The organism is Streptomyces sp. AMJ-169 (assembly GCF_055597585.1).
Window position 1 is genome coordinate 465616 of the sequence record NZ_JBVLTJ010000004.1, and the last position, 112834, is coordinate 578449.

98 protein-coding genes and 2 pseudogenes (2 of these 100 running past the window's edge) are annotated in these 112834 nt (G+C 72.5%); 41 read left to right on the forward strand and 59 right to left on the reverse strand.

The features are described from left to right. A protein-coding gene (locus tag ACYUD3_RS12655) for an RNA-guided endonuclease InsQ/TnpB family protein (RefSeq protein WP_470968146.1) crosses the window boundary here: on the reverse strand, positions 1-70 show its 5' portion. The gene continues 794 nt to the left of window position 1, outside the view; the window shows 70 of its 864 coding nt (coding positions 1-70); it begins with the start codon at positions 68-70; its stop codon lies off the left edge, out of view. 216 nt (positions 71-286) lie between these two features. On the opposite strand from ACYUD3_RS12655, the gene ACYUD3_RS12660 reads away from it, so the two are divergent. Beyond that, positions 287-736, forward strand: a complete 450-nt coding sequence (locus ACYUD3_RS12660; RefSeq protein WP_470968148.1) for a type II toxin-antitoxin system PemK/MazF family toxin — start codon at positions 287-289, stop codon at positions 734-736. A gap of 317 nt (positions 737-1053) precedes the next feature. Here ACYUD3_RS12660 and ACYUD3_RS12665 read toward each other — a convergent pair whose 3' ends face one another. Next, entirely contained in the window at positions 1054-1935 is an 882-nt protein-coding gene (locus tag ACYUD3_RS12665) for a TIGR02452 family protein (RefSeq protein WP_470968149.1), read from the reverse strand. A 291-nt stretch (positions 1936-2226) separates the two neighbouring features. Between ACYUD3_RS12665 and egtA the strand changes: the two genes are divergently transcribed. The 7 genes from egtA (at position 2227) to ACYUD3_RS12700 (ending at position 8303) form a co-directional block, all read left to right on the forward strand. Continuing rightward, the gene (gene egtA / locus ACYUD3_RS12670) at positions 2227-3603 is read left to right on the forward strand and encodes an ergothioneine biosynthesis glutamate--cysteine ligase EgtA (RefSeq protein ID WP_470968152.1); all 1377 of its coding nucleotides are present in this window, start codon (positions 2227-2229) and stop codon (positions 3601-3603) included. Further along, on the forward strand, positions 3600-4910 hold the full coding sequence (egtB, locus tag ACYUD3_RS12675; RefSeq protein ID WP_470968154.1) for an ergothioneine biosynthesis protein EgtB: 1311 nt from the start codon (positions 3600-3602) through the stop codon (positions 4908-4910). Before egtA ends, egtB begins: the two co-directional genes overlap by 4 nt. Continuing rightward, positions 4910-5683 (forward strand): ergothioneine biosynthesis protein EgtC, encoded by a 774-nt coding sequence (gene egtC, locus ACYUD3_RS12680; RefSeq protein ID WP_470968156.1) that lies wholly within the window; start codon positions 4910-4912, stop codon positions 5681-5683. The genes egtB and egtC overlap by 1 nt, the downstream gene beginning before the upstream one ends. Then, complete coding sequence (gene egtD, locus ACYUD3_RS12685; protein WP_470968159.1) at positions 5680-6648, forward strand: L-histidine N(alpha)-methyltransferase; 969 nt, start codon at positions 5680-5682, stop codon at positions 6646-6648. The genes egtC and egtD overlap by 4 nt, the downstream gene beginning before the upstream one ends. A gap of 14 nt (positions 6649-6662) precedes the next feature. Next, the gene (locus ACYUD3_RS12690) at positions 6663-6878 is read left to right on the forward strand and encodes a dodecin (protein WP_470968162.1); all 216 of its coding nucleotides are present in this window, start codon (positions 6663-6665) and stop codon (positions 6876-6878) included. 103 nt (positions 6879-6981) lie between these two features. Next, a complete protein-coding gene (gene rpmF / locus ACYUD3_RS12695) occupies positions 6982-7152 on the forward strand; it encodes a 50S ribosomal protein L32 (protein ID WP_470968165.1) in 171 nt (56 codons plus the stop codon). 8 nt (positions 7153-7160) lie between these two features. Beyond that, positions 7161-8303, forward strand: coding sequence for a GTP-binding protein (locus ACYUD3_RS12700; protein WP_470968167.1), 1143 nt, complete (start codon positions 7161-7163; stop codon positions 8301-8303). On the opposite strand, the gene ACYUD3_RS12705 is transcribed toward ACYUD3_RS12700, so the two are convergent. From ACYUD3_RS12705 to ACYUD3_RS12715, 3 genes are read right to left on the reverse strand one after another with little or no spacing between them, the layout of a single operon-like run. Continuing rightward, positions 8304-8594, reverse strand: a complete 291-nt coding sequence (locus ACYUD3_RS12705; RefSeq protein WP_470968169.1) for an SCO4225 family membrane protein — start codon at positions 8592-8594, stop codon at positions 8304-8306. Between the two features lie 17 nt (positions 8595-8611). After that, positions 8612-9289: a response regulator gene (locus ACYUD3_RS12710; RefSeq protein WP_470968172.1), complete on the reverse strand. Its 678-nt coding sequence runs from the start codon at positions 9287-9289 to the stop codon at positions 8612-8614. Further along, on the reverse strand, positions 9286-11523 hold the full coding sequence (locus ACYUD3_RS12715) for a sensor histidine kinase (protein ID WP_470968174.1): 2238 nt from the start codon (positions 11521-11523) through the stop codon (positions 9286-9288). The genes ACYUD3_RS12710 and ACYUD3_RS12715 overlap by 4 nt, the downstream gene beginning before the upstream one ends. Before the next feature lie 161 nt (positions 11524-11684). Between ACYUD3_RS12715 and ACYUD3_RS12720 the strand changes: the two genes are divergently transcribed. From ACYUD3_RS12720 to ACYUD3_RS12730, 3 genes are all read left to right on the forward strand, one after another. Then, the gene (locus ACYUD3_RS12720) at positions 11685-12329 is read left to right on the forward strand and encodes a hypothetical protein (RefSeq protein WP_470968177.1); all 645 of its coding nucleotides are present in this window, start codon (positions 11685-11687) and stop codon (positions 12327-12329) included. A gap of 34 nt (positions 12330-12363) precedes the next feature. Next, on the forward strand, positions 12364-14070 hold the full coding sequence (locus ACYUD3_RS12725; protein ID WP_470968180.1) for a lanthionine synthetase LanC family protein: 1707 nt from the start codon (positions 12364-12366) through the stop codon (positions 14068-14070). Positions 14071-14671: 601 nt separating this feature from the next. Further along, positions 14672-15724, forward strand: coding sequence for an LLM class flavin-dependent oxidoreductase (locus ACYUD3_RS12730; RefSeq protein ID WP_470968182.1), 1053 nt, complete (start codon positions 14672-14674; stop codon positions 15722-15724). On the opposite strand, the gene ACYUD3_RS12735 is transcribed toward ACYUD3_RS12730, so the two are convergent. The 6 genes from ACYUD3_RS12735 to ACYUD3_RS12760 all read right to left on the reverse strand — a co-directional run bounded on the left by ACYUD3_RS12735 (position 15657) and on the right by ACYUD3_RS12760 (position 23522). Further along, the gene (locus ACYUD3_RS12735; protein WP_470968185.1) at positions 15657-16694 is read right to left on the reverse strand and encodes an NAD-dependent epimerase/dehydratase family protein; all 1038 of its coding nucleotides are present in this window, start codon (positions 16692-16694) and stop codon (positions 15657-15659) included. The two genes, ACYUD3_RS12730 and ACYUD3_RS12735, sit on opposite strands and share 68 nt — an antisense overlap. 909 nt (positions 16695-17603) lie before the next feature. Then, positions 17604-18299 carry a lysophospholipid acyltransferase family protein gene (locus tag ACYUD3_RS12740; RefSeq protein ID WP_470968188.1) on the reverse strand — a complete coding sequence of 232 codons (696 nt, stop codon included), beginning with the start codon at positions 18297-18299 and terminating at the stop codon, positions 17604-17606. A 602-nt stretch (positions 18300-18901) separates the two neighbouring features. Further along, positions 18902-19693 (reverse strand): GNAT family N-acetyltransferase, encoded by a 792-nt coding sequence (locus ACYUD3_RS12745; RefSeq protein WP_470968190.1) that lies wholly within the window; start codon positions 19691-19693, stop codon positions 18902-18904. A gap of 462 nt (positions 19694-20155) precedes the next feature. Next, positions 20156-20905 carry a succinate dehydrogenase/fumarate reductase iron-sulfur subunit gene (locus tag ACYUD3_RS12750; RefSeq protein WP_470968193.1) on the reverse strand — a complete coding sequence of 250 codons (750 nt, stop codon included), beginning with the start codon at positions 20903-20905 and terminating at the stop codon, positions 20156-20158. Next, complete coding sequence (locus ACYUD3_RS12755) at positions 20902-22851, reverse strand: fumarate reductase/succinate dehydrogenase flavoprotein subunit (protein WP_470968195.1); 1950 nt, start codon at positions 22849-22851, stop codon at positions 20902-20904. Before ACYUD3_RS12755 ends, ACYUD3_RS12750 begins: the two co-directional genes overlap by 4 nt. Positions 22852-22853: 2 nt before the next feature. Next, positions 22854-23522 carry a succinate dehydrogenase gene (locus tag ACYUD3_RS12760; RefSeq protein WP_470968515.1) on the reverse strand — a complete coding sequence of 223 codons (669 nt, stop codon included), beginning with the start codon at positions 23520-23522 and terminating at the stop codon, positions 22854-22856. A 119-nt stretch (positions 23523-23641) separates the two neighbouring features. On the opposite strand from ACYUD3_RS12760, the gene ACYUD3_RS12765 reads away from it, so the two are divergent. After that, entirely contained in the window at positions 23642-24526 is an 885-nt protein-coding gene (locus ACYUD3_RS12765; protein WP_470968198.1) for a LysR family transcriptional regulator, read from the forward strand. Positions 24527-24528: 2 nt separating this feature from the next. Here the strand turns inward: ACYUD3_RS12765 and ACYUD3_RS12770 are convergent, their stop codons facing one another. The 3 genes from ACYUD3_RS12770 to ACYUD3_RS12780 form a co-directional block, all read right to left on the reverse strand. Next, positions 24529-26664, reverse strand: a complete 2136-nt coding sequence (locus ACYUD3_RS12770) for a putative bifunctional diguanylate cyclase/phosphodiesterase (RefSeq protein ID WP_470968200.1) — start codon at positions 26662-26664, stop codon at positions 24529-24531. Continuing rightward, positions 26661-27458 (reverse strand): SAM-dependent methyltransferase, encoded by a 798-nt coding sequence (locus tag ACYUD3_RS12775; protein ID WP_470968203.1) that lies wholly within the window; start codon positions 27456-27458, stop codon positions 26661-26663. Before ACYUD3_RS12775 ends, ACYUD3_RS12770 begins: the two co-directional genes overlap by 4 nt. Positions 27459-27686: 228 nt before the next feature. Further along, the gene (locus tag ACYUD3_RS12780) at positions 27687-28658 is read right to left on the reverse strand and encodes an SCO0930 family lipoprotein (protein WP_470968205.1); all 972 of its coding nucleotides are present in this window, start codon (positions 28656-28658) and stop codon (positions 27687-27689) included. 259 nt (positions 28659-28917) lie between these two features. On the opposite strand from ACYUD3_RS12780, the gene ACYUD3_RS12785 reads away from it, so the two are divergent. The 3 genes from ACYUD3_RS12785 (at position 28918) to ACYUD3_RS12795 (ending at position 31160) form a co-directional block, all read left to right on the forward strand. Beyond that, positions 28918-29583 carry a hypothetical protein gene (locus ACYUD3_RS12785; protein ID WP_470968208.1) on the forward strand — a complete coding sequence of 222 codons (666 nt, stop codon included), beginning with the start codon at positions 28918-28920 and terminating at the stop codon, positions 29581-29583. Positions 29584-29605: 22 nt separating this feature from the next. Beyond that, positions 29606-30379, forward strand: a complete 774-nt coding sequence (locus ACYUD3_RS12790; RefSeq protein WP_470968210.1) for a bestrophin-like domain — start codon at positions 29606-29608, stop codon at positions 30377-30379. 190 nt (positions 30380-30569) lie between these two features. Further along, a complete protein-coding gene (locus ACYUD3_RS12795) occupies positions 30570-31160 on the forward strand; it encodes a hypothetical protein (RefSeq protein ID WP_470968212.1) in 591 nt (196 codons plus the stop codon). Between the two features lie 81 nt (positions 31161-31241). On the opposite strand, the gene ACYUD3_RS12800 is transcribed toward ACYUD3_RS12795, so the two are convergent. Continuing rightward, positions 31242-31739 carry a hypothetical protein gene (locus tag ACYUD3_RS12800; RefSeq protein ID WP_470968215.1) on the reverse strand — a complete coding sequence of 166 codons (498 nt, stop codon included), beginning with the start codon at positions 31737-31739 and terminating at the stop codon, positions 31242-31244. Positions 31740-32094: 355 nt separating this feature from the next. Here ACYUD3_RS12800 and ACYUD3_RS12805 point away from each other — a divergent pair, with 355 nt between their 5' ends. After that, positions 32095-32781 carry a class F sortase gene (locus ACYUD3_RS12805; RefSeq protein ID WP_470968217.1) on the forward strand — a complete coding sequence of 229 codons (687 nt, stop codon included), beginning with the start codon at positions 32095-32097 and terminating at the stop codon, positions 32779-32781. A 33-nt stretch (positions 32782-32814) separates the two neighbouring features. Here the strand turns inward: ACYUD3_RS12805 and ACYUD3_RS12810 are convergent, their stop codons facing one another. Together ACYUD3_RS12810 and lysX are read right to left on the reverse strand one after the other, a co-directional pair. Beyond that, positions 32815-33645 (reverse strand): polysaccharide deacetylase family protein, encoded by an 831-nt coding sequence (locus ACYUD3_RS12810; protein ID WP_470968220.1) that lies wholly within the window; start codon positions 33643-33645, stop codon positions 32815-32817. Between the two features lie 134 nt (positions 33646-33779). Next, positions 33780-37001 (reverse strand): bifunctional lysylphosphatidylglycerol synthetase/lysine--tRNA ligase LysX, encoded by a 3222-nt coding sequence (gene lysX / locus ACYUD3_RS12815; RefSeq protein WP_470968222.1) that lies wholly within the window; start codon positions 36999-37001, stop codon positions 33780-33782. 123 nt (positions 37002-37124) lie between these two features. Here lysX and ACYUD3_RS12820 point away from each other — a divergent pair, with 123 nt between their 5' ends. Further along, a complete protein-coding gene (locus ACYUD3_RS12820) occupies positions 37125-37598 on the forward strand; it encodes a universal stress protein (protein ID WP_470968225.1) in 474 nt (157 codons plus the stop codon). On the opposite strand, the gene ACYUD3_RS12825 is transcribed toward ACYUD3_RS12820, so the two are convergent. Beyond that, a complete protein-coding gene (locus ACYUD3_RS12825; protein WP_470968227.1) occupies positions 37534-38802 on the reverse strand; it encodes a CapA family protein in 1269 nt (422 codons plus the stop codon). The genes ACYUD3_RS12820 and ACYUD3_RS12825 overlap by 65 nt on opposite strands. 426 nt (positions 38803-39228) lie before the next feature. Between ACYUD3_RS12825 and ACYUD3_RS12830 the strand changes: the two genes are divergently transcribed. The 3 genes from ACYUD3_RS12830 (at position 39229) to ACYUD3_RS12840 (ending at position 41258) form a co-directional block, all read left to right on the forward strand. Then, entirely contained in the window at positions 39229-39777 is a 549-nt protein-coding gene (locus ACYUD3_RS12830; RefSeq protein ID WP_470968229.1) for a sigma-70 family RNA polymerase sigma factor, read from the forward strand. A gap of 134 nt (positions 39778-39911) precedes the next feature. After that, a complete protein-coding gene (locus tag ACYUD3_RS12835; protein WP_470968231.1) occupies positions 39912-40412 on the forward strand; it encodes a hypothetical protein in 501 nt (166 codons plus the stop codon). Positions 40413-40580: 168 nt separating this feature from the next. Then, the gene (locus ACYUD3_RS12840; RefSeq protein ID WP_470968233.1) at positions 40581-41258 is read left to right on the forward strand and encodes a zf-HC2 domain-containing protein; all 678 of its coding nucleotides are present in this window, start codon (positions 40581-40583) and stop codon (positions 41256-41258) included. Between the two features lie 70 nt (positions 41259-41328). On the opposite strand, the pseudogene ACYUD3_RS12845 reads toward ACYUD3_RS12840, so the two are convergent. Together ACYUD3_RS12845 and ACYUD3_RS12850 are read right to left on the reverse strand one after the other, a co-directional pair. Continuing rightward, positions 41329-42192: pseudogene (locus ACYUD3_RS12845) on the reverse strand (Fpg/Nei family DNA glycosylase). Beyond that, positions 42185-44269: a SpoIIE family protein phosphatase gene (locus ACYUD3_RS12850; protein WP_470968235.1), complete on the reverse strand. Its 2085-nt coding sequence runs from the start codon at positions 44267-44269 to the stop codon at positions 42185-42187. Before ACYUD3_RS12850 ends, ACYUD3_RS12845 begins: the two are co-directional and overlap by 8 nt. A gap of 85 nt (positions 44270-44354) precedes the next feature. Between ACYUD3_RS12850 and ACYUD3_RS12855 the strand changes: the two genes are divergently transcribed. Continuing rightward, positions 44355-45767 (forward strand): lipase maturation factor family protein, encoded by a 1413-nt coding sequence (locus ACYUD3_RS12855; protein WP_470968518.1) that lies wholly within the window; start codon positions 44355-44357, stop codon positions 45765-45767. Here ACYUD3_RS12855 and ACYUD3_RS12860 read toward each other — a convergent pair. The 5 genes from ACYUD3_RS12860 to ACYUD3_RS12880 are packed head-to-tail and all read right to left on the reverse strand — an operon-like array spanning position 45755 to position 49914. Next, on the reverse strand, positions 45755-46582 hold the full coding sequence (locus ACYUD3_RS12860) for an amidohydrolase family protein (protein ID WP_470968237.1): 828 nt from the start codon (positions 46580-46582) through the stop codon (positions 45755-45757). The genes ACYUD3_RS12855 and ACYUD3_RS12860 overlap by 13 nt on opposite strands. Next, on the reverse strand, positions 46579-46893 hold the full coding sequence (locus ACYUD3_RS12865) for an L-rhamnose mutarotase (protein ID WP_470968240.1): 315 nt from the start codon (positions 46891-46893) through the stop codon (positions 46579-46581). The genes ACYUD3_RS12860 and ACYUD3_RS12865 overlap by 4 nt, the downstream gene beginning before the upstream one ends. Next, the gene (locus ACYUD3_RS12870) at positions 46890-47837 is read right to left on the reverse strand and encodes an aldo/keto reductase (protein ID WP_470968520.1); all 948 of its coding nucleotides are present in this window, start codon (positions 47835-47837) and stop codon (positions 46890-46892) included. The genes ACYUD3_RS12865 and ACYUD3_RS12870 overlap by 4 nt, the downstream gene beginning before the upstream one ends. 5 nt (positions 47838-47842) lie before the next feature. Beyond that, positions 47843-48592 (reverse strand): SDR family NAD(P)-dependent oxidoreductase, encoded by a 750-nt coding sequence (locus ACYUD3_RS12875; RefSeq protein WP_470968242.1) that lies wholly within the window; start codon positions 48590-48592, stop codon positions 47843-47845. Then, positions 48589-49914 carry an L-fuconate dehydratase gene (locus ACYUD3_RS12880; protein ID WP_470968244.1) on the reverse strand — a complete coding sequence of 442 codons (1326 nt, stop codon included), beginning with the start codon at positions 49912-49914 and terminating at the stop codon, positions 48589-48591. The genes ACYUD3_RS12875 and ACYUD3_RS12880 overlap by 4 nt, the downstream gene beginning before the upstream one ends. A 189-nt stretch (positions 49915-50103) precedes the next feature. Here ACYUD3_RS12880 and ACYUD3_RS12885 point away from each other — a divergent pair, with 189 nt between their 5' ends. Beyond that, positions 50104-50829, forward strand: coding sequence for a FadR/GntR family transcriptional regulator (locus ACYUD3_RS12885; RefSeq protein WP_470968247.1), 726 nt, complete (start codon positions 50104-50106; stop codon positions 50827-50829). 56 nt (positions 50830-50885) lie between these two features. Here the strand turns inward: ACYUD3_RS12885 and ACYUD3_RS12890 are convergent, their stop codons facing one another. Together ACYUD3_RS12890 and ACYUD3_RS12895 are read right to left on the reverse strand one after the other, a co-directional pair. Next, positions 50886-52427 carry an alpha-L-fucosidase gene (locus tag ACYUD3_RS12890; protein ID WP_470968250.1) on the reverse strand — a complete coding sequence of 514 codons (1542 nt, stop codon included), beginning with the start codon at positions 52425-52427 and terminating at the stop codon, positions 50886-50888. A 30-nt stretch (positions 52428-52457) separates the two neighbouring features. Then, entirely contained in the window at positions 52458-54329 is a 1872-nt protein-coding gene (locus ACYUD3_RS12895; RefSeq protein WP_470968252.1) for a family 20 glycosylhydrolase, read from the reverse strand. A gap of 205 nt (positions 54330-54534) precedes the next feature. On the opposite strand from ACYUD3_RS12895, the gene ACYUD3_RS12900 reads away from it, so the two are divergent. After that, positions 54535-55878 carry an amidase gene (locus tag ACYUD3_RS12900; protein WP_470968255.1) on the forward strand — a complete coding sequence of 448 codons (1344 nt, stop codon included), beginning with the start codon at positions 54535-54537 and terminating at the stop codon, positions 55876-55878. 51 nt (positions 55879-55929) lie between these two features. Here the strand turns inward: ACYUD3_RS12900 and ACYUD3_RS12905 are convergent, their stop codons facing one another. From ACYUD3_RS12905 to ACYUD3_RS12915, 3 genes are all read right to left on the reverse strand, one after another. Then, on the reverse strand, positions 55930-57096 hold the full coding sequence (locus ACYUD3_RS12905) for a GDSL-type esterase/lipase family protein (RefSeq protein ID WP_470968258.1): 1167 nt from the start codon (positions 57094-57096) through the stop codon (positions 55930-55932). Further along, on the reverse strand, positions 57093-57671 hold the full coding sequence (locus tag ACYUD3_RS12910; protein WP_470968260.1) for a TetR/AcrR family transcriptional regulator: 579 nt from the start codon (positions 57669-57671) through the stop codon (positions 57093-57095). Before ACYUD3_RS12910 ends, ACYUD3_RS12905 begins: the two co-directional genes overlap by 4 nt. 65 nt (positions 57672-57736) lie before the next feature. Continuing rightward, a complete protein-coding gene (locus ACYUD3_RS12915) occupies positions 57737-57910 on the reverse strand; it encodes a hypothetical protein (RefSeq protein ID WP_470968263.1) in 174 nt (57 codons plus the stop codon). A gap of 364 nt (positions 57911-58274) precedes the next feature. Between ACYUD3_RS12915 and ACYUD3_RS12920 the strand changes: the two genes are divergently transcribed. Continuing rightward, entirely contained in the window at positions 58275-58712 is a 438-nt protein-coding gene (locus ACYUD3_RS12920; RefSeq protein WP_470968265.1) for a hypothetical protein, read from the forward strand. A gap of 10 nt (positions 58713-58722) precedes the next feature. On the opposite strand, the gene ACYUD3_RS12925 is transcribed toward ACYUD3_RS12920, so the two are convergent. From ACYUD3_RS12925 to ACYUD3_RS12945, 5 genes are all read right to left on the reverse strand, one after another. Continuing rightward, on the reverse strand, positions 58723-60201 hold the full coding sequence (locus tag ACYUD3_RS12925) for an SDR family NAD(P)-dependent oxidoreductase (RefSeq protein WP_470968268.1): 1479 nt from the start codon (positions 60199-60201) through the stop codon (positions 58723-58725). 63 nt (positions 60202-60264) lie between these two features. Further along, positions 60265-61614 carry a wax ester/triacylglycerol synthase family O-acyltransferase gene (locus ACYUD3_RS12930; RefSeq protein ID WP_470968270.1) on the reverse strand — a complete coding sequence of 450 codons (1350 nt, stop codon included), beginning with the start codon at positions 61612-61614 and terminating at the stop codon, positions 60265-60267. Between the two features lie 159 nt (positions 61615-61773). Next, complete coding sequence (gene glgC, locus ACYUD3_RS12935; protein WP_470968273.1) at positions 61774-62994, reverse strand: glucose-1-phosphate adenylyltransferase; 1221 nt, start codon at positions 62992-62994, stop codon at positions 61774-61776. Positions 62995-63046: 52 nt separating this feature from the next. Next, positions 63047-64198 (reverse strand): glycogen synthase, encoded by a 1152-nt coding sequence (glgA, locus tag ACYUD3_RS12940; protein WP_470968522.1) that lies wholly within the window; start codon positions 64196-64198, stop codon positions 63047-63049. A gap of 38 nt (positions 64199-64236) precedes the next feature. Continuing rightward, positions 64237-64944 (reverse strand): (2Fe-2S)-binding protein, encoded by a 708-nt coding sequence (locus ACYUD3_RS12945; RefSeq protein ID WP_470968275.1) that lies wholly within the window; start codon positions 64942-64944, stop codon positions 64237-64239. A 229-nt stretch (positions 64945-65173) separates the two neighbouring features. Here ACYUD3_RS12945 and ACYUD3_RS12950 point away from each other — a divergent pair, with 229 nt between their 5' ends. Then, complete coding sequence (locus ACYUD3_RS12950) at positions 65174-66235, forward strand: DMT family transporter (protein WP_470968277.1); 1062 nt, start codon at positions 65174-65176, stop codon at positions 66233-66235. Here the strand turns inward: ACYUD3_RS12950 and ACYUD3_RS12955 are convergent. The 5 genes from ACYUD3_RS12955 to ACYUD3_RS12975 form a co-directional block, all read right to left on the reverse strand. Further along, positions 66225-67337 carry a transglycosylase family protein gene (locus tag ACYUD3_RS12955; RefSeq protein WP_470968279.1) on the reverse strand — a complete coding sequence of 371 codons (1113 nt, stop codon included), beginning with the start codon at positions 67335-67337 and terminating at the stop codon, positions 66225-66227. The two genes, ACYUD3_RS12950 and ACYUD3_RS12955, sit on opposite strands and share 11 nt — an antisense overlap. 123 nt (positions 67338-67460) lie before the next feature. Continuing rightward, entirely contained in the window at positions 67461-68921 is a 1461-nt protein-coding gene (locus tag ACYUD3_RS12960) for an FAD-binding protein (RefSeq protein ID WP_470968281.1), read from the reverse strand. A 109-nt stretch (positions 68922-69030) separates the two neighbouring features. Next, positions 69031-69660: an aspartate/glutamate racemase family protein gene (locus tag ACYUD3_RS12965; RefSeq protein WP_470968284.1), complete on the reverse strand. Its 630-nt coding sequence runs from the start codon at positions 69658-69660 to the stop codon at positions 69031-69033. Between the two features lie 716 nt (positions 69661-70376). Then, positions 70377-70805 carry a GNAT family N-acetyltransferase gene (locus ACYUD3_RS12970; protein WP_470968286.1) on the reverse strand — a complete coding sequence of 143 codons (429 nt, stop codon included), beginning with the start codon at positions 70803-70805 and terminating at the stop codon, positions 70377-70379. Positions 70806-71401: 596 nt separating this feature from the next. Next, a complete protein-coding gene (locus ACYUD3_RS12975) occupies positions 71402-73177 on the reverse strand; it encodes an AfsA-related hotdog domain-containing protein (RefSeq protein ID WP_470968289.1) in 1776 nt (591 codons plus the stop codon). Positions 73178-73291: 114 nt separating this feature from the next. Between ACYUD3_RS12975 and ACYUD3_RS12980 the strand changes: the two genes are divergently transcribed. Continuing rightward, positions 73292-74002 carry a ScbR family autoregulator-binding transcription factor gene (locus tag ACYUD3_RS12980; RefSeq protein WP_470968291.1) on the forward strand — a complete coding sequence of 237 codons (711 nt, stop codon included), beginning with the start codon at positions 73292-73294 and terminating at the stop codon, positions 74000-74002. A 6-nt stretch (positions 74003-74008) separates the two neighbouring features. Here the strand turns inward: ACYUD3_RS12980 and ACYUD3_RS12985 are convergent, their stop codons facing one another. The 3 genes from ACYUD3_RS12985 to ACYUD3_RS12995 form a co-directional block, all read right to left on the reverse strand. Then, a complete protein-coding gene (locus tag ACYUD3_RS12985) occupies positions 74009-74899 on the reverse strand; it encodes a GDSL-type esterase/lipase family protein (RefSeq protein WP_470968294.1) in 891 nt (296 codons plus the stop codon). 299 nt (positions 74900-75198) lie between these two features. Next, positions 75199-75684 carry a GNAT family N-acetyltransferase gene (locus ACYUD3_RS12990; protein WP_470968296.1) on the reverse strand — a complete coding sequence of 162 codons (486 nt, stop codon included), beginning with the start codon at positions 75682-75684 and terminating at the stop codon, positions 75199-75201. After that, positions 75681-76574, reverse strand: a complete 894-nt coding sequence (locus ACYUD3_RS12995) for an acyl-ACP desaturase (protein ID WP_470968299.1) — start codon at positions 76572-76574, stop codon at positions 75681-75683. The genes ACYUD3_RS12990 and ACYUD3_RS12995 overlap by 4 nt, the downstream gene beginning before the upstream one ends. Before the next feature lie 336 nt (positions 76575-76910). On the opposite strand from ACYUD3_RS12995, the gene ACYUD3_RS13000 reads away from it, so the two are divergent. Then, positions 76911-78308: an aminotransferase class V-fold PLP-dependent enzyme gene (locus tag ACYUD3_RS13000; protein WP_470968301.1), complete on the forward strand. Its 1398-nt coding sequence runs from the start codon at positions 76911-76913 to the stop codon at positions 78306-78308. Positions 78309-78341: 33 nt separating this feature from the next. Here the strand turns inward: ACYUD3_RS13000 and ACYUD3_RS13005 are convergent. Then, positions 78342-80248 (reverse strand): annotated as a pseudogene (locus ACYUD3_RS13005) (ABC transporter ATP-binding protein). Positions 80249-80377: 129 nt separating this feature from the next. Here ACYUD3_RS13005 and ACYUD3_RS13010 point away from each other — a divergent pair. The 5 genes from ACYUD3_RS13010 (at position 80378) to ACYUD3_RS13030 (ending at position 87501) form a co-directional block, all read left to right on the forward strand. Further along, positions 80378-81370, forward strand: coding sequence for a lysylphosphatidylglycerol synthase transmembrane domain-containing protein (locus ACYUD3_RS13010; protein WP_470968304.1), 993 nt, complete (start codon positions 80378-80380; stop codon positions 81368-81370). Positions 81371-81536: 166 nt separating this feature from the next. Next, positions 81537-82604, forward strand: a complete 1068-nt coding sequence (locus tag ACYUD3_RS13015; protein WP_470968525.1) for a mechanosensitive ion channel family protein — start codon at positions 81537-81539, stop codon at positions 82602-82604. Between the two features lie 95 nt (positions 82605-82699). Then, positions 82700-84919 carry an NADP-dependent isocitrate dehydrogenase gene (locus ACYUD3_RS13020; RefSeq protein WP_470968306.1) on the forward strand — a complete coding sequence of 740 codons (2220 nt, stop codon included), beginning with the start codon at positions 82700-82702 and terminating at the stop codon, positions 84917-84919. Positions 84920-85177: 258 nt separating this feature from the next. Next, a complete protein-coding gene (locus ACYUD3_RS13025) occupies positions 85178-85963 on the forward strand; it encodes an N-formylglutamate amidohydrolase (RefSeq protein WP_470968308.1) in 786 nt (261 codons plus the stop codon). Positions 85964-86289: 326 nt separating this feature from the next. After that, on the forward strand, positions 86290-87501 hold the full coding sequence (locus tag ACYUD3_RS13030) for a cytochrome P450 (RefSeq protein WP_470968311.1): 1212 nt from the start codon (positions 86290-86292) through the stop codon (positions 87499-87501). 56 nt (positions 87502-87557) lie between these two features. Here the strand turns inward: ACYUD3_RS13030 and ACYUD3_RS13035 are convergent, their stop codons facing one another. Then, positions 87558-88451, reverse strand: a complete 894-nt coding sequence (locus tag ACYUD3_RS13035; protein WP_470968313.1) for a S1 family peptidase — start codon at positions 88449-88451, stop codon at positions 87558-87560. 517 nt (positions 88452-88968) lie between these two features. Between ACYUD3_RS13035 and ACYUD3_RS13040 the strand changes: the two genes are divergently transcribed. Continuing rightward, positions 88969-90309: a bifunctional o-acetylhomoserine/o-acetylserine sulfhydrylase gene (locus ACYUD3_RS13040; RefSeq protein ID WP_470968316.1), complete on the forward strand. Its 1341-nt coding sequence runs from the start codon at positions 88969-88971 to the stop codon at positions 90307-90309. Positions 90310-90363: 54 nt separating this feature from the next. Beyond that, a complete protein-coding gene (locus tag ACYUD3_RS13045; RefSeq protein ID WP_470968318.1) occupies positions 90364-91767 on the forward strand; it encodes a homoserine O-acetyltransferase family protein in 1404 nt (467 codons plus the stop codon). A gap of 54 nt (positions 91768-91821) precedes the next feature. On the opposite strand, the gene ACYUD3_RS13050 is transcribed toward ACYUD3_RS13045, so the two are convergent. The 3 genes from ACYUD3_RS13050 to ACYUD3_RS13060 are packed head-to-tail and all read right to left on the reverse strand — an operon-like array spanning position 91822 to position 94492. Next, positions 91822-92433, reverse strand: coding sequence for a hypothetical protein (locus ACYUD3_RS13050; protein WP_470968320.1), 612 nt, complete (start codon positions 92431-92433; stop codon positions 91822-91824). Beyond that, positions 92430-93032, reverse strand: a complete 603-nt coding sequence (locus ACYUD3_RS13055; RefSeq protein WP_470968323.1) for an RNA polymerase sigma factor — start codon at positions 93030-93032, stop codon at positions 92430-92432. Before ACYUD3_RS13055 ends, ACYUD3_RS13050 begins: the two co-directional genes overlap by 4 nt. 35 nt (positions 93033-93067) lie before the next feature. Further along, positions 93068-94492: a S8/S53 family peptidase gene (locus ACYUD3_RS13060; protein WP_470968325.1), complete on the reverse strand. Its 1425-nt coding sequence runs from the start codon at positions 94490-94492 to the stop codon at positions 93068-93070. A gap of 303 nt (positions 94493-94795) precedes the next feature. Between ACYUD3_RS13060 and ACYUD3_RS13065 the strand changes: the two genes are divergently transcribed. Further along, positions 94796-97399: a CHAT domain-containing protein gene (locus ACYUD3_RS13065; RefSeq protein WP_470968327.1), complete on the forward strand. Its 2604-nt coding sequence runs from the start codon at positions 94796-94798 to the stop codon at positions 97397-97399. 157 nt (positions 97400-97556) lie between these two features. On the opposite strand, the gene ACYUD3_RS13070 is transcribed toward ACYUD3_RS13065, so the two are convergent. After that, positions 97557-99344 carry a helix-turn-helix transcriptional regulator gene (locus ACYUD3_RS13070; RefSeq protein WP_470968330.1) on the reverse strand — a complete coding sequence of 596 codons (1788 nt, stop codon included), beginning with the start codon at positions 99342-99344 and terminating at the stop codon, positions 97557-97559. A gap of 95 nt (positions 99345-99439) precedes the next feature. On the opposite strand from ACYUD3_RS13070, the gene ACYUD3_RS13075 reads away from it, so the two are divergent. Beyond that, positions 99440-100459, forward strand: coding sequence for a M12 family metallopeptidase (locus tag ACYUD3_RS13075; protein ID WP_470968333.1), 1020 nt, complete (start codon positions 99440-99442; stop codon positions 100457-100459). A 122-nt stretch (positions 100460-100581) separates the two neighbouring features. Then, complete coding sequence (locus ACYUD3_RS13080; RefSeq protein WP_470968334.1) at positions 100582-100788, forward strand: hypothetical protein; 207 nt, start codon at positions 100582-100584, stop codon at positions 100786-100788. Here the strand turns inward: ACYUD3_RS13080 and ACYUD3_RS13085 are convergent. The 10 genes from ACYUD3_RS13085 to ACYUD3_RS13130 all read right to left on the reverse strand — a co-directional run bounded on the left by ACYUD3_RS13085 (position 100749) and on the right by ACYUD3_RS13130 (position 108933). Then, positions 100749-102122 (reverse strand): NtaA/DmoA family FMN-dependent monooxygenase, encoded by a 1374-nt coding sequence (locus ACYUD3_RS13085; protein ID WP_470968336.1) that lies wholly within the window; start codon positions 102120-102122, stop codon positions 100749-100751. The genes ACYUD3_RS13080 and ACYUD3_RS13085 overlap by 40 nt on opposite strands. A 20-nt stretch (positions 102123-102142) precedes the next feature. Continuing rightward, positions 102143-103363, reverse strand: coding sequence for an LLM class flavin-dependent oxidoreductase (locus ACYUD3_RS13090; RefSeq protein WP_470968339.1), 1221 nt, complete (start codon positions 103361-103363; stop codon positions 102143-102145). 110 nt (positions 103364-103473) lie between these two features. Then, a complete protein-coding gene (locus tag ACYUD3_RS13095) occupies positions 103474-103566 on the reverse strand; it encodes a putative leader peptide (RefSeq protein WP_470968341.1) in 93 nt (30 codons plus the stop codon). Positions 103567-103712: 146 nt separating this feature from the next. Next, a complete protein-coding gene (locus tag ACYUD3_RS13100) occupies positions 103713-104522 on the reverse strand; it encodes a GNAT family N-acetyltransferase (RefSeq protein WP_470968344.1) in 810 nt (269 codons plus the stop codon). 11 nt (positions 104523-104533) lie between these two features. Further along, positions 104534-105553: a transporter substrate-binding domain-containing protein gene (locus ACYUD3_RS13105; protein ID WP_470968347.1), complete on the reverse strand. Its 1020-nt coding sequence runs from the start codon at positions 105551-105553 to the stop codon at positions 104534-104536. Between the two features lie 63 nt (positions 105554-105616). After that, complete coding sequence (locus ACYUD3_RS13110) at positions 105617-106393, reverse strand: amino acid ABC transporter ATP-binding protein (RefSeq protein ID WP_470968349.1); 777 nt, start codon at positions 106391-106393, stop codon at positions 105617-105619. Further along, on the reverse strand, positions 106390-107367 hold the full coding sequence (locus tag ACYUD3_RS13115) for an amino acid ABC transporter permease (RefSeq protein ID WP_470968351.1): 978 nt from the start codon (positions 107365-107367) through the stop codon (positions 106390-106392). The genes ACYUD3_RS13110 and ACYUD3_RS13115 overlap by 4 nt, the downstream gene beginning before the upstream one ends. A gap of 205 nt (positions 107368-107572) precedes the next feature. Continuing rightward, entirely contained in the window at positions 107573-107722 is a 150-nt protein-coding gene (locus tag ACYUD3_RS13120; RefSeq protein WP_470968353.1) for a hypothetical protein, read from the reverse strand. Positions 107723-107840: 118 nt separating this feature from the next. Further along, the gene (locus ACYUD3_RS13125; RefSeq protein WP_470968355.1) at positions 107841-108722 is read right to left on the reverse strand and encodes a glutathione S-transferase C-terminal domain-containing protein; all 882 of its coding nucleotides are present in this window, start codon (positions 108720-108722) and stop codon (positions 107841-107843) included. 106 nt (positions 108723-108828) lie between these two features. Then, on the reverse strand, positions 108829-108933 hold the full coding sequence (locus ACYUD3_RS13130) for a putative leader peptide (RefSeq protein WP_470968357.1): 105 nt from the start codon (positions 108931-108933) through the stop codon (positions 108829-108831). A gap of 231 nt (positions 108934-109164) precedes the next feature. Here ACYUD3_RS13130 and ACYUD3_RS13135 point away from each other — a divergent pair, with 231 nt between their 5' ends. From ACYUD3_RS13135 to ACYUD3_RS13150, 4 genes are all read left to right on the forward strand, one after another. Continuing rightward, positions 109165-110121: a TetR/AcrR family transcriptional regulator gene (locus tag ACYUD3_RS13135; RefSeq protein ID WP_470968360.1), complete on the forward strand. Its 957-nt coding sequence runs from the start codon at positions 109165-109167 to the stop codon at positions 110119-110121. Between the two features lie 416 nt (positions 110122-110537). Then, entirely contained in the window at positions 110538-111755 is a 1218-nt protein-coding gene (locus ACYUD3_RS13140) for a sedoheptulose 7-phosphate cyclase (RefSeq protein ID WP_470968362.1), read from the forward strand. After that, positions 111748-112467, forward strand: coding sequence for a cupin domain-containing protein (locus tag ACYUD3_RS13145; RefSeq protein WP_470968365.1), 720 nt, complete (start codon positions 111748-111750; stop codon positions 112465-112467). Before ACYUD3_RS13140 ends, ACYUD3_RS13145 begins: the two co-directional genes overlap by 8 nt. A 34-nt stretch (positions 112468-112501) precedes the next feature. Further along, positions 112502-112834 carry the 5' portion of a hypothetical protein gene (locus ACYUD3_RS13150; RefSeq protein WP_470968367.1) on the forward strand. The gene runs 63 nt beyond the window's last position, so only the first 333 of its 396 coding nucleotides appear in the window; its start codon is at positions 112502-112504; its stop codon lies beyond the right edge, outside the window.

Below are 112834 nucleotides of genomic sequence, written 5' to 3' on the forward strand. Positions count from 1 at the left end.
CGTACCGAAGGTACATGCCCATCACCCTACTGAAGCTGGTGAACTCCCCGCAGAAGGTTGCCTTGTCCAAGCTGGTTGCAGCTCCAGTCACAACGCGGCCCGTGCACACAGACGGAGGGGCAGAGCGCTCCTCAGGATCGCCTCACCACCGGGCTGAAGCCAGATGCACTGCGATAAGAACCGGTAGCCGTACGACACATACGGACGGGGCAGACGCATGGGCACAGGTCTTTTGGACCCAACCCCGTCCGACGTACCCGAAGGGCAGGTCCTCTAAGGTGCCCCCGTGAGTACGTTCACCGAAGAAGACGACGTCCCCGGCCGTTTCGGCCCCACCGCCACCACCGAGGCCGATCCGCGCGAGGTGGGCCGGGTCCGCACCGAGTACGCGCCCGCGCACGACGGCGACCCCGATCCCGGGGAGATCGTGTGGACGTGGGTCCCCTTCGAGGAGAACGACGGCCGCGGCAAGGACCGCCCCGTCCTGGTGGTCGCCCGCGAGCACGCCGGCACGGTCCTCGCCGTCCAGCTCTCCAGCAAGCGCCACGACGCCGACCGGGAGTGGGTCCCCATCGGCAACGGCCCCTGGGACCGCTCGGGCCGCGACTCCTGGGTGGACGTCGACAGGGTCCTGCGCCTCCACGACGAGGGCATGCGCAGAGAGGCCTGCGCACTGGACCGGGGCCGCTTCAACCTCGTACGCCAGCGGCTGCATGAGCGGTATGGCTGGACGTGAGGGGGGCTGCTTGAGAGCCGTCGCCCTGGGGTGCCCCTTTGGGGGACGGCTCCTTAGGGTGCCCCTTCGGGAGGCAGCACCCTAGGGACCAGCTCTCCTGGGGGACAGCCCCGGGGTGCCCCCTTGGCGGACGGCCCCTTAAGGACCAGCTCTTCTGAGGGCCGACTCCCTAGAGACCAGCTCTCCTGAGGGACGTCTCCCTAGAGTGCCCCTTCAGGAGGCGACTCCCTAGAGACCAGCCCTCCCGAGGGACGGCCCCCAGGGTGCCCCCTTGGCGAACGGCCCCTTAAGGACCAGCTCTTCTGAAGGACGACTCCCTAGGCCCCCGCTCCCCCGACCCCCCACCCCGCAAACACCCCCTCGAACGCCCCCCTTACCACCGCCCCCACCGTCCGATCCAGCACCCCGAACACCACCCGCTCGAACACCCCCGAGAACCGCCCCCCGAGCACCCCACGAAAGGCCCCAGCCACCTCCCCCGGATCGTTCTGGAACACCCCGCACCCCCAGGCCCCGAGCACGACCCGCCGGTACCCGCCCCCGGCGGCCACCTCCAGGACCCGTTCGGCCCGCGCGGCCAGCGCCCCCGGCAGCTCACCCACCCGCTCGGGCATCGTCCGCCGCACCACCCCGGCGTTCGGCGCGGCGGCGGTGAGGAAGCCGACGCGGAACGGCTCCTCCAGCAACCCCCCGCTGTCGTCCCGGAACACCGGCACGTCCGGTGAGTGAATCACCCGGTCGGTGTAGAACGGGTCCCGATGCGCGCGGTGATGCGCGTAGAACTCGGGAGCCTCCCGCAGACACGCGTAGAGCGCGGAAGCCCGGCAAAGAGCCTCCTCCTGGGCCTGCGCGCCGTTGAGATATCCGCCGCCGGGATTGCGCGCGGAGGCGAAGTTCAGAACCGCCACACGCTCGTCGGCCAGGCGCCGGGCGGCTTCGAGGCTGCTCTCACCGGTGACCTCGACGACGGTCGTACCCGTGAGCACCGACGACGGAAGAGTCACCGGCGGCGGAAAAGCGGCTGACTGCGGAAACGTGGCCGGCTGCGGAAACCCCACCGGCCCAGGCCCGAACATCCGCGTACCCGCACACGCCCCCTCAACCGCCACCGGCACCCACCGCCCGCCGGACGCGAGATAACCCCCCGCCCCCACGATCCGCTCGGTCTCCTTAGCGATCCCCCGCAGCCGCGCACTCACGGCATCACCCCCGTGGACGCCGCGAGCACGCACCGCGAAGCTCCCCCTGTCGTGCTCATACAACCAATCCTGACCACCCCCACAACCACCCCGCAACACAATTTCCACCCCCGAGAACGATCGGAAAACACCCCGGAAACGCCAAGGAAGCAAGGCGACCGGGCACCGATCGCCCCGCATTGCACCCTTGTGCGATCCGGAAAGAAGGTCTTGGGTGGAACGAGTGTTTTCCGGGCCCGGCGGTCGCGATCGCCGGACCGATGGCATGGTGGAACCTCAGGAGGGTCCCGAATGTCCGATTCGCCGAGTGGCTGTACGGAAAGTACCCACGCTCCCCCAGAAACCACCCGCACCCCAGAGCCGGCCCGCGCGCGGGAAACCCCGCACGACCCGCAGAACGCCCACACCGAACCCCGCACAGCCGTCACCGAGGCCGAGGTAGAAGCCCTGGTCAAAGGCATCTGCTTCAAGACCGGCCCCCCGAGATCCGTCGGCGTGGAAGTGGAATGGCTGGTCCACGAACTGCACGCCCCCCACCTCCCCCTCTCCAGAGAACGCCTCGAAACCGCGTACGCCGCCGCCGGAGCCGTCCCCCTGCGCTCCGCGCTCACCGCGGAACCCGGCGGCCAGCTGGAACTCAGCTCCCCGCCCGCCGCGTCGCTGATGGAGTGCGTGGACACGGTCTCGTCGGACCTCACGGCCGTCCGCGCGGCGCTCGCCGCGCAGGGCCTGGCCCTCGCCGGCATCGGCACCGACCCCTGGCAGACCCCCCGCCGCTTCCTGCGCGAACCGCGCTACGACGCGATGGAGGCCTGCCTCGACCGCACGGGGCCGGCGGGCCGGGCCATGATGTGCACCTCCGCGTCCGTGCAGGTCTGCCTGGACGCCGGGTACGAGGAACCGGGCCCGCTGGGCCTGACCCGCCGCTGGTGGCTGGCGCACAGCCTGGGCGCGGTCCTGGTCGCCGCGTTCGCCAACTCCCCGCTGCTGGGCGCCCGTCCGACCGGCTGGCGCTCGACCCGCCAGCTGCTGTGGATGGAGATCGGCGCGGGCCGCGCGGGCGGCCCCGACCTGACCCGCGCCCCCCGGGACGCCTGGTCCCGGCACGTCCTGGACGCCCCGGTGATGTGCGTACGGCGCGACAGCGGGCCGTGGGAGGTCCCCGAGGACCTGACGTTCCGCGCCTGGACCCGCGAGGGCACCGCGACCCGCGCGGACCTCGACTACCACATCAGCACACTGTTCCCGCCGGTGCGCCCGCGCGGCCACCTGGAGCTGCGCATGATCGACGCGCAGCCCGGCGACGACGGCTGGATCGTGCCGCTGGCGGTGACGACGGCCCTGTTCGACGACCCGGAGGCGGCCGAACGTGCCTACCGCGCGGTCAAGCCGCTCACGGAGCGCACGGGGGAGCTGCCGGCCCCGCACAACCCGCTGTGGACGGCCGCGGCCCGGTTCGGCCTGGCGGACCGCGACCTGCACGAAGCCGCGCTCACGTGTTTCACGGCCGCCGTGGAGGCCCTGCCCCGGCTCGGCGCGAGCCCGGCCGTGACCGACGCCGTGCACACCTATCTGGAGCGCTACGTCCTGCCGGGCCGCTGCCCCGCCGACGACCTCCTCGACCAGCTGACCCGCGCGGACGTGCACCGCAAGGAGACCCTTTCATGACGGCCCAAGACCCCGAGGCCCTGCGCGAGCGAGCCCTGACGACCCTCACCGCGGCCCGCGCCCGCACCACCCTCCTGACCTCCTGCGTCGAGGACCCCGACCTCACCGCCCAGCACTCCCCCCTGATGTCCCCGCTGGTCTGGGACCTCGCCCACATCGGCAACCAGGAGGAACTCTGGCTGCTGCGCAACGTCGGCGGCCGGGACCCCATGCACCCCGAGATCGACACCCTGTACGACGCCTTCGAGCACCCGCGCTCCGAGCGGCCGAGCCTGCCGCTGCTGCCGCCCGCCGAGGCCCGCCGGTACGCCGCCGACGTCCGCGGCCGGGTCCTCGACCTGCTGGAGAAGGCCGACCTGCACGGCACCCGGCTCACCGAGGCCGGTTTCGCGTTCGGGATGATCGCGCAGCACGAACAGCAGCACGACGAGACGATGCTGATCACCCATCAGCTCCGCAAGGGCCCCCAGGCGCTCACCGCTCCGGACCCCGATCCGGTGCCGCTGTTCACCGGCCCGGCCGAAGTCCTGGTCCCCGGCGGGGAGTTCACGATGGGCACCGACTCCGAGCCCTGGGCGCTGGACAACGAACGCCCCGCGCACCGCCGCGAGGTGCCCGCCTTCCACATCGACACCGCCCCGGTCACCAACGGCGCCTACCTCCGCTTCATCGAGGACGGCGGCTACGACGACCCCCGCTGGTGGCACCCGGCGGGCTGGGCGCACATCCGTCAACACGCCATCAGGGCACCGCTGTTCTGGCAGGGCGACGGCGGCCAGTGGCTGCGCCGCCGCTTCGGCGTGACCGAGGCGGTCCCGGCGGACGAGCCCGTCGTCCACGTCTGCTGGTACGAGGCCGACGCCTACGCCCGCTGGGCCGGGCGCCGGCTGCCCACCGAGGCGGAGTGGGAGAAGGCGGCCCGCCACGACCCGGCGACGGGCACCTCCCGCCGCTACCCGTGGGGCGACGCCGACCCGGCCCCCGGCCACGCCAACCTGGGCCAGCGCCACCTGCGCCCGGCCCCCGCCGGAAGCTACCCGGAGGGCGAATCACCGCTCGGCGTACGGCAGTTGATCGGCGATGTGTGGGAGTGGACGGCGAGCGACTTCCTGCCCTACCCGGGCTTCGAGGCGTTCCCGTACCAGGAGTACTCGGAAGTGTTCTTCGGCCCCGACCACAAGGTCCTGCGCGGCGGTTCGTTCGCCGTGGACCCGGTCGCCTGCCGGGGCACGTTCCGCAACTGGGACTATCCGATCCGCCGCCAGATCTTCTCCGGCTTCCGCACGGCCCGCGACGGAGACATCTGATGTGCCGTCATATCGCTTACGTGGGCGATGAGTTGCCGCTCAAGCAGCTCATCACCGACCCCCCGAACGGCCTGCACCGCCAGTCCTGGGCCCCCCGCCGCCAGCGGTACGGCACGGTCAACGCCGATGGTTTCGGGGTGGGTTGGTACGCCCCCGGCGACCCGCTCCCCGCCCGCTACCGCCGCTCGGGCCCGATCTGGGCCGACCCCTCGTTCCCGGACCTGGCCCGGGTGATCCGTACGACCGCCTTCCTGGCCGCCGTGCGCGACGCGACCCGGCCGGGCGCCGACGGGGAAGCGGCGGCGGCGCCGTTCGCCGACGGGCCCTGGCTGTTCAGCCACAACGGGTCGGTCATGGGCTGGCCGCACTCCATGGGCACCCTCGCGGAGACGGTCCCGGGCACCCGCCTGCTGTCCCTGGAGGCGCGCACCGACTCGGCGTTCGTGTGGGCCCTGGTCCTGGCGCGTCTGGAAGCGGGCCAGGAGATGGGCCAGGCACTGGCGGGAACGGTCCTGGAGATCACCGAGGCCGCCCCCGACTCCCGCCTCAACCTCCTTGTCACGGACGGAAGTTCGATCCTGGCGACCGCCTGGGGCGACACCCTCTGGTACCGCTCGGACCCCGGCCGCTCGACGACCGCGGCGTCCGAGCCGTACGACGACGGCGCCGGCTGGCGTGAGGTCCCCGACCGCACCCTGCTCACCGCGACCCGCACGGAGGTCCTCCTCACCCCCCTGAAGGACCTCGCAGCACCGAAGGAGCACCGCCCGTGAGCCCGTTCGCACTCACCCGCACCCTGCCCGAGGGCGCCACCGACGCGGCCCTGCGCGCCGACGTACGGGGCGGCCTTACAGCGAGCCCGAAATGGCTGCCGCCCAAGTGGTTCTACGACGCCCGGGGCAGCGAACTCTTCGACCGGATCACGGAGTTGCCCGAGTACTACCCGACCCGCGCCGAACGCGAGATCCTCCTGACCCGCGCGGGCGAGATCGCGGCGGCGGCCGGCGCCCGCACCCTCGTCGAACTGGGCTCGGGCTCCTCCGACAAGACCCGCCATCTCCTCGACGCCATGGGCGACTTGGAGACGTACGTCCCCGTCGACGTCAGCGAGAGCGCCCTCACCCACGCCGGTGAGGCGCTGATCGCCGAGCGCCCGGGGCTCGCCGTCCACGCCCTGATCGCCGACTTCACCGCCCCCCTCACCCTCCCCGCCACCCCGGGCCCCCGTCTGGTCGCCTTCCTCGGCGGCACGATCGGCAACCTGATCCCGGCGGAGCGGGCGGAGTTCCTGTCGTCGATCCACTCCCTGCTCGCCCCCGGCGACACGTTCCTCCTGGGCACCGACCTGGTCAAGGACGAGGAGACCCTGGTCCGCGCCTACGACGACGCCTCCGGTGTGACGGCCGCGTTCAACAAGAACGTCCTGGCCGTAGTCGACCGCGAGCTGGGCGCCGACTTCCACCCCGACGCCTTCGACCACGTCGCCCTCTGGGACGCCCGCAACGAGTGGATCGAGATGCGGCTGCGCGCCAGGACCGCCCAGACGGTGAAGATCCCGGCGCTGGATCTCGCGGTGGACTTCGCGGCGGGCGAGGAGCTGCGCACGGAGGTGTCGGCGAAGTTCAGGAAGGCGGGGGTGGGCGCCGAACTGTCTTCGGCCGGGCTGGAGTTGACCCATTGGTGGACGGACGCCGAGGGCCGCTTCGCGCTGTCCCTGTCGCGCCGTCCGCCGGTGTGAGGCACCGTGGAACCATGTCGAACCACACATACCGGGTCACAGAGATCGTCGGCACCTCCCCCGAGAGCGTCGACAAGGCCGTACGCAACGGAATCAGCCGGGCTTCGCGGACCCTGCGGAACCTGGACTGGTTCGAGGTGACGCAGGTGCGCGGGCAGATCGAGAACGGGGAGGTCGCGCACTGGCAGGTGGGGCTGAAGGTGGGGTTCAGGCTGGAGGAGGAGGCGTAGCGGGCGCGGGGTGCGGCGGTCGGGCAGCACCTCCCGATTGCTAACGGGAACCATTTTCATATAGCGTCCTCGGTGCCCGACCCCGCCGCACCGAGGAGCCCCCATGGCCGTCCCCAAACGCAAGATGTCCCGCAGCAACACCCGCCACCGCCGCGCCCAGTGGAAGGCGACCGTCCCCGCGCTGGTCCCGGTCACGGTCGACGGCGTCCAGCACCTCGTCCCGCAGAACCTGGTCAGGGCGTACGAACGCGGCCTGCTGCACCCGGAAGGCTGACCCACGCCATGGCGCCGTACGACCGCCTCCCCGTGACCGTGCTCTCCGGCTTCCTCGGCGCGGGCAAGACCACGCTGCTCAACCATGTCCTGACCAACCGCGAGGGCCTGCGCGTCGCGGTGATCGTCAATGACATGAGCGAGGTCAACATCGACGCGGCCCTGGTCAGGGGCGGCGAGGCAGCGCTGTCGCGGACCGAGGAGCGGCTGGTCGAGATGACCAACGGCTGCATCTGCTGCACGCTGAGGGACGATCTGCTGGAGGAGGTGGACCGGCTGGCCAGGGAGGGCCGTTTCGATCACCTTCTGATCGAATCGTCCGGAATTTCAGAACCATTGCCAGTCGCGGCCACGTTCGCCTTCGCCCGCGACGACGGCGCGACCCTCGGGGACGTGGCCCGGCTCGACACGATGGTCACGGTCGTCGACGCGGCGAACTTCCTCACCGAGCTGGCGAGCGGCGACGAACTCGCCGAGCGCGGCCTCGCCCCGTTCGAGGATGACGAGCGGACGGTGAGCGATCTCCTGGTGGACCAGGTCGAGTTCGCGGACGTGCTGGTCCTGAACAAGCTCGACCTGGTCTCCCCCGCCGACGCGGACCGGCTGCGCGCGGCGCTGGTACGGCTGAACCCGGTGGCCCGCGTCGTCGACGCCACGCACAGCCGCGTCGAGCTGCGCGAGGTCCTGGACACCGGCCGCTTCGACCTGGAGCGCGCCCAGCAAGCGCCGGGCTGGGTACGGGAGTTGAACGGCGACCACGTCCCGGAGACCGAGGAGTACGGCATCTCCTCGACCGTGTTCCGCTCCGAACTCCCCTTCCACCCCGGCCGGTTGTGGGACTTCGTCACCGAGAGCCTGGACAGCGGGAGGTACGGCCGCGTCCTGCGCTCGAAGGGCTTCTTCACGCTGGCCAGCCGAGCGCACGTCACGGGTCTGTGGTCGCAGGCGGGCTCCGTAGCCCGCTTCGAACCGTCGGCCGCACGCGACCATGAGGCGCCGTACGCGCAGGAACTGGTGTTCATCGGGACCCAGTTGGACGCGGACGCCCTGCAACTCGCGCTGTCCGTCTGCCTGCTGGCGCCCGGCGAGACGGTCGACGAGGATCCCTTCCCGGAGTGGGAGACGCACGACGTGTGCGAGCTGGACGCCTAGCTACTGGCTCTGCTTTCGGAGTGTCCGCGCGCACCAGCCGATCACGGTCGCGTTGACCAGCGCGCCGAGGATCATCGCGGCGACCATGAAGGCGAGTCCGTCCGGCAGGACGAGCATGATCAGGCTGAGCGGCATGGTGGCGAAGGCGGGGACGACGCCGGCCATGGACTCGCCGCTGTCGTCGAGGGCGCTGATGACGAAGGTGCCGATCAGCAGGATCGCGCAGACGGCCAGGTAGATCAGGGCGAAGACGTCGGTCAGGGCGGCGCGGATCTTGACGTTGCTGTTCATCGCAGGACTCCTTGGGTTCAGCGGCTCTCGGGCGGATTGGGGCGGGCCAGGCCCAGGTCGTAGGCGAGGATCGTCGCCTGCACCCGGTCGCGCAGGCCGAGTTTGCGCAGCAGGGCGTTCACATGGGACTTGACGGTGCCGACGGTGATCCCCAACTCATCAGAGATCTCCGCGTTGTTGAGCCCGGCGGCGATCAACGTCAGGACGTAGCGCTCGCGTTCGGTGAGACCGCCCAGCGGGCCACTGTCACCGGGCGGGGCGCCGACGGGCGGTCCGGCGGCGTAGTGCGCGATGAGCCGCCGGGTCGCCGAGGGCGCGAGGACACTCTCGCCGGTCGCAACGACCTTGATCCCGCTGAGGAGTTCGGCGACCTGGACGTCCTTGAGCAGAAACCCGGAGGCCCCGGCGCGCAGGGCGTCGAAGACGTACGCGTCGAGGTCGAAGGTGGTCAGCACGAGCACCTTCGGCGGATGTTCACGTCCGGTGATGATCCGGGTGGCGGCGATGCCGTCGAGCCCCGGCATCCGGACGTCCATGACGACGACGTCCGGCGCCAACTCCTGGGCGAGCCGCACCGCTTGGGCCCCGTCACCGGCCTCGCCGACGACCGTCAGACCGGGTTCGGCGTCGATCACGGCGGCGAATCCGGCGCGGACGACGATCTGGTCGTCGACGACCAGCACGCTCAGGGTCATCGGGGGTTCTCCTCGTCACTGCGGGCGGGCTCCAGCGGCAGGCGCAGCCGGAAGCCGTCGGGCGGTTCGGTGGTCAGGGTGCCGTCGAGCACCGCCGCGCGGGCCGCGAGCCGGTCCTGGAGGCCGGGGCGCAGGGGGATCCCGGTGGCGGTGAGCGTCAACTCCCCGCCGTCCAGGTCGAAGAGCAGCACGGCCGGTGCCGTGCCGCCCGCCGCGAGGGCCGTCTCGGCGGCGCGGTAGGCGGCCAAGTCGACGGCGGCGGGCAGCAGTTCGGGAACGCGTTCGGCGCGCCGCACCTCCACCTCGCGCCCGGTGGCACGCCACTGCCGGGCGAGCAGGTCGAGGGCCTGAAGGGTGGGCTGCGGATGCAGTTCGGCGGGCTGTCCGTCGGCACGCACGGCGTCGAGCAGCGCCCGCATCGCGCCCAGCGCGGCCCGCGCCCGCTCGGCCGTCGCGTCGAGCCGCCCGGCCTCCGCCTCCCGCACGACCTCGGCGGTCCGCGCCAGCACGGTCGTCTCCAACCCGCCCGCGATCCGCACCCGTTCACCCCAGGCATCCCGCACCGCGGCCTCCGCCCAAGCGGCCACCCGCCCCTCATGAAGCTGCCGCGCGTACCGCGTACGACGCCCCTGCCGGCCCCCGCCCCAACAGGCGAGACCGACAGCACAGACCACGACCACTCCGAAGTCACCGCCGGAGAGGCCGACATGCACCACCGCCGCGACAACACCCCACCAGACGAGCCGACTTGAGACCCCCACCCGAGCCGCGTACCCCGCGAGGGCCACGCACGTGGCGACCATGCCGAGCCCGTATGGCAGCACGGCCGGCCCCCCGTACGCCCCCGCGTCCGCCGCGACCGGCCACAGCGCGGCGAGCGCGAGCAAGGCGGCCAGGGTGAGGTGAGGCGCGCGGCGCAGCCACAGCAGGGCGGCGGCCTGGGCGGTCGCGAGCAGCGCGAAGAGGGCACCGGCGGAGACGGTCGTACCGGCGCGCTGCTCCTGCCAGATCACCAGCACCGGGAACGGCTGCACCAACACCCCGACGGCCACGACGACTTGGGCCACCAGCCGGGACCGGGACACCACGTCCATCGCACTCCCGGAGATCCGCCCCGGCAGTTCGGCCCGCACCTCCCACCCCCCGCCCTCGGTCGGACCGCTGACAAGCGTGCCACCCGCTTCCCGAGCCCGCGCACGCAGCAGCAGTTGCCCCCGCCCCCCACCCAACCCCGCCCCGCGCGCCGGGACTTCGGGGGCCGCGTTGCGTACGACGACCTCGGTACGGGTGTCGCCGTACCGGCAACGGACCGTCGTGGCGGCGCCGGAGGCGTGGCGGGCGACGTTGGTGAGGGCCTCACGGACGATGCCGTAAACGGCGTCGGCGACCGTGCCATCGGGCAGGGCGTCCACCTGCGCGTCGAGCGGCAGCCCCACGTCCCGGAAGCCGTCGATCAGGGACAACAGCCTTTGCTGCGGGGCTGGTTGGTCGTCAGGCCCCAGGGCGGGAGCGCGGACGGCGCCGAGGGCCCGGGTGACCTCGCGGCCGGTGCGGGCGGCGAACTCCAGTGCCTCGCCGACGAGTTCGGGCCGGCGTTCGCGCAGGCCGAGGGCAGCGTCGACGGTGATGACGACGGCCGTGAGGTGATGCGCGCTGACGTCGTGCAACTCCCGTTCCATACGCCGCCGTTCGGCCGCCGGGAGCCGGTGCCGTTCACTCTCCGCGCGGCGCAGACGCTGCTCCTCGGCCTGCCGGGCGCGCAGGCGGGCACGGTGACGCAGGCCGGTGGCGACTGCGCCCGTGTAGAGGAGAGCGGTGAGGACGACGTCGAGGCCGTCTCGGATGCCGAGGCCGTGCAGGGTGATGCCGTGGCCGAGCTGCCACAGCGCAAGGGTGGTGATGCTCAACAGCCCGGTGAACGTGCCCCGTTGGTCCGCCACCGTCCACAGCGCGAGGGCGACACCCGCCGTTCCGTACACGGCGACCGCGCCGGCCGGCAGGGGGCCGGCGCCGATCGCGCAGGCGTAGGCGACGAGCGCGAGGACGAGGACCGGGTGCCGGCGGCGCAGAGTGAGCGCGGTCGGGACGGCTCCGCCGAGGAGGACCGCGAGCAGCAGGGCGGCGGTTGTGCCGGGGGCGGCGAGGGGCAGGATTGCGGCCTGGGCGGCGAGGAGGAGGAGCGGGAGGGTTCGGTCGTCGGAGGGGCTGTGGGGGGCGCGGGGGAACGGTTTCATGACGTCGTCAAGCTATAGCCCGGGCACGGCGGGTCGCCTCGGGCGGTGGGAGGAGGGGGGCTCTATCTCCGGTTAGAGGTGCTGGTCATCCGGGAGGGCGAGGTCAGGGGGCTTGGGGCGGCTCTAGGGTCGTTTCGACCGAGTAGGGATGGCGGGGGTAGGTGCCGCGTGTTGAGGGGGAGGGCGATGTGTTTGAGGGGGTTGAGGTTGTTGGGGGTGGGGGCGGGGACGCTGTCGCCGGGGGCGCTGGGATCGGGGGCGCTGGGGGTGGGGGTGCCTGGATCGCAGGGGCTGTCGGGGACAAGACCGCTGGGGCCGCCGGGATTGCTGGGGCCGCCGGAATCAAGACCGCTGAAGCCGCCAGGATCGCCGAGGCCGTCAAGGTAGAAACCGCCGGAACTGCCGGGGCCGCCGGGGTCGAGACCGCCAGGGCCGCCGGGATCGCTGGAGCCGTCAGGGTAGAGACCGCCGGAGCCTCTGAGATCGCCGGAGCCATCAGGGGCGAGGTCTCCGGGGCCGCCGAGATTGCCGGAGCCGCCGGGATTGCTGGAATCAGGGGCGAGGTCTCCGAGATTGCCGGGGCCACCGGGGTCGGGGTCGCCGTCGCTGGGGTCATCGTCGTCGAGGCCGCTGGAGCCGGGACCGCCGGGGCTGCCGAGACCGCCGGGGCCGTCGGAGCCGAGGCCATCGAGATTACCCGCGTCGCCGAGGCCGCCGTCGCCAGGGTCGAGGTCGTCGCCGTCACCGTCACCGTCGTCAGGGTCGCCGAGATCACCCCAGCCGCCGCGTTCGCCCTCGCGAGCTGACCCCACCCGCCGACCCGAAGGAAGAGCAACCCCCGTGGACCGACAGGCAGCCCCGGACATCCACCACCCCCAACACGAGACCGACCTCCCGGAACAGCTGCGCCGGTTGCGTGACGCGACAGCCGACGCGCTCTTCGCCGCGGCCGACCCGCACGGCGAACACCTCTTCCCCGCCCTTCCCCGCGCCCGCGCCGCACACCCGCACGGCCTCGCGCACGGCACCGCAGGCGTCGTACACGCACTCCGCCTGGCCGGGCGTCCCGCGCGGATGCCGGTGCTGGCCCGGATGCGCACCGAGAGCCTGGCCCTCGCGGCGGACGCCCCGCCCGGGCTGCACACCGGGAACGCGGGCATCGCCTGGGTCCTGGCCGACCACGGCCTCCTGGAGGAGGCCCGCACACTCCTGTCGGCGGCGGAACACCACCCCGCGCTGGGGGACCACCCCACCCTCGCAGAGGGCACCGCCGGGATCGCCCTGACCCACCTGGCGCTGTACCGCCACGACCACGACGAGTCCCACCTGACGTCCGCCGCCCGACTACGCGCGACCATCACGGACGACACCCTGGCCGACGGCTTTCTGCACGGCCGCACAGGAGTAGCCCTCCTGGACCACTACCTGCACCACCTCCTGAACGACGCCCACGCGGCCCACCGGGGGCTTGCGCTGCTCCGCGCGGAGGCGGGGATGCCGGCGGGAGTGCGGGCGGGGCGGCTGGCGAACACAGCCGAAGACCGCGCGGCTTGCCAAGGGCTTGCGATGCACCGCGCGGAGGCGAACACGGAGGCGGGGACAGCGGCAAGCGCGCCGGCGGGCCAGCCGACGGACATGGCAGCAAACGACGATCGCGCGGGGCGCCACGGGTTTACGCCGCTCCGCGCGGGGACGGGGACAGCGGCCGACGCCAACCACACAGCCCGCCAAGGACTTACGCGGCTCCGCACGGGGACGCACACCGAGGCGGGCACAACGGCAGGCACACGAGCCGACTGGCCAGCGGACACAACGGCAAACGACAACTGCGCGGCCCGCCAAGGGCTTGCGTCGCCCCGCGCGGAGGCGCACACGACGGCAGGCACTCCAGCGGGCCAGGCAACAAACACTGCGGCAAGCTCGGCGGTGAGCCGGTCGGCAGACATGGCGGCGAGCGCGACAACCGGCCAGACAGCAGACGCGGCGGCGGACCCAACGGTAGGCCGAGCCGTCGGCACGACAGCCCGCATGCCGACAGGCCGGTCAGCGGACACAGCGGCAGACCCGACGGTGAGCCGGGGCGCCGGCACGGCAGCGCGCGTGCCCGTAGGCCGGTCAGCGGACCCTGCGGCGACCGGCAACACACCCGCCCACGGCACCCGCACACTGCAAAGCACCGCCTCCCTCTACCGCGGCAGCGCCGGCTTCGTGCTCGTCGCGAGCCGCTGGCTGCCGCTCGCCGATCGGGATCTGGCCGAGGTGACCGACGCGGCGGTGACGGCGAGTACGGCCGCGCCGGTCTCGGGGAACGGCCTGTACGCGGGCCGCGCAGGCGTCCTGTTCGCGCTGGCCGAGCACGCGGACCTGACCGCCGACCCACGCGCCCGGGAGGCGGCCCTACGGCTGGCCCCGGCCCTGCTGAGACACGCCCCACAGCGGTACGGCGCCGATCTGCGCGGCGGGGCGGCGGGGGTGCTGCTGGGGCTGACGCGGTTGCTGGACGGGCGGACGGACGCGTTCTTCACACTGGACTCGCTGATCGGCTGACACCCCGCCGGACATCCCGAGCACCCCGGCACCCCGGCACCCCGGCACCCCGGCACCCCGGCACCCCGGCACCCCGGCACCGGAGCATCTCGGCACCGGAGCATCTCGGAATCTTGAGCACCTCCAGCACCTCCAGCATCCCCAGCACCTCAACGCCTCGAGCGCTCAACATCTGGAGCACCCCGAGCGTCTCAACACCCCGAGCACTTCGACACCCGGCATCCGGTATCCGGCACCCGGATGCCCCTGCACCCCGAGACCGCGAGCACCCCGACGCCCCAGCACCCCTGCACCCCCGCACTCCGAGACCCCGAGCACCCTCACACACGGCCGCCCCGCTACCTCGCTACCTCGCTACCTCGCTACCCCGACGCCCCGACGCCCCAGTACCCGAATGCCCAACACCCCAGCCATCTGCCACCCCAGCGCCCACCGACCCACCAACCCAGCCAACCAGACACCCTGCCCTCTGAACACCGCTCCCCCACCCCCTAGGGAAAGCCCACCCCCCTCCCCTAAGGAAGCCCCCCAGGGTCCCCCTTAGGGAAGATCTCAGGGTCCCGCGCGGGAATCTCCCGCCGCCCCGGACGTTGGAACAAATGTGACCTCGTCGATCTCGCAGACCCGATTCTCCGTGCTGGACCGCTCTCGCACCCGCGAGGGCGAGCCGCCCTCTCAGGCGCTACGGGACACCGTCACACTGGCGCGGGCCGTGGAAGAGCTGGGGTTCCACCGGTTCTGGGTGTCGGAGCACCATGGGGTGCCCGGAGTCGCCGGCTCGGCTCCGACGGTGCTGGCGGCGGCCGTCGCGGGGGCGACGCGGAGGATCAGGGTGGGGACGGGCGGGGTGATGCTGCCCAACCACCGCCCGCTGGTGGTCGCCGAGCAGTTCGGGGTGCTGGAGTCGCTGTTCCCGGGGCGTATAGACATGGGGCTCGGCCGGTCGGTGGGGTTCACGGACGGGGTGCGCAGGGCGCTGGGACACGACAAGGGGGACGCCGAGGACTTCGCGGCACAGTTGGAGGAGCTGCTGGGCTGGTTCCGGGGGACGTCGCCGACCGGCGTCCGTGCCCGCCCCGCCGAAGGGCTCAGCGTGCCGCCGTTCGTGCTGGCCATGGGCGAGGGCGCCCGGATCGCGGCCCGCGCGGGGCTGCCGATGGTCATCGGGGATCTGCGCAACCCGGAGAAGATGCTGCGCGGCATCGACGAGTACCGCTCCGCCTTCCGCCCCTCCCCCTGGGCGGCGGAGCCGTACGTCGTCGTCTCCGGGACGGTCGCCGTCGCCGCCACCCCCGAGGCCGCCCGGCGGATCCTGGTCCCGGAGGCCTGGTCGATGGCGTACTCCCGTACGCACGGCGCGTTCCCGCCCCTCCCGCCCGCCGAAGATGCGGAGGCCCGCCCGATGACGGCCCGGCAGCGCGGCTTCTACGCCGACGCGCTGACCGGACAGCTCGCCGGCACCGAGGAGCAGGTGGCCGACGGCCTGGAGCGGCTGCTGAAGGAGACGGGGGCGCAGGAGGTGCTGGTGACGACCAGTACGTACGACCGGGCGGCGCTGCTGGAGTCGTACCGGCGGCTGGCGGCGGTCATCGGGGGCGGTGGCGCCATGCCTGGTAGTGGTCGGTCAGGGTTTCCTCGAGCGGACGGTAGGTGATGCCCAACTCCTCGACGCTGCGCCGGTTGTCGACCGTGAATCTGATGCCGAGGTGCCGCCGGATGTAGTCCTGGCTCAGTCCGAACGCGGGGCCCAGGATGCGAACGGGCCAGTGGGGCAGGGCTGTTCGGGGCAGGCGGTGGTCTTTCGGGAAGCGGGTGCGCAGGATGCCCGCCATCTGGTGGAACGACGTCATCTCCCGCGCGGCCAGGATGTACCGGCCGTGCGCGTCGGGGTGCTCGGCGGCGGCGATGTGCGCGTCGGCGACGTCGCGGACGTCGACCGTGGTGAAGCTGAAGTCCGGTGCGCCGTAGAAGAAGTAGCCCTTGAACAGTTCGTCGAGGAGGAAAAGGCTGCCGGAGGCGGAGGCCGGGGTGAGGGAAGGGCCCAGGATCAGGCCGGGGTTGACGGCCACCATGCGCCAGCGGTCCTGGCCGGCCGCCGCGTCCCAGGCCGACTGTTCGGCGATCGTTTTCGCGTAGTGGTAGGGGTTGTTGGCGACGGTGCTGCTCGTGTTGACGTACCGCTCGGACAGCACCCGGCCCTCCATCGCGTCGACGTCCGAGTAGTCCCCGAAGATCGCGCCGACGGTAGAGGTGAAGACCAGCGTCTCGACACTCCGGGTCCGCTCAACTGCCGCGCACACATTGCGCGTTCCGCTCAGCGCGGGCTCGACGACGTCCCGGTACCTGTCCTTGATCCGCTCCGGCATCAGAAAGGGCGAGGCGACATGGAAGACGGTCACGCACCCCTCCATCGCGGCGTCAAAGGAGCCCTCGGCCAACAACTCCGCCTCGAACAGCCGCAGCCGCCCCGGGTGTTGCTCACCCAGCGCCCGCAACGGCGCCGTCTTCACGGGGTCCGCGAGGCTGCGTACGGTGGCATGGGCGTCGTACCCGCGCTCCAACAACCGCCGCACAAGATGCGCGGCAACGAATCCGCTGCCTCCGGTCACCAACACGGCAGCCATACACGCTCCCCTCGATCGCCCCAGGGAGCGCCATGATTCCACTAGCTTCCCTCAACTACCCCTGCCGGGAGGGGATTCGGGCTCGCCGACGCCCTCAACTGCTCCCACCCGGAACAGATTCGGGCGCACCGGCGCCTTCGGCCACTCCCGCGCGGAGGGGATTCGGGCCCGCCGACACCCTCGGCCACTCCAGCGCGGAAGGGATTCGAGCCCGGGGAACGCCATGACGCCGCCCAGCGCCTCAATCAGGCCCAGCCCAGAAAGCGCCACCCCGGCTCAAAACGGATTGGAGCTCGCCGACATCTTCGCCCGCTTCCGCTCTGAACGGATTCGGACCCGCCGACGGCTTCGCCCGCCCCGCCCGGAACAGATTCAGACCCGCCGATGCCTTCGCCTGCCCCCGCCCGGAACGGATTCGGGCCCGGGGAACGCCATGACGCCGCCCAGCGCCTCAATCAGGCCCGCTCAGAGAGCGCCACCCCGGCTCAGAGGGGCGCCCGCGAGCCCACCCCGGCGCCCGTGCCCCCGCCCAGCGCCCAGCGCCCAGCGCCCAGCGCCCAGAAACCGTCACCCCGGCTACCTCTGGCTCCAGCAACCGCCCACCTCCGGCTCGAAGAACGCCTCCCCATCCGGCACCGGGCGCCCGGAAACCGTCGCCCCCAGCCACCCCGGGGCTCCAGCAGCCGCCCATCTCCGGCTCGGAGAGCACCTCCCCAACCAGCACCACCCCGAGCCGACCCCTCCCTACAGCGCCCCGGCCTCAACACCCCGCGCCAGCCCCACCCCTAAGCCAGCCTGTCCTCAGCGGCCCGCGCCAGCCCCTCCCTAGACCAGCCTGTCCCAGCAGCCCACACCAGCCCCCCTCCTAAACCGACCCGGCCTCAAGCCACCCGCGCCAGCCCCTCCCTCCTAAACCGCCCCACTCTCCGCAGCCCGCGCCAGCGACTTGCGGTCCGCGTACTCCCCCGCGTCGACCAGCGGCAGCACCTCCACCTCCGCCACCAACCGGCGCGCGGTGACGACCCGCCACACCGACGTGAGGAGGGAGTCGTCGCCGACGAAAGCGGGTGCGGTGCTGGCCGCTCCGTCGAGGGTTCGGTAGCGGATGCGGACCGGCTGCACCGGCACCCCCGCATCCAGCGCCGCCTGGAACACGGCCCTCCGGTAGTGGCCCTGTTCGCGTCCGCACCAGGTGCTGCCCTCGGGGAAGACGGCCACCGCCTGCCCCGCACGCAGCGCCCCGGCGATCTCCGCGACCGTGCCGGGCAGCGCGCGCAGCCGGTCCCGGTCGATGAACAGCGCCGCCCGCGCGGCGATCGGCCCCGCGACCGGCCAGTCCCGGATCTCCCGCTTGGCCAGCATCCGCGCGGGCCGTACGGCGGCCAGCAACGGGATGTCGAGCCACGAGATGTGATTGCCGACGACCAGAACACCACCGTCCTGAGGCGCCTGCCCGGAGATCCGCACCCGCATCCCGGCGGCCCGTACGAGCGTGCGGCACCACCAGGCGACGGCGACACGGAACCAACGCGACCCCTGCCAGGCGACGGGGGCCGGAAACCGACGCGAGCCCCGCCAGGCGACGGCCCCCAGGAACCGGCCCAAGCCCCGCCAGGCGACGACACCCGAGAACCGGCCCGAGCCCCACCGAGCAACGACGGCCCGGAACCGACGCGAGCCCGGCCAGGCAACAGCCCTGGGGAACCGACCCGAGCCCCGCCGAGCAACAACGGCCCGGAACCTGCGCGAGCCCGGCCGAGCAACGGCACTGGGAAACCGGCGCGCCCCCAATCGAGCAACGGCGACCGGGAACCGGCCCGAGCCGCCCTCCCGTACCCCCAACCCCGAGTGCCCCTCCCATACCCGCAGGCCCGAACGCCCCTCCCCCGCCTGCGACCCCGAGTTCCCCTCCCGTACCCCCAAGCCCGAACGCCCCTCCCCCGCCCGCAACCCCGAGCCACCCCCCTCTCCCCCCAGCCGCGCACCCCCCTCCCGCACCCGAAACCCCATAAAGCCGCGCCCCCGACCCCCCTCACGAACCCCCCGCCCCCCAAGCCACCCCACCCCCGCGACCACGAACGCCACCGCGACGGCGATCAGCATCAACCCCACCACCCCAGCCAACCGCACCACCCCCCGCACCCGCGCACCCCCCGCCGTATCCACACACGCCCCCGGAGTGCAGGGAGCGGCCGGCAGCCAGGTGCTCATCGGGTGGTGGGGGCGAGGGAGAGGAAGTGGCGGAGGTAGCGGGCGTTCACGCGGCGCATCGACAGGAGGACGTAGAGGTCCGCGACACCGAAGTCGGGGTCGTGGGCCGGCGCCCCGCAGACCCACGCGCCCAGGCGGAGGTAGCCGCGCAGCAGGGCGGGCAGCTCGGTGCGGGCGGCGGGCGTACCGGTCGGGGTGGCGGTCTCCTTGGGGACCCAGGGCAGCAGCGGACGCACCCGCATCTCCTCCGGCGCCAAGTGCTTCCCCTGCACCCGCTCCCAGGTCGCCGCCGCGAGCGCGCCCCCGTCGGCGAGCGGGACGGAGCAGCAGCCGGCCAGCCACTCGTGGCCGCCGTCGATCATGTAGCGGGCGATACCGGCCCAGATGAGGCTGATGACGGCGCCGTCGCGGTGGTCGGGGTGGACGCAGGAGCGGCCGACCTCGACGAGGCCGGGGCGGATCGCGGCGAGCGGGGAGAGGTCGAACTCACTCTCGGAGTACAGGCGGCCCGCGACGGCCGCGCGCTCGGGCGGGAGGAGGCGGTAGGTGCCGACGACCTGGCCGCTGAACTCCTCGCGGACCAGCAGGTGGTCGCAGTAGGCGTCGAAGGCGTCGGCGTCGAGGCCGGTCTCGGCGGTGCTGAGGAGCGCGCCCATCTCGCCGGCGAACACGTCGTGCCGCAGCCGCTGGGCGGCCCGTACGTCGTCCTCGGTGCGGGCCAGGCTGACGGTGTAGCGGACGGGGGCCGCGTGCTGCTGGGGACGGTCGAGCGTGGAAACGCCGGTCATGGCTCTCTCCTGGTGCGGTCGACAGGCGGCGAGCGGTGCCGCCGGAACTGTTCTTCCGATGGCGGCTGACGTGTACGTGACCGGCTTCAGGAGCGGGGATGTGAGCTTGCTGAACGGCGGGAACCGGGCGGCCGGAATCCGTCGGTCCCCGGCGGAGCACAAGCAGGAAAGCGGGCCGGGAAAACCAGACGGGGCCGGAGATGAGCACCACTCCCGGCCCCGCCCGTTCGCACCTTTACGGCGAACGCTTCCCTATATCTCGGCGAATTCCTCCACCGCCCCGCCGCCTCTCGGCAAACTCTCCCGCTCGCCGCCCCCGTCACCCCGGCGAACCCATTCGCCCCCCGTCACCCCGCCACCCCCCAGAGCCCCCGTCACCCCGGCAAACCCGTTCGCCCCCCGACACTCCGGCGAACCCATTCGCCCCCATCACCCCCCATCACCCCCCAGCAAACTCCCCCCTCACCGCTTCCCCACCCCCCTAACCGCCCGCAACCACTCCCTGTTCATCCCCGTGATCGACACCAACGGAATCCCCTTAGGACAAGCCGTCGCACACTCCCCCGCCAGCGTGCACCCCCCGAACCCCTCCGCGTCCATCTGCGCCACCATGTCCAGCACCCGCGTCTCCCGCTCAGGCGCCCCCTGCGGCAGGACGTTCAGATGGTTCACCTTCGCCGAGGTGAACAGCATCGCCGCCCCGTTCGGACAGGCCGCCACGCACGCCCCGCACCCGATGCACTCCGCGTGCTCGAAGGCGAAGTCGGCGTCCGGTTTCGGTACGGGCGTCGCGTGGGCCTCAGGTGCGGCGCCGGTCGGGGCGGTGATGTACCCGCCGGCCTGGATGATCCGGTCGAAGGCGGACCGGTCGACCACCAGGTCCTTGATGACGGGGAACGCGGCGGCCCGCCACGGCTCGACGTCGATGGTGTCGCCGTCGCGGAAGGACCGCATGTGCAGCTGGCAGGTGGTGGTCCGCTCGGGCCCGTGGGCGTCGCCGTTGATGACGAGCGAGCAGGCGCCGCAGATGCCCTCGCGGCAGTCGTGGTCGAAGGCGACCGGGTCCTCGCCGCGCAGGATGAGTTCCTCGTTGAGGGTGTCGAGCATTTCGAGGAACGACATGTCGGGCGAGACCGAGTCGATCTCGTAGGTCGCTATGGCGCCGTCGGTGTCGGGGTCGCGCTGGCGCCAGACGCGCAGGGTGAGCCTCATGCGTAGCTCCGCTGGGTGGGGTGGACGTACTCGAAGACCAGGTCTTCCTTGTGCAGGGCGGGCGCCTCGCCGGTGGCCGTGAACTCCCAGGCCGCCGCGTAGCCGAACTCCTCGTCGCGGCGGGCCGCTTCGCCGTCCGGGGTCTGGGACTCCTCGCGGAAGTGGCCGCCGCAGGACTCGGCGCGGTGGAGTGCGTCGAGGCACATCAGCTCGGCGAGTTCGAGGTAGTCGACGATCCGGTTGGCCTTCTCCAGCGACTGGTTGAACTCCTCGCCGGTGCCCGGGACTTTGATGCGCCGCCAGAACTCCTCGCGGATCTGCGGGATCCGCTCAAGTGCCTTGCGCAGCCCGGTGTCCGTGCGGGCCATCCCGCAGAACTCCCACATCAGTTCCCCGAGTTCGCGGTGGAAGGAGTCCGGGGTGCGGTCCCCGTCGACCGAGAGCAGCAGGTTCAGCCGGTCCTCGGTCTCCGCCAACACCTCCTGGACGACCGGGTGTTCGTCGGTCACCTCGTCCTGGCGCGGGTGGCGGGCGAGGTAGTCGTTGATGGTGGCCGGCAGTACGAAGTACCCGTCCGCGAGCCCCTGCATCAGCGCGGAGGCGCCGAGCCGGTTCGCCCCGTGGTCGGAGAAGTTGGCCTCGCCGATCGCGAACAGGCCGGGCACGGTGGTCTGGAGGTCGTAGTCGACCCAGAGTCCGCCCATCGTGTAGTGGACGGCCGGGTAGATCCGCATCGGGACCTCGTACGGATCCTCGTCGGTGATCCGCTGGTACATGTCGAAGAGGTTCCCGTATTTCGCTTCAACCGCCTTGCGGCCCATGCGTTTTATGGCGTCGGCGAAGTCGAGGTAGACGCCCTGTCCGCCGGGGCCGACTCCCTTGCCCTCGTCGCAGACGTTCTTCGCGGCGCGGGAGGCGATGTCGCGGGGGACGAGGTTGCCGAACGACGGGTAGATCCGCTCCAGGTAGTAGTCCCGCTCGGCCTCGGGGATGCGGTGAGCCGGCCGCGTGTCCCCCTTGGCCTTGGGCACCCAGATCCGCCCGTCGTTGCGCAACGACTCGCTCATCAGGGTGAGTTTGGACTGGTGGTCCCCGGTGCGCGGGATGCACGTCGGATGGATCTGCGTGAAGCAGGGGTTCGCGAAGTAGGCCCCGCGCCGGTGCGCCCGCCAGACGGCCGTCGCGTTGGAGTTCATCGCGTTCGTCGACAGATAGAAGACGTTCCCGTACCCGCCGCTGGCGAGGACGACGGCGTCGGCGAAGTACGTCCGCACCCGGCCGCTGATCAGATCCCGGGCGACGATCCCGCGCGCCCGTCCGTCGACGACGATCAGGTCGAGCATCTCGGTGCGCGGATGCATCTCCACGTTCCCCGCCGCGATCTGCCTGCTGAGTGCCTGATACGCGCCCAACAGCAGTTGCTGGCCGGTCTGTCCGCGCGCGTAGAAGGTGCGGGAGACCTGGACGCCGCCGAAGGAGCGGGTGTCGAGGAGGCCGCCGTACTCGCGGGCGAAGGGGACGCCCTGGGCCACGCACTGGTCGATGATCTCGACCGAGATCTGCGCCAGGCGGTGGACGTTGGACTCGCGGGCCCTGAAGTCGCCGCCCTTGACGGTGTCGTAGAAGAGTCGGTGGACGGAGTCGCCGTCGTTGCGGTAGTTCTTCGCCGCGTTGATGCCGCCTTGCGCGGCGATGGAGTGGGCGCGGCGCGGGGAGTCCTGGTAGCAGAACTGGACGACGTGGTAGCCCTGTTCGGCGAGGGTCGCGCCGGCGGAGCCGCCCGCGAGGCCGGTGCCGACGACGATCACCGTGTGCTTGCGGCGGTTGGCGGGGTTGACGAGTTTCGCCTCGAAGCGGCGGGTGTCCCAGCGTTCGGCGATCGGCCCCGCCGGGGCCTTGGCGTCGGCGAGCGGTGCGCCGGTGGTGTAGTGCGCGAAGGAGGTCATGGTCAGCTCACCACTCCGGTCATCACGCCCACGGGGACGGCGATGAAACCGGCCGTGAGCAGCAGGGCGAGTACGTTCGCCGTGGTCTTCAGGAAGCGGTCGCGGCTGCGGCTGCCGGCGCCGAGGGTCTGGGCGGCGGCCCAGAACCCGTGCCGGACATGCAGGCCGAGCGCGAGCATGGCGGTGATGTAGATGACGTTGCCGTACCAGGTGGAGAAGGTGTCCACGACGTTCTGGTACGGGTGGCCGGGCCGGAAGTCCGGGTGGACCGTGCCGGTCGTCAGGTCGAGGAGGTGCCAGACGATGAACAGGGCGAGGATGACCCCGCCCCACCGCATGGTCCGCGTCGCGTAGCTCGCCCTGCGTTTGACGTGCGCGTACTTGCTCGGCCGGGCCTTGAGGTCGCGGCGGCTGAGCTGGTAGGCGGAGGTCGCGTGGGCGAGCACGGCGACGACGAGCACGACGCGGACCACCCACAGCGTCCACTCGTAGTGCATGAACGGCTCGCCGATCGTGCGCAGCCAGTGGGCGTAGTGGTCGAACTCGCCGGCCCCGAAGAAGATCTTCAGGTTGCCGAGCATGTGCACGACCAGGTAGCCCAGCATGATCAGGCCGCTGACGGCCATCACCGTCTTCTTGCCGACGGTGGAGTCCCACACGGTGCGCGCCATCGACGGCCGTCGGTCCGTCCGCGTTGCCAGAGCCATGGTCAGAACGCTAGGGCCGGTCGGCCCCATCGGTCCAAGACATGGTCCGGCTTGATTCCATAGCCGGGGCCTATCGTGAGCACATGCAGTTCCAGCAGCTCCAGTACTTCGTCGCGGTCGCCGAGACCCGGCACTTCACCCGCGCCGCCGAGACCGTCCACGTCGCCCAGCCCTCCCTGTCCCAGCAGATCAGGGCGCTGGAACGGGAGCTGGGCGCCGATCTCTTCCAGCGCGCCCGGGGCAACATCACCCTCACCGACGCGGGCGAGGCCCTCCTCCCGCTGGCCCGCCGCATCCTCGCGGACGCGGAGACCGCCCGGTACGAGGTCCAGGAGCTGGTCCAGCTCAGGGGCGGCCGGGTCCGGCTGGGCGCGACCCCGAGCCTGTGCACGGGTCTGCTGCCGGACGTGCTGCGCGCCTTCCACGACCGCTATCCGGGTGTACGGCTGCTGATCGAGGAGGGCGGTTCGCACGATCTGATCCGCGAGCTGGCCCGGGGCGCCCTCGACCTCGCGCTGGTCGTCCTGCCGCTGCCGGCCCCGGCGCCCGCCCTGACGACCGTGGAGCTGCTGCGCGAGGACCTGGTGGTGGTCTCCTCCTCGGAGGCGCCCCGCCCGGGCGGCGGCCGGCGGACCGTACGCGTCGCCGACCTCGCGAGCGAGCGCCTTGTGATGTTCCGGCACGGCTACGACCTGCGTGAACTGACCGTCGCCGCCTGCCGTTCGGCCGGTTTCGAGCCCGGGTTCGCCGTCGAGGGCGGCGAGATGGACGCGGTCCTCGGCTTCGTCCGCGCCGGGCTCGGCGTCGCCGTCGTCCCCCGTATGGTCGCCGCCCGCTCCGGCCACGGGCTGCGCGTGACACCGCTGGCACGGCCGGGGCTGTCGCGCACGATCGCGCTGGCGCACCGCAGTGACGTGGCTCCGCCCCGGGCGGCCAGGGAGCTCCAGCGGATGCTCCTGGAGCGCTGACCTCAGCTGGGGCTGTCCGCCAGCGCCAGCTGGTGCAGCCGCTCCGGCGGGCCGGGGCGCGCGTAGTACCAGCCCTGTGCCGTGTCGCAGCCCAGCAGCCGCAGCTGCTCCGCCTGCGCGCCCGTCTCGACGCCCTCGACGGTGACCTTGAGGTCGAGGCTGTGGGCGAGCGTGACGATGCCCTCGACGATCTTCAGGTCGACCGGGTCGGCGGGGTACTGCTGCATGCCCTGGGTGAACGAGCGGTCCAGTTTGAGGACGTTGACCGGGAGGCGGCGGAGGTTGGCGAGGTTGGAGTAGCCGGTGCCGAAGTCGTCGAGGGCGATGTCGACGCCCATCTCGGCGAGTTGGCGCAGCGGTTTCAGCAGGTCGTCGTCGGCGCCGATGAGCGCGGACTCGGTGACCTCCAGGCAGAGCGCGTCCGGGGTGACGCCGATGCGCTCCAGGATCTCGACGGTGTCCTGCACCAGACCCGGATGAGTGAGCTGGCAGGGCGAGAGGTTGACGTTGATGCGCAGCGGGCCGCAGCCGGCGTCGCGTTCTCGCCAGGCGCGGGCCTGCCGTACGGACTGCTCCAGGACCCAGCGGCCGAGCGGGACGATGAGGCCGGTGTGCTCGGCGAGCGGGATGAAGCGGTCGGGGCCGAGGACGCCGTGCTGCGGATGCAGCCAGCGCACCAGGGCCTCGGCGCCGCGCACGCTGCCGTCGCCGAGGTGGACCAGCGGCTGGTACTCGATGAAGAACTCGTCGCGCTCGAGTGCCGCCGGGAGCGCGGTCGTCAGGCCGTGCCGGGTGATCGCGCGGGCGTCGGCCTCGGCGTCGGCCAGCTCGAACCGGCCGCCGCCGGCCGACTTGGCGCGGTACATCGTGATGTCGGCGGAGCGCAGCACCTCGGCGGCGCTGCGCTCGCCCGCCTTGCCCTCGACGATGCCGATGGAGCCGCGCACGGTCAGCTCGCGGCCCTCGATGCGGACCGGCGCGACCAGGGCGTTCATGATGCGCGCGGCAAGTTCGTCGACCTCGTGCGGGGCCTGCGGTCCGGTGGTGAGGGCGACGAACTCGTCGCCGCCGAGCCGGGCGACCATCTCGCCGGGCGCCGTCGCGCAGGACTGGAGGCGGTCGGCGATCTCGACGAGGAGGCGGTCGCCGGCGGCGTGGCCGAGGCTGTCGTTGATGGTCTTGAAGCCGTCGAGGTCGAGGTAGCACAGGCCGTAGCGGCGTTCGTCGCCCGCGGCCAGGACCTTCTCCAGGCGTTCGAAGAACAGGGTGCGGTTGGGCAGTCCGGTGAGCGCGTCGTGGGTGGCCTCGTAGCGCAGCCGCAGGTTGAGCAGCCGGCGTTCGGTGGTGTCCTCCATGAGGGCCAGCTGGTAGCGGGGCCGGTCGTCGGCGTCGCGCAGCAGGGACACCGTGAGGTTGGTCCACAGGACCGTTCCGTCAGGCCGGTAGTACGCCTTTTCGGTGTGGTAGTGCTCGCGTTCGCCGCGGACCAGTTCCTCGTGGAGCTTCCACACCTGCGGGGCGTCCTCGGCGTGCGTCCACTCCTGGACGTTGCGGCCCCGCACGGTCTGCTCGGAGCCGCCGAACATGCGGGTCAGGGCGCCGTTGACCTCCAGGACGTTGCCGTCGAGGTCGGCGATCCAGATGCCTATGGCGGCGCCCTCGAAGACCGCGCGGAAGCGGGCCTCGCTCGCGTGCAGCGCCTGCGCGACGACGCCCTGGGCCTGCAACGCGGCCTGGGCGATGGCCTCTTGCTCGGTGAGGGTGCGTTCGCGCAGGGCGTGCGCGTAGCCGGCGGCCATCGCGTGCTGGAGGCGTGAGCAGCGGGTGCGCAGCTTCTCGGGCGGGCTGTCGTCGCCGCAGTACAGGACCAGGTAGGCGTCGACGCAGTCCAGGGCCTGGGCGAGGGCCTCGGGGTCGGTGCAGTGCGCGCCGACCAGGGCCGCGCCGACCGCTCTGGCCTCGGCGGCGTCGAAGCCGCGCGACAGCAGCGCCGTCCGCAGCCGCTGGGCGAGCGGGAGGAGCTGGGCCTCGAACTCGGTGCGGGTCAGGGACGTGGAGGTGGCCGGGTAGACGGCGCGGCTCCAGATCGTCGCGAAGCGGCGGACTCTGTCCTCGGGGCTGTCCGGTGCGCCCGTCACGCCGTGGTCCCCACGCCGGCGAAGGCGCCGGGCGGCAGCGCGTCCTCGTCGTCCGCGCCCGCCGGTGGCCGCCAGCGCGGCATCGGCACCAGTCCCGGTTGCACCATGTCGTACCCCTCGAAGAACCGCGCGATGGCGTCGCGCGAGCGCAGGATCAGCGGGTTGCGGATGTTCGCGTACACGCGGGCCACGCCGTCGGAGCCCGCCCCTTCCGCCGAGGCGTGCGAGAGCGCGAGCACGCTGCCGGGCGCCAGCGCGTCCCGCAGCCTCGCCACCGCCCCGTACGGGTCGTCCTCGTCCGCCACGAAGTGCAGTATCCCAATCAACAGGAGGGCGACCGGCCGGTCGGGGTCGAGGACGGCGCGGATCTCGGGGTCGGCGAGGAGTTCCTCGGGGTGGCGCAGATCGCCCCGGACGCAGGCCGCGAGCGTGTCCCCGGCGAGGGCGGCGCGGCCGTGGCTGACGGCCACCGGGTCGTGGTCGACGTGGACGACGCGGGCGCCCGGGCACAGTCGCCGGGCGGTCTCGCGGACGCCGCCGGTGACGGGGATGCCGGAGCCGATGTCGAGGAACTGGGTGATGCCGCGCTCGCTCGCGTGGGCGACGGCCCGGCGCATGAACGCCCGCCCCTGCTGGGCGAGTCGGGGCAGCCCCGGGGCGTGGGCCAGGGCCTCGCGGGCGGTGGCCCGGTCGGCGGCGAAGTTGTGCGCGCCGCCGAGGTAGAAGTCGTGGATGCGCGCGACGCTGGGCACCGAGATGTCGATGCTCCTGGGCGCCCAGGCGGAACGCTGCATCTGTCTCTCTCCCCCGCGTCGGACGATCCGGTGTTCGAGCTGAGGCTACTGATCACCCGCCAAAAGAACGAGCGGAAACGGAAATTCACGGTCCGTTCCCGGTCAGTGTCGGTTGACTTCGGTGGACCTGGGCGATACGCACCGGCGGACCGCATGGTAGGCGCGGAAACGGCGCCGCCCCCTCCACAGGTGCGAAGGGGGCGGTCGGCGTCAGGAGTTGAGGCCAGGTCACTGGCCGGGCGCGCCCACCAGCTTCCCGTCGGGCGCCACGGCGTACCACGTCCCGCCGACGCCCTGGCCGTTGATGTCGCCGGGCTCCTTGTCACCCGAGAAGGTGTAGATCGGCGAGCAGTTGAGGGTCTGCTGACGCGCGCCGTCGGGCCGGGTGAAGTTCATGTAGCCCTTCTCCGGGATGTCCTTGGTGTCGTTGAACTCGACGGGCGCGACGACCGGCCACTTCTCCAGGCAGGCGCCCGTGCAGTTCGACACCGGCTTCGGCCACGCCTTGTCCTTGAGGAACCGGTAGACCGTCATGCCGTTCTTGTCGACGACGATGTTGCCCAGGTTCGCGTCCTTGCGGACCGAGAGTCCGGGCAGGTCCGTGAGCTTGGCCTTCTTGCCGTCGGGGGCGAGCGCGAACCACTTGTTGCCGACGCCCTGGCCCGCGATGTCCCCGGCCTTGGCGTCCTTGGCGTAGTAGTACGCGGGCCAGCCGCCGATCGTCAGCTGTTTGGTGCCGTCGGTGCGGGTGACCTCACCGAGCAGCGACTTGTCGATGCCGTCGCCGGCGGAGGCGTCGTCCGCCGCGACCGGCGGCCAGGCCGTCGCGCAGTCGCCGTCGCAGTTCGACTTCGGGGGCTCCGCGGTGTCGGCGTCGAAGCGGTAGAGGGTGCGCCCCGCGCTGTCGGTGACGAGCTTGCCGAGCTCCGCGTTGACGGCGACGGCGAGTTCACCGGCCTTGCCGGTCGACTGGGCGCCGGTGCCGGTGCCGCTCTCGCTGGGGCTGGCGCCGACGCCCGCGCCGACACCGCCGTAACCGCCGGTGCCCACGCCGCCGGTGAGGCCGCCGGTCGCGGCCGGGGCCGTGGCCCCGACGTTCTGGCTCGCGGCCGAACCGGTTTCCTGACCGCACGCCGACGTCAGCGCCATCACGGCCACAGCGCTCGCCACGAGTGAGGCGCTCCGCCAGGAGGTGTTCATCGTCAACTCCCCGAATTCACAAGGCTGTCGCAGCGCCCTGCTGCGCCGCCGCACGGCACTGGGTACGCACGGGGACGGGAGTTGTGTTCAACGTACGCACAAAAAACTTTCGGGCGGCTGTGGTTCGCGGCGGGAGTGGCAGGGGTCACGCACCCCCTCGCGCGCAGGTCAAACCGGTTGCGGGCGAAGTTCCCCCGTTCGAGGCAATCATCATCCAATCGGGGCGTACGCCGGGGTGTGAAGGCTGATGATCTGCGTCGTGCATGGACCCGAACCGACCCGAATCGCCCTCACCGTACGGGTGTTGGGTGTGGTGACCGCGGCCTGGCTGCTCGTCGGCGCGCCCGCCGGGGTCGCGCGCGCCGACGCGTGCGCGTACGCGTCGACCGGCTCCGGCGGCCTCGCGGTGGCGGTGGCCGGCGGAAAGACGGCCGCCGTCAAGGTGACCGCCGGGAAACCGGCCACCTGGCCCACCCCTTGGCCCACGTGGCCCTGCCCGACGCCGCCACCGCCCTGCCCGGAGCCGACCCCCACACCGACCCCCACACCCACCCCGACCCCCACTCCGACCCCACCCCCGAAACCGACCCCCACCCCGACCCCGAAGCCACCCCCGAAGCCGGTCCCGACCCCCACCCCGGCTCCCGAGCCGACCCCGAAACCACCGCCCCCGGCCCCCGCCCCGGCCCCGCCCGCCCGGGCCGTCCCCCCACCGCAGCCCCCACCACCCCCGACGCCGACCCCCACGCCCACCCCTACCCCGACCCCTACCCCCACCCCGAGTGCCGCCCCGGTCCACTACCCGGCGTACCACTCCCCCTCCAAACCCAAGCGGCAGCCCCGTAGCACGACCTCCCCGGTCACCTACGTGCTGCTCATCACCGCCCCCGCGGTCATCGCCGTCGCCGCACTGCGTCCGCGCTAGTGCCGAACCGAAGGAGGCTTCCTTGCCGGAATGGCTTGATCTGACCCTCGTGATGCTCGCCGTCTGCGCGGTGGTCGTCGTTCTGACGCTGCTGCGCAACCGCAAGTCGGCCGAGCACGCGCAGCCCGAGGACGCCGACGAGACGCCGGACGTCATCGAGTACATGACGATGTGGATCGGCGTCGTGTACGCCATCGTCCTGGGCCTGGCGATCGCCGGCGTCTGGGAGGGCCGCAGCTCCGCGTCGGACCACATCCAGGCGGAGGCGCAGGCGCTGCACGAGATCTCGGAGCGGGTGCGGGTCTACCCGGCCGACGCCCGCGACCTGATCCGCGCCGACGTCGACGCGTACGTCCACCAGGTCGTCACCGTCGAGTGGCGGACGATGAAGGACAAGGGCGAGATGACCGCGAAGGCGGACACCCTGCTGGAGAAGCTGCGCGCGGACGTCACGGACTACCAGCCGAGGACGGACTTCCAGGCGCAGGCCTACCAGCCGCTCCTGGACCAGCTCACGGCCCTGGACCAGGCGCGGACGTCCCGCGCGGACTCGGTGTCGCCGACGATGCCGGGGGTGGTGTGGTTCGGCCTGATCGGCGGCGGGATCGTGACCATCGGGATGGTGTTCGCGCTCCAGATCGGCCGCAGTCCGCGCGAGCTGATCCTCGCCGCCCTGTTCTCCGCCCTGATCGCGTTCCTGCTCTTCCTGATCTGGGACTTCGACGCCCCCTACAGCCGGGGCATCACGGCGAGCGCGGACCCGTTCCTGCACTTCTTCCCGAACGCCCGGAGCTAGCGTCCCCGGAGCCTGACGGCCGCTCAGACACGCCGCCGGCGTCCCCTGAGCGGCCCACAGTCATGCCCCATTCGCACGATCAGCGATCGCGCGTACGCACACCTGTTCCTAGCGTTTCGGTCATCGAGGTGCATTTCACTCACCGGCGGAAAAGGTCCGCGGCTGCTCCTCGGGGACCGGAGGATTGACCATGCGCGCGATACGCGTCGTCTCGGCCGCCGCGCTGGCCGCGGGTGCCCTCGTCTGCTCCACGCCGGCCGCCTGGGCCGGCGACCACGACAACCGCTTCGGTTTCCGGGCACAGCCGTCGACGATCGCGGCCGGCGGCCAGGTCACGCTCTCGGTGGAACGGAGCAACGGCAATTGCAGCGGGACGGTGATCGTGTCCTCCGGGGTCTTCGACACCGTGCGCATCGGCCCGGACCGCTCCCAGGCGACGGCGACCGTCGACTGGGACGCCCGGGCCGGCGCGGTGTACCGGGTGACGTTCACCTGCAACGGCGGAGACAGCGGGAGCGCCGCGCTGACCATCGCCAACGGCCGCGTCCCGGACCGCGGCGACGGGCATGACAACGGCCACGACAACGGGCACGACAACGGCTATCCACGCTCCGACAACCAGTACCTGTATCCGCGCGACCGCGGGGTGCACGCCGGCGAGGGCGGCACGATCGGCGGGTTCGACCTCAAGGAGCTCGGCCTCGGCGCCGCGCTCATCGCCGGTTCGATCGGCGCCGCCTACCACTTCTCCCGCCGCCGCGCGGGCGAGAACGGCGGCTGACCGGCACAGCTTTCGGCCCGGGCCCCTCAGGGGACCCGGGCCGAAGGCCGTTTAAAGCGCTTTAAGACCACTTAAAACGCTTTAAATGCGGCGCTCCGCCCGCCGCCGCATCCAGAAGACCCCGCCGCCGACGACGGCCGCCGCGACGAGCCCGCCGCCGATGGCGACGTCGGTCGGGGTGGCCCCGGAGGAGGTGGAGCCGCCGAGGCCGCCGCGGACCCCGCCGAGGACGGTGAAGACGCCGGGGAAGGTCCGGGTGCGGCCCTCGCAGGTGACGGTGACGGGGTAGGAGCCGGCCTCGGTGAAGGGGTGGATCCGCACTCTCGCGGTGGACGTGTTGCGGCCCATCGAGATGAGGTTGGTGGTCGGGAAGGCCCGGGAGCTGACCGAGCTGCCCGGGCTCGTGCAGGCGTTGTCGCCGCCGCCGTTGACGGTGAGGGTGAGCTGTCCGCCGCGGGAGATGACGCTCGGCGAGGCAATCACTCCGGTCGGATCGGTCCAGGCTGCCGCCGTCGGGGCGGTGAGCCCGAGGACGGCGCACGCGGCGGCCGAGGCCGCCAGGGCGCGAGTGGTTCGCATCTTTCCTCCGCGGAAGGCGCCCCGGGGCCCGTCCCCGGTCTGTCGGCGAGAGACACCTCCCGTGCACGACCCTCAGTTGCCGTGCCCGCGCCCGCATTTCGGGACTGGTCCGTACCGGTGAGCCGACACGCCGGGCGAATATCATCTGACGGGATATCACCGCAGGTCACGGACCGTCATAAATTTCCTCGCCGGGCCGACTCGGATGGCGCACCCCTCCGCCCGGACGGGGTGTTCTCACGCGCGGCGGCCACCCGTTCGCCGCCGCCCCGTCGCCGGTTTCCCGGCCGCGTTCTAGCGTTTGCCGTATGCGCGGCCGAGACGCGGCGACGGCCGTGCCGAAAGGGGATGGCGAATGTCGGGTCACGGATTCTCCGGCACGGCGGAAGAGGAAGAGGAGGGGCGGCCGAGAAAGCGCGCTCCGTGGGGGGTGATAGCGCTGGTGCTGCTGACCGGTCTCGCGCTGATGCGCAATGGTTCGGGGGAATTCGACACCGGCCCGCCGCAGCCCGCCGCCGCTGCCGCGTCCGACGGCCGCACGAACGGCCTCACGGGCAGTGTCTTCGCCAAGGCGCCCGCCCCGCTGCCGTTCTCGGTGGCCGAGCGGGTCCGTATCCCGGCGATCCGCGTCGACGCCCCGGTCGTGCCGGTCGGTCTCGACGCGCAGGGCTGGGTGGACGCGCCGCCGCCGGAGGACCCGAACCTCGCGGGCTGGTTCACCGGCGGGGTCTCCCCCGGCGAGAAGGGCACCGCGGTCGTCGTCGGCCATGTGGACAACCGCCAGGGCCCGGCCGTCTTCTACGGACTCGGCGCGCTGAAAAAGGGAAACCGCGTCGAGGTCTCCCGCAAAGACGGAAAGACGGCCGTTTTCGAGATCTACGGCATCGAGGTCTTCGAGAAGAAGAACTTCCCCGGCGACCGCGTCTACGCCTCGAAAGGCGCCCCGGAACTGCGGGTCATCACCTGCGGCGGCGGTTTCTCGAAGGCGCACGGTTACGACGGGAACGTGGTCGCTTTCGCCCGCCTGGCCGAGGTCCGCTGAACGGACCCCGGCCGGACGGGATTTCCCTGTTCCTCAGGCGTATTTCCGCCGGGGGACGGTGATGTGGTATCCGGAGTCGATGAGTTCGGGCAGATAGCGGCGCAGGGCTTTCACGCTCTGGGAGCGGTTGCCGCCGGCGTCGTGGGAGAGGACGACGACGCCGGGTCCCGCGCCGTTCTCGACCCGGCTGACGATCGTGCCGGTGCCGGGGGTCGTCCAGTCGAGGGTGTCGACGGTCCACGCGAGGGGCTCCATGCCCAGCTGCGCGCCGAGCTGGAACGCGGCCCGGTTCCAGGCGCCGTAGGGGGCCCTGAACCAGCGGGGGTTCTCGCCGTAGCCCTGTTTGATGACGGCGCTGGTGCGGACCATCTCCGAGCGGATGTCCGCCCGGTCCATGCGGGTGAGGAGGGGGTGGGACCAGGTGTGGTTGCCGACGATGTGGCCCGCGTCGGCCATCCGGCCCAGGAGGTCCTGGTTGTCGACGGCCATCTCGCCGCACACGAAGAACATCGCGCGCACGTCGTACTCGGCGAGGGTGTCGAGGATGCCCGGGGTGTAGCGGGGGTCGGGTCCGTCGTCGAAGGTCAGCACCATCGTCTTGCCGTGGCCCGGCATCTCGAGGATGGGTCTGCTGCGCACCGCGAGCCGGGGGGCCGGGGCGGCGGGCGGGCCGTATCCGGTGAGCGGCTGGAGCCGGTAGGCGGAGGGCTTCAGGGGGAGCTGCCGGGCGGGGGCGCCCGCGGTGGGGCGGGCAACCGTTTCTCCGCCGTCCCAGGCGAGTGCTCCGCCCACTGCCCCGGCCCCCGCCAGAGCGGCTCCGAGACCGAGCAACCGACGCCGAGTGAACAACTGATCCTTCTGCATGACTCATCAGTCGCCCACCGGACCCCCGACGCACCCTCAGGACACCTGGGCGGAGGCGCGTTTCCACCCGGGCGGCCGAAGCAACCGGGGCATCGGAGGGCTTTTCCGATCAGCGGACGGCGTAGCAGTCCCGCTCATCTGCGCCGCACCAGCGGGAACGGCAGGGTCTCTCTGATCGTCAGCCCCGTCAGGAACATCACCAGCCGGTCCACCCCGATGCCGAGCCCGCCCGTCGGGGGCATCGCGTACGCCAGGGTGGTCAGGAAGTCCTCGTCCAGCTCCATCGCCTCGGGGTCGCCGCCGGCCGCCTTCAGGGACTGCTCCGTGAGCCGCCGGCGCTGCTCCACCGGGTCGGTCAACTCCGAGTAGGCGGTGCCCAGTTCGGTGCCGAAGGCGACCAGGTCCCAGCGTTCGGCGAGGCGCGGGTCGGTGCGGTGCTGGCGGGTCAGGGGCGAGACGTCGGTGGGGAAGTCCTTGTAGAACGTCGGCAGTTCGGTTCTTTCCTCGACGAGGCGCTCGTACATCTCCAGGACGACGTCGCCCCGGCCGTGGCCGTCCTCGTACGGGACGCCCGCGCGGTCGCACAGCAGGCGCAGCTTCGTCAGGGTGGTGTCCGCGTCGATCTCCTCGCCCAGCGCCTCCGAGATCGCCCCGTGCACCGTCTTGACCGGCCAGGCGCCGGAGATGTCGTACTCCTGGCCGTCCTTGCGGGCGACGGGGGTGCCGAAGGCCGCGCGGGCGGCGCCTTGGATGAGGTCGCGGGTGAGGTCGAGCATGACGTCGTAGTCGGCGTACGCCTGGTAGGCCTCCAGCATCGTGAACTCGGGGTTGTGCTTCGGGGAGACGCCCTCGTTGCGGAAGGTGCGGCCCATCTCGAAGACCTTCTCCAGGCCGCCGACGCAGAGCCGCTTGAGGTACAGCTCGGGGGCGATGCGGAGGTAGAGGTCGAGGTCGTAGGCGTTGATGTGGGTGGTGAAGGGGCGGGCGTTGGCGCCGCCGTGGATCTGCTGGAGCATCGGGGTCTCGACCTCCAGGTAGCCGCGCTCCAGCAGGCCCTGGCGCAGCGCCTGGACGGCCGTGGAGCGGATGCGGACGGTGTCGCGGGCGGCGGGGCTGGTGACGAGGTCGAGGGCGCGCATACGGACCTTGGCCTCGGGGTCGGTGAGGCCGCGCCGCTTGTCGGGCAGGGGGTGCAGGCACTTGCCGGTGAGCTGCCAGCCGGTGACGAAGACGGTCGGCTCGCCCCGGTCGCTGGCGCCGGCCTCGCCAGTGGCGGTGATCAGGTCGCCGAGGTCGGTGCCGGCCCGGAAACCGTCCGCCTGCGGTGCGGTGAAGGCGAGTTGGCGGTCCCCGGACCAGTCGCGGAGGGTGACGAAGACGATGCCGCCGAAGTCGCGGACGCGCAGGATCCGGCCGGCGACGGTGACGGTGCCGCGCGCGGGGACGGCGGCGAGGGCGTGCGTGGGCGCCGGGACCCCGACCGGGTAGGGGTCGGTGCCGGCGTCGTACAGCCGCTGGAGTTTGCGGCGGCGGACGCGGACCTGGTCGGGGACGTGTTCGCGGGGCGCGGGCGGGATCAGGTCCTCCAGGGGCGGCAGGACGCCGGTGGAGGAGGCGGGGCGCACGGCGTGCTTGAAGCGGTGGCGGCGCAGGGAGGGGACGACGACGAAGCCCTCGGCGATGCCGGAGGCGAGGCCGACGCGGGCGAGGGAGGAGGCGTCGCCGTAGCAGAGGAAGCGGGGGTACCACTGGGGGCGGTACTTGGCGTTGGAACGGTAGAGGGCCTCCAGTTGCCACCACTTGGAGAAGAACAGCAGCAGCCGGCGCCACAGCCGCAGCACCGGGCCCGCGCCGATGCGGGCGCCCTCCTCGAAGACCGAGCGGAAGACGGCGAAGTTCAGGGAGATCCGGCGCACCCCCAACTTCGGGGCGGCGGCGCAGAGTTCGGCGACCATGAACTCCATGACCCCGTTGGGGGCGGCCCGGTCGCGGCGCATCAGGTCGAGGGAGATGCCGTCGGGTCCCCAGGGGACGAAGGACAGCAGGGCGATCAGGCTGCCGTCGGCGGCGTGGGTCTCGACGAGGAGGCAGTCGCCGTCGGCCGGGTCGCCGAGCCGGTCCAGGGCCATGGAGAAGCCGCGCTCGGTCTCGGTGTCGCGCCAGGCGTCGGCGCGCGAGATGACCTCCTCCATCTCCTCCTCGCTCAAGTGGGAGTGCCGGCGCACCCGGCAGGTGGCGCCGGTGCGGGCGACGCGGTGGACGGCCTGCCGGGTGACGCGCATGTCCCGGCCGCCGAGGTCGAAGGCGGCCGTCTGGAGGATGGCCTCGTCGCCGAGTTGCAGCGCGCCGAGCCCGGCGCGGGCGAAGGCGCGGGCGCCGTCCTCGGAGGCGCCCATGACGGCCGGGGTCCAGCCGTGCCGGCGGGCGGTCTCCAGCCAGGCGGCGATGGCGTGCGGCCAGGCCTCGCGGTCGCCCACGGGGTCGCCGCTGGCGAGGCAGACGCCGGTCTCGACGCGGTAGGTGACGGCGGCTTTGCCGGTGGGCGAGAAGACGACGGCCTTGTCGCGGCGGGTGGCGAAGTAGCCGAGGGAGTCCTGGGCGCCGTAGCGCTTGAGGAGGGCGCGGACGCGGGCCTCCTCGTCCTCGTGCAGGGCCGCTTCCATGCGCTGGCTGCGGAACATGGTGGCGGCGGCGTTGAGGAGGGCGAGGGCGCCGAAGAGGCCGAGGAGGAAGAACAGCACGCGCGGCGGCCGGCCGCTGAAGGTGCCGCCGGAGACGAGTCCGCCGAGGACCCGGTCGGCGGCCCAGGCCAGCCGGTCGCCCTGGTGGAGGGTGCCGGGGAACAGTTCGACCAGTCCCCAGCCGGCGAGGATCGCGAGGCCGAGGCCGAGGAGCAGGACGAGGGCCGCGCGGCGGACGGCGCCGTGCCGGGAGGCCGCGTAGAACTCGCGGCGGGCGAAGAGCAGGACGATCAGGGCGAGACCGCAGATGATCAGCGAGGGCAGGGACCAGGCGTAGTCCCCGAAGGCGACGCCCAGGGAGTCCCCGACGACCAGCAGCCCCAGGTAGACGACGACCAGCCACCAGGCGACCTTCTTGCGCGCGGCGGTCGCGCCGGCCAGCAGGAAGACGAAGACGGCGTACGCGAGGTTGGCGCTGACCGGGACGACCAGCAGGTCGATGACGTCGAGGGCCGGGTGCAGCAGCTTGCGCAGCGGCGGGACGAACGCGAGCAGGACGCACAGCGCGGCGAGCGCGCCGAAGAAGCCGCCGAAGGCTTCGGGTACGCGGGTGAGGAACCGGTGCGGCGGGGCGGGGTCCTCGGCCGGCGCGGGCCGGGCTTCGGTGGCGGTCATGCTCCGACTTTAGGAACGGGTGGGCCGCGGCGCAGGTCGAACGGCTGGAAGGGGGCGGGAAGTTTTGCGGGACGGGGCAAGGCCGGACGGTTCGGGAACCAGCGCTTCCGATAGCCTCGGGACGTGACGGAACAGCATGCGCACCAGCCCTCCCAGCGATTCGAGCGGGGTACGGACGGGCCCAAGGTGATCCTGGTCGGCGTCGACGGCTCGGACTCCTCGCTGCGGGCCGCCGCCTACGCCGCCGGGCTCGCGCGGCGGCAGCGGGCGCTGCTGGCGGTGGTGTACGTCCAGCCGGTGATGGCGGCGGGCGCGGCGCTGGGGGCGCCGGTGGCGGAGGTGACGGATCAGATCGCCGAGGATCTGGTGGCGCTGATCCGTCAGGAGTCGGAGCGGCTCAAGGGGATATTCGAGGTGCGCTGGGAGTTCCACACGTTCCGGGGCGACCCCTACAGCGGGCTGGTGAAGGCGGCCGACGATCTGAAGGCGGACGCGGTCGTGGTCGGGGCCTCGGAACAGGCCGGGCACCGGATCATCGGGTCGGTGGCGGTACGGCTGGTGAAGACGGGGCGGTGGCCGGTGACGGTGGTGCCGTAGCGGGGGCTGCCACAGGCGAGTCCACCGCGAGTTGCGGCAGCCCTTCCGTCTCCCCCATCACCAGCCCGTCCTTCGCCGCCCCCCGTCCCAGGACGACGTCCCTGATCCGGTCCCGGACGCTCTGTACGTCCGCGCCCTGGGCGAGCGCCTGGTTGAGGTTCAGGACGCGGCCGGCGTCGATGTCGTACATCTGGGGGATGAACTCCGCCTTGGAGACCTCCCAGCGGGCGCCGGGCCTCGCGGGCGGGGTGAAGGTGAAGCGGGCGATGGTGGACTGGTTGCCGCGGGGGTCCTGGAGGCCCTGGTGGTTGAACATCTCGCCCGCGATCTGGTCGCCCATTCCGTAGACGACCCAGGTGCCGTTGACCTTCTCGTAGGCCTGGGGGATGTGGGCGTGGGTGCCGAGGATGAGGTCGATGTCGGGGCGGCCCGCGGTCCGGGAGGCGGTGAGGCCACGGGCGAGGGCGAGCTGGCGCTCGTCGGGGTCGTCCTGCCATTCGGTGCCCCAGTGGACGGAGACGACCACGACGTCGGCGCCCGCCTGCCGGGCCGCGCGGGCGTCGGCGATGACCCGGCTTTCGTCGAGGAGGTTGACGGCCCAGGGCTGGTCGACGGGCAGGGGGTAGCCGTTGGTGTCGAAGGTGTAGGCGAGGTGGGCGACCTTGGCGGGGCCCGCTTTGAGGAGCGTGGGCGCGCTCGCCTCGGTCGCGCTGCGGGCGGTGCCCGCGTGGCGGACGCCGGCGCCGTCGAGGGCGTCGAGGGTGCGGCGGATGCCGGGGGCGCCGTCGTCGAGGCTGTGGTTGGAGGCGGTGGAGCAGCCGTCGTAGCCGGTCGTGGCGAGGCCTTCGGCGATCTCGGGCGGGGATTTGAAGGCGGGGTAGCCGGTGTAGTCGCCGTTGGCGCCGTAGACGGTCTCCATGTGGCACAGGGCGAGGTCGGCGCGGGAGACGACGGGGCGGACCGCGTCGAGCATGGGGCGGAAGTCGTAGCCGGAGCCGCCCGCGTCGAAGCGGGCGCGGTCGATGACGGAGGTGTGCGGGAGGACGTCGCCGGTGGCGACGAGGGTGAAGCCGCGCGGGGTGGCGGCGGGGGCGGGATGCCCGGAGGCGGGCGGTTTCTTGTGGTGCTGCTGGGCCTGGCAGGCCGCGGCTGCCGCGAGGAGGGCGGTGAGGGCCAGTGCCGCCTGTTGTCTGCGCGCGATCACCAGATCAACCCCGATCAGATTGTCGCACTTACTGGATGGCGCTCACACTCCTAGCGCATACCCCGGCGCACACCACCCCGCCGCTCCCTTCACCTCCCCCGGATGCGCGCGATCGGCCTAGCCGGACGGGAGCGGGTGAACCGGACCGCCCCCGAGGCCGTGCCATCTGACGGGGCCGCGGCCTCGCCGGCACGGGGGCTCCAGCCCCGTGCGCACAGGGGTCGCGGCCCGGGAGGCGCGGGGGCCGCGGCCCTGACATCCGGTCACGCTCCGCCAGGGCATGGCCCGGACCTGGGCAAACGGAAGCCCGGCCACCGCCCGCCGGCGACCGTTCGTCGAACCGTTCGTCGACGCGATCGACCGTCCGCCGCAGATCCGCGTACGCGCCCTGTCCCCGGCGGCCCGCCCCACGGTGCTATTGCGGCCATGACCGCCCGAACCGCGCTCGCACCGCCCCTGACCACCGCCGAAGACGAACTGGCCGCGCTCCAGCGCGAACACGGCCGGCCGCTCTTCGCGCTGCTGCTGCGGCTGAGCGACGGCGACCGGCAGCGGGCCGAGGACCTGGTCCAGGAGACCCTGGTGCGCGCCTGGCAGCACCCCGAGGCCCTGCGCGCCGACGACTTCGACTCCGTACGGCCCTGGCTGATGACCGTCGGCCGGCGGCTCGCCATCGACGCGCGCCGGGCCCGGCAGGCCCGCCCGGCGGAGGTGGGCGACGCGATACTGGAGCACGCGCCGCTCTGCGCCGACCACGCCGAGCGGGCCGCCGCGACGCTGGACGTGCGCGAGGCTGTGAAGACTCTCACTCCGCAGCACCGTGAAGTCCTGGTGCTGGTGTATTTCCAAGGGGCGAGTGTGGCGGAAGCCGCCGAAACGTTAGGGATTCCGCCCGGTACGGTGAAGTCCCGCGCGTACTACGCCCTGCGTGCCCTGCGCCGGGTGCTCCCGGGCTACGCGGCCGACCTGCGCTGAAACCCATCCCAGGGTCAAACCTCCGTAAAGTGCCTTGCCTGCCCACCCGGTTGAGTAATCGGCTGTTCCCATCCGTGTTCCGGATGGGGACCCGGCGACGGGCGAGGGCAGGCACCGGAGGAAGGCAGGAAGGGATGCTGCACAGAGGTCACGAGGGGACGGACGGCACGGGCGACGGTGAACTCATCGTTCCCATGGCCTGGTTGTACGCGGAGTACATCGCCGACGAATTGCTGCGGACCGGCGATCTCATGCCGCCGACGTCCTTCGAGTTCCGCGCCGGGCGCGACGCGCTGGCGCTGACCATCTTCCTGTCGGACACCGACGGGGAACTGCCCGGCATCCGGGTCGTCACCCAGCTGGAGACCTGGCTGTCGCTCACCGCGTACGACCAGCCCTGGCAGGACTGGGTGCGGGCGCGGATGCGGGAGCGTCCGCCCGGTCCCGACCGCGCGCTCGCCGAGGACGCCCGGCGCTGGCTGGAGGAGACCGAACTGCTCGCGCCCGACCTCGACGCGGTGCCCGGCGGGGCCGTGGGGAGCGGTGAGAGCGGCGAGGACGACGGGCCGAAAGTGTGGACGCCGGCCTGGCAACTCGGCCTGCCGCTGGGCCACTTGGCGATCCACCTGTTCTGAGCGCACTCGCCCCGGTAATTTTTTTCCGATCCGGGCAATCCGCTGAACGGCCCGCTCCGAACATCTGGGTCACGATTCAGTACACGCCTTGAGTGATTCCCGGTCCGGGTGCGTACCGATGAGAGCAAGGAGTAACCCCACCCGCACCCAACGGCACGAGGATTCGGCATGAGGTCCCTGGAAGAACACGCGGACGTCGGCGCGTACGCGCTCGGCGTCCTGGACGAGGCGGAGGCGTACCGCTTCGAGGACCACCTCATGGAGTGTCCTCGATGCGCCGCCCAGGTCACCGAATTCGGGCCCACGACACGGCAGTTGATGCTGTACCGGCGGGCCACCCCGCGCACCGTGCACCCGTTCGCGGGACCGGGCCCCCGGCTGCTCGACAAGCTGCTGGACGACATCGCCGTGCGCCGCCGCACGGCCCGCCGCAAGGTGCTCTTCGGGCTCGCCGCGTCGGTCGCGGTCGCGCTGGCCGGGCCCGCGGTGGTGGCCGCGGTGGGCGGGGACGGGGAGAAGAGCCCGCAGGCGGCCGGGACGGTCAAGGTCGCCGCGACCGACGCGAAGTCCGGGGTGTGGGCCCAGGTCACGGCGTCCGACAAGGTATGGGGCGCCGATCTGGAGATCGAGGTGAAGGACGGCTCCGGGCCGCGCTCCTGCCGGCTCGTCATCGTCGGCCGCGACGGCAGCGAGCAGACCGCCACCGGCTGGATGGTCCCCGACCACGACGCGAGCCCGACCACGCTGCATGGCGCGGTCGCCGTCCACACCGACGACGTGCTGTTCTACGACGTCCGCACGACCGGGGGACAGACGCTGGTGCGGATTCCCGGGTCCGCCAGCTGAGGCCAGAACTCCGGTCCCCGGAGCGGGAGTTCGGCGCACCCCGGTCCGATGAGCCTTTTTTCGGCGGGCGCTACTTGAGCAGCCGCGACATCCGCCGGTCCGCCAGCGGTCTGCCGCCCGTCTGGCAGGTGGGGCAGTACTGGAGCGAGGAGTCGCTGAAGGACACCTCGCGGATCGTGTCCCCGCAGACCGGGCAGGGCTCGCCGGCCTTGCCGTGCACCCGCAGCCCGCTCTTCTTCTCCGCCTTCAGCCGCCCGGCCGCGACCCCCCGGGAGCGCTCCACGGCCTCCTCCAGCGTGCCGCGCAGCGCCGTGTGGAGGGTGTGCACCTCCGCCGGGGTGAGCGAGGCCGCCTTCTTGAACGGCGACATGCGCGCCGCGTGCAGGATCTCGTCGCTGTAGGCGTTGCCGACGCCCGCGATCAGGCTCTGGTCCCGCAGCGCCCCCTTGAGCTGCCGCCGCTCCCCCGCGAGCAGCGCCGCCAGCCGCGCCTCGTCGAAGTCCGCCGCCAGCGGATCGGGCCCGAGCCGCGCGATGCCCGGCACCTCCTACGGATCGGCGACGACGTACACCGCGAGCCGCTTCTGCGTCCCGGCCTCGGTCAGGTCGAAGCCCGCGCCCGTCTCCAGCGCCACCCGCAGCGCCAGCGGCCCCTTGCCCGGCTTGGGCATCCCGTCGGGCAGCCGGTCCCTCCAGTGCAGCCAGCCCGCGCGGGCGAGATGCGTGACGAGGTGCAGTCCCGCGCCGGTCCCGACGGCCAGGAACTTGCCGTGCCGGCGCACCGCGGTCACCTCGTGGCCCTCGACGGCGGTGACGGGCGGGTCGTAGGTCTTGAGGACGCTGATCGCGACGGGGAGGACGCGGACGATCTCGTGGCCGACCAGGTGCTCGTCGAGGAAGGACTTCAGCGCCTCCACCTCGGGGAGTTCAGGCATGTCTCCAGGGTGCCACCGGAGGCAGACGGCGGCTCGGCAGCGCGAACTCGCACCACACGCACTTGCCGCCGCCGCGCGCCTCCACGCCCCACGCGTCGGTGAGGAGGTCCACCAGGAGCAGGCCCCGCCCGGAGACGCCCGCCTCGCCCGCCTCCCGGCGCCGGGGCAGGGCGCTGGAGGTGTCCTCGACCTCGACCCGCAGCCGCCGCGCGGAGCCCGCGAGGACGACCCGCAGGGTGAGGATCGCGGCGCCCTCGGTGTGCATGAGCGCGTTGGTGACCAGCTCGTCGGCGACCAGCTCGACCTCGTCGGCGCGCGGGTGGGCGCCCCAGGCGCGGACGGCGGCGCGGATCATGTGGCGGGCGTGGACGAGCGCCTCGGGATCGCCGGGGGCGACGTGCTGCTGGAGCCGGCCGCCGTCGCGGGGCGTGTCGAGGGTGCGCCGGCGCAGCAGGAGCAGCGCGACGTCGTCGTCCCCGCCGCGTTCGTCGGCGGCCTCGATCAGCAGGTCGGCCAGCTCGCGTACGTCGTCGGGGCCGCCGGTGACCAGGTCGGTGAGGGCGCTCATGCCGTCGTCGAGGTCGGCGCCGGGCTGTTCGACGAGGCCGTCCGTGCACAGCAGGAGGGTGTCGCCGGGGTCGAGTTCGAGGGTCGCGACGGGGTAGACGAGGCCGCCGAACTCGGCGGAGAGGCCGAGCGGGAGGCCGCCGGGGACGGTGAGGCGGTGGCAGGTGCCGTCGGCGGCGCGCAGCAGGGGGTCGAGGTGGCCGGCGCGGACCGCCTGGACGACGCCCGTGGACAGGTCGGTCTCGGCGTACAGGCAGGTCGCGAAGCGGTCGGTGTCGAGTTCGTGGAGGAAGACGGAGGCGCGGGCCATGACCGTGGCCGGCGGGTGCCCTTCGGAGGCGTACGCCTTGAGGACGATGCGCAGCTGGCCCATGACGGCCGCCGCGTGCGTGTCGTGGCCCTGGACGTCGCCGATGACCGCGCCGACCTTGCCGCCGGGCAGCGGGATCAGGTCGTACCAGTCGCCGCCGATGTCACGGCCGTGGGAGCCGCCGATGGTCGCGGCGCGGTAGCGGACGGCGACGTCGGCGCCGGGGACGCTGGGGATCGTGCGCGGCAGCATGGCCTGCTGGAGGCCCTGGGCGATGTCCTTCTCCTGCTCGTAGAACATCGCGCGCTGGAGGCTCTGGGCGATGCTGCTGCCGAGGGCGACGAGGATGTTGCGCTCCTCCGGGGTGAAGCCGTGCCGGTCGCTGTAGAGCAGGCCCATCGCGCCGATCGGGCGGGCCTGGACGATCAGCGGGAGGTAGGCGGCGGAGGTGATGCGCAGGTCGGTGAGGTGCGGCCACAGGACGGGGTAGCCGGCCGCGAACTCCTGCGGCGACTCGATGAACCGCGGCGTGAGCGTGCGCACCACCTCGCTCATCGGATACGGCTCGTCGACCCGGGTGACCTGCGTGCCCGGTACGAGACTCCCCTCGGGCCCCTCCGCGACCAGCCGGATCCGGCCCGCCTCGACCAGGCCGATGACGAGGCTCGTGGCGCCCAGATGGGTGAGGCCCTGGGTGTCCTTGAGGACGTCGATGACGTCCTGCACGGTCCGCGCGTGCGCCAGCGCGGCGGTGGTCAGCTGTACGACGTTCGTCTGTTCCCGGCGCGCGTCGTCCAGGACGGTCTCCTCACGGCGGCGCGCGAGGTCGTCCAGCTCCTGGGTGGCGTCCCGGACGATGCCGAGGATCCGGCGGGGGCGGCCGGTGTCGTCGCGGCGGATGTGGCCCTGGGTGTGGGTCCAGCGCAGCGTGCCGTCGCGCAGCTGGATGCGGAAGTAGACGCCGTAGTTCTCGCTGCCGTCCTTGATGGCCCGCGCGACCAGGCCGTCGAGCCGTTCGCCCTCCGCGCGCGGGACTCTCAGGCCCAGGCTCTCGGGGTTTCCGTCGTACTCGTCGGGGCGCAGGTCGAAGATCTCGTGTGCGCGGGCGTCCATGCGGAACACACCGGCGTCCAGGTCCCAGTCGAAACTGCCCATGAGGTTGAGCGCCAGAATCGGTTCCGAGGGCCAGTCGTCCGGCATGGGGACACTTTGACAGGGTTTGGCGGGTTTATCGACTTATCGGCTGGGGAGGGGCGGGCGCATGTGTTGTCTGCTTCACTGGGTCATGGACTGGTTCACCGCCGACTCCGCCTGGCTGAGCCGGGTGCTGTTCCAGCGGGCGCTGGCCGGGGTCTACCTGTTCGCGTTCCTGACGGCGGCCTTGCAGTTCCGGGCGCTGATCGGGGAGCGGGGGATGCTGCCGGTGCCGTCCTTCACGGCCCGGGTGCGGTTCCGGGACGCGCCCAGCCTGTTCCAACTCCGCTACTCCGACCGGCTGTTCGCGGGCTGCGCAGGGACGGGGTGCGCCGTGTCGGGGGCGCTGCTGGCCGGGGTGGACGCACTGCTTCCTCTGTGGGCTGCCATGTTGGCGTGGCTGCTGCTGTGGGCGCTGTACCTGTCGGTCGTGAACGTCGGACAGACCTGGTACGGCTTCGGCTGGGAGTCGCTGCTCCTGGAGACCGGGTTCCTCGCGGTGTTCCTCGGCAACGGCGAGGTCGGTCCGCCGGTCGTGGTGCTGTTCCTGCTGCGCTGGGTGCTGTTCCGGGTCGAGTTCGGCGCGGGGCTGATCAAACTGCGCGGCGACGCCTGCTGGCGCAAGCTGACCTGCCTGTACTTCCACCACGAGACCCAGCCGATGCCGGGCCCGCTGTCCTGGTTCTTCCACCACCTGCCGCGCCCGCTGCACCGGGTGGAGGCCGCCGCCAACCACATCACCCAACTCGCCGTCCCCTTCCTGCTGTTCACCCCGCAGCCGGTCGCGACGGCGGCGGCCTGCCTGATGATCCTGACCCAGCTGTGGCTGATCGCGTCGGGCAACTTCGCCTGGCTGAACTGGATCACGGTGACGCTGGCGCTGTCGGCGGTGCAACTTGGGGGCTCGACAAGGGAGTTCCCGGAGACCCCCCGCTGGTACGAGGCCCTGGTCCTGGCCGTCGCCGCCTTCCTGCTCTTCCTCAGCCACCGCCCGGTGCGCAACATGCTCTCCCGCCGCCAGGTCATGAACCGCTCCTTCGACCCCCTGCACCTGGTCAACACCTACGGCGCGTTCGGGAGCGTCAGCCGGACCCGGTACGAGGTGGTGGTGGAGGGGACGCTGGACGACGTCCCGCGCGCCGGATCGGACTGGCGGGAGTACGAGTTCAAGGGCAAGCCGGGTCAACTGGGCCACTGGCCACGCCAGTTCGCGCCCTACCACCTCCGCCTGGACTGGATGATGTGGTTCGCCGCGCTGTCCCCCGCGTACGCCGGGGTGTGGTTCACCCGGTTCGTGGAGCGGCTGCTGGAGGCCGACCCGGCGACGCTGCGGCTGCTGCGCCGGGCGCCGTTCCCTCCGGGGCGCGCGCCCACGTATGTGCGGGCGCGGCTGTTCCGGTACCGGTACAGCAGTTGGGGCGAGTTGCGGGCGAGCGGGGAGTGCTGGCGGCGGACGTTCGTGCGGGAGTATCTGCCGCCGACGCGGCTGGATCAGAGGCCGTAGACGCGGATGGCAGTGCCGCCGAAGATCTCGGACCGGTCCGCCGGGTCCGTCAACTCCTGTGCGGCTGCCATGACTTGGGCGTAGCTCGCGGCGAGCGTGCACACGGGCCAGTCCGAGCCGAACATCAGCCGGCCGGGTCCGAACGCCTCCAGGGCGGTGCCGGCGTACGGACGCAGCTCGGCGACCGTCCAGTCGGCGTGGTCCGCCTCGGTGACCAGGCCGGAGAGTTTCGCGGCGGTGTTGGGGAGCGCGCCGAGGGCCCTGATGTGGGTGGCCCAGGGCTCCAGTTCGCCGGAGGCGATGGGCGGCTTGCCCAAGTGGTCGAGGACGAAGGTGAGTTGGGGCAGCGCTTGGGCGGCCTGCACGCAGGCGGGGAGCTGGTGGGGCTGGACGACGAGGTCGTAGGCGAGGCCCGCGTCCGCGACCGCTCGCAGGCCGCTCAGGACGTCCGCGCGCAGCAGCCACTGCGGGTCCGGCTCGCTCTGGACCTGGTGCCGGATGCCCTTCAGCCAGGCCCCGCCCGGGAGTTGGCGCAGCCGGGCCAGTTCGTCGGCGACGCCGGGGGCCGTGAGGTCGGTCCAGCCGACGACGCCCGCGATCAGGTCGTACGCGGCGGCCAGGGCCAGCAGCTCCGGGGTCTCCTCGGGGACGGTGACCGTCTGGACGAGGACCGTGCGGGTGACGTCCGCCGCGGTGGTGAGCGGGGTCAGGTCGTCGGGGGTGAAGTCCCGTCTCAGGGGGCTGTGTTCGGGGATCCAGTCCTGGTCCCTGGCCGACAGGTCCCACACGTGGTGGTGGGCGTCGACCAGGGTCACGGCAGCTCCCAGACGACCGGGAGGCCGGCCGCGGCGCCGTCGGCGGAGTAGTCGTGGACGACGTCGAGGAGGTCCGCCATGCGGGCCTGCCAGGCGATGTTGACGGGGAGTCGCTCCAGTTCGGCGAGGAGGCGGGCGTAGTCCTCGCACTCGACGACGTGGAAGAGGTCGGTGCCGCTGCGCCAGATCGTCCAGGAGGCGGCGCCGGCCGCGCGGATGGCGGCGGTGAGTTCGGCGGGGACTTCCTTGTGCGCGGCGTCGTACTCGGCCGTCTTGTCCGCGCGGACCTTGGTGTGCAGGGCGACTCTCACGACAGGCCGGCCTCTCTCCAGAAGGCGTCCGGTACCGGGGTGGTGAACTGGCGTGCGCTGTCCAGGACTTCGGCCGGGGAGCGGGCGCCCGCGAGGACGCTCGCGACCGCCGGGTGCGCGGCGCAGTAGGCGAGCGCGGCGGCCCGCAGCCCGATCCCGTGCCGCTCGGCGATCCCCTTCAGCTCCAGCGCCCGCTCGACCAACTCCCCCGGCGCGGCGGTGTAGTTGTACGTCGCCCCGGGTCTCGGGTCCGCCAGCAGACCGGAGTTGTAGGCGCCGCCGACGACCACGGACACGCCGCGTTCCTCGGCGGCCGGGAGCAGATCGGTGAGGGCGCTCTGGTCGAGGAGGGTGTACCGCCCCGCGCACAGCACCACGTCGACGTCCGTCTCCCGCACGAACCGGGTGAGCATCGCCGTCTGGTTCATACCGGCGCCGATGGCCCCTACGACGCCCTCGGCGCGCAGTTTCTCCAGCGCCGGGTAGCCCTCGCGGAAGGCCTGTTCGGCGTGGTCGTCGGGGTCGTGCAGGTAGACGATGTCGACGTGGTCGAGGCCGAGCCGCTCCAGGCTGGCGTCCAGGGAGCGGCGTACGCCGTCGGCGCTGAAGTCCCAGACCCTGCGGTGGGTCGCGGGGACCGCGTAGCCGTCGGCGAGGTCGTCGCCGGGGCCGTCGTGCGGGGCGAGGAGGCGGCCGACCTTGGTGGAGACGGTGAACTCGGCGCGGGGGCGGGCGCGCAGGGCCGCGCCGAGGCGGCGTTCGGAGAGGCCGAGGCCGTAGTGCGGGGCAGTGTCGTAGTAGCGGATGCCTTGCCGCCAGGCGGAGTCGAGGGTGTCGGCGGCCTGGTCGTCGTCCAGAGGGGTGAAGAGGTTGCCGAGGGCGGCGGCGCCGAAGCCCAAGGGGGTGACGTGGACGTCGGTGCGGCCGAGGCGTACGGGACGCATCGCGTTCACTGGCCCACCGGCCGCAGCCGCAGCCCCTGCATCCCGCCGTCCACCGCGAGCGAGGTCCCGGTGGTCGCCCCGGACAGCGGGCTCGCCAAGTAGGCGATGGCGGTGGCGACTTCGGCCGGGCTGACGAGCCGGCCGCTGGGCTGGCGGGCCTCCAGGGCCGCGCGTTCGGCGGCCGGGTCGGCGGCCGAGTCCAGCAGGCGGCCGACCCAAGGGGTGTCCGCCGTACCGGGGTTGACGCAGTTCACGCGGACGCCCTCGCGGAGGTGGTCGGCGGCCATCGCCAACGTCAGTGAAAGGACCGCCCCTTTGGTCGCGGAGTACAGGGCGCGCTGCGGAAGGCCTGCCGTCGCGGCAATGGAGCAGGTGTTGACGATCGCCGCGTGCCCGGACTCCCGCAGGTGCGGCAGCGCGGCGCGGGTCACGCGGACCATGCCGACGACGTTGACGTCCCAGACGCGGTGCCACTCGGTGTCGTCGTTGGACTCGACGGTGCCCTGGGCGCCGATGCCGGCGTTGTTGACCAGGATGTCGAGGCCGCCGAGGTCGGCGACGGCCGCCGCGACCGCCGTACGGACGGAGGCGTCGTCCGAGACGTCCGCCCGGTAGCCCAGTTTCCCGACCGCCGACGGGTCGAGGTCGAGGACGGCGACCCGTGCGCCGCGCTCGGCGAGGAGTTCGGCGGTCGCGCGGCCGATCCCCGACGCGCCGCCCGTGACCAGCGCCGTCAGACCCTCGAAGTCGTTCATACAGCCTCCCCGGTGCCCAGGTCCGCCGCCCAGAAGTCGCCGTCGGGGAAGCGGTACCGCGTCAACGTGTCCGGCCTCATCGCGGCGGAGAAGCCCGGCGCGACAGGTGCCGTGTAGTGACCTTCCCTGATCACCACCGGATCAAGGAAGTGGTCGTGCAGATGATCGACGTATTCGATGACCCGGTCCTCGGTGGTGCCGGTCAGCGCGACGTAGTCGAACATCGACAGGTGCTGGACGAGTTCGCACAGGCCGACGCCGCCCGCGTGCGGGCAGACGGGTACGCCGGACTCGGCGGCCAGCAGCAGGATCGCCAGGTTCTCGTTGACGCCGCCGACGCGGGCCGCGTCCAGCTGGAGGACGTCCAGCGAGCCGGCCTGGAGGAGCTGCTTGAAAACGATCCGGTTCTGGACGTGCTCGCCGGTCGCGACCTTCACCGGGGCGACGCCCCTGCGGACGGCGGCGTGGCCGAGGATGTCGTCGGGGCTGGTGGGCTCCTCGATCCAGTACAGGCCGAACTCGGCGAGGGCGTTCGTCCAGCGGATCGCCTCGGCGACGTCCCAGCGCTGGTTGGCGTCGACGGCGAGCCGGATGTCGGGTCCGACCACTTCGCGGGCGACCCGGCAGCGCCGTACGTCCTCGTCGAGGTCGGCGCCGACCTTCAGCTTGATCTGCGTGAACCCGTCCGCGACCGCCTGCGCGGCGAGCCGCGCCAGCTTCTCGTCGTCGTACCCGAGCCAGCCGGCGGACGTGGTGTACGCCGGGTAACCCCGCTCCAGCAGCAGCTTGCGGCGCTCCCCCGCGCCCTCCTTGCCCCGGCGCAGCAGCTCCAGGGCGCGCTCGGGGGTGAGGGCGTCGGTGAGGTAGCGGAAGTCGATCTGGGAGACCAGCCACTCCGGTTCGGCGTCGGCGAGGAACTGCCACAGGGGCTTGTCCGCGCGTTTGGCGGCGAGGTCCCAGACGGCGTTGACGACGGCGCCGATCGCCATGTGCATCACGCCCTTCTCCGGTCCCAGCCACCGGAGTTGGCTGTCGCCGATCAGGGCTCTGCTGACGATTCCGGGGTCCGCGCAGATCTCCTCGACGTCGCGGCCGAGGAGGTGCGGGCGCAGGGCCTCGATCGCGGCGACCTGTACCTCGTTGCCCCGGCCGATGGTGAAGGTGAAGCCGTGCCCCTCGTGGCCGTCCCCGGCGTCGGTGCTCAGGACGACGTACGCGGCCGAGTAGTCCGGGTCCGGGTTCATCGCGTCGGAGCCGTCCAGCTCCCGGGAGGTGGGGAAGCGGATGTCGTGGGTGGCGACGGCGGTGATGCGTGAGGTCACGGGGCCTCTCTCGGTCGGCGGGCGGGGCGGGCTTCGGGGGGTGCTTCGGGGGGGGTACTCCCCGCATATTTATCAGACCACTTCGCTTCCGGAACACCCCTTGAAGGGGCTTGGTCCGGATTTCTCGCTGAATTGGTCCGACCACATCCATGGCTAGACTTCCCGGGACCAGTACGCGGAAGGACGACGGTGGACGAGACGGGGACGGACGCGGGGGCCCGGCGGGAGGCGCCGCGCGGCTCGGTGACGCAGCGCGCCATCGAGCGGATCAAGGCGATGATCACGGAGGGGGTCCTGGAGCCGGGGCAGCGGCTGCCGACCGAACGGGATCTCGCGGCGCAGCTCGGCATGTCCCGCAGCTCGATGCGCGAGGCGATCCGCGCGCTGACCGTCCTCGGCGTCCTGGAGGCCCGGCACGGCTCGGGCATCTACGTCACCGCGCTCGACGCCGGTGATCTGCTGGAGACGTTCGGCGTCGTCGCCGACCTCTCGCGCGGGCCGCGGCTCGTCGAACTCCTCGAGGTGCGGCGGGTGTTGGAGTCCACGGCGACGGCGCTGGCGGCGGCCCGCATCACGCCGGGGCAACTGGCCGTCGTCGAGGAGCACTTGGCGGCGATGAACGGCACCGACGATCCCGAGGTCGTGCTCGCGCATGACCTCGCCTTCCACCGGGCGATCGCGGAGGCCGCCGGCAACGAGACGATGGCGGCGATCCTGGAGGGCCTGTCGTCGCGGACGTTCCGCGCGCGGGTATGGCGCGGCTACGCGGAGGAGGGCGCGTTCGCCCGGACTCGCCGCGAACACACGGCGATCCATAGGGCATTGGTGGCGCGAGACCCGGAGGCGGCACGGACGGCTGCGGCGGCGCATGTGGGGGAGGTGGAGGAGTGGTTGCGGGCGCAGTTGGATGAGTGAGCCCGCCCCTGCCGCAGCAGCGGGGTTCGGCAGGGAAAGGGGCGTCCGCACACCCCTCACACCCGCGACCGGTACAACCCGAACCGCCCCAGCCGGACCGCCCCCCGTGCCCCCGTCACCCGCACCCGCCACCCCCGCGCCCGTACCGGTGCCGTCAGGCGCAGGATCCGGCTCGCGCCGATCGTTCCGCCGGCCGCGACCCGCGTCCAGGCTCCCCCGCGCAGCGCCTCCACCACGAACGCCTCGACCTGCTGCCCCTCCCTGATGTCCTCCGCGAGCCACAGCCGGTCCACCTCGGTCTCGGCGGTCAACTCGACGGTGATCCGGCCTGGTTCGGCGGTCGTACGTCCCTCCAGGCCCAGGTCGTGGGGGAGTTCGGACTCGATCCGCTCGCGGAACTCGCGCAGCCGGGTCACGTCGGAGGCGGGCAGCAGGCCTGCGGTGTCGGGCGGAACGTTGAGGAGGAGGACGGAGTTGCGGCCGACGGAGCCGAAGTAGATCTCGGTCAACTCGTCGACGGACTTGGGCTGTTGCTCCGGGTGGTAGAACCAGCCGTCGCGAATGGAGACGTCGCACTCGGCGGGCCACCACTGGAGGTACGCGGTGTTGGGGAGCGCACTGACGAGAGCCGCGCGGCTGCCTTCGTCGGGGGTGTCGTAGGAGAGGGCCCAGTCGGTGCGGCCGTACTGGTTCTCCTTGACCGGGACGACACTCCACTCGTCCTCACGGGCGGTGCCGCCCTCGTTGCCGACCCAGCGGACATCGGGCCCGGTGACGGCGATCGCGGCGCCGGGGGCGAGTTCACGGACGAGGGCGTACCAGCTGTCCCAGTCGTAGCGCTCGACCTTGTCGGCGGGAATGTGCCCCTGGGCGCCGTCGAACCAGACCTCGTCGACGGGACCGTACTCGGTGAGGACCTCGTAGAGGGTGTTCAGCATGTGAGCGCCGTAGTCGGTGGCGGCCAACTCCCAGGTGCGGGAGGGGGTTCGGGGGTCGCCGGGGAGGAGGGTCGGGATCGTACGGGCGGTGCGGGCGCTGCCGTTGGCGTAGACACCGTGGAGGTACTGGTTCTCGTCGGCGGGCGAGAGATAGACGCCGACTTTGATGCCGTTGCGGCGCATGGAGTCGGCGAAGGAGCGCAGGACGTCACCCCGGCCGGAACGCCAACTGCTCGACGCCACCGAGTGGTTGGTGTAGCGGGTGGGGTAGAGGACGAAGCCGTCGTGGTGCTTGACGGTGAGGATGGCTAGCTTGAAGCCGCCGTCCTTGAGGGCGCGGGCCCACTGGTCGGTGTCGAGCCCGGCCGGCTGGAAGACGTCCGGGTCCTCGTCGCCGGTGCCCCACTCCAGGCCGGTGAAGGTGTTCACACCGAAGTGCAGGAAGGCGGTCCGCTCCAGCGCCTGCCAGGCGATCTGCCGTTCCGTGGGCCGGACTTGGGCGGCTTTGCGGACGAGGTCGGCGGCGGTGTCGGTGGGGGCGACGGGGACACGGGAGAGGTCCGCGCGCGGGCGGGGCGGGGCGGCGAGGGCGGGCGCGGGCAGTTCGCTCGCGGCGAGCGCCACGGCCGAGGCGACGAACAGACGGCGGGAGACGGGCATTTGGGGACTGCTCCTCACGGGTCTCGGGTGTCAGGTCAATTCCCAGACGGTCGGCGGCTGTTGATCCGGCGGATACTGTGCGAGCCCCCCGTCGGCGGTCGCGTCCGCCGCCATCCGCGTGATCGCGTTGACGAGCCGGTACCCCCCGGACACCGGCTGCAACTCCCAGCGCTGCACGGTGCTTTGCGCGTCACAGCCGGCCCGGCTCAGCGCAACTCCCGGCTGGAGCGGCGTATTGAGCGTCAGCTTCCCGCCCCGCACGTCCAGACACCCGTCGGCGGCCCGCAGCGTGACGTACCCGTCCGGGGTGCGCGCCAGCGCGTAAGTGCCGTACGGCTGCCCTGCCGTGCGCAGGGTGTACGTGCCGTCCGGGAGGGGCACCCGGGTCAGGTCCCGTCGGCCAGGCGCATGGCCGACCGCCGTGCCGCGTGCCGTGAACGCCGTGTACGTCGGGTCGGGGTGCGGGTCGCCCCAGGTCGCCTGGGCCAAGTGCCGCAGCGCGGGCCAGAGTTCGGCGGCCACCTCGTTCTCGGTCTCGCCGCGCCCGTTGTCGGGCCAGAGGCTGACCTTGGCGCCGGTGACGCCCTTGCTGGAGGCCACCTTCTCGCCCTCGAAGCTGCGCGGGTCCCAACTCTGGCCGTACAGGCCCGCGGTGTCGCTGTGGAAGCCGCCGCGGACGAGGTAGAGGGAGTAGGCCGCGTTCATCAACGGGTAGCCCTGGGCGAGGAGTTGGCTCGGCTTCACTGACACGTCCAGCCAGTGCTCGACCGTCGTGCCGGGGGTGACCGGGACGGTGTTCGCGCCGGTGAGGCCGTCGTTCCAGATGCGCAGCTGCTTGCCCTTGGCCGCCGCGTACGCCTGGACGCGGTTGACGAAGTCGACGAACGCGTCCTGCGGGGTCGCGGCCGAACCGTACTTGTCCTGGGCGTACTTGAGCATCTGCGGGTACTTCGCGAAGTCGGAGCCGAGCATGTACTCGTCGGCGCCCATGTGCCAGGCGGGGGCGGTGAATACCTGGGCGTACTCGTCGATGAGGCTCGTGTAGTAGGTGAACGCGGCCTGCTGGGTGACGTCGAGGCGGGCGGGCTGCTTGTTGCCGTCGGAGTCGGTGAGTTGCAGATCGGGGCGGTTCTCGATCCAAGGGTCCATGTGGCCCGGGGAGTTGACCTCCGGGATGATCTCGACGTGGTACTTCGCGCCGAGCGCGACCAGGGCGCGGATCTCGTCCTTGGTGTAGTAGCCCCAGGTATTGGCCTCGGGGTGGGCGTCACTCCTCACCTTCAGCTCCAGCAGGAGCTGGTTGAGCTTGTGGTAGCTCATCTCGCGGACCAGGTTCTCCAGCCAGGGCAGCGAGATGTGGATGTAGCAGGCGCAGACGCCGATCCCGCGTTCCGGATAGCGGGGCACGTCGACCGTGCGCCCGCCGGGTATCCGGTCGCCCTGGGCGAGGAGCTGGAGGAGGGTGCGGGTGCCGTGGAAGGCGCCGGTCTCGGTCGCGCCGGTGATCAACAGGCGGGCGCCGGACCGGAGTTCGTACCCTTCGGCGCCGAGGGCGGTCCGGCCGGGGGCGACGTCGATGACGATGTCGCCGGGGCGCGCTCCCCCGCCGACGACGGGGACGGTGCCGTGTCCGGCCGCTCTCAGGTCCTCGGCGAGGGTGGCGGCGACCTTGCGTTCGACGGGGTCGGCGGCGATCAGGCGGGTGCCGGGGGCGTAGGCGTAACTCCCGTTCTCCGGCGTCCAGTTGGTGAGTGACGGGACGGTGAGCGGGCCCTCCCCTGCGACCGGCGGGCTCTCCTGTACACCCGGTGCGGCCGCCGGACGAGCGGAGGCCGCAGGCACGGAGACCACCCCCGCGCACAGCAGCAGACCCGCGACCACCCCGGCCAGACGTGCCTTCATCCACAGACCCCTGTCTGAAGACCCTCAAGTCATCGGATGTCTTGAAGGATCGGCCCGGGTCGGATGGCTGTCAATGGGGCCTGGGCATGGAGAAGTTGACCAAGTGATCGGAGGAGCGTGGGTGGCGGGATCACCACCCTCGACGCACCCTCCGGGCCCGGTGCAGACTGCGTACTTTCCGGTAACCGCACCCCCGAGGAGCCCCGTGACCACCTGGGCAGGCCGTACCGCAGCCGAGATCGCCGACGCCGTGCGCGAGAAGCGGGTCACTCCCCGGGAGGTGGTCGCGGAGCACCTGGCCCGGATAGAGCGGCTGGACGGGCGGATAGGCGCGTTCCGCAGGGTGCGCGCGGAGGCGGCGCTGGCGGAGGCGCACGAGCTGGCGGCCCGCGACGATCTGGCCCAACTCCCGCTGGCGGGCGTGCCGGTGGCCGTCAAGGACAACGTGGCGGTGCGCGGCGAGTCGACGCGCCTGGGCTCGGCGGCGACCCCGGTCACCCCGGCCGAGAAGGACCACGTCGTGGTGGCCCGGCTGCGGGCGGCGGGCGCGGTCGTGGTGGGCCTGACCAACGTGCCCGAGCTGTGCGTGTTCGGCACCACCGAGGGGGTGCACGGGACTTCGCGCAATCCGTGGGACCCGGCGCGGCAGGCGGGCGGCTCCTCCGGGGGCAGCGCGGCGGCGGTCGCGGCGGGGATGGTGCCGGTCGCGCTGGGCAACGACGGGATGGGCTCGCTGCGGATACCGGCCGCCAACTGCGGTCTGGTCACCATCAAGCCGGGCCACGGCCTGGTCCCGGCCGGTATCGGCGACGGCGACTGGTTCGGCATGTCCGAGAACGGCCCGCTGGCGACGACGGTCACCGACGCCCGCCTGATGCTGTCGGTCCTGGCCGGCGCGGAGGTCGAACGGCCGGACGTCCAGGGCCCGTTGCGCATCGCCGCGTCGGTGCGCTGCCCGGTCCCCGGCGGCGCCGTCAGCGCCCCTTTCGTCACCGCGACCCGCGAGGCCGCCCGCACCCTGACCGGCGCGGGCCACCGCGTCCGGCGCGCCGACCCGCCGTACCCGCTGTCGCTGGCGCGGACCTCGCTGACGCACTGGACGGCCGGCACGGCGGTCGACGCCCGCCTGCTGGACAAGCGGCTGCTGACCCGGCGGACCCGGGTGCACGCGGCGGTCGGCCGGCGCTTCCTCGGCTCGGTCCGCGACAGCCCGGCCCGCGCCGAACTGCGGGCGGCGCTGGAGCCGTTCTTCACCGAGTACGACGTGCTGCTGACCCCGGCGCTGGCCCGGCGGGCGCCGAAGGCGGCGGCGTGGCACGAGCGGGGCTGGCTGCGCAACGTGCTCGCGAACTCCACCTACTCGCCTATGACGCCGCCTTGGAATCTGACGGGCTGGCCGGCGATGGCCGTGCCGTTCGGCACGCATCCGTCAGGGGTGCCGACGTCCGTGCAGCTGGTGGGGCGGCCGGGGTCGGAGGGTCAACTGCTGCGGCTGGCAGAGCAGTTGGAGGAGCTGCACCCCTGGCCCCGGACGGCGCCGCTCAGCTGACGCCGGTCCGGCCGGACGCCTCAGAGCGCCTGCCCGGTTCGGCCGGACACCTCAGGGCGCCAGCAACCCCCCATCGCCGAACGCCAGTTTCGCGAACCGCTCCCCCATCCGCCGGTGCGTCGCCGTGTCCGGATGCAGATCGTCCGGCAACGGCAGCTCCTCGGCGTCCTGGGGCCCGTACAGCTCAAGCCCGTCGAGGTACCTCAAGTGCGGGTCCTCGGCGGCGCGTTGCTCGAACACCCGGGTCAGCTCCTCGCGGATCGTGACCAGCGTGAGCCTGCCGCTCGCGACCTCCGCCGGGTCGCCGACGGCGGTGAACTTCAGCCTGCCCGCGGCGAGTTCGTCGAGGTTGATCGCACCGGGGCCCGGGGTGTCCTCCTGGATCGGGCACAGGATCGGGGAGACCAGCAGCAGCGGGGTGTCGGGGTGGCCGTCGCGGATGGTGTCGAGGAAGCCGTGGACGGCCGGGCCGAGCGCGCGCATCCGCATCACGTCGCCGTTGACGAGGTTGATGCCGATCTTCACGCTGATCAGGTCGGCGGGCGTGTCCCGCATCGCGCGGGCGGTGAAGGGGTCGAGCAGCGCGTTGCCGCCGAACCCGAGGTTGATCAGCTCGACCCCGCCGAGCGCGGCGGCGACGGCCGGCCAGATCGCCGTGGGGCTCGCCGCGTCGGTGCCGTGGCTGATCGAACTCCCGTGGTGCAGCCAGGTCTTGCGGCCGGGGTCGGCCGCGGGTTCGACGGGGGCGTCGGTGCGCAGGGCGATCAGCTCGGCCGTCTCGTTGTGCGGGAGCCAGATCTCGACGTTCTTCGACTCGGCGGACAGGCCCGTGAATTGGACGGTTCCGGGTTCGCCGCGGTGGAGTTCGGCGGAGCCGGTCGCCATGTCGAGGGAGAGCATGTGGCCGCCGCTCGCGGACGCCTGGGCGCTCAACTCGCCGTCTATCAGGAGGTCGTAGAGCGCGGGCGGGCGGTGCAGGGTCGGGTAGGAGCGCTTGGTGGGCAGGACGTCGAGGACCAGTTCCGTGGCCCGGGTGCGGAAGGCGAGGCGGACGCCGGAGGGCTGGACCTCCATCGCGGCGAGGTGCGGCGAGCTGTTCTGGGCGCGGGCGCGCGGGGGCAACCGGTGCGGGAGGACGCCGAGTTCGGTGGTCTCCAGGTCGAGGGCGCCGCGCAGCAGGGCGGAGGTGATCGGGGTGGTGTGGGTGGTCACGGTCAACTCTCATCTGTCGTGGGCCAGTTGCGCAGCAGCGTGTCGAGGCCGTCGAGGACGCGGGTCCAGCTCTCGTCCGGTCCTGGCGCGCTGTGGTCGAATCCGCCGGCCGCCTCCAGGTCGGCGTAGCCGTGGAAGACGCTGCCCAAGAGGCGTACGGCGTGGGTCTGTTCGGGCTCGGGGAGGTCGTAGCCGCGCAGGATGGCGCGGGTCATCCGGGAGTGCCGTACGCCCGCGCTGCGCAGGGCCGTCTCGGGGTCGAGGCGGTGGCGGGCGGCGCGGTAGCGGCCGGGGTGGGTGCGGGCGTAGTCGCGGTAGGCGTGCGCGAAGGCGGTGAGGGCGTCCTTGCCGGAGCGGCCCGCGAGGGCGTCGGCGGCGCTGTCGGCCAGTTCCTCCAGGGCGAGCAGGGCGATGCCCGTCTTCAGGTCCTCGGAGTTCTTGACGTGCGCGTAGAGGCTCGCGACCTTCACGTCGAAGCGGCGGGCCAGTGCGGAGAGGGTCACCTGCTCGAAGCCGGCCTCGTCGGCGAGGTCGGCGCCCGCGCGGATGAGGCGCTGGGGGGTGAGTCCTGCGCGGGCCATGAGCCGGTATCCCTTCAGTTGCCTGAAGGGATTATGGGGTTACCTAAAGGCTTTAGGCAACTGCCTCAGTCCACGCTGGGCAGGATGTGCGGTTCGGCGAGGTCGTCCTCGTAGCCCGCGAGGCGGATCGGGGCCGACCGGGCCCACACGTCGAGACTGCCCAGCTCGCCGGCCTTGCGGCCGGGACGCTCCGGCTGTTCCTGGGGGCGCTGCTCGCGATTCGTCTTCTCCGGTGTCACCGCGCACTCCTTATGTGTCGGGTCACCCTCGGGGCGGGCCGATCACTCTACGGACCGGCACTCAAAGCCCCCTCAGGCCTTGCTCAAGGCGGTTCGGGCGCCCGCTGTACTGCTGTCAGCCGCCCTCAGGTTAACCAAATGAGCACACCCCCGCTCGATAGCGCTGAAAATTTGGGGTAACTATGGCAAGTCACCGGGATGTCCCCCCTTGTCAGTTGACACCCGCGACCGACTTGTCGCCCCCGCGCTTCACCCGTTCGGCGGACCCCCGCCGGGCCGGTCAGTTCAGTTCCCGTTGGTCCGGGCGCAAGGTCCTCATGCTCTGCTGCCTGGTGCACGGGCTGACGCGCGAGAGGACCGAGGCATGGAGCTGCGGAGCGTCGAGGAGCTGATGGACCTGCTGTACGCCTGCCGGGGCGTGCCCGGGCCGGGCACGACCGCCGATCTGCACGATCACGCCCTGCGCACGGCGGCCCTGCTGCGCCGCAGCCGCCCCGCCGACAAAGAACTCCAGCTCACCGGCCTGGTCCAGCCCGTGGGCCACCTCCTGTGCCCCACCGACCCGGCGACCCGCCCGACCCGCACGGCCGCAGCGGTGGCCCCCCTGCTGGGCCCCCGCGTAGCCGCCCTCCTGCACGCCCACCCCTGGCCCACAGGCCTCACCGACGACGACCTGACCCGCCTCCACCAGGCCGCCGAGGAGGCGACGACGTCCGACTTCGACGCGGGCGTCCTGGAAGACTGGCGCACCGTCCTCCACCTCGTGGCGAACCGCAACTCGGCGCTGGGGGCGGTGGATTGAGCCCGGGCGCCTACCACTTACCGGGCGCGTAATCCTTCAAGAACACCCCATACACATCCTCACCGGCCTCGCCCCGTACGACCGGGTCGTACACCCGGGCCGCCCCGTCGACCAGGTCCAGCGGTGCGTGGAAGCCCGCCTCCGCGAGCCTCAGCTTGTCGTAGTGGGGCCGTTCGTCGGTGATCCAGCCGGTGTCCACGGACGTCATCAGGATGCCGTCGGCGGTGAACATCTCCTCCGCGCTGGTCCGCGTCACCATGTTCATCGCGGCCTTGGCGGCGTTGGTGTTGGGGTGTCCGGCGCCCTTGTAGCCGCGCCCGAACACCCCTTCCATGGCGGACACGTTGACGACGTACGCCCGCCCGCTGGCCGCCGCCCGCGCCGCCGCCGCCATGGCCGGCCGCAGCTTGCTGATCAGGATGAACGGCGCGGTGTAGTTGCAGAGTTGGGTCTCGAGGAGCTCGATCGGGGAGATCTGGTCGATGGACTGGACCCACGTGTTGGTGTCCACGACGTCCGGCACGAGCCCGCCCGCGTCGATGGCGGTCCCGTCGAGATGCCGGGCCACGCTCGCGTTCCCGGCGACGAGGGCGAGATCGGCGACCTGCTGCGCGTCGATCCCGGAGGACCCGAGCGGCAGCGCGGCGAGCCCGTCGACGGCGCCGGACCCGAACGCCCCGATGACGTGGTGGGAGGGCAGCTCCCCGGCGGGCAGCGGCGCCGACTCCCCGTCCACGAGGGCCGCGTACGCCGAGGGCAGCCGGCGGACCGTCTGGGTCGCGTTGTTGATGAGGACGTCGAGCGGCCCGGCGGCGCTGACCTGGTCGGCGAGGGCGACGGCCTGCGCGGGGTCGCGCAGGTCGACGCCGACGACCTCCAGGCGGTGGATCCAGTCCCCGGAGTCGTCCATGGCCTTGAAGCGGCGGATGGCGTCCTTGGGGAACCGGGTCGTGATCGTCGTGTGGGCGCCGTCGCGCAGCAGCCGCAGCGCGATGTACATGCCGATCTTGGCGCGCCCGCCGGTGAGGAGGGCGCGCTTGCCGGTGAGGTCCGCGCGGACGTCGCGCTTGGCGCGGTTGAGGGCGGCGCAGTCCTGGCAGAGCTGGTGGTAGAAGTAGTCGACCTCGGTGTAGCGGCTCTTGCAGGTGTAGCAGGAGCGCGGGCGCTGGAGGACCCCGGCGATCCTCCCCTCCTCGGTGACGGAGGAGGGCAGCAGCCCTTCGGTCTCGTCGTCGATGCGCTGGGCGGAGCCGGTGGCGGTGGCCTCGGTGACGGCCTTGTCGTGGGCGGTCTTGGAGGCCCGGCGCTCCTGGCGGCGGCGCTGCTTGACCGTGCGGTAGATGCCGGCGGTGGCGCGCCGTACGGTGATCGCGTCGGGGTGGTCGACGTCGAGCTTGTCGAGTTCGTCCAGCACGCCGAGGCAGACGGCCAGCCGCTCGGGGTCGATACCGGGGCCGTACGAGATCTCGCCGTCCTCTGTCACCGTCATCGCGCTGTAGTCCTCGGCTCACCGTGCGGTGCGCCCGTCGCACCCGCTGTCGAACGGGTGATTCTACGGAGCCCCGCGCCGCTCCTCCAAACCCGCGGCGGTCGCCGTGACCAGCGTCTCCACCTCGGCGCCCAGCGCGGCGGCGAGCCGGTCGAGGTCGGGTACCGCCTCGGCGTCGGCGACGAGCCCGGCGTGCACGCGCCCCCGGTAGGTGGACAGGGCGACGGCGAGGGACTGGCCGCGGGCGAGCGGGGCGTAGGGGTAGACCTCGACGGCCTGGTGCCCGCCGAGCCGCAGGCCCATCCCGGCGAGCGGGACGCTGGTGACGAGCAGGTCGAACCAGAGCCGCGCCGCCTGCCCGGCGAGCGGTCCGCCGAGCCGGTGCCCGAGCGCGGGCACATGGTCGGCGAGCAGCGCGACGGCCCCCGCCCCGCGCCCGGGCCCGGCGTCCTTGTTGCGCCCCATGGCGGTGCGGACGGCGGTCAGCCGGGCCAGCGGATCGGGTTCGTGCACGGGCAGCCGCAGCAGGTACCCGGAGAGCCGGTTGCCCTGCGGCCGGTCGGTGCGCGGCCGGCGCTGGGAGACCGGCACGAGGGCGCGCGGTGTGACGTCGCTCGGATCCCCGCGCTCGTCGAGCCAGCGCCGCAGCGCGCCGGCGACGACGGCGATGAGGACGTCGTTGACGGTGCCGCCGACGGCTTTGCGGACCCGGTGGACGTCGTCGATGTCGATGACGGCGCCCGCCGTGCGCCGGGTGCCGGTGGGGGCGGCGCGCAGGGCGGTGCTGGAGCGGGTGGCGAGGGTGGAGACGGCGACGGAGGCGCCGATGTCGAGGGCGCGCCCGGTGCCGGTGAGGGCGCGGCCGGGGAAGGCGAGGGCGGCGCGCAGCGGACCGGGCAGCAGGTGGCGCTCGGGCGGGCGTTCGGGGCGGGCGCGGCGGGGCGGGAGGTCCATCGGGTCGAGGACGGCGGCGGCGAGCGTGAGGGCGCGCAGTCCGTCGGCGAGGGCGTGGTGGAACTTGAACAGGACGGCGAACGTGACGCCGTCCTCGCCGGGCAGGACGTGCGCCTCCCAGGGGGGCCGGCCGCGTTCCAGGGGGCGTTGCATGAGGCGTCCGGCCTCGGTCTGGAAGTCGGCGGTGGGGGCGTGCAGCACGATGTGGTGGAGGGGGTCGAAGCCGGGGTCGGGCTCGCGGGCGGCGGCGCCGAAGGCGAGCGGGTGCCAGACGTCGCGGATGCGCATGCGCAGTCCGGGGACGCCGGCCGCGCGGGCGGCGAGGAGGTCGGCGGCGTGGGCGCCGGCGGTGGGCGAGTGGGCGGTGAAGACACCGAGGGCGCCCAGGTGCATGGGGTGTCCGGCGGAGTCGATGTTCCAGAACGCCAGGTCGAGTGGTGCGAGCAGTTCGGCGGTCAAAGGCTTGCCTCGCGTCGACGACGGGGGGTGCGGGGGGCGTCAGAAGTGAAACGCGTCCCGTCGATTACGGTCAAGTACGATCAAGCTACGCTCAGTTAACAACGGATTAAGTCGCCACCGGCGTAACAGCCGCCACCGCACCCACTCGGCCCACCCGGTTCAGCCGACGATCTGTCCCTTCCCGAGCGCGATCACCCCGCCCTCGGACACCGAGTACAGCTCCTCGTCCCGCTCCGGATTGACCCCGACCGTCGCCCCCGGCGGCACCTCGACGTTCTTGTCGAGCACCGCCCCGCGCACCACCGCACCCCGCCCGACGTGCACGTTGTCATGCAGCACCGACCCCTGGACGACCGCCCCGGGGTCGATCACCACCCCCGGCGACAGCACCGACCGGGTGACCTGCCCCCGGATCAGGCACCCCGCGCTGATGATCGACTCGCTCGCCATGCCGCTCGCGCTGAACCGGGCCGGGGAGAGCTGGCCCGAGTGGGTGTAGACCGGCCAGCTCCGGTTGAACAGGTTGAACGCGGGCCGCTCGGCGATGAGGTCCATGTGGGCGGCGTAGTAGGCGTCCAGCGTGCCGACGTCGCGCCAGTAGCCCCGGTCGCGGCTGGTCTCGCCGGGCACGTGGTTCTGGCTGAAGTCGTACAGCTGGGCCTCGCCGCGCGCGGTCAGCTGGGGCAGGATCGAGCCACCCATGTCGTGCACCGAGTGCTCGTCCTCGGCGTCCCGTTGCAGCGCCTCGACGAGGGTCTTGGTCGTGAACAGGTAGTTACCCATCGACGCGAAGACGGTGTCCGGGTCGTCGGGAAGACCCGGCGGGTCGGCCGGTTTCTCCAGGAACTCGGTGACCGTCTGCCCGTCGCCGCCCGGGGTGATCACCCCGAACGACGGCGACTGCGCGCGCGGGACGCGGATGCCGGCGACGGTGACGCCCGCGCCGCCCTCGATGTGCTGGGCGAGCATCTGGCGCGGGTCCATCCGGTAGACGTGGTCGGCGCCGAACACCGCGACGTACTCGGGCCGTTCGTCGTTGACGAGGTTCAGCGACTGAAGCAGCGCGTCGGCGCTGCCGAGGTACCAGCGCGGGCCGAGCCGCTGCTGGGCGGGGACGGGGGTGACGTAGTTGCCGAGCAGGCTCGACATCCGCCAGGTGGTGGTGATGTGCCGGTCCAGCGAGTGCGACTTGTACTGCGTCAGCACGCAGATGCGCAGGATGTCGGCGTTGACGAGGTTCGACAGGACGAAGTCCACGAGCCGGTAGGTCCCGCCGAAGGTCACCGCCGGTTTCGCCCGGTCCGCGGTCAGCGGCATCAGGCGTTTCCCCTCGCCGCCCGCCAGTACGATCCCCAGCACCGAAGGCCCTCCACGACGCATAGCCGCTCCCCTCACCCTTGGGTTCCCCTTGACTGCCCTGCGGCAAGGCGCCTCAACCCTGCTTCAGGACCTCCTCGTAGAGCGCGACAGTGCGCCGGGCCACCGCGTCCCACCCGAACTCCGTGACGGCCCGCGCCCGCCCGGCCGCCCCCATCCGCCGGGCCCCCTCGGGATCGGCCAGCACGGCGTCGATCGCCGCGGCGAGCCCCGCCTCGAACTCGGCGTCCATATCGACGAGTTGCCCGGTGACCCCGTCCACGACGACCTCCGGGATGCCCCCCACCCGCGACGCCACGACCGGCGTCCCGCACGCCATCGCCTCCAAGTTGACGATGCCCAGCGGCTCGTACACCGACGGGCACACGAACACGGCCGCGTGTGTGAGGAGTTGGATCACCTCGGGGCGCGGCAGCATCTTCGGGATCCAGTGCACCCCGCCGCGCACCCGGCTCAACTCCTCGTGCAGCTCCCGGAATTCACGGTCGATCTCCGGGGTGTCCGGCGCGCCCGCGCACAGCACGACCTGCGCGCGCGGGTCGATGTCCCGTACGGCGCGCAGGAGTTGGGGGACGCCCTTCTGCCGGGTGATGCGGCCGACGAACAGCACGTAGGGCCGCTCCGGGTCAACTCCCGCGCGCAGCAAGGCTTCTGTGCCGTGGTCCGGCCGGTACAGCCCGGTGTCGATGCCGTTGTGGACGACGTGCACGCGCGCCGGGTCGAGGGCGGGGTAGCAGCCGAGGATGTCCTCACGCATGGCCCCGGACACCGCGATCACCGCGTCGGCCGCCTCCACCGCCGTGCGCTCCGCCCACCCCGACAGGGCGTATCCGCCGCCGAGTTGCTCCGCCTTCCAGGGCCGCAGCGGCTCCAGCGAGTGCGCGGTCACCACGTGCGGGACCCCGTACAGCAGCTTCGCGAGATGCCCGCCCAGGTTGGCGTACCAGGTGTGCGAGTGGACCAGGTCCCGCCCTTCGAGGCCGGCGGCCATCGCGAGATCGACGGAGAAGGTGCGCAGCGCCTCGTTGGCCCCGTCGAGCACGGCCCAGGGGCGGTGGCGTACGACGCCGTCGGCACGGCCCTCGCCCCAGCAGTGCGTGTCGAGGTCGACGAGGTGTCTCAGCTCGCGGGCCAGGAACTCGACGTGGACGCCCGCGCCGCCGTACACGTCCGGCGGGTACTCCCGGGTCAGCAGTCCCACCTTCACCGACAACCCCCCGCGTTCGACGGTCAGTTCCCTCATGGTCACTCAGACGGGGCGTGCGGGGAAGAGCGCGGGACGCGGTCCAGGCAGCAGTCGCCGCACAGGCCGCCGCCGGGGATCCGGTAGTACAGGCAGCAGCTGCGGCGGCGGAACGGGGGGCCGTCGAAGGTGCCGGCCAGCCGGGGGTCGGCGAGGAGTCCGGCGGCGAGCGCGGCGGCCTCGCCCTGGCCGGCGTGGATCAGCTGGCGGGCGCTGCCGGCGAGGGCGGAGGCGGCGTTGCCGCGCAGCAGGGCCTCGGGGAGCCGGTAGCGGGCGCGCAGGGCGGCGGCGAGCGGGTCGAGGTGGCCGGTGAGGACCTGCTCGGCGAGGGCGGCCGGGGGCAGCGGGCGCACCTCGGGGAGCCAGAGGTCGTCGGGGGCGCTCGCGTCGGCGTTCCAGCGCAGGCCGGAGAGGTCGGGGACGGCGTCGTACACGGCCGCGCAGGCCAGGGCGGTCGACCAGAGGCGGGCGGCCAGGCCCAGGTGGGCGATCGAGGCCGCCACGCGGTCCTCGGGGGCGCCGGTGCTCAGCGCTACTTTCCGGACACGGAAAATCAGCGGATTCCCGTAAACCTCCTCGGCGCCGCTTTCCGTCGCCGCCGCATATGCCCTGGTCAGGGTCGGCAACGGGGTGGGCGGGTCTCCGGCCGCGCGTAGGACGGAGAAGCCGCCGAGGGGGCGGAGGGCGGCGAGATCGGGGTCGAGGTCCACGAGAGGCAGTAGTACCAAGAAACACCGTGGCCGCGGAGCGCCCCGTCCGCCTCAGGTACACCAGCCCAGGGGTGGAGATCGGACGTTCTGTACTCCAACGGCAGTAGGACGCAATGAGTGCTCAGGTACGACGACAGGAACAGACCGGGCGGGGCATCGTGTTGAACATGGAAGCCGACCGTTCGCCGCGCCGGGCCCCGCGCCCCGGCCCCGCGCAGAGGAGCAGCTCATGAGTGCCCTCGCGTTGTCCGTGGTCCTGTCACTGGTGTCCGCCGTCGCCTACGCGGGCGGCGCGATCGTGCAGGAACGCGTGGCGGACTCCGCGACGGCCGGGCAGTACGCGCCGCTGCGCCGCCCCGGCTGGTGGGCGGCGGTCGCGCTGAACGGCCTGGGCGGCGTCCTGCACGTCCTGGCGCTCGCCTACGGCCCGCTGAGCCTCGTCCAGCCGCTGGGCGCGCTCACCATCGTCTTCGCGCTCCCCATGGCCGCGTTCTTCGTGGGCCGCCGGGCCGGGGCGACCGCGTGGCGCGGCGCGCTGATGGCGACGGTCGGTCTCGCGGGGCTGCTGGCCCTGGTCGGCGCCTCCGACTCGCTGTCCCTGAACGGTCCGCAGCGGGTCGCGGTCGCGGTGGTCACCGCCGGCGCCGTCGCCTCCCTGATGATCGCCGCGCGGGCCGTGCACCGGCACCCGGCCGTGCGCAGCGTCCTGCTGGCCACGGCGTCCGGCATCGCGTTCGGCATGTCCTCGGTGTTCACCAAGACCGTCGCCGTCGACTGGGACAGCGGCAGTGTCTCCGCCTCCGACCTGCCGACCCTGGCCCTGATAGGCGTCCTCGCCACGGCCGGCCTGCTGCTGTCCCAGGCCTCCTACCGGGGCGCCGGCCTCGCGGCCCCGCTGGCGACGCTGACGGTGGTCAACCCGGTGATAGCGGCGGCCGTGGGCATCACGATGTTCGGCGAGTCCTTCCGCTACGGCACGACGGGCACCCTGCTCGCCCTGGGCTGCGGGGTCGTCGCGGCGGGCGGCCTGATCCTGCTGACGACCGAGCGCATGACCCACGAGGGAGCGGCCCCCGAGCCCGCTCCCGAGGAGCCCGCGCCGGCCGTCCCCGCCCAGCAGCCGGCCGTCGTCGTGGTCCGCGCGGAGGTCCCGGAGCCGTCCGCCCGCCCGGAAGGCCCCGCGTACGGCGAGGCGACCTACTACGGGCCCTTCTACGGGGGCGTGGACCGCCCGGTGCCGCCGGTGGACCGGCACCGGGCGCAGGCGAAGCGGGCCCCGGTCAGATCGTGAGGCCGTGGGCCCGCAGATAGGCGAGCGGGTCGACGTCCGTACCGAAGTCCGGCCCGGTCCGCACCTCGAAGTGCAGGTGCGGGCCCGTGCTGTTCCCCGTCGACCCCGAGCGGCCGATGCGCTGCCCGGCGGTCACGGACTGCCCGTCGCGCACGGAGATCGCCGACAGGTGCCCGTACTGCGTGTAGTGGCCGTCCGCGTGCCGGACGACGACCTGGTAGCCGAAGGAGCCGCCCCACCCGGCCGCGACGACCTCGCCCGCGGCGACCGACTTGACGGCGGTGCCGGTGGGGACGGGGAAGTCGACGCCCGTGTGGTAGCCCTTCGACCAGGACGAGCCGGTGGCGTGGTACTTGGTGCCGACGGCGGCGGAGGCGACGGGGGCGACGAGCGCGGTGCGGGTCTCTTTTTTAGGCGCCGCTTTGGGTTTCGCCGGGGCTTTAGCGGTGGCCGCGCCGCTCAGGCTGAGCCGCTGGCCCGGCAGGATCAGGTCGGGGTCGGCGCCGATGGCCTTGCGGTTCGCCGTGTACAGGCCCCGCCAGCCGCCCTTGACGGCGCGGTCCTCGGCGATGCCGGAGAGGGTGTCGCCGTGGACGACGGTGTACATCTCGGTGCGGCCGGCGCGGGACTGGGGGGTGGTGTGGGCCTGGACGTCTTTGGCGGTGGCCTTCTTGGGGGCGGCCTTTTTCGTACGGCCTTCTGGGTTGATGACCGGATCAACGCCCCCCTTGGTGAGCCCGGCCTTCTTGGAGCAGACGGGCCACGCCCCGGGCCCCTGTCCGTCGAGCACCTTCTCCGCGACGGCGATCTGCTGGTCCTTGCTGGCCAGATCCGCGCGTCCGGCGTACCGCAGGCCCCCGTACGCCTCCCAGGTGGACTGGGTGAACTGGAGCCCGCCGTAATAGCCGTTGCTGGTGTTGATGCTCCAGTTGTTCGTGGACTCGCAGGCGGCGACCTTGTTCCAGGTGTGGACGTCGGCCGCGTGCGCGGTGGACGCGCCGATCAGCGGGAGCGCCATCCCGGCACTGCCTGCGGTGACGGTGAGCGAGGCGCGGTTGATCCGGGTCGGCTGGTACCGGCGGTGCCGGCCGCGTACGGCCATGGAGCGGTCCCCCCCTGGGCAGGCGGTCAGGAGGGCACAAGCTAGAGGGAGGGAACCGGCCAGGACAAGACCCCGAACCAGCCGAGCCGGTTCCCGCCACGCGCTAGGTCAACTCACCGCGTTTCAGCCGAAGACGCCCTGCCCGGGTACGAGGACGCCCCGGGGGTCGTACGTCTTCCTGGCCGCCTCCAGCTGGGGCCAGGCGGCGCCGAAGTGGGCGCGCCAGTCGGCCGGGGTGAGCGGGATGGAGCCGACCGGGTAGTGGGTGCCGCCGGCCGCCACGACCTTGTCGTAGGCCGCGCGGTTGGCCGCCACGAGCCGGTCGACGGTGGCCTTGTCGTCCGGCGGGGTCGCGCCGAGGACCGCGAAGAGGTACGGGACCGGGTCGTCCGGCATGCGCAGCATCGGGGCGTGCAGGCGGGCGCGGCTGAGGGGGTACAGCAGGATGAGGCCGGGGCCGACGTCGGCGGTGCTGACGGTGTCCAGGATCGCCCGCGTCACCTCGGCGGTCCGCGCGCCCGGGACCAGCAGGTTCAGCCAGGGGTGCGCGTAGCCCCACAGCCCGGCCTTCTTCAGCTCCTCGGCGACGGGCCCGACCCGGTTGACGAAGTCGAAGTACGCAGGAGTGCTGCGCTGGACCCCGCCCTGGTCGTACCGCAGCCCGGCCAGCAGCACGGCTTCGGGTACGCCGTCGTCGTAGGCGACCGCCTCCAGGACGTACGACGTCCAGGCACCGCTCTTGTCGGCGGTGACCTGGCCCTCGACGTAGGCGAAGCGGCGCTTCTCGATCAGGGTGCGCTGGTCGGCGAGGAAGGTCCGCTGGTCGGTGTAGGGCAGGAGGTAGTGGCGGACGGTGGCCGGGGCGGGGACCAGGCGGATGGTCGCCTCGACGATGACGGCGACCTGGCCGAGGCCGGCGAGGACGGCGTGGAAGAGGTCCGCGCGGCTGGCCGGGGAACAGCGCAGGAGTTCGCCGGCGCCGGTGACGACCTGGAGTTCGAGGACGTTGTCGACCTGCGCGCCGTGCTGGTGGGTCTGTCCGCCGATACCGCCGACGGTGAGGGTGCCGCCGACGGACAGCTCGATGTAGTCGGTGAACACCGGTGGGGTCAGGCCGTGTTCGAGGGTCGAGCGCAGGACGTCGCTCCATTTGGCGCCGGGGCCGACGGTGAGGGTGGTGGTTGCGGGGGCGGGGGCTGCGGGGGTGCCGATGCGGTTGAGCGTGCCGGTGTCGATGACGAGCCCGTCCGTCACCTGGCCCTGTCCGAAAGTGGCGTGTCCCTGTCCGCGCGGGGCGACGTCGATGCCGTGGGTGTTGCAGTAGCGGATCATCTTGACGACGTCGTCGAGCGAGCCGGGGCGCAGGACGGCGGCCGGGGTGCGGTGCACGATGTGCCCGTAGTCGTCGGCCGCCGCCGCGCGGGACGCGGAGTCGGTGAGCAACGTGCCGTCGAGCGGCGGGACTTGGGGCAGCGTGGCGTCTGCGGTCGTCGCCCAGGCGCGGGTGAGGGGGTCGAAAGCGACGACTGCGCCGCCGGCCGCCAGTCCTTGCAGGACGGTGCGCCGGGAAGGTGTGGGGGTCATGGTCCTCGTCCGGTCCGGCCTTCCGGCGGTCACATACCCGCCTGAAAGGTGGTCAGCTGGTGAACTTCGGCCATCCTAAGGCGAGTTCCGGCCCATGATGCTTGTGGTTTCACACACGTTTCATGGCGGCGGCGAGGCCCAGGCGGGGGCTGGAGAGGACGGGGACGGCGGTTCTGACGTACCGCTGCGCCGGGGCCATGGAGGCCTGGGCGAGGACGATCACGTCGGCCCCCTCGACTCCGCCGGCGGCCTCGGCGATCCGGCGGGCGTAGGCGTCGAGGTCACCCGCCTCGAAGAGGGGCCAGGCGTCTTCGAGGAGGAGGGTACGGACGGCGACGGACCGCCCTTCACCTTCCTCCCGGATCAACTCGACGGTCGGGGCGAGCGTGCTTTCGACGGCCGCGAGCACGACGATCCGCTCGCCTGCGGCTACGGCTGCGGCGGCCATGGGGCGGTCTACGCGCAGCACGGGCACGGCGAGGTTCGCGCCTTCACGTTCGGCTACCGCGCCGATGGTCGAGCAGGTGCAGAGGATCGCGGTCGCGTTGGCGGCGAGGGTTTTGAGGGTTGCGCGGAGGGCGGGGGCGATTGATTCGGGGCCGGTTTCGCGGGCTTGGGTGAGGAGGGTTTCGGCTACGTGGTGGTGGAGGGGGTGGTGGGGGTGGTGTTCGGCTTGGAGGGTGTTGAAGAGGGGGATGTGGGTGGGGGAGGTGTGGAGGAGGGTTAGGGATTGGGGCATGGGGGGCCTTTGGGAGGGGGGCTTTGGGTTTTTTTGGGGGGGGCTTCATGGGAGGGGGCGCTGTGTGGGAGGGGGGGTGCTTTGGGGAGTGGGGGGCTTGCGGGAGTTGAGGGGCGGTCAGCGGGAAGGGCGGTGTCTTGCGGGGGCGGTGGTGCTTGAGGGGAGCGGGGGTGCGGTGTTCGGCGGGGAGGGGGATGGCGTTCGGCAGGAGCTGCGGCGCCTCGCGGGAGGGGCCGCGTTCTGTGGTAAGGGCGGCGGCTTGTGGGAGGGGGAGGCCAGCATGCTGTGAGTGGTGATGTTTTGCGCGAGTAGGGGGCCTTGCGAGGCGGCGGGAAGGGCTGGTCGGCGGGAGCGGCGGTGGGAAAGGGGGCTCGGCGGGAGGGGCGGTGCCTCGCGGAAGTGGTGCCGCGCTGGGGGAACGGCGGTGCCTCGCGGGGGGGGCAATGCCATGCGGGAGGGGGGACGCCTTTGCAGGGGGCGGCGATGGGAAGGGGGCGGCAGGAGCGGCGGTGCGGTGCGGGAGTGGTGATGTTTTGTGGGAGCGGGGGCGTCTTTGCAGAGGGCGGTGACGGGAAAGGCCATTCGGCGGGAGGGGCGGCGCCCTGCGGGGGCGGGGGCGGTGATGCTCTGTTGCGGGAGCGGTGACGCCTCGCGGGAGCGGCGGCGGTGGGAAGGGGCGTTCGGCGCAGGCAGGGACGTTCAGTCGGCGGGGCCGTTCAGAATCGGCCGGGGTGTTCCGTCAGCCATGTCTTCGCCGCCTTCAGGAGTTCCGGGTCGGCCGCCGGGGCCTGTTCCGGGTGGCGGGCGGACCAGCGGGTGACGTAGGGGCAGAGGGAGGCGACCGGGGTGTGCTCGCGGGACGCCATTACATACAGTTCGGCGGCCAGGGAGCCGGCGATGCCCTGGCCCTCGTGGGCCGGTTCGACGATCGTGTGGACGGGGACCAGGGCTTGGGTGGGGGGTGCCAGGGGGGTCGGGTGTTCAGGGGTCTCCGGAATCTCCGGGTGCTCCGGGTGCTCCGGGGTGTCCAGGCGCTCCGGGGTCTCCAAGACGAAGTACTCGATGTGGCCGACCAGTTCGCCGGTGGCGTCGAACGCCTCCAGGCGGCCCGCCGCGCGGTCGTCGCGGATCTCGATGTCGGTCATGGCACGCTCCTGTGTCCAGCGCTCGCATCCAGTGCTCGCGGTCGGCGCGACCGAGCGTAGCTGATGGAGATCGCGGGGGTTTGGGGTGCGGTGGGGGGTGAGATGCGGGGGCGGGGCGGGGCGGTTCGGGGTGCGGCATGGCGTGAGGTGCGGGGCGGTTCGGGGTGCAGCATGGCGTGAGGTGCGGGGCGCGCGGGGTGTGGCCCGAGGTGTTGGGTTGCAGCGCGGTGCGGTGCGAGGTGGAGGGCACGGCACGCTGGAGGGGCACGGCGCGAGACAAAGCGCGGGGTGCAGCGCGTGGGGTGCAGCCCGAGGCGCTGGGTTGCGGCCGATGCGGTGCGAGGTGCAGGGCACGGCACGATGCAGAGCGCGAGGTGCAGCCGGAGACGCTGAGTTGCAAGGCGGTGCGGTGCGAGGTGCAAGGTACGACGCGATACAGAGCGCGAGGGGGTGCCACGCGAGGCGCAGGGTGCCGCGCGAGGCTCGGGGTGCGAGGCGAGACGGTCCGTTGTAAGGACCGACCCTCCATGGTGCACGCCCCTTACCGGCCCACCTCGCCACCGAGCCCCCGCTACCGACCCACCCCGCTCACCAACTCACCCTCCGCTCAGCCTCAACTCCCCCTCCGCCGTCACCACCCCGTTCTGAACGATCTCGAACCTCCAACCCCCGTCCACCCGTTCACACCTCACCCGCGCACGCGGCGCCCACTCCGTAAACCTGACCGCCCGCATCCGACACTCCACAAGCCGACCACCCCCACCGCCAATGCCGCCACCTGCTCCGGCCCCGGCTCCGACCTCTGTCTCAGTTCCGCCCTCAGCTCCGACCACACCCCCAGCTCCGCCCCTGGCCCCGACCCCTGCCCCGGCTCCGACCCCTGTCTCAGCTCCGACCTCAGCCCCAGCTTTGGTCCCACCCCCGGCCCCTGTCTTGCCTCCGAGTCCGCCCTCGGCTCCGGCTTTAGTCCCGCCCCCGGCTCCGGTCCCTCTCCCCGCCCCGGCCCTGGTCCCGCCCCCGGCCCCTGTTCCTGTCTCGCCTCCGACTCCGCCTTCAGCTTCGGCTTTAGTCCCGGCTCCGCACCCGGCCCCAGCCCCTGTCCCAGCCCCTGTCCCTGTCGCGCCCTCGCCCCCGGGTCCGCCCCCAGTCCAGGCGCCAGCCCCATTCACAGCTCCGCCCCTGCCCTTAGCTCCGGCCCGGGTCCCTGTCTCGCCTCCACTCCCAGCTCCGACCACACCCCCAGCTCCGCCCCAGGCCCCGACCCCTCCCCCAGCTCCACCCCCGGCTCCAGCCCCAGCCCCAATCCCACCCCAGACTCCGCCCCCCGTCCCAGCCCCAGCTTCACCCTCGCCCCCACCCCCAGCCCCGCCCCCACCCGCCACCAAACACACCGCCTGCCGAGCCGCCTCCAACAGCACCATCCCCGGCACATGGTCGCTGGGATGATCGAAGAACAAGGGATGCGCAAGGTCGGCAGGATCGATGCACAACCCCCCATCCGGATCCCAGGCCAGCAAGACACCCCCCGCCGCCCCCACCCCCACCTCCGCAGGCGTCGGCCGCGGAGCGGGCGAGGAGATCGACGGCGCCTGCCTCCGCCGCGCCCCCAGGCACTCGTACTGCCTCGGAGTCAGCGCCCGCAGCCGTCCGGCCACTTGGCCGAAGGGGATGCCCTGGGACGACAGGACGACGTCCAGGTTCAGGGCGACCGGCCAGTCGACGCCGGGGACATGCCGCAAGCCGGACATCTCGACCGCGCAGAGGACATCCGCCGACCCTGACGCGATCCGGGGTTCGGCCGCCGGGTCGAGGCGGAAGCCGACCGTCTGGAGGAGGTAACGGGTGTCCTCAGGGCAGCCCAGGAAGAGACCGGGGATCAGCAGACCAAGCTGCCGGATCGTTTCCGCAGCGAAGATCGGGTCAGGGCGACCCCAGGGATCGGGGCGGAAGGAGGAGTGCCGCAACGGCCATTGGGCGGCGGCGAGGAAGCGGTCAGGGGCGACCCGGACGGCGTCGGTGAGAAGGACCTCCGAGACCGAGCTGCGATGGACGAGGGTACGCGGAAGGGTGCGCTCCCAGCTCAAGGAGGCCCCGCCCACGCCCAGGGAGGCCCCGCCCCCGCTCAGGGAGGTCCCGCCACCGCTCAGGGAGGCCCCATCCCCACTCAGGGATGCCCCATCCACGCCCAGAGAAGTCCCGCCCATACCCAGAGACACCCCTCCCACGCCCACAGACGCCCCGTCCACACCCAGAGACGCCCCACCCGCCCCCAGGGACACCCCACCCACACCCAAAGAGACCCCGCCCCCACCCGCCGCCACCCCATCGCCCTCGACAGCGGCACAGGACCGGAACTCCAGAGATTCATTCATAAAATAATGAGAACAGCAATTCCCCGTGTCGGCGGTGACATTTCTTTTCCGGAGCGGGTAAATCACCTGAAAAGCCGAAGGGCTTCCCGTCAATCATCAGCCGGAGGACGACGGATGCAGGAACGCGCCGAGACGACCAGAAATGCCGTTCTCATCGCGGCAGCCCGGCTCTTCGAGGAGCGCGGTTACGCGGGCACGAGCATTTCCGACGTGGCCCGGGCCAGCGGATACACGAGCGGGGCTCTCTATTTCCATTTCGGCAGCAAAGAGGATCTCGCGCGCAGCCTCGTCGAGGCCCACTTCGCCCGCTGGCCGTCCCTCATCACCGGGTGTCTGCGCCGGGAGGGGGACGTCCTGGCGCGGCTGGTCGGGCTCAGTCTGGCGGTGGCGCGCGAGTTCCGGGACGATCCGGTCGTGCGGGCCGGGAACCGGCTGTGGCACGAGCGGCTGACGATCTCGGCGGAGTTGCCCCGGCCGTTCGCGGGGTGGATCTCCACGATCGCCGACGTCCTCGAACAGGCGCGCCGCGCGGGTGAGTTGCACGACGGTGTGAACGTACCGCGCGCCGCGCGGACGGTGATCTCCGCGTTCTTCGGCACCCATACGGTGTCCGACGCGCTGTGCGACCGGCAGGACATCGAGGACCGGGTGCTCGACATGTGGCGGCTGGTCCTGCCGGCCCTCCAGGCGCGCCCCGACCCGGAGGGGTGCGTGCGGCGGGCGCTGCTGCTGCCGGTCGCGGCCGGGTGGCAGGAAGGGGGCCGGGCGGGCGAGGACGACGACGCGTGGGTGGCGTGGGCCGGTGCGGGCGACCCGGTGGGGTGAGCGTCGTCAGCGGCCCGAGCCGACCGGCACAGGACTCGCGGACGGCCTCCGCCGCCGGGCCGGCGGCAACACCAGCAACTGGAAGCCGCCTCCCGGACCGGCGGGCGCGGCATGGGAGTTCGCGGTACGGGCGACCTGGCGGGCGATCGTACGGAGGGAGCCGGTGCGGGGGCGGAGGCTCGTGTGACGGCCGGCGCAGCGCTCACACCGGCCCTCGCCATCCGTGCAAAGCCCGGAGCCACCCTCACAAAAACCGGCGTGCCGCTCACCCCCGGCGCCCACCACCCCCAGCTCCCCCAACCCCGCGAGCATCGCATGCATCAACCGCCCCGCATGCCGCTCATAACCGGCCGCGGACGGATGGAAGCGGTCGGCGGCGATCAGATGGGCGCTCTGGGTGCGGAAGTCGTCGTCGCGGAAAGAGACCACGCGGGCGCCGTGGCGCAGCGCGTGGCGGGCCTGGAGGCGGCCCAGGCGGCGGCAGCGCAGGGACAGCAGGCGGCCCAGGAGGCGCGGGAGGGCGGGGGAGCAGCCGGTGTCGGGGCTGACGGCCGCGACAACCGTCACGCCCCGCTCGGTCAGCCGCCGCGTGTGCCGGCCCAGCGCGCGGGCGGCCACGCCGACCGGCAGCGGCAGGAGGGTGTCGTTGGCGCCGGTCAGCAGCACCGCCAGATGGGGGCGCCGACGCAGCGCGCGGTCGACGCGGGCGGCCAGGGAACCGGTGGTCGCGCCGAACCTGGCGTGCACCTCCACCCGTACGGGCCGCCCGGTCTCGTCCGCGAGCCACTGAGCGAGAAGCGCCCCGGACGCCTGATGGGCGTGCCGGACACCGGCGCCGAGCGCGGTGGAGTCACCGATGACGGCCAGCCGGATCTCCTCCGAATCCGAAGAGGCCACCCCAACAGATCGAGCCTCCTCAAAAGAAGCCTCTCCGTAAGACGCCACCCCGACAGACCGCCCCTCCCCCGAGAGAACCGTTCCCTCACCTCGGCCCCCCGCACAAGCCGGATGCATCATCCCTGGGTCGTAGACACCGTCAACCCTATGGACAGCGCGCGGATCAAGATGCCGCAGCGGGCGAAGCACCACGCGCGCGTACCACGCGATCAAGGTGCGCTTGAGGGATCTGCTGGACGGTCTGGAGCGTCGGGACGGCATACCGGGACACCTTTCGGGCGTTCGGGGCGGAGTGTTCGTCATGGGGCCATGGCCGCGTCCAGGAGGGCCGAGTCCGAGACCAGGCGGACGGCCGGGGCGTTGCCCCCGGGATGGCGGGCGAGGCGCTGGATCATGCGGCGGGCGCGGACGTTGTCGGCGGAGACGTAGGCGACGACCGTGCGGACGCGCATGAAGTGGGCGTAGCCGTAGAGGCGGCGGGAGAGGATGCCGCCGAGGCCGTGGGACTGCCAGGAGTCCTCGACGAGGACGGCGAGTTCGGCGATATGGGGGGCGTGCTCATAGAGGAGGTGGCCGACGGCGACGACGCGGCCCGGGGCGGACGGCGAGGTGGCGACGAGGGTGCTGCCGGCGTCGGGGGCGCTCATCCGCTCCCAGGAGTCGCGGGTCAGCTGCCGCATCCCGGTGTGGTAGCGGCGCGCGCGGGTCAGCGCGGAGCAGCGGTCGTGCATGGCGCACACGGCGTCGTAGTCGGCCCAGTGTCCGGTGCGCACCGACAGGGTCACCGTGTGCCTCCTGTCGGCAGGGAGGGGCGTGCGGGGCTCGGGATCCGGCCTTCCGAGGGGTGGCGTACGGAGCTGAGGAGGGCGTCCAGGGCGTCGAGGTGGCGTACGGCGTCCTCGTCCAGGCCGGGGCGTTCGCGCAGGCTCCAGTGGGCGAGCAGCGGGTCGAGGACGTGTTCGGCGTGGCGGCGGGCGCTGTGGAGGTCGGGGGCGGCGGGGCGGGGGTGGGGGCCGGGCGGGTCGAGGGTGAGGGCCTCGCGGCAGACGGCGGTCACCGTGCGGGAGGGGTCGGTGTCCAGGGCCGCGTCGACGAGGTCGCGGTGCAGCAGCGCGTGGGCCTCCTTGTCGGCGGCGATGCGCTCCAGGAGGGCGGCGCAGCAGTCGGGGACCTGGGGTTCGCGGGCGGCGGTGCGCAGCAGGACGTGGGCCGCGCGGTCCTGGAGGGCGCGGTGGGCGAGGGTGCGGGCGAGGTCCCGCGCGGGTTCCTCGCGTACGGCGCACAGGGTGCGCATCCGGGTCGCCTCCAGGGTGTGCGGGTCGACCGCGCGGGTGGTGAGGAGGTAGTCCCTGAGGCTGACGGCGTGCCGGTGTTCCTCGGCGGTCCAGCGGTGCAGCCACAGCGCCCACGCGCCTTTGTCGCCGTAGGCGGCGGTGAGGGCGGCGTGTCTTCGGGGGAGGTTCTCGGCGACGGCCAGGAGGCGTTCCAGGGCGGCCTGGACGGCGAGGGGGAGGCGGGACTGACCGGGGTGCCAGGGGGAGGTGTCGAAGTCCCAGCCGAGGGACCAGGGGACGTGGTCGTGCGGCATCCAGTCGCGCTCCCGCGCGGCCGGCAGCCGTCGGTCCAGCAGGCGGGCGAGGCGCGGCTCAAGTTCCGCGCGCAGATCGATTGGCATGGCGAGTTCCCGATCGAATTTCGGTGAGTTTCCGGGCACGGAACGTCCATTCCGCCCGCAGGGTGGGTGAACCAGGACCATAATGGTCTCTATCGTTCACCGCCGTAGCGTGCCACGAATAGCAGGTCGGAGCCCGCCCGTCGGCTCCCGTCGGAGAGTTCCCGGCCGAATGTTCACCCGGAAGGGGCGAAATGCGGACCATGCGTTCTTGCGTCAAATCGAATGAATCGAAAGCTGCGCGAGGCTTTTTATCGGGCCCGCGCCTTAAGAACTCTTTATGAACCGAGTCAAGCGGCTCATGAACCAGCTCATGGCCCGGCGACGAAAGGAAGCGGCATGGGTACGGCAGCGCTCGTGACTCCGCCCGGTTGCGGCGTCGACGCTCTGCGGGCGGCGGAGTTCCCCTCGCTCGACGCGACGGGACACGCCTATCTCGACTTCACGGGGGCCGCGCTGCCCCCGCTCTCCCTGGTGCGCGCGAGCGCGGCGCGGCTCACCTCCGGCGTCTTCGGCAACCCGCACTCCCTGAACCCGGCCTCGCTGGCCTCGACCCGGCTGACGGAGGAGGCCAGAGCGGCGGTCCTGGCGTTCTGCGGGGCGCCCGCCGACCGGTACACGGTGATCTTCACGCCCAACGCGACGGCCGCGGTACGCCTGGTCGGCGAGTCCTTCCCGTTCGGCCCCGCAAGGCCGCTCGCGATGCTCTCGGACGACCACAACTCCGTTCTGGGCACCCGGCGTTGGGCGGCGCGGGCCGGGGCGCCGGTACGGGTGGTGCCGTCCGGCGCGGACTTCCGCACGGACCCGGCGGCGGTCACCGCCTGCCTCGGCAAAGGCGCGGGCCTGTTCGCGTACCCGGCGCAGTCCAACGCGACCGGCGTACGGCATCCGCTCGGCTGGGTCAGCGAGGCCCGGCGCAAGGGCTGGCGGGTGCTGCTGGACGCGGCGGCCTTTCTGCCGACGGCTCCGCTGGACCTGGCGGCGGTCCCGGCGGACTTCGTCGCCCTGTCCTGGTACAAGATCACCGGTTTCCCGGCCGGCGTGGGCTGCCTGGTCGCCCGTCTCGACGCCCTCGCCGAGCTGCGCCGCCCCTGGTTCGCGGGCGGCACCGTACGGGCGTCGTCCGCCCACACCGACTGGCACCTCCCGGCGCCCCCGCCCGAGGGCTTCGAGGACGGCACGCTGCCCTTCCTGTCGCTGCCCGACGTGACGGCGGCGACGGCCTGGCACGCCTCCGTCGGCTACGACGCCCTCCGCCACCACGTCGGCACCCTCACCGCCCGCCTCCTCACCGGCCTGACCTCCCTCACCCACCCCGGCGGCGAGCCGGCCGTCCGCGTCCTGGGCCCGGCCGGTCCGTACGACCGCGGCCCCACCGTCGCCTTCAACCTCCTGCGCCCCGACGGCACCCCGGCCGACGAACGCCTCTGCGGCCGGGCCGCGACCGCCGCGAACATCTCCGTGCGCACCGGCTGCTTCTGCAACCCCGGTGTCGCCGAGACCGCCAACGGGATGACCCCGGAGGTGGTCCGCGCGGCCCTGCTGCGGGGGACCCCGGAGGACGTCGGCTCCTATCTGGGGCTGCTGGACGTGTCCGCGCAAGGAGCGGTCCGCGCGTCGGTCGGGCTGCCGACGGACGCGCGGGACGTGGACCGGCTGCTGGAGGTGTGCGCGGATCTGGTGGCGGCGGGGGTGGACGACCGGGGGTTCGGGGAGCGGAGGGTGGGGTGCTGACCGCACACCCCAGGCCGCGCGCTCCCCCGACACTCAGGCCCCAGCCGCCCCGACCGCCGACTCCTCCCCCGCGAACTGCGTCCGGTACAGCTCCGCGTACCGCCCGCCCGCCGCCAACAGCCCCTCGTGCGTGCCCCGTTCGACGATCCGACCCGCCTCCAGGACCAGGATCAGATCGGCGGCCCTGACCGTCGACAGCCGGTGCGCGATGACGATCGCCGTCCGCCCCGCCAGCGCCTCCGTCAGCGCTTCCTGGACCGCCGCCTCGGAGGTGTTGTCGAGGTGGGCGGTGGCCTCGTCGAGGATGACCACGCGCTGGCGGGCGAGCAGGAGGCGGGCGATGGTCATGCTCCCCCAGTACGAAAGTCTGGGGGCACCCCCAGCTCGCCGCCGGACAGCCGGTACCCGCGCTCGCCGACGACCGTGTCCAGGCCGTCCGGCAGCTCGCGGACCAGGGTGTCGAGGCGGGCCCGGCGCAGCGCGTCCCACAGGTCGTCCTGCGTCGCCCCGGGCGCGGCGAGGAGGAGGTTGGCGCGGACGGTGTCGTGGAAGAGGTGGCCGTCCTGGGTGACCATGCCGACGGCGCCGCGCAGCGAGGCGGCGGTGGTGTCCCGGACGTCGACGCCGCCGACGCGGACGGCGCCGGCGTCGACGTCGTACAGGCGCGGCAGGAGCTGGGCGATGGTCGACTTGCCGGCGCCGGAGGAGCCGACGAGGGCGACGGTCTGGCCGGGGCGGGCGGTGAAGGTGACGCCGTGCAGGACTTCCGTGCCGCCGCGGGCGTCGAGGGCGGCGACCTCCTCCAGGGAGGCGAGGGAGACCTTGTCGGCGGCCGGGTAGCCGAAGCGGACGGCGTCGAACTCGACCTCCAGGGGGCCGTCGGGCAGGGCGCGGGCGCCGGGCCGTTCGTCGATCAGCGGCTCCAGGTCCAGCACCTCGAAGACCCGCTCGAAGCTGACCAGCGCGCTCATGACCTCGACGCGGGCCCCGGCGAGGGCGGTGAGCGGGGCGTAGAGGCGGGTCAGAAGGAGGGCGAGGGAGACGACGGCGCCGGGTTCGAGGGCGCCGCCGAGGGCTAGGCGCCCGCCGAGGCCGTAGACGAGGGCGAGGGCCAGGGCGGAGACCAGGGTCAGGGCCGTCATGAACACGGACTGGGCGGTGGCGGTGCGGATGCCGATGTCGCGGACGCGGGCCGCGCGGGCGGCGAACTCGGCCGACTCCTGCTCCGGCCGGCCGAAGAGTTTGACCAGGGTCGCGCCGGGCGCGGAGAAGCGCTCGGTCATGCGGGTGCCCATCGCCGCGTTGAGGGCCGCCGCCTCCCGCTGCATCCCGGCCATCCGCGCGCCCATCCGCCGCGCGGGAACCACGAACACCGGCAGCAGCGCCAGCGCGAGCAGCGTGACCTGCCAGGACAGCGTCAGCATGACCGCGAGCGTCAGCAGCAGGGTGACGACGTTGCTGACCACCCCGGACAGCGTGTTGCTGAACGCCCGCTGCGCGCCGATCACGTCGTTGTTCAGCCGCGACACCAGCGCCCCGGTCCGCGTCCGGGTGAAGAACGCCACCGGCATCCGCTGCACATGGTCGAAGACGGCCGTCCGCAGATCGAGGATGAGCCCCTCCCCCAGCCGCGAGGACAGCTTCCGCCCGAGCACCCCGAGCCCGGCCTCCAGCACCGCGATCCCCGCGATGAGAAGCGCGAGGCGTACGACGGTCCCGGGCGCGCCGTGGGACACGATCGCGTCGACCACGCGTCCGGCGAGCACCGGCGAGGCGACCGCGAGCAGCGCGGTGCCGACGCCGAGCGCGACGAACCAGGTGATGCGGCGGGTGTGGGGGCGGGCGAAGGCGGCTATGCGGCGCAGGGTCGTACGGTCGATGTGGCCGCCCTCGCGGGCGCTGGTGACGTTCTGGAGCTGTGCCCAGGCGGTGATCTCCATGCTCATGCCGGTGACGCTAGGACCTCAACCAACGTTGAGGTCAACGCCGGAGCGGCGGGCGTTCGTCATGCGGCGGCCCCGCTGCGGCAACCCGCAGTTGGACGGGGGTGGGGAACGTCTCCGAACGTGATGACCGTCCCCACCGCTCCCCCGCGCGTCCCCGGCGCCCCCCGGCGGCTGCCCCTCGCGGCCTGGCGCGCTCCCCTGCGCCGGGCCCTGTGCCTGCTCCCCCTCGTCCTGGTGGCCGTCGTCGCCGTGCGCCACCGCTCGGTGCTCGTCGCCGGGTTCGGCCAGTTGCGCGGCGCCGAGTGGCCGTGGCTGCTGGCGGCGGCCGGGGCGACCTGTCTGACGTGGGTCGCCGCGGCCGTCACCCGGCAGGGCGCGGTCGCCGAGCGGCTGCCCCGGCTGCGGCTGCTGGCGACGCAGTTCGCCGCGGGCACCGCCAACCACCTGCTGCCGACCGGTCTGGGCGCGAGCGCGGTCAACCTGCGGTTCATGACCGTCTGCGGGGTCCCGCTCGCCCGCTCCTCGGCCGCCCTCGCCCTGTATCTGCTGGCCGAGTCCGTCGCCCGCGTCGGTCTCCTCGCCGTCCTGCTGGCCGTCTTCCCGGACGCCCTGCGCTTCGGCTCCCTGCTCCCGAAGGCCACCGAGGGCCCGCTGACGGCGGCCCTGATCGCGGCCGTCGTCCTGGCGGCGGGCGCCCTGCTGTGCGTACGGCGGCTGCGGACGGCAGCCGCCGGGTTTCTGCGCACCGCGCTCGCGGAGGCCCGTTCGGTGCACGCGAGTCCGTTGCGGGCGCTGGCGCTGTGGGGCGGTTCGCTGGCGTTCCCGGTGCTCCAGGCGGCCGGACTCGCCGCCGTGGGGCGGGCGTTGGGGCTGCCGGTGCCGGTGGCGCACATGGCGCTCGCCTATCTCGCGGCGACCGTCGCGGTGGCGCTGATACCAACTCCGGGCGGGATCGGGTCCGTTGAGGCCGCGCTGATCGTGGCGCTGGTCGCGGCGGGCGGTCCGGTGGCCGTGGCGACGGCCGTCGTGCTGGCGTACCGGATCATCACGGTGTGGGTGCCGCTGGTGCCGGGGGCGCTGACGCTGGGGGCGCTGGTGCGGCTGAAGGTGATCTGACCGAACCGCCTCCACCCCGTTCGAACTGCCGTTCTGGATACGGCAGGATGACGAGCGCGCGGGACCCCACGGCCCGCGTGAGCGCACTTCGAACGAGCGGGTGACCGATCATGACGACACATCACATCCGGTGTTTTTCAGGCGAGTCGGCCGGAGGTGACCGATGCTGACCCGTGAACTCACCCTGGAAGACGCCCTGTTCGCCGGGATCGCGGTGGCCGCCGGGCTGCTGGTGGCGCTGCTGTCGCGGTCGCTGCTGCTGTGGCTGGCCAAGCACGCGAAGCGGACCAGGTGGGGCGGCGACGATGTGATCGTGGCGGCGATGCGCGGGGTCGTCCCGTGGGCGGCGGTGGCCGGGGGCATCGCGGCGGGGGCGGCGGTGCTGCCGCTGACGAAGGTCTGGCAGCGGACCGCGAACCAGGCGTTCACCGTGGTGCTCATCTTCGTGGTGACGGTGTCGGTGGCCCGGGTGGTCGCCGGGCTGATGCAGACGGTCACGCAGTCGCGGCCCGGGGTCGCCGGGTCCGCGACGATCTTCGTGAACATCACGCGCGTGCTGATCCTGGCGATCGGCTTCCTCGTGATGCTCCAGTCGCTCGGCATCTCCATCGCGCCGATGCTCACCGCCCTCGGCGTAGGCGGGCTCGCGGTCGCGCTGGCCCTCCAGGACACGCTCGCCAACCTCTTCGCCGGTATCCACATCCTCGCCTCCAAGACCGTCCAGCCCGGCGACTACATCAGGCTGAGCAGCGGCGAGGAGGGGTACGTCGAGGACATCAACTGGCGCCAGACGACCGTACGCGCCCTGTCGAACAACCTGATCGTGATCCCCAACGGCCAGCTCGCCAAGGCCAACATGACCAACTTCATGCGGCCCGAGCGGCAGCTGACGATCCTGGTGCAGGTCGGGGTGGACTACGACAGCGATCTGGAGCAGGTCGAGAAGGTCACCATGGACGTCGTCGCCGAGGTCATGGCGGAGATCAGCGGGGCGGTCCCGGACCACGAGCCCGCGGTGCGGTTCCACACCTTCGGGGACAACCGCATCGGCTTCACCGTGATCCTGGGCGTCGGCGAGTTCAGCGACCAGTACCGGATCAAGCACGAGTTCATCAAGCGGCTGCACAGGCGCTACCGCGCGGAGGGGATCCGGATTCCGGCGCCCGCGCGCAATGTCTCCCTCCAGCAGGGGTCGTGGGGGATTCCCCAGCAGCGGGAGGGGGCGTCCTCCTGAACTTCGGACCGCCGGGTCCGTACCGCTGTCGAGGCCGCCCGGATCACGAGATATCTTGATGTCGAGCAATGTTGCAGACGTGGAGCGGAGCACCGGTGACTGACTCGACCATCATCTATACGCACACTGACGAGGCCCCGGCCCTGGCGACGTACTCGTTCCTGCCGGTGATCCAGGCGTACGCGGGCCAGGCGGGCGTCTCCGTGGAGACGCGGGACATCTCGCTGGCCGGGCGGATCATCGCGGTGTTCCCGGAGTACCTGACCGAGGACCAGCGCATCCCGGACGCCCTCGCCGAGCTGGGCGAGCTGGCCAAGACCCCGGCCGCCAACATCATCAAGCTGCCGAACATCTCGGCGTCCGTCCCCCAGCTGAAGGCCGCGGTCGCCGAGCTCCAGGGCCAGGGCTACGCACTGCCGGACTACCCGGACGACCCGAAGACCGACGAGGAGCGGGACGTCCAGGCCCGCTACGACAAGGTCAAGGGCTCCGCCGTGAACCCGGTCCTGCGCGAGGGCAACTCCGACCGCCGCGCCCCCGCGTCGGTCAAGAACTACGCCAAGACCCACCCGCACCGCATGGGCGCCTGGTCGGCCGACTCCAAGACGGACGTCGCGACCATGAGCGAGGGTGACTTCGCGACGACCGAGAAGTCGACGGTCATCGCCGAGGACACCAACCTGACCTTCGAACTGGTCGGCGCCGACGGCTCGATCACGCCCTTGCGCGCACCGCTGAAGGTCATCGCCGGCGAGGTCGTCGACGCCTCCGTCATGCACGTCGCCGAGCTGCGCGAGTTCCTCACCGCGCAGCTCGCCCGCGCCAAGGCGGAGGGCGTGCTGTTCTCCGTGCACCTCAAGGCGACGATGATGAAGGTCTCCGACCCGATCATCTTCGGCCACGTCGTACGCGCCTTCTTCCCGAAGACCTTCGCGCGGTACGGTGCCGCGCTCGCCGCCGCCGGCCTGTCCCCCAACGACGGTCTGGGCGGCATCCTCAAGGGCCTGGACGCCCTCGCCGACGGCGCCGCGATCCAGGCGTCCTTCGACGCGGAGCTGGCCGAGGGCCCGGCGCTCGCGATGGTCGACTCCGACAAGGGCATCACCAACCTGCACGTGCCGTCCGACGTCATCGTCGACGCCTCGATGCCGGCCATGATCCGCACCTCCGGCCACATGTGGGGCCCGGACGGCGCCGAGGCCGACACCCTGGCCGTGCTGCCGGACCACTCCTACTCGGGCGTGTACCAGGCCGTCATCGACGACTGCAAGGCCAACGGCGCCTACGACCCGTCGACGATGGGCTCGGTCCCGAACGTCGGCCTCATGGCGCAGAAGGCCGAGGAGTACGGCTCCCACGACAAGACCTTCGAGATCCCGGCCGCCGGTACCGTCCGCCTCGTGGACGCGGCCGGGAACGTGGTCCTGGAGCAGGAGGTCTCCGCGGGCGACATCTTCCGCTCCTCGCAGACCAAGGACGCGCCGATCCGCGACTGGGTCAAGCTGGCCGTCACCCGCGCGCGTGCCACCGGCGACCCGGCCGTGTTCTGGCTGGACGAGAACCGCGGCCACGACGCCGTGATCATCGAGAAGGTCAAGGCGTACCTGCCGGAGCACGACACCGAGGGCCTGGACATCCGGATCCTCGCCCCGGTCGAGGCGACCAAGCTCTCCATCGAGCGCATCCGGCGCGGCGAGAACACCATCTCCGTGACCGGCAACGTGCTGCGTGACTACCTCACCGACCTGTTCCCGATCCTGGAGCTGGGCACCAGCGCCAAGATGCTGTCGGTCGTCCCGCTGATGGCGGGCGGCGGCCTCTTCGAGACGGGCGCCGGCGGCTCCGCCCCGAAGCACGTCCAGCAGCTGGTCAAGGAGAACTACCTGCGCTGGGACTCGCTGGGCGAGTTCTTCGCGCTGGTCCCCTCCCTCGAGCAGTACGCCGAGGCCGCCGGCAACCCCAAGGCCAAGGTGCTCGCCGACACCCTCGACCGCGCGACGGCGACCTTCCTCAACGAGGACAAGTCCCCGACCCGCCGCGTCGGCGGCATCGACAACCGCGGCAGCCACTTCTACCTGTCCCTGTACTGGGCCCAGGAGCTGGCGGCGCAGACCGACGACGCGGACCTCGCCAAGGCGTTCGCCTCCTTCGCCGAGTCCCTCGCGGCGGACGAGGAGAAGATCGTGTCCGAGCTGAACACCGTTCAGGGTTCCGCGGCGGACATCGGCGGGTACTACCAGCCGGACCCGGAGAAGGCGGCGGCGGTCATGCGGCCTTCGGCGACGTGGAACGCGGCGCTGGGTTCGCTGAGCTGAGCTGAGCTGAAGCGGGGCTGAGCCGTGGGGCTGAGCTGAGCTGAGCTGAAGTCGACGGGGCTGGTGGGCTGTTGAGGCCTGCCGGCGCTACGGGTCCGCCCCGGCCGGGTGTTCTTCATCCGGCCGGGGCGGAGTCGTGTGGGGGTGCTGATGGGCGGGGTGCTGATGGGCGGGGTGCCGACGGGCGGGGTGCTGACGGAGCTGGGGTTTTGATGCGGCCGGGGAGCCGAGTCCGAGGTATGGCAGTGTGATCATGTGATGTCCTTCGCCCTTCTCCCCGGTGCCCCCGACTCCCCCGTGATCCTCCACGTCCCGCACTCCTCCCGGGAGATCCCGGCCGGTGTCCGGGACGGGATCGTCCTCGACGGTCCGGCGCTGGAGCGGGAGCTCGATCACATCGTGGACGCGCATACCTCGCTGCTCGCGGAGGAGGCATACCGGCTGGCGGGTGAGAGGACTCCGTGGCGGTTCGTGAATCTGCTCGCGCGGCTCGTCGTCGATCCGGAGCGGTTTCCGGACGAGCGGGAGGAGATGCGGGCGGTCGGGATGGGGGCCGTCTATACGCGGACCACGCACGGGGAGGTGCTGCGGGCCGCCGGGTTCGACCCCGAGCCGCTGATCGCACGGTACTTCCGGCCGTACGCCCAGGCGATGACCGAGGCCGTACGGGACCGGCTCGACGCGGTGGGGCGGGCCGTCGTGATCGACGTGCACTCGTATCCCAGCGCGGCGCTGCCGTACGAGCTGCACGGGGCGGGGGCGCGGCCGGCGGTGTGCCTGGGGACGGACTCCTTCCATACGCCCGCCGGGCTGCTGACGGCGGCGCGGGAGGCGTTCGCGGGGTTCGAGGTGGGGCTGGACAGTCCGTTCGGCGGGGCGTATGTGCCGCTGGAGTTCTATGGGGTGGACGAGCGGGTGTCGGCGCTGATGATCGAGGTTCGGCGGGATGTGTATATGGCTGAGCCTGGGGGGTGCGTGGAGGCTGCTGGGGTGGGGGAGGTCGCGGGGGCGTTGGCGGGGTTGGTGGGGGCGGTGTCGGGCTGAGGCGGGGGCGGGCGATGGCCGGCTGAACCGGTAGGGCGCAATGTTCGGCTGAACCCGGGGCGTCGGCTGAGCCGGTGAGAGCAGCGCCGGGCTGAGCCGGGGGCGAGCCGTGGCCGACTGAACCGGTGGAGCGCAATGTTCGGCTGAACCCGGGGCGTCGGCTGAGCCGGTGAGAGCAGCGCCGGACTGAGCCGGGGGCGAGCCGTGGCCGGCTGGACCAGGAATGCTCGTGGGGCGCGCGGTGTCCGGCCGAACCCGAAGCTTTCGTCGAGCCAGACGGAGCACTCCCGCGCGACACCCGACCCCGCTCCGGCGATCGTGGACGCATGACCGAGGAGATCACCCACATCACCGCACCGGTCCGGGAATGGCCCACCCCCGATCTGGACGGGACCCGGTTCGACCCGGTGCTCGCGGAGCTGATGCGTGAGGGGCCGCTGACCCGGATCCGGCTGCCGTTCGGGGACGGCTGGGCGTGGCTCGCGACGCGGTACGAGGATGTGCGGGCGATCACCAATGACCCCCGGTTCAGCCGAAGCGAGGTGACGAGGCGTCAAGTCACCCGTATGGCACCGAACTTCGCCCCCCGCCCCGGCTCCCTCGCCTTCGCCGACCAGCCCGACCACAACCGGCTGCGCAAGGCCGTCGCCGGCGCTTTCACGGTCGGCGGGATGAAGCGGCTGCGACCCCGGGCACAGGAGATCCTGGACGAGCTGGTCGAGGGCCTGCTGGACGACGGTCCCCCCGCCGACCTCGTCGCCCGCGTCCTCGAACCGTTCCCCTTGGCCGTCGTCAGCGAGGTCATGGGCGTCCCCGCCGACCAGCGCGGGCAAGTGCACGCGTGGACCCGCGAGATCATCTCCACCTCGGGCGGCGACAAGGGCGCCGACCTGGCCAAGCAGGGGCTGTACGGCTGGATCACCGCGACCATCCGCGAGCGGGCCGGCGGCGGCACCGACGACGTCTATACGCTGCTCGGCGCTGCCGTCGCCCGGGGCGACGTACGCGAGGAGGAGGCCGTCGGGCTCGCGGGCCCGCTCCAGATCGGCGGGGAGGCCGTCACCAACAATGTCGGGCAGATGCTGTATCTCCTGCTCACCCAGCCGGAGTTGCTGGCCCGCTTCCGCGAACAGCCGGACAAGCGCGGGCTGTTGACCGACGAGCTGCTGCGTTACATCCCGCACCGCAGCAGTGTGGGGCTGGCCCGGATCGCCCTCGAAGACGTGGCGGTGGCAGGGCAGTTGATCCGCGCGGGCGAGCCGGTGTACGTGTCGTACCTGGCCGCCAACCGGGACGCGGAGGTCTTCCCGCGGCCGGACGCGATCGTCCCGGGCCGGGAGCCGAACCCGCATCTCGCGTTCGGCAACGGCGCGCACTACTGCACGGGCGCGGTGCTCGCCCGGCTCCAGCTCGACCTGCTGCTGGAGACGCTGGTGGAGCGACTGCCGGGGCTGCGGCTCGCGGTGGCCGCCGACGAGGTCGTATGGCGCAAGCGGACGATGATCCGGGGGCCGCGGACGCTGCCGGTGGCCTGGTAGACGCGGGTGCGCCCGGCCGGTGTGAACTCCGGCCGGGCGCCTTGCCGTTGGGGTGACTAGAAGACGCTGACGCCGTACGCGCTGAGCGCCTCGGTGACCGGCTGGAAGAAGGTCACGCCGCCGGAGGAGCAGTTGCCGCTGCCGCCGGAGGTGAGGCCGAGGGCGGTGGTGCCGGAGAACATGGCGCCGCCGCTGTCGCCGGGCTCGGCGCAGACGTTGGTCTGGATGAGGCCGCTGACCGAGCCCTCCGCGTAGTTGACGGTGGCGTTCAGGCCGGTGACGGTGCCGCTGCGCAGGCCCGTGGTGGAGCCGCTGCGCTGGACGGACTGGCCGACGGTGGCGTTGCCGGCCGCGGTGATGTCGCGGTAGCTGCCGTTGTAGAGGTAGACCCGGCCGTCGGCCGCCGAGGAGTTGGCGTGCCGGATGATGCCGTAGTCGTTGCCCGGGAAGCTGGAGCCGGCCCGGGTGCCGAGGGAGGCGGTGGTACCCGAGTTGGTGTACCAGGCGCTCGCGATCGCGGTGCAGTGACCGGCGGTCAGGGCGTAATAGGTGCTGCCGCTGCGGACGTTGAAGCCGAGCGAGCAACGGCCGCCGCCACCCGCGTAGATGGCGTCGCCGCCGGCGATGAGCTTCGAGAACGTGCCCTGCGTACGGTTGATCTGGAGGCCCTGGGTGCCCGCGGCGTCCTTGATCTCGGCGATCTCGGCGGCGGTGACGGTCGAGTCGGCGGTGACGACGACCTTGCCGGTGGCGGGGTCGGTGTACCACGCGGTGCCGGGGACGTCGGCCTTCAGGACGGCCTCGCTGACCTCGGCGAGCTGGGCGGTGCTCAGCTTGGCGGGGGCCTCGGCGGCGCTGGCGGTCGGCACGGTGAGCGCGGCGGCGGCGACGAACGCCGAGACGATCGCGGTGGTGCGGGCTCTCTTCGAGAGGTTACGGACGATCTTCACTGCATCCTCCTGCGGTGGGGGCAGGCCCGGTGGGGTGGACGGGCCTGAGGCTGCATGGACGCTCCCGACGCACCCGGATCCAAGGTTTGGTCATGGGCGCGTCAAGATTTGACATGGAGATCTTCAACTTCCGGACGCCGACTGTTCAAGGTCGGTTTTCAGACAGGTCCGAAACCGGCCTCACCTCGGCTTCCACCGTACGGAAGACCTGATTGCCCCGCTATCAACCCACCTGTCACGACTGGCGGGTTGGCCCGTTCGCGCCCTACCGCCGCCCCGGCCGGCGTGCGATGGCGGACCCCGAACACGACGGCCTTGTAAGGGAATTACGGCGCCGCACCGCTTCCGTATTGCGCACCGTGAACAGTCCATGTCGGCGCCGTCCCACCGCTGGCCGGGCGGCTCGGCGCCGTGATTGTCTCGGCGTCGTCCCACTTCCCTCGTTGTCCACCGACTCGCCCCGGCCTGCCCCGACTTGCCCGGGTGGCACCCGCAACGCCGTACGAGGAGCGCCCCCTTGAGCCAGACCACTGACCCCACCGCCCCGGCCGAGGCCCAACCGTCCTCCTCCCGCTGGTCGTTCGAGACCAAGCAGATCCACGCGGGGGCGGTGCCCGACCCGGTGACCGGGGCGCGGGCCACGCCCATCTACCAGACCTCGTCGTTCGTCTTCCGCGACACCCAGCACGCCGCCGACCTCTTCGCGCTCGCCGAGCCCGGCAACATCTACACCCGCATCCACAACCCCACCCAGGACGTCTTCGAGCAGCGGATCGCCGCGCTGGAGGGCGGTGTCGCGGCCGTCGCGCTGGCCTCCGGGCAGGCCGCGGAGACCCTCGCGATCCTGACCGTGGCGGGCGCCGGCGACCACATCGTCTCCAGCACCTCCCTCTACGGCGGCACGCACAACCTCCTCAAGCACACCCTCCCGAAGTTCGGCGTCGAGGTCTCCTTCATCGACGACCCCGACGACGCCGAGGCCTGGGCGGCGGCGATCCGGCCCACCACCAAAGCCCTGTTCGCCGAGACGCTCGGCAACCCGCGCGGCAACGTCCTCGACATCCGCGCGGTCGCCGACGTCGCCCACGCGGCCGGGGTCCCGCTGATCGTCGACAACACCGTCCCCACTCCCTTCCTGCTGCGGCCGATCGAGCACGGCGCCGACGTCGTCGTGCACTCCGCGACCAAGTTCCTCGGCGGGCACGGCACCACCGTCGCCGGAGTCGTCGTCGACGGCGGGACCTTCGACTTCGGGGCGCACCCCGGCCGCTTCCCCGACTTCACCGAGCCCGACCCGAGCTACCACGGCCTGCGCTACTGGCCGGCCCTCGGCCCCGGCGCGTTCGCGATCAAACTGCGCGTCCAGCTCCTGCGCGACCTCGGCCCCGCGCTCTCCCCGCACTCCGCGTTCCTGCTGCTCCAGGGCGTCGAGACGCTGAGCCTGCGGATCGAGCGGCACACGTCCAACGCCCAGGCGCTCGCGGAATGGCTGACGACCCGCGAGGAAGTGACAGCCGTCCACTATCCGGGCCTGCCGTCCAGTCCCTGGTACGACGCCGCTCAGAAGTACCTCCCCGACGGCGCCGGCGCGATCGTCTCCTTCGAGCTGCGCGGGGGTGTCGAGGCGGGCAAGCGGTTCGTGGACGGCGTCGAGCTGTTCAGCCATCTCGCGAACATCGGCGATGTCCGTAGTCTCATCATCCATCCGGCGTCCACGACTCACAGTCAGCTGGACGAGGCGGAGTTGGCGGCTACGGGGACGACGCCTGGGCTGGTCCGGCTGTCGGTGGGGCTGGAGGCTTTGGCGGATCTCAAGGGGGATCTGGAGGGTGGGTTCCGTGCGGTTGTGGGTGCGTAGGTGAGGGGGGTGGGGGGTGCCGGGGGGCTGCGGGAGGGGGGCTTGCTGGGCGCGGTGAGTGAGGCGCAGGGCGCGGGGGCCTGGCCGCGCGTCACCGGCGCCTGGCAGGAGGGGGATCCTCCGGGTGGCCGGCGCTGGCACTCCCTCGCCGTGCCCCTCCCGCTGGAGGCCGGAGGTGAACTCCCCGGTGTGCGGCTGGCGTTCGAGACGTGGGGGCGGCTCGCGCCGGACCGGTCGAACGCGGTGCTGGTGCTGCACGCGCTGACCGGCGACAGCCATGTCACCGGCCCCGCCGGACCCGGGCACCCCACGGCCGGATGGTGGGCGGGACTGGTCGGACCGGGGCTGGCGCTGGACACCGACCGGTGGTTCGTGGTCGCGCCGAATGTGCTGGGGGGCTGCCAGGGGAGCACGGGTCCGGCGTCGCGGAGGGGAGGGGGGTCAAGCGGGCTGACGGGCGGGACGGGTTCAGCCGCGTCGCACTCAAGTCGTCCTACGGGCCGACCGGATTCAGCTGAGCCGCGCTCAAGTCGGCGGGCGGACGAGGCGAGTCGGGGCACCGCCGAGCCGGGGAAATCCATCGCCGGCGCACCTCGGCCCACCGACAGCCCGACTGCGCACACCGGCCGCTCAACTCCGCCCACCCACGCCTCAACTCGGCCCACCGACACCCCGACTCCGCCCACCGGCACCCCCCATTGGGGCAGCTCCTTCCCCTTCCTCACCCAACGCGACCAAGTCGCCGCCGAAGCAGCCCTCGCCGACGCCCTCGGCATCGACCGCTGGGCGCTGGTCATCGGCGGCTCGATGGGCGGAATGCGAGCCGTCGAATGGGCAGTCGGCCATCCAGCCCGCGTCGGCCGGCTCCTGCTGCTCGCCACCACCGCCGCCGCGAGCGCCGAGCAGATCGCGTGGGCCGGCATCCAGATACAGGCGATCCGCTCCGACCCCCACTGGCAGGGCGGCGACTACCACGGCACCGGACACGGCCCGCACACCGGACTCGGCCTGGCCCGCCGGCTCGCCCACGTCACCTACCGCAGCGAACCCGAACTCCAGGAACGCTTCGGCCGCACCCCGCAGCACGCCGAAGACCCTTTCCACAAAGGGCGTTACCAGGTCGGCTCGTACCTCGACCACCACGCGGCCAAACTGGTCCGCCGGTTCGACGCGGCGAGTTACGTCGTCCTGTCCGAGGCGATGAACGCGCACGACGTCGGCCGCTCCCGGGGCGGTCTCCGCGCCGCGCTGGCCCGGATCACCGCCCCGACGATCGTCGCCGGCGTCGACTCCGACCGCCTCTATCCACCACTCCAGCAGGCGGAGTTGGCGGCCCTGATCCCGTCGGCGGACCGGCCGAGGGTGATCGGATCACCGTACGGGCACGACGGGTTCCTCATCGAGACCGGGCAAGTCGGGGAGCTGGTGCGGGAGTTGCTGGCGACCGCTTCAGGCTGAACGATTCACCAACGGCAACTCACGCTGATACGAAGCGACTTGTGCACCGAAGTCTCATGCCCGCAGCCACTCCGTCATCACCACTCCCGCCCCCGTCCGCACCCGCAGCGCGAACGGCCCCGACGGCGGCGCGGCGGCCGAGAAGCGGCCCAGCTCGTCGGCGGTGAGCGCCGCCCCCGCCTGCGGCCCGCTCAGCACCTCGATACGGGCGGGCTGCGGCGGCATCAACTGGCCCAGCAGGCCCTGGGAGGTGACCTCGACGTCGACGGTCAGCTCCCCCGTGTCGAAGGTCAGCATCCGCGGCGGATCGGCGGCCCCGCGCACCGGGATCGCGTGGGTGAGCGAGTCGAAGGTCAGCTCGGCCAGCCTGGCGTCGAGGTCGACGAGCGCGTACGCCTCGATGGCCATACGGCGCACCTCGACCGGCACCGGATCGAGGATCGCGGCGGCCTGCCTGAGCTCCTCCTCCAGCCGTTCGTCCTCGAACTCGTCCCCGTCGAACTCGCCTGTGCCCGGGGGCTGTTGGCCGCCGGAGCCGGGGTCCGCGAAGGAGGAGCCGGCGCCGGTCCGCGCGGGGTCTAAACCCTCGTACGGCTCGCCGGGCTCCCCGCTGTGGGGGGTCGCGTCGTTCATGTCGTCCATCCCGTCGTACACGTCGTGTTTCACCGCGCACCCCGTGGGGTCTCCAGGCGGGCCCGCAGGCGGCGCAGGCAGCGTTGGCGCATGGGGCCGATGCTGCCCACGGCGATGCCGAGGCCGGAGGCGATCTCCTGGTAGCTCGGCGGCGGGGAGGCGATCAGGACGCGCAGGAGTTCACGGCAGCGTTCGCCGAGTGCTTCGAACTCCTGCCAGAGGCGGCGTACGCGCTCGCTCTGCGCGGCGGCCTCCTCCGAGTCCAGGACGGCCTGTTCGGGGGTGCGTTCCTCGCTGATCCGGTCGAGGACCATGGGGTCGTCGGTCGGGGTCAGCCTCCTGAGGCTCTTGATGACCTTCAGGCACTCGTTGCGGGCGGTGCTGGCCAGCCAGGAGCCCGCTTTCTCGGGTTCGCGGATCCGCCCCAGGTGCTGGGCGAAGCGGAACCAGACGGTCTGGCAGACCTCGTGGCCGTCGGCCTCGGAGAGCCGGTGCGCCCGCACCACCGACCAGACCAGGGGGCTCAGCCCCTCCACCAGCGCTTTCCAGGCCGCCGCGTCGCCGTCGGCCGCGGACTGGACGAGCGCGCCGACATCAGTACGGTCCACGGCCCCACCCCTCGTGTACGGCATGTCATCGTACGCCGTGACGGGGGCCGCCTCAGCCCTCATGAACCGGGCACCAGTTGCTCGACCGGCTCCGCCCGCCAGGTCCCGGGGAGGAGCGAGGGCACCTGGGCGCCGCGCACCTCGGCGAACCCGGTGGCGCCCGCGAGGAGTTTGCGGGCGGCCACGCGCGGGTCGGTCTCCTTGCCGGCGGCCATGTACGCGGCGACCATGCCGGCGGCGATCGGCGTCGCGAAGGACGTCCCGCTCCAGTGGGCGTAGCCCTCGAACATCACCTGATCGGGTTTGCCGTCGTCGCTCAGCACCCCGGTGTGGCGCGGGGAGCGGCAGGTGCAGGCGTAGCCGAAGCCGTAGCGGCAGGCGTCGTAGGTGGAGTGCTGGTAGGTGTACGGGACCGGTGTGTCGAAGCCGGTGAGGGAGCTGACCAGGCGCTCGCCGGGGGCGTAGACCCGCACCCAGGGGCCGTAGTTGGTGAAGCAGGCGCCGAAGGAGCCGTCGGTGCGCAGGGCGCCGACGGACAGGACCGTGTCGGCGTGGTCGGGGAGGGCCGCGTAGGCGGCGGGCCAGAACGGGGTGGCGCTGCCGTTGTTGCCGGCGGCGGCGACCAACAGGGTTTTCTGCGCCCGCAGTTCGGCCATGAAGGTCTCGACGCCCAGGAGCCCGTCGGTGCGGCCGTTGACGCTGCCGGCGGAGAGGCTGAGGATGTCGGGCCAGCCGTCCTCGACGGCCTCGAAGAGCCGCTCCCCGAACTCCGACTCCAGGATGGCCCCGGCGTCGTTGAGGGTGCCGCGTACGGTGACGTCGGTGTCGGGGGCGACGGCGGTGAGCAGGCCGGCGATGAACGTGCCGTGTCCCACGTACTGCTGGAGGACGCCCTGATCGTCGGTCTCGCGGACCTGGGGGTCGCCCTTGACGTGGGCGAGGCCGGGGCAGTCGCGGTAGTCGTGGGTGAGGCCGTTGTCGATGACGAGGACGGACACGGCGCGCTCGGGGTCGTCACCGGCTTCCGCGCGGGCCGGGTTGAGGCCGGCGCTCAGGGCGGCGGGGACCGGTTCGTCGCCGGGGCAGGCGTTGGTGGCGATGTGGACGACGTGGTTGCGGCTGACCAGGCGGTGTCCGGCGCGGCCCTCGCGGGCGCCGAGGGCGCGCAGCGCGTGGGCGACGGACCGGTCGTCACCGCCCGCGCGGACCGTCTGGGCGGGGTCGCCGACCTGGATGCGGGTGATGCCGGAGCGGTTGGCCTCGGGGCTCGCGCGGCGGACGTGGCCGGCGTCGAGGTCGGGGGCGGCGGTGAAGTGGGCGCGCACGGTGTCCTCGACGAGGCGGGCCTGTTCGCCGTCGCGGGCGAGGACGACGCCTTTCTCGTACACGAACTCCCCGAGATCCTCCGGTCCCACGGCGAGCGGGACGCCCGGCATGGAGCGCTGGATCAGGGCGAACTGCTCCTGGAATCGCTGTGGAGCCATGGCGTGTCCTCTTCCCCTGAGGCGACAAGGCGGCGACGGTCGTCAGTCAGACCCCGCAATCGGGTCCGTGATACAGGTGGTGCGGCGGCAGTGACGGGAGTGCGGGGGCGGGCGCGCGCCGGGGTGCGGGGATCGGTGTGCGCCGGGGTGCGGCAGGTCCCGCGCGCCGGAGCGCGGCGGGCGGCGCACGCCGGAGAGTGGGCCCGTGTGGTGTCAACTCCCTTTGCGGGGATGCTGTGTCGGAGTCTTACGATCCGGTGCCAACCGGTGTGGTGCGCTCCGGTGACGATTACCATCCGTGGAGTGACAGCGGCACAAGACTCGGTTCTCGAACTGCTGCCTCTGGTGTTCGCGGCCCCCCATGACGCGCTGGCGCGGGCGGAGAGGCTGCTCGGCGCGGACCCGGCGCCGCTGGACGCCTCGATCGCCCATCAGGTGATCGGCATCTGGCAGCGCGACTGGGGCGATCTGCGCCTGGCCATCGACCATCTGCGCCGCGCCCGCGCGCTGGCCGCCCGCGCGGACTCCGCCGACCGGGAGGCGGACATCCTGGCCACCCTGGGCGTCGCCCTGGTGCACGCGGGCCGCACCCGGCAGGGCCTGGCCGCCTTCGAGCGGGGCGTGTCGCGCGGCGTCGGCCATACGCGCGCGCGGGTGCTGTTCCGGCGGGCGTACTCCTGGGAGGTGCTCGGTCATCACCGCGAGGCCCTGGAGGACCTGCGCCGCGCGGTCCCGGTGCTGCGGCAGGCGGACGACACCATCTGGACGGCGCGGGCGCTCACCCTGAGGGCGACGGTGCATCTCGCGCTGGGCGCCGTCGACCGCGCGGATGCCGATTACGCGTCGGCGCAGGCGTTATGGGACACCACCGATCAGGAGCACGACAAGGCGGACGCGGTCGAGAGCCGGGGCCTGGCCGCGTTCCGCTCGGGTGACATCCCGCGCGCGCTGCGGCTGCTCGACGAGGCCGAGGAGCGGTACGCGAAGCTCGGCACCCCGACGATCATGCTGAACATCCGGCGCTGCGAGGTCCTGATGGCGGCCGGGCTCGCTCCGGAGGCGCTGGCGGAGGCGGACGGGGCGATCGCGGTCGTCGACGGCATCGGGGGCCAGTCGACGCGCAAGGCGGAGCTGCTGCTGTCGGCGGCGAAGGCGGCCCGGCTCGCGGGCGACCCCGGTACGGCGATCGCGCGCGCGGCGGTCGCGGTGCGGCTGTTCGCGGCGCAGCGCCGGTCCTGGTGGGAGACGCACGCCCAACTGGTCCTGATCGAGGCGAGGTTGATGGCGGGGCGGGCCTCGGGGCGGCTGGTCGGGGAGGCGGCGAAGGTCGCCGGGAAGCTGACGTCGTTCGGGGCGCCGGCCGCGCCCGAGGCCTGGCTGCTGGCCGGGCGGCTCGCGCTGGCGCTGGACTGGACGGCGGACGCCGAGCGCTATCTGGCCCTGGCCGCCCGCAGCAGGCTCAGCGGGCCGCCGCTGGCCCGTGTGACGGGCTGGGCGGCGCAGGCCCTGCGGGCGCGCGCGGCGGGCTCCGGACGGGGCGTCCTGGAGGCGTGCCGGCGCGGCCTGGAGGTCCTCGACGACCACCGCATGACCCTGGGCGCCTCGGAGCTGCGCGCGCGGGCCACCGCGCAGGGCGCCGAACTCGCCGCGCTGGCCCAGCGGATCAGTCTGGAGTCCGGCGGGCCGCGCCAGCTGCTGCTGTGGAGCGAGCGCTGGCGGGCCACCGTCCTGTCCGCGCCCCCGACCCGGCCGCCCGCCGACGCGACGCTGTTGAGCGGGCTCACGGCGTTCCGCGTGATCGCCGACCAGGCCGAGAACGCCCGGATCGCGGGCCGCCCGCTGCCCGCCCTGGAGCGTGAACAGCGGCGCCTGGAACGGGAGATCCGCAACCGCACCCTCCACATCAGCGGCGAGTCCCCCGGCGCGGACCGCCGCCTCGACGTGGGGCGGCTGCTGGAGCGCCTCGAAGGCGGGCGGCTGGTCGAACTGGCCGTGCTGGACGGGCGGGTGCAGATCCTGCTGTGCGGCGACGGCCGGGTCCGGCGGTTCGCCGGGGGCCTGCTCGCGGACGCCGAGCGCGAGGCCGAGCACGTCCAGGCGGCGCTGCGGCGGCTCGCGCACCCCGGCGCGGAAGGACGCCTGCCGCTGGTCGAACACATGGGCCGCAGGCTCCAGGAACTGCTGCTCGGACCGGCCGCCGACCGCCTCGGCGACGGACCCGTGGTCGTCGTACCGCCCGCGCGGCTGCACCAAGTGCCCTGGGCGCTGCTGCCCGCGCTGCGGGAGCGGGTGCTGAGCGTGTCGCCGTCGGCGAGCAGCTGGCTGCGCGCGAAGGAGACGGCGCCGCCGCCCGGCGGGCGCCATGTCCTCGTGCGCGGACCTGGGTTGGCGACCGGCGGGGCCGAAGTCCCGGAGGTCGCGGGGCGGTACGGGCGGCCGACGGTCCTCGAACAGCACGAGGCGCGTACCGGGCGGGTGCTGGCCGAGCTGGACGGGGCCGCGCTCGCGCACATCGCCGCGCACGGCACGTTCCGCGCGGACAGCCCGCTCTTCTCCTCCCTGCGGATGGCCGACGGCCCGCTCATCGTCCACGACTTCGAACGCCTCACCCGCTCCCCGTACCGCATCATCCTCTCCAGCTGCGACACCGCCCGCCTCGCGTCCGTCGGAGCGGACGAACTCCTGGGCCTGGTCACGGCGTTGCTCCCGCTGGGCACCGCCGGAGTCCTGGCGAGCAGCGCACCCGTCAACGACGCGGCGGTCGTCCCGCTGATGCTCGCACTGCACCGGCGGCTCGCGGACGGGGGTTCGCTGGCGGAGGCGCTGCGGGACGCGCGGGCGTCGGTGCCGGGGGATGCGCTGCATCAGGCGACCGGGTGGGCGTTCCAGGCGTTCGGGGCGGCGTGAGCTTCCGGTTCTGGGCGACGTGAACTTCCGGTTCGGGGCGGCGCGGGCTTCCGGTTCCGGGCGTTCGGGGCGGCGTGAGCTTCTTGCCCGAACGGCCTTGCGGTGGGCGCCCGTTGCCGCCGGACCGGCGTGCGGTCGGCGTGAACTCCCCTGTGGTTCACGCCGTTTGCTCCGTCAGCCAAGGCAGCGCGCCCCGGTCGCTGGCGCCGAGCCGGGTGTACGCCCCGTAGAGGTGGTTGCCGACGGTCCGTACGGACAAGGTGAGCCGCTCGGCGATCTGCCGGTTGCTGAGTCCGGCGGCGGCGAGCGTGACGATCTGCCGTTGCCGCGCGGTGAGTTCACCCAGGACGAGCCCGGCCAGCTCGGGCGTACGGGCCCCCTGGCAGCGCCGGGCCAGCGCGACGGCCCGCGTACGGGAGGCCCGCGCCGCCCTCGGATCACGGTGCAGCCGGGCCGCCCGCGCCCCCGCCTCCGCCGCGAACAGCACGAACCCCCGCTCCGCCAACTCCCGCGCGACCTCGTCCAGTTCACCCCCGTCCCCGGCGAGCCCCCACCGCACGAACACCTCGGCCCCCGCCAGCCCCCCGAGCCGCACCCCACCCTCAGGCGCGTCCCCTTCCCCCAACTCGGCGCAGGCGAGGTCGAGTTCGGCACGACAGAACGCGTCCCCGGGACTGTGCCGCACCCCTTCCCGCGCCCAGGCGACAGCCTCCCGCACCTCCCCCCGCAACCGCGCGAACCGCGCCCGCACCCCCGCGTACGACGCCGGCACCGCGGTCCCCTCCGCGATCAGCCACTCCCCCACCGGCGCGGCCACGTCCCGCACGTCCGCCGCCCCGATCCGCGCCCGCAGCCCCGCCGCCTCCACGGCCAGCGCTGCCTCCCGGTCCCCCCGCACCCGGCTCAGCCGCACCGCCCGCAACCGCCCGGCGACGGCCCGCAGCACGGGTCCGTGCAGGGGGTCGGCGAGGCGGACGGGGGTGTCGGCGGGGCCGCTGGGGGCACCGGAGGCACCGGAGGCACCGGCAGTCTCGCCCGGAGTTCCACCCGGCGCCGTGCCCTGAGCCTCGCCCACCTCGATGAGCCCCGCGGTCTCCAGCCGCTCCAGCGCCCCCAGATCGAGATCGGCCGCCCGCAGCGGCAGCGGCTCGGCGAAGGCCAGCCGGTCCAGGGCCTCGCGTTCGGCGCCCGCGCGCTCCAAAACTGCGGCGGCCCGCTCACGGACCAGCGGAGTGAGCGGAACGGGCCCACGCCAGGTGAACTCCTCACCGTCCGGCACGAGTTGCCCGCGCACCGCGTCGACGAGGTCCCGCAGCAGCCGCAAGTCCCCCCGGCACAGCCGGTGCAGACGGTTCACGGTGAGCGCGTCCAGCGCAACTCCCGCGCCGCACGCGAGGAGTTCGGCCGTCTCGTCGTAGGGCAGCGGGCCGAGGGTGAGCCGGGGCAGGAGGTCGTCGGTCCACAGGCGGGCGATCGCCGCCGGGGCGGGGGCGCCCTCGGTGGTGACGATCAGGAGGCGGGTGCGGCCCTGGACGGCGAGGTGGTGGACGAGGGCGGCGGAGGCGTCGTCGAGGAGATGGGCGTCGTCGACGAGCAACAGGCGCACACGGGAGAGGAGTTGGACCGCTCGGTGGAGGGTGACGGACTCGGGCAGGAGGTGGGCGAAGGCGGCGAAGGGGACGGGGCGCGTCTCGGGGGTGCCGGCGACGCGCGCGCAGTCCTTCGCCCGGCCGCCGGAGCGCAGCGCCTGGAGCGCGAGGCGGGTGCGGCCGTGACCCGACGGTCCGGTCAGCACGACCCCCGGGCGGCCCGCCGTCAACTCGCGCCGGATCAGCTCGACTTCCTCCTCCCGGCCGGTGAACGGCCAGGGCAGGGCGAGCAGTTCGGACGCCCTGGCGTCGGCTTCGGCGGCGGGTTCGGTGGCTGCGGCTGCGAGAGGGGTCACCTCATCATGAGACGGGCTACTCACCCTTGATACAGGGCGAGTTGAGTAGCCGCCGACTCAGGCGCAGGGCGGTGCGCGGCGGGCAGAGTGGAGCCATGACCACCCGCTACTGCTCGCTCGTACGGCAGCCGGAGCCCGCGTACACGCCGGGCCTCGCCGCCGAGCGGCTCGCCGCGCTCCGGGGCGGGCGGCGGATCTGGGTCAACGGGACCGTCCTGCACTACTGCTTCCTCGACGGCGGCGAGCCGCAGCGCGAGGTCGTGCGGGACTGCTTCCGGGAGTGGCAGGGGCTCGGCATCGGGCTGACGTTCGCGGAGGTCGGGCACGCCGCCGAGGCGGAGGTCCGGATCGGGTTCCGGGAGGGCGACGGCTCCTGGTCGGCCGTGGGCCGCGACGCGCTGCCGGTGGGGCTGCGCGAGCCGACCATGAACTTCGGCTGGGACCTCACCCCGCCCGGCGAACGCGCCACCGCCCTGCACCAGATCGGCCACGCGCTCGGCATGCGGCACGAGCACCAGTCGCCGTACGCGGGCATCCACTGGGACGAGGAGGCGGTGTACGCGGATCTCGCCGGGCCGCCGAACCACTGGAGCCGCGAGCGCACCTACGTCAACATCCTCAGCAAGCTGGACCCGGCCGAGGTCAACGGGCCGGTGTGGGACCCGCAGTCGGTGATGGAGTACCCCTTCCCGGCCGGGCTGATCCTGGAGCCGGAGGCGTTCCGGCAGGGGGTGCAGCCGCCGGGGGCGCTGTCCGCGCTGGACAAGGAGTTCGTGCAGCGCTGGTACCCGCCGCAGGCCGCGCCGCGCCCGCCCGCGCTGGAGCCGTTCCGCTCGGCGCCGCTGGCGCTCGGGGCGGGCGAGCAGGCCGACTTCGCGCTCGCGCCGGCCGAGACCCGCGACCACCGGCTCGCCGTGTTCGGCGACTGCGACGCCGTGATCGTCCTCTTCGAGGAGCGCGACGGCGAGCCCCGCTATCTCGCGGGCCACGACGACGGCGGCACCCCCGCCAACGCCTCCATGCGCGTCCGGCTGGTCAGGGGCCGCCGGTACACGGTCCGGGTCCGGCAGTACTGCGCGTGGGGGCCGGGGCGGACGGCGGTCATGTGCTGGTGACCACCGCAGCGACCATGTGACCGCCGCCGGGGAAGGGCCGGGCCGCAGCCTTCGGGGGAGGGCGGCGGCCCGGCCTCGCCGTTGCCATAAGGGGCTCGGCTTCTCCGGAGGCCGGGCGAGCCTTGCGCCACGACCTCGGCGCGGGACCTGGGGACGTCCGCAGCCGTAAGCACCTCTTCCTCGCCGGGCTCGCGCTGTTCGTGCCGTGCGGGCTCGCCGCCGCGACGGGCACCCGGCCGGGTACGGTCGTCGCCGCCCGGCTGCTCCAGGGCGCGGCGGCGGGCCTCGCTCACGAAGCCTCCCGGGATTCCCGTATCTCGTCCGGATGAGTCAGGCCCAGGTGGTCGCGGAGGGTGCTGCCCTCGTAGTCGGTGCGGAAGACGCCGCGTTCCTGGAGGAGGGGGACGACCTTGTCGGCGAAGTCGTCGAGGCCGCTGGGGGTGATGTGCGGGACGAGGATGAAGCCGTCGGCGGCGTCGGCCTGGACGTACTCGTCGATCGTGCGCGCCACCGTCTCCGGGGTGCCGATGAAGTTCTGGCGGTTGCCGGTCTCGATGACCAGGTCGCGGATGGACCACTTGTTGGCCTCGGCCAGCTCGCGCCATTCACGGGCGGTGGCCAACGGGTCGCGGTACATGCGGACTTGGGCGCGGCCCCGGGAGATGTGCTCGGAGCTGACATCGGGGTCGATGTCGGGCAGCGGACCCTCGGGGTCGTAGCCGGAGAGGTCCCGGTTCCAGACGAACTCCAGGTGCTTGAGGGCGGTCGCGCCGCTGACCTGCTGGCGGCGGATGTCCTTCGCGAGGTCCTTGGCCTCCTCGTCGGTGTCGCCGAGGACGAACGTCGCGGCGGGGAGGATGAGGAGCTGGTCGGAGCGGCGGCCGTACTTGGCGAGGCGGCTCTTGACGTCGGTGTAGAAGGCCTGGCCCTGCTCCAGCTGCGCGTGCCGGCTGAAGATGGCGTCGGCTTCGGCGGCGGCGAACTCGCGGCCCTCCTCGGAGTCCCCGGCCTGGAAGATCACCGGCCGTCCCTGGGGGCTGCGCGGGACGTTGAAACGGCCCTGTATGTCGAAGTGCTGCCCGCTGTGGACGAAGGAGCCGGCCCCGGCGTCCCGCAGGAAGGCGCCGGTGGCCTGGTCGGCGAGGATCTCGTCACCCTGCCAGGAGTCGAACAGCTCGTGCGCCGTGGTGAGGAACTCCTTCGCGCGGGAGTAGCGCTCGCCCTGCGGGAGGAAGCCGCCGCGGCGGAAGTTCTCGCCGGTGAAGGCGTCCCAGGAGGTGACGACGTTCCACGCGGCCCGCCCGTCGGAGAGGTGGTCGAGGCTGGCGAACTGCCGGGCCACTTCGTAGGGCTCGTTGAAGGTGGAGTTGATGGTGCCGGTCAGGCCCAGCTTCTCGGTGACGGCGGCGAGCGCGGCCAGCACCGTGAACGTGTCGGGGCGGCCGACGACGTCCAAGTCGTAGATCTTTCCGCCCTGTTCACGCAGCCGCAGGCCCTCGGCGAGGAACAGGAAGTCGAACTTGGCGCGTTCTGCGGTGCGCGCGAAGTGGGCGAAGGAGCTGAACTCGATGTGGCTGCCCGCGCGGGGGTCGCTCCACACCGTGGTGTTGTTGACGCCGGGGAAGTGGGCGGCGAGGTGGATCTGCTTCTGCGGCTTGCTCATCGTCGGTCTCTTCCTCCCGCTCAGACTGCGGCGTATCGGTTGGCGGGGCGGGCCAGGCCCAGCAGCCCGCGCAGGGTGTCGGCCTCGTAGGCCTCGCGGAAGGCGCCGCGCCGCTGGAGCTCGGGGACCAGGCCCCGCGTGATCTTCGGCAGGTCGTGTCCGGTGACCGCGGGGCGCAGCCGGAACCCGGTCAGCCCCGTCTCCTGGAACTCCTGGAGCAGATCGGCCAGTTGAGCGGGGCTGCCGGCGAAGATCCGCGCGTCACCGGTGTACGGCTGTCCCGCCAGCTCGTCCAGCCGCGCCCGGCGGGCCTCGGCCTCGGCGGGGTCGTCGTCGAGGAAGACGACCAGGTCGGCGAAGACGTGCACCGACTCGGCGGCCCGGCCCACTGCCTCCTGCTCCGCGCGTATCTCCGCGACGATCGCGCGGGCCTGCGCGGTGTCGTGCGGGGTGACGAAGCCCAGGTCGGCCTGGCGGGCGATCAGCCGGTAGGGCACCGGCGCGTGGCCGAGGGCGGCGATCACCGGCTGGCCCTGGGGCGGGCGCGGGGTGATGGAGGGGCCCTTGACGCTGAAGCGGGCGCCCTCGAAGTCGATGTAGTGCAGCTTGTCCCGGTCGACGAAGCGGCCCGTCGCCGCGTCCCGGATCTCCGCGTCGTCCTCCCAGCTGTCCCAGAGCCGGCGGACGGCCTCCGCGTAGTCGGCGGCCTCGTCGAACAGTTCCGCCAGCAGCGCGCGGGTGGCGGGCGCCTCGCTGTCGTAGACGTCGACGCGGGGGATCGTACGGCGGCCGAAGTGGGCGGCGTCGGCCGGGCGGGCGGAGACCTGGAGGCGCAGGCCCGCGCGGCCGGTGCTGACGTAGTCCAGGGTGGCGATCGCCTTGGAGACGTGGAAGGGCTCGGTGTGCGTGGTGTTCGCGGTCGGGACCAGGCCGATGTGCCGGGTGAGGGGGGCGATGCGGGAGGCGATCAGGACCGCGTCGAGCCTGCCGCGGACCTGGTCCGTGCGGTCGTCGGGGTCCAGCGGGTGGGCGGACTGGGGGCCCAGGCCGTCCTCGATGGTCACGAGGTCCAGCAGGCCGCGCTCGGCCTCGGTGACCTGGTCGGCCCAGTATCCGGCGGTGAACAGGTCGCGGGGGCGGGCGACTTGCTCGCGCCAGGAGGCGGGGTGCCAGCCGGTGCCGTCGAGGGCGACGGCGAGATGGAGCCGGGGGGAGGAGGGGGAAGGAGAGGTCGAGGACACGTCGCGTGTGCCTTCCTGGAGGTCCGTACGAGATCACCGGCCCCGGCGCGGGCGGGGACGGCGGAGGTGCGGCGAAGCTTGCGGCGGGCAGGCCGGAGGCGAGCAGGCGGTCAGGCGCTACAGAGCGCGCCGGCCACGCGTACGAGGTCGATGTGGGGCCGGGAGTAGAGGTGCACGGCGTGGCATATACGTATCTCGGTCATCGCCGTCCCCCTTTCTCTCTCGCGCTTCCGCTTCGCTGTGTGCGGCCCGTTCGTGGCTCTTGCCTGTCACAACGGGCCGCCCCCGTCCTGTGTTCCCGATCCGGCGGAAATTCCCGAACTTTTGTGCGAAATCGATTCTGCGCCGGTCACGCGGGCCCCCGGCCGGTCACTCGGCCCCCCGCTCCCGCGAGCCCCGCCGGAGTGCGCAGCTCCGCGATCCGGTTGGTGCGCCGCAGCGTGAACCCGATCGACTCGTACAGCCGGATCGCGTCGGCGTTGTCGGCGGCGGCGTGCAGGAAAGGGGTGTCACCGCGCTCCCGGATTCCGGCGGCGACGGCGCGGATCAGCCGGGTCGCGAGCCCCCTCCCCCGGTACGCGGGGTCGGTGCAGACGGCGCTGATCTCCGTCCAGCCGCGCAGCCGCAGCCGCTCCCCGGCGAGCGCGATCAGCCGCCCTTCCTCGCGCAGGCCGAGGTAGGCGCCCATGAGAATGGTCCGCCGGAGGTAGGGGCCGGGCTTGGTGCGGGCGATCAGGCCGAGGATCTCGGGTACGTCCGCCGGGCCGAGGACGACCGCCTCGGGGTCGGGCTCGGCCCGCAGCGAGGTGTCGACGAGCTGGACGCCGTACCCCTCCCGGATCAGCTCCCATCCGTCTGGTACGGCGTCAGCAGGCTTGATCCGTACGGGAGTTGAAGGGCCGACGAGGCGGTGCAGGTCGGTCCAGGCGGCCGGGTCCGCGGGGTCGGCGAGGGCGGCGAAGGCGTACATGTCGGCCGGGTAGCGGGCGGCGGCGCCGAGGCGTTCGGCGAAGGGTGCGTGGGGGCCGTCGAGGGCGGACCAGACGGCGTTGTCGAGGGGGTGCGGTCCGGTGGCCGCGGGGGCTCCGCCTCCGCGGAGGTCGCTCGCGTGGGTCACGGAGGCGGAGTCCTTTCCGAACAGGGTTCTGGACAGCGGCATGTGACGGTCGATCAGGTATTGCTGAGCGGCAGTCCGGGCGGGTTGATCTCGGACTTGGTGACGGCCTCGTTCTCCAGGTTCCAGGTCTTCAGCCACTGGGCGTACTGGCCGTGCTCGATCAGGTAGTTGAGGGCATCGGCGAGCGGTTTGACGAGGCCGTTGTCCTTCTTGGTGGTCGCCGCGATCAGCCCCTGAAGGGTCTCGCCCGCTCCGGAGTAGGTGCCCGCGATGGCCGTCGGCGCAGGGGAGTTGGCGGTCTGCGTGACGTGGTACGACAGGCTGGGGTTCGGGCCCAGGTAGGCGTCGATCTTCCCGCTGTTGAGGGCGAGGTAGGTGCTGTTGCTGTCCTGGAAGTACTTGATGGCGAGGTTCTTGCCCTGGGCCTGGAGCTTCTTCTGCCATTCGAGGAGCAGGCGTTCCTGGTTGGTGCCGGCCCCGACGGAGAATGTCCTGCCGGCGAGGCTCTCGTAACTGCCGTCGAACTTCCAGGAGTTGGACTTCAGCTTCTCGAAGCCGAGGTTGTCCTCGCGGTAGGAGGCGAAGTCGTACTTCTGCTTGCGCTCCTCGGTGTCGGTGACGTTGGACAGGCCGACGTCGACCTTTCCGCTGTCGATGCCGACGAAGAGGTTCTCCCAAGTGAAGCGCTTGGTCTCGGACTTGAGGCCGAGGACGGCTGCGATGAGGCGGGCCAGGTCGGGTTCGACGCCGGTGAGGGTCTTCTGGTCGCTGCCGACGTAGCCGAGCGGCGCGGAGCCGGAGGGCAGGGAGCCGGAGCCGATGACGAGGGTGCCGCGTTTGCGGATCGCCTCGGGGAGTTCGGCGCTGATCGACTTCACCTCGGAGACCTTGACGGTTGTCTCCTTGGCGGCGCCGTTGGAGAACCGGCCGATCGTGACCTGTCCTGCCGTGTCGCCGCCGGTCGCGGCCTCGCTGTCCCCGCCGCAGGCGGCGAGCCCACCGGCGAGGGTGGCGACGGCAGTTGCCGCGGTGATGCCTCGGATCAGGGCACGTCGGGAGAGGGGCGCGGGCATGGCTGTTCCTTAGGAGAGAAGGGTGACTTGGGAGCGGGGGGGTGGCTTCGAAAAGGGTTTGTCTCAGAGCACCTTGGCCAGGAACTCCCGGGTCCGTTCGTGCTGCGGCTTGTCCAACACCTGTTGCGGCGGCCCTTGTTCGACGATCCGTCCGGCGTCGAGGAAGACGACCCGGTCGGCGACCTCACGGGCGAACCCGATCTCGTGCGTGACGATGAGCAGCGTCGTCCCGCTGGTCGCCAAGTCCTTGATGACGGACAGGACTTCGCCGACCAGTTCGGGGTCGAGGGCCGAGGTCGGCTCGTCGAAGAGGATGACGCCGGGGCGCAGCGCGAGGGCGCGGGCGATGGCGACGCGCTGCTGCTGGCCGCCGGAGAGCTGGCGGGGGTAGGCGTCGGCCTTGTCCAACAGGCCTACGCGGTCGAGGAGTTCACGGGCGAGTTCGTGGGCGGCCGGTTTGGGCAGCCGCTTCGTGGCGACGGGTGCGGCGGCGATGTTGCCGAGGACGGTGAGGTGCGGGAAGAGGTTGAAGTTCTGGAAGACGAACCCGATCCTGCCGCGCTGGGTGAGGATGTGCCGCTCGCTCAACTCCCGCAGCCGGTCGCCGTGTTGACGTACGCCGATGAGTTCGCCGCCGACGCTGACGTAGCCGCGCTCGGGCTTCTCCAGGTGGTTGATGACGCGCAGCAGCGTGGACTTGCCGGAGCCGGAGGGGCCGAGGAGGACGGTGACCTCGCCGGGGCGGACGGTCAGGTCGATGCCGTCGAGGACGCGGTGCCCGCCGAACCACTTGTGCACGTCGCGCAGTTCGACGGCGGCGGGCGCGGTCGCGGTGCTCATACGGCGGTCTCCTTGCGCAGGCGCTCCTTGAACTGCCGCACGGAGGAGCGCAGTTGCTGGAGCGGGGTGGGCGGCAGGGTGCGGGTGGCACCGCGGGCGTAGTGGCGTTCGACGTAGAACTGCGCGACGGAGACGAGGCTGGTGAGGATGAGGTACCAGACGGTGACGACGAGCAGGAGGGGCACGATGTCGCCGGGGTAGGTGGAGCCCATCGTCTGGGCGGCTCCGAAGAGGTCGAGGAGGGAGACGTAGAAGACCAGCGAGGTGCCTTTGACCAGGCCGATCAGCTGGTTGACGTAGTTGGGCACGATCGAGCGCAGGGCCTGCGGGAAGACGATGCGGCGGAACTGGTAGGAGCGCGGCAGCCCGAGCGCGGCGGCGGCCTCGTGCTGGCCCTGGTCGACGGAGAGGATGCCGCCGCGCACGACCTCGGCGGCGTACGCGGCTTCATGGAGGCTGAGGCCGATGACGGCGATGACCATGTCGGTGGCCAGCCGCGACTCGTCGAAGGTGAAGAAGGCCGGCCCGAAGGGGACGCCGAGGCTCAACGTCTTGTACAGGGCACTGAAGTTGTAGAGGAAGAGCAGGACGACGATCAGCGGGACCGAGCGGAAGGCCCAGATGTAGACCCAGCTCACCGCGCGCAGCACCGGACTCCTCGACTGCCGGGCGAGGGCGAGAAGTACGCCGCCGAGGAGGCCCAACACGGCGCTGTAGGCGGTGACTTCAAGGGTGATCAGCAGGCCGTCGAGGATCGCGGGGCGCAGGAACCAGTAGCCGAAGCGGTCCCATTGGTAGAAGGGGTTGGTGGCGAGGCCGTGGACGAACTGGGCGGCCAGCACCAGGACGACGGCAGTGGCGATCCAGCGCCAGGGGTGGCGCAGTGGCTGAACTCGCTGCGTGGCGAGGCTTTTTGAGGGACTGTCAGCGGGAGGTGCCGTGGCGAGGGACACGGCTCCGGGGGATTCGCTCATGAGGGGCTCCGGCGGGAGACGAAGGACCCCGGGTCACGGTCGGCGCACCTCACGAGGAGACGTGGCGGCTGTGTACGACGAAGGCCGGGGCAGGGGGCGGCGGCGGTCCGCGGTGGCGCTGCCGACGGGGCTCGGGCTCAAAAGCCCTTCAGGGCCGAGGACTTGAGGTCGGCCCTCGGCGAAGTGAGCCCTTCGAGGCTTGGGTTCAGCCCTGGCAGCGGGCGCGGCCCGGTGCGGTACACAGTGCGCTGTTCACGCGCAGGAGATCGACGGCGCGGTCGGCGACGAGGCGGTTCGAGCGCGGCCGTACGCAGCCCTGGGGGCGGCGGGACGCCGTCCGGGAGGCTGCGTACATGGTGTCCTCTGCTTCGCTCGCGCGTCGGGAAGTTCGCTGGGGCCGAGTGGCCCTTCTGGGCGGCAAGTAATCCAGCTGTCCCGCCGGTTGTCAACGGGCGTCCGGCTGGCGGACCGGATCAGACCTGGTGGAACCGGTTTCCGTCCGAGATGTGCGCCGCCCAGTCCAGGATCTGGACGGCGGAGCCGGCCGCCTCCAGGCCCTGGCAGCGGGCGCGGTGCCGGCGTTCGACGCCGTCGAGGTCGAGGTGGGCGCCGAACGCGGGGCGGGAGGCGAGCCGGCGGGCGTAGGCCCACAACGCGTCGTGGTCGGCGACCTGTTGGACGGCGGCGGCGTCGAGGTGATGGCGGTGGACGGTGTCGAGCTGGACCAGGGTGACCCACAACTCGACGTCGGCGGCCGTGATCTGATCGCCCATCAGACAGGGTGCGCCGCTGAGGCGTTCGTCGAGCGAGCCGAGCCCTTCGAGGAGTGTGCCGAGCGCGGCGGCGCGTTCCTCGTCGGTCGCGGCGGCGCTCCCGGCCTGCTGGGCGGCCTCCTCGATGCGCGCGCACAGCCGCTCGACGGCCTCGATGCCGCTCTCGCCGCCGCAGGGGTACAGCGAGGGCAGGCCGCCGCCGAACCGCCGGGCGAGGTCGCGGGCGATGTCCGGGCCGTGGGTCGAGACGATCCGGCCGGACCAGTCGTCGCTGAGGACCGGCGCGAGGGCCGGGCCCCGGTAGCGGTGCGCGCTCGCGTCGTACAGCGGGCGCAGTGCCAAGTGGCCGCCGTCGGGACAGTCGGGGACGGCGGGCAGGAAGGTGACCGGACACGCCGCGTCGAGCCGCAGCAGGCTGTGCACGACGGCGATGCGCAGTCCGTCGGGGTCGGCGGTGGACAGGTGCAGCCGGTAGCGGCCCGGCACGGCGTAGTGGCCGCTGCGCGCGTCGCGTCCGATCCGGCCCCGGAAGGCGGGCGCCGGGCGTTCGGAGAAGTGGGCGGCCAGTGGTGTGACGGACATGAGTCTCCCCGGGAGTCGGACGTGGCGGCGAAAGGGGGGCGCGCGGAGGCGAAAAGGGGCGCGGAGGCCGAGAGGGGGCGCGGGGAACAGGGGGGCGCGGGCCGGTTCAGCCCTGTGCGCTGCACACGCGCAGCAGGTCGATGTGGCGGCGGGAGGTGAGAAGGGGCGACGACCAGTCCGCTCGACCGGTGACCGGCTCCAGGCGCCCCATGATTCCCTACCTGTTCACTAGGATTCCCCGCTTGAGTGTCGATCGGGGCAGGGGGGACGTCAAGGGGGCGTCCAAGGGGTGAATAGGGGTGCTCCCTGAGAAACGCCTCCGGGAAACCCCTGAGAGAATCGGATTCTCCATTCACCAGTACCTCACTCTCCTTTATGGGGCAGCCGAATTCGGTAGGGGGAACGGCCTCGCTTTTCACTGGCGTGGAGTAGCGTTCTCCCCATGAGTGCCGTCCCCGTAGAACCGGTCGAGACCCCTGAGCCCGCCTGGCGGCAGCGCGCCGTCGAGCGATCGACGCGGGCCGCGAAGCTCCGGGCGGAGCAGCGTGTGCAGCGATTCCTGGACGCCGCCCAGGAGTTGATCGCCGACAAGGGCACCACCGACTTCACCGTGCAGGAAGTCGTGGAGCGTTCACGGCAGTCGCTGCGCAGCTTCTATCAACACTTCGACGGCAAGCACGAGTTGCTGCTCGCCCTCTTCGAGGACGCCCTGTCGAGGTCGGCGGCCGAGATCCGTACGGCCGCGGCGGGCGGCGCGGGTCCGCTGGAGAAGCTGCGGATCGCCGTCGACCTGCTGTACCACTCGTCGGAGCCGAAGCCGGGCGCGCAGTCGCCGCTGTTCACGGACTTCGCGATCCAGCTCCTCGTCACCCACCCCGACCAGGTCGCGACCGCGCACCTGCCGCTGCTCGGGTTCTTCGCCGAGCTGGTCGAGGAGGCCGTCGCCGCAGGTCAGGCGGTTGCGCCCCGGCCGCGTCGAGTGGCGTCGCTCATCATGCAGACCGCCATGTTCACGGCCCGCGCCCCCGCCGCCCCGGTCGGCGCCGCGCCCTCGCCGATCTCGGCGGAGGATGTGTGGGCGTTCTGCCTCGGCGGGCTGACGGGCGGGGCGGGGGCGTCGACCGCACCCTCAGCGGCTGCCGCAACTCCGGCAGCCGCCGCGACTCCGGTGCCTGCCGCAACCCCGGCAGCCGCCACGACTCCGGCGCCCGCCGCAACCCCGACAGCTGCCTCAACTCCGGTGCCCGCCAAGGCCTCGACGGCCACCGCGACCCCGGCGACCGAGGAACCCCCGGCCGCGACCGCCGCCCCCGCGAAGAAGCCGGCCGCCAAGAAGACCCCGGCCAAGTCGACCGCCCGCAAGGGGACTTCAGGACGGGCACCGAGCAAGTCGGCGTGACCGACCGGGTCGTGCAGATCGGCGTGACCGACGGCATCGTACGGAAGGGCCCTCGCGGGCGGTGATTCGCGGGGGCCCTCCGTGTAGGCCGCCGCACTCCTTGAGGGGCCCTCCGCTGTGAGCCGCCATGTCCCCTCCTGAGGGCCCCCTTTGTAAGCCGCCGCGCCCTGAAGCCCCCGCAGCTCCCTGAGCCCCCCTAGGGGACACCCCGCCACCCCCGCGAACCCGGCGCGAGCCCCGCGCCCGCCCCCTACGGGACTCCCCCAGGACCCCCGCCCCCTCCCCCACTCCCCACGTTGGGCCCCTAAGAGGGCCGGCGCCTCAAGACCCCGGGACATCGGGCGGCGCACCTTGAAGAGGCGAGATTCCGGAAGAACCGCTTCCGGGACGGCGCTCCTCGAAGGCAGTGGCTCACCATGACGCGCTCCCCCTCCCCGGCCCCCGTCATCCACGGGCTGACCCACACCGAAGGCCCCGGGCCGGCGCGCAGCTGGACGGTGTCCACCGCCAAGCCCGTCAGCTACCGGGTCCGCCTCGTCCCGGGCGTCCTGGACCCCCGCAACCCGGCGCTCGCCCACGCCGGCCGCACCGAACCCGGGCCGCCCGCCCGGCGGCTGCTGGTCGTCGAGGAGCACGTCGACCTGCTGTACGGCGCCGCTCTGCGCGCCTACTGCGAGTCGGCCGGGCACACGGCGTACACGGTCCATGTGCTGCCCGCGCACGAGCAGTTGAAGACGATGGAGTCGGTGTGCTCCGTGGTCGACGCGATGGACCGGTTCGGTCTCGACCGGCGGCGCGAACCCGTAGTCGCCGTCGGGGGCGGGGTGTTGATGGACGTCGTCGGGCTCGCGTGCAGCCTGTACCGGCGCAGCACTCCGTACATACGGGTGCCGACCACACTGATCGGCCTTGTCGACGCGGGAGTTGGGGCCAAGACCGGGGTCAACTTCGGCGGCGGCAAGAACCGGCTCGGGACGTACCATCCGGCCGTCGAGACGCTGCTGGACCCGGCGTTCCTGGCCACCCTCGGGCGGCGGCACATCGGCAACGGGCTCGCGGAGATCCTGAAGATCGCGCTGGTCAAGGACCGCGACCTGTTCGACCTTCTGGAGAGCAGCGGCGCGCGGCTGCTTCAGTCCCGCTTCCAGGCGGACGGACCGCTGCGCGCGACCGCCGAGCACGTCCTCGCGCGCGCCGTGCACGGCATGCTGGAGGAGCTGCACGACAACCTGTGGGAGCACCGGCTCGAACGGGTCGTCGACTACGGCCACTCCTTCAGCCCGACGCTGGAGATGCGCGCGCTGCCCGCCCTGCTGCACGGCGAGGCGGTCAACCTCGACATGGCGCTCACGACGCTGATCGCGCGCGGGCGCGGACTTATGACGGACCGTCAGTGCGCGCGCGTGCTGAACACGATGCGCGCGCTGCGGCTGCCGGTCCACCACCCCTTGCTGGAGCCGGAGTTGCTCCGCGAGGCGCTCGCGGACACCGTCCGCCACCGCGACGGAAAACAGCGGCTGCCGCTGCCCGTCGGGATCGGGGACGCGGTGTTCGTGAATGACCTGACAGAGCGTGAGATAGCGAGCGCCGCACAGAAGTTGGCGCGGACCGAGGAGGTGAGCGGGTATGCGTGACGCGCTGATCGTGGCCGATGTGCACGCCCCCGCCGAGGTGCACGGCGTGCACGACTCCGACGGACTCTCCCGCTGGGCGTGCCTGGCGCGGCGGACCGGACTGCTCGGCGGCTGGGAGGCCGTCGAGTGGGCCTGGCTGCCGCCGGGCGGGCTCAGCGGGGAGCATCTGCACTCCCGTACCGAGGAGTTGTACTTCCTGCTGCGCGGGCGCGGCGAGATCCGGCTGGACGGCGTGGCGTACGCCGTGCGGCGCGGCGACGCCGTGCTGACCGGGCTCGGTTCCCGGCACTCGCTGCGCAACACCGGGCGCCGGCCGCTGAGTTGGCTGGTCGTCGAACTGCCCGTCCGCTTCCCCCGGCCCCGCCGGGAAGACGAGGAGACCATCATGAACGCCACCAGTACGGTCGTACGCGATCTGCGCGCCCATGGGCCGCTGGACGCCTCCGTTGTCCTCACCGGGCCGCTGCGCACGATCCATGTGCAGGACCTTCCGCCGCACGCGGGCGTCGAGTTCGTGGCGCGGGGCACCGAGCACACCGTGTTCGTGCTGAGCGGCACCGGCGCCGCCCGCACCGCCGACCGCGAGGTCCCGCTGGCCTCGGGCACCGCGCTGACGCTGCCGCTGGGCGGGTCGGTGCGGCTGTGGGCCGGGGACGGCGGGCTCGAGTTCTTCCACGCGGTGCTGGACGTGCCGCGCCCGGAAGAGAGCTGACCGTGAATCCGCCTCGCACGAAAGGAACTTGGCCGTGATCGTCCACAACGGCCCTGCCGTGGCAGCCCTGTTCGGGCCGGACGGCGAGGAGGCAGCCGTCCGCTGTCTGGCCCGGCGGGGCATGCTGCACAGCGAGTGCGAGGCGTTCGACGAGGTCGAACTCGCCCCGGGCACCCGCTGGGAGCCGTACGGCCGGGGCGGTGCCGAGGCGGTCTGGTACGTGCGGGCCGGCACGGTCCGCGCCGACCACCGCCCGGTGCCGCTGACGGCCGGCGCCCTGGTCCTCGCCCCGCAGGCCGCCCGCACCACCCTGACGGCGGGCCGCCTCGGCGCCCGGCTGCTCTGCCTGACCGTCGGCCAGGCGGCC

Excerpts from the sequence above, each read along its gene's own strand:
- egtA (WP_470968152.1), top strand. The coding sequence starts at position 2,227 with ATGTCCGATTCGCCGAGTGGCTGTACGGAAAGTACCCACGCTCCCCCA.
- egtB (WP_470968154.1), top strand. The coding sequence starts at position 3,600 with ATGACGGCCCAAGACCCCGAGGCCCTGCGCGAGCGAGCCCTGACGACC.
- egtC (WP_470968156.1), top strand. The coding sequence starts at position 4,910 with ATGTGCCGTCATATCGCTTACGTGGGCGATGAGTTGCCGCTCAAGCAG.
- ACYUD3_RS12690 (WP_470968162.1), top strand. The coding sequence starts at position 6,663 with ATGTCGAACCACACATACCGGGTCACAGAGATCGTCGGCACCTCCCCC.
- rpmF (WP_470968165.1), top strand. The coding sequence starts at position 6,982 with ATGGCCGTCCCCAAACGCAAGATGTCCCGCAGCAACACCCGCCACCGC.
- ACYUD3_RS12700 (WP_470968167.1), top strand. The coding sequence starts at position 7,161 with ATGGCGCCGTACGACCGCCTCCCCGTGACCGTGCTCTCCGGCTTCCTC.
- ACYUD3_RS12705 (WP_470968169.1), bottom strand. The coding sequence starts at position 8,594 with ATGAACAGCAACGTCAAGATCCGCGCCGCCCTGACCGACGTCTTCGCC.
- ACYUD3_RS12710 (WP_470968172.1), bottom strand. The coding sequence starts at position 9,289 with ATGACCCTGAGCGTGCTGGTCGTCGACGACCAGATCGTCGTCCGCGCC.
- ACYUD3_RS12715 (WP_470968174.1), bottom strand. The coding sequence starts at position 11,523 with ATGAAACCGTTCCCCCGCGCCCCCCACAGCCCCTCCGACGACCGAACC.
- ACYUD3_RS12735 (WP_470968185.1), bottom strand. The coding sequence starts at position 16,694 with ATGGCTGCCGTGTTGGTGACCGGAGGCAGCGGATTCGTTGCCGCGCAT.
- ACYUD3_RS12745 (WP_470968190.1), bottom strand. The coding sequence starts at position 19,693 with ATGACCGGCGTTTCCACGCTCGACCGTCCCCAGCAGCACGCGGCCCCC.
- ACYUD3_RS12750 (WP_470968193.1), bottom strand. The coding sequence starts at position 20,905 with ATGAGGCTCACCCTGCGCGTCTGGCGCCAGCGCGACCCCGACACCGAC.
- ACYUD3_RS12755 (WP_470968195.1), bottom strand. The coding sequence starts at position 22,851 with ATGACCTCCTTCGCGCACTACACCACCGGCGCACCGCTCGCCGACGCC.
- ACYUD3_RS12760 (WP_470968515.1), bottom strand. The coding sequence starts at position 23,522 with ATGGCGCGCACCGTGTGGGACTCCACCGTCGGCAAGAAGACGGTGATG.
- ACYUD3_RS12765 (WP_470968198.1), top strand. The coding sequence starts at position 23,642 with ATGCAGTTCCAGCAGCTCCAGTACTTCGTCGCGGTCGCCGAGACCCGG.
- ACYUD3_RS12775 (WP_470968203.1), bottom strand. The coding sequence starts at position 27,458 with ATGCAGCGTTCCGCCTGGGCGCCCAGGAGCATCGACATCTCGGTGCCC.
- ACYUD3_RS12780 (WP_470968205.1), bottom strand. The coding sequence starts at position 28,658 with ATGAACACCTCCTGGCGGAGCGCCTCACTCGTGGCGAGCGCTGTGGCC.
- ACYUD3_RS12795 (WP_470968212.1), top strand. The coding sequence starts at position 30,570 with ATGCGCGCGATACGCGTCGTCTCGGCCGCCGCGCTGGCCGCGGGTGCC.
- ACYUD3_RS12800 (WP_470968215.1), bottom strand. The coding sequence starts at position 31,739 with ATGCGAACCACTCGCGCCCTGGCGGCCTCGGCCGCCGCGTGCGCCGTC.
- ACYUD3_RS12805 (WP_470968217.1), top strand. The coding sequence starts at position 32,095 with ATGTCGGGTCACGGATTCTCCGGCACGGCGGAAGAGGAAGAGGAGGGG.
- ACYUD3_RS12810 (WP_470968220.1), bottom strand. The coding sequence starts at position 33,645 with ATGCAGAAGGATCAGTTGTTCACTCGGCGTCGGTTGCTCGGTCTCGGA.
- lysX (WP_470968222.1), bottom strand. The coding sequence starts at position 37,001 with ATGACCGCCACCGAAGCCCGGCCCGCGCCGGCCGAGGACCCCGCCCCG.
- ACYUD3_RS12830 (WP_470968229.1), top strand. The coding sequence starts at position 39,229 with ATGACCGCCCGAACCGCGCTCGCACCGCCCCTGACCACCGCCGAAGAC.
- ACYUD3_RS12835 (WP_470968231.1), top strand. The coding sequence starts at position 39,912 with ATGCTGCACAGAGGTCACGAGGGGACGGACGGCACGGGCGACGGTGAA.
- ACYUD3_RS12840 (WP_470968233.1), top strand. The coding sequence starts at position 40,581 with ATGAGGTCCCTGGAAGAACACGCGGACGTCGGCGCGTACGCGCTCGGC.
- ACYUD3_RS12850 (WP_470968235.1), bottom strand. The coding sequence starts at position 44,269 with ATGCCGGACGACTGGCCCTCGGAACCGATTCTGGCGCTCAACCTCATG.
- ACYUD3_RS12855 (WP_470968518.1), top strand. The coding sequence starts at position 44,355 with ATGGACTGGTTCACCGCCGACTCCGCCTGGCTGAGCCGGGTGCTGTTC.
- ACYUD3_RS12870 (WP_470968520.1), bottom strand. The coding sequence starts at position 47,837 with ATGCGTCCCGTACGCCTCGGCCGCACCGACGTCCACGTCACCCCCTTG.
- ACYUD3_RS12875 (WP_470968242.1), bottom strand. The coding sequence starts at position 48,592 with ATGAACGACTTCGAGGGTCTGACGGCGCTGGTCACGGGCGGCGCGTCG.
- ACYUD3_RS12890 (WP_470968250.1), bottom strand. The coding sequence starts at position 52,427 with ATGCCCGTCTCCCGCCGTCTGTTCGTCGCCTCGGCCGTGGCGCTCGCC.
- ACYUD3_RS12895 (WP_470968252.1), bottom strand. The coding sequence starts at position 54,329 with ATGAAGGCACGTCTGGCCGGGGTGGTCGCGGGTCTGCTGCTGTGCGCG.
- ACYUD3_RS12910 (WP_470968260.1), bottom strand. The coding sequence starts at position 57,671 with ATGGCCCGCGCAGGACTCACCCCCCAGCGCCTCATCCGCGCGGGCGCC.
- ACYUD3_RS12920 (WP_470968265.1), top strand. The coding sequence starts at position 58,275 with ATGGAGCTGCGGAGCGTCGAGGAGCTGATGGACCTGCTGTACGCCTGC.
- ACYUD3_RS12925 (WP_470968268.1), bottom strand. The coding sequence starts at position 60,201 with ATGACGGTGACAGAGGACGGCGAGATCTCGTACGGCCCCGGTATCGAC.
- glgC (WP_470968273.1), bottom strand. The coding sequence starts at position 62,994 with ATGCGTCGTGGAGGGCCTTCGGTGCTGGGGATCGTACTGGCGGGCGGC.
- ACYUD3_RS12950 (WP_470968277.1), top strand. The coding sequence starts at position 65,174 with ATGAGTGCCCTCGCGTTGTCCGTGGTCCTGTCACTGGTGTCCGCCGTC.
- ACYUD3_RS12955 (WP_470968279.1), bottom strand. The coding sequence starts at position 67,337 with ATGGCCGTACGCGGCCGGCACCGCCGGTACCAGCCGACCCGGATCAAC.
- ACYUD3_RS12960 (WP_470968281.1), bottom strand. The coding sequence starts at position 68,921 with ATGACCCCCACACCTTCCCGGCGCACCGTCCTGCAAGGACTGGCGGCC.
- ACYUD3_RS12965 (WP_470968284.1), bottom strand. The coding sequence starts at position 69,660 with ATGCCCCAATCCCTAACCCTCCTCCACACCTCCCCCACCCACATCCCC.
- ACYUD3_RS12970 (WP_470968286.1), bottom strand. The coding sequence starts at position 70,805 with ATGACCGACATCGAGATCCGCGACGACCGCGCGGCGGGCCGCCTGGAG.
- ACYUD3_RS12975 (WP_470968289.1), bottom strand. The coding sequence starts at position 73,177 with ATGAATGAATCTCTGGAGTTCCGGTCCTGTGCCGCTGTCGAGGGCGAT.
- ACYUD3_RS12980 (WP_470968291.1), top strand. The coding sequence starts at position 73,292 with ATGCAGGAACGCGCCGAGACGACCAGAAATGCCGTTCTCATCGCGGCA.
- ACYUD3_RS12995 (WP_470968299.1), bottom strand. The coding sequence starts at position 76,574 with ATGCCAATCGATCTGCGCGCGGAACTTGAGCCGCGCCTCGCCCGCCTG.
- ACYUD3_RS13000 (WP_470968301.1), top strand. The coding sequence starts at position 76,911 with ATGGGTACGGCAGCGCTCGTGACTCCGCCCGGTTGCGGCGTCGACGCT.
- ACYUD3_RS13010 (WP_470968304.1), top strand. The coding sequence starts at position 80,378 with ATGACCGTCCCCACCGCTCCCCCGCGCGTCCCCGGCGCCCCCCGGCGG.
- ACYUD3_RS13025 (WP_470968308.1), top strand. The coding sequence starts at position 85,178 with ATGTCCTTCGCCCTTCTCCCCGGTGCCCCCGACTCCCCCGTGATCCTC.
- ACYUD3_RS13030 (WP_470968311.1), top strand. The coding sequence starts at position 86,290 with ATGACCGAGGAGATCACCCACATCACCGCACCGGTCCGGGAATGGCCC.
- ACYUD3_RS13055 (WP_470968323.1), bottom strand. The coding sequence starts at position 93,032 with ATGCCGTACACGAGGGGTGGGGCCGTGGACCGTACTGATGTCGGCGCG.
- ACYUD3_RS13060 (WP_470968325.1), bottom strand. The coding sequence starts at position 94,492 with ATGGCTCCACAGCGATTCCAGGAGCAGTTCGCCCTGATCCAGCGCTCC.
- ACYUD3_RS13075 (WP_470968333.1), top strand. The coding sequence starts at position 99,440 with ATGACCACCCGCTACTGCTCGCTCGTACGGCAGCCGGAGCCCGCGTAC.
- ACYUD3_RS13085 (WP_470968336.1), bottom strand. The coding sequence starts at position 102,122 with ATGAGCAAGCCGCAGAAGCAGATCCACCTCGCCGCCCACTTCCCCGGC.
- ACYUD3_RS13095 (WP_470968341.1), bottom strand. The coding sequence starts at position 103,566 with ATGACCGAGATACGTATATGCCACGCCGTGCACCTCTACTCCCGGCCC.
- ACYUD3_RS13100 (WP_470968344.1), bottom strand. The coding sequence starts at position 104,522 with ATGCCGCTGTCCAGAACCCTGTTCGGAAAGGACTCCGCCTCCGTGACC.
- ACYUD3_RS13105 (WP_470968347.1), bottom strand. The coding sequence starts at position 105,553 with ATGCCCGCGCCCCTCTCCCGACGTGCCCTGATCCGAGGCATCACCGCG.
- ACYUD3_RS13110 (WP_470968349.1), bottom strand. The coding sequence starts at position 106,393 with ATGAGCACCGCGACCGCGCCCGCCGCCGTCGAACTGCGCGACGTGCAC.
- ACYUD3_RS13115 (WP_470968351.1), bottom strand. The coding sequence starts at position 107,367 with ATGAGCGAATCCCCCGGAGCCGTGTCCCTCGCCACGGCACCTCCCGCT.
- ACYUD3_RS13120 (WP_470968353.1), bottom strand. The coding sequence starts at position 107,722 with ATGTACGCAGCCTCCCGGACGGCGTCCCGCCGCCCCCAGGGCTGCGTA.
- ACYUD3_RS13125 (WP_470968355.1), bottom strand. The coding sequence starts at position 108,722 with ATGTCCGTCACACCACTGGCCGCCCACTTCTCCGAACGCCCGGCGCCC.
- ACYUD3_RS13130 (WP_470968357.1), bottom strand. The coding sequence starts at position 108,933 with ATGGGGCGCCTGGAGCCGGTCACCGGTCGAGCGGACTGGTCGTCGCCC.
- ACYUD3_RS13135 (WP_470968360.1), top strand. The coding sequence starts at position 109,165 with ATGAGTGCCGTCCCCGTAGAACCGGTCGAGACCCCTGAGCCCGCCTGG.
- ACYUD3_RS13140 (WP_470968362.1), top strand. The coding sequence starts at position 110,538 with ATGACGCGCTCCCCCTCCCCGGCCCCCGTCATCCACGGGCTGACCCAC.
- ACYUD3_RS13145 (WP_470968365.1), top strand. The coding sequence starts at position 111,748 with ATGCGTGACGCGCTGATCGTGGCCGATGTGCACGCCCCCGCCGAGGTG.